A 115,343-nucleotide genomic window follows, 5' to 3' on the forward strand; every position below is an offset into this window, starting at 1 on the left:
AATTGCCACCTGGTCGAAAACCTATTCAAACTGTGCATCGTTTTGACAGTAATCGTTTGAAGGTTTGGAAATTTCTAAGAGATGAAATCGCTCTTGGAAGACAAATTTATATCGTTTATCCGTTGATTCAGGAATCAGAAAAAATGGATTACAAGGATTTAATGGACGGTTACGAAAGTATTTCTCGTGATTTTCCGTTGCCTCAATATTCGATTTCAATCTTACACGGAAAAATGAAACCCGCTGATAAAGATGCCGAAATGAAACGCTTTTCTGAAGGCAAAACCAATATAATGGTCGCAACAACTGTAATCGAAGTTGGTGTAAATGTGCCAAATGCGAGTGTAATGATTATCGAAAGTGCGGAACGTTTTGGATTGTCTCAGCTTCACCAATTACGAGGTCGTGTTGGTCGTGGCGCTGAACAGAGTTATTGTATCTTAATGACAAGCCACAAATTAAGTGCCGACAGCAAAACCCGAATGGAAACGATGGTTCAGACGAATGATGGTTTCGAAATTGCCGAAGTTGACCTAAAACTTCGTGGTCCCGGAGATTTAATGGGAACGCAACAAAGTGGTGTTTTAAACCTTCAAATTGCAGATATTGTCCGTGATCGTGATATCCTGAGTCTTGCCCGAAATTATGCCATGAAAATTCTTAAAGAAGATGGTCCGCTGCAAAAACCGGAACACGCGGTTTTGAAAGCTGTATTTCTTGAGCTGACTAAAAAGAAAAGTATCTGGAATTATATTAGTTAATTCTTCTTAAGGTTCTGAGGGACTGAGGTTCTAAGGTACTAAGTTTTTTTTCAATATTGTCATTTCGAAGAACGAGACCCGAGCGATAGCGAACAGACGGAGTAAATCTTCGCTAGAAACTCGACAAAGATTGGTGACAATATAGAACGCGGATGACGCGGATTCGCTTTGCGAAAACACAGATTAAAACGGATTTTCATCAGCTTAATATTTTCATTTTGAACGAGAAATGACAAACTATACGAAAATATTTTTATGAAAATAATTGACCTAGCCCCGATAGAAGTGGAAATCCTTTTGTGGCGGTCCCGATAGCTATCGGGAGCCATAAAAGATTGAAACGGATAGCGGGATTAGCTCCTAAAAAAATATACTTCACTGTGTCATACCCAAACTTATGTTTAGGATTCGAATATTCAATTACCATTTCTAAGGGTGATTCAGATTTGTTGGGGGTCAAATTTTAAATTTTGAATATTCTGTCTGATGCAATGAAGCATATTGTTAGAGTTAGTTGTTGTATTATTATTTTTTGGGAGGTGCTTTCTTTTCAAATAAACCATTGAACAAACCTTTACTTACTTTGTTTTTATCATCTTTTTTTGTTGCGATAAGATGATCTATATATTCCATATAAGTTTTCTTGCGTTCTTCGAGAAAACCCACAAGGTATTCTTCAGAAGCGTGAAGTCCACTTACTTCTTCAATATGCAGAAGTTTTTTGTACAAAGGCTCTATAAACTTTACGATAATATCCTCAGGAACTGATTTTCTGGTTCCAAAGTATCCAACGATTTCTCCATCAGCATCAGCTATGATTTTAAAATCGGTGACAACCCAATAAAACCTTCCGGTTTTGGACATATTCTTGATAATCACATGAATATTTTGGCTTGACTTAATACTATCCCACAAGAATTTAAAAATAACTTTTGGCATATCAGGATGACGTATAATATTATGAGGTTGTCCAACAAGCTCAAACTCATCATATCCTGATACATCTATAAAATCTTCATTGGCGTATAGAATCGTCCCTTTTGTATCTGTTTTACTGAGTAATACTTTACTCTTATTCCAATCAACTTCGCGATCTGATGGAGTTGGACGGTTAGTTCTGGTATCCATAATTTTTGTCTTTAAAATTAATATACAGTTCGATTTCTGCGTATAAAATTCAATTCTTTTAAAGCGTTATTTTAATTAAGCTCTAGTTCTAAAATCATTAATATGCTTTTGCAATCAGCACATTGGACTGGTCGATTAAAAATCATACTGACAAATAAAATAAAATAGATTTAATAGTTGATTTGGAAGTTGGTTTCTATTAAATTTTATCCCCTGCTGTTTGTTGACTTAACATGAATATCGTTTACTAAATCGTCAATTTTTTTAGCACTTTCACGCATCATTTCTAAGTAACTAAGCAGTTTATCATTGTCAGTATGTCCTTTTGAAACATCGATAAGTTTTAAAACCGAATTTACAGGTAGTTTTAAATCTAAAGTTGTTCTGTGAATAAAATCATTATAGTCTTTTGTAGCACTTTGAGAGCTATATTTTGCAGATGCCAATTTGATGTTCTCTAATTCATATTCATCAGAAATTTTAGAAATATGATTTTGGCTGTGTTTCTTAAAATAATACGCCCAATATCCATTCATAAAAAATACAACTGCTGCTAAAACTACGTGAATTACAAAAGTTTCAAGATCGAAATTAACCTGCGAAAAATACAATTGTAAACCTTTTGGATCACTGAAAACAAAATTTTGCATATAAGCCAAAGCTCCGTGATGCAATACCACCAATAATGTAAGCGGAATTTGAAGCTTCCAATTCTGATAAATAATTAAGATTGTACTTGCAATGAAAACCGTAAAATGCATCTCAAACAATCCGTGCATTTGATAGATATACTGCGCCATAAATATTGCTAAAACCACAGACAATACATATTGGTAAAAAGTAGATCTTTTGACAAAAAACTTTGCCGAATAATACAGTAATAAATTCAAAGTACCAACGCCTACTCCTATTTCAAAAGTATCGTATTTAAAGGCTAAGGCTATTCCAAAAAGGAAATAAGCGGCAAGAACATAGTTGATAATTGTATCTGATTTTTGTGTCATTGTAGACGTAAAATTGTACAGATAATCTTGTTCATTCAAACTGGCTTTTGTTTTCATAAATTAAATAATTAGGTTAAGGATAGATTTATTTAGTGCATTTTGGTAACGAACATCCATAAGCTCTAAGAGCTAAAGCATCAAATGAAGGGGAATGATTTTGTTTCAGCAAAGCCTCAATTGCCTGTTGGGCATAATTGCTGTCGGCATTGGTGCAATACCTTGTTTTATTATAATTTCCGCGGTAATATAAATTTTGAGAATCATCGAGAAGAACTGCTTGAGGAGTCGAAAAAACGCCACAACTCTTTGCCATTCCTTCATCAAAATAAACGGGAATATTAGCGTCAAATTTTTTCTGGATTTCTTCGATTGTAAAACTCTTCTGCTTGTTGAGAACCACAATTTTAAAGTTGATACGATCTCCGTATTTCTTAATCAATCCGCTTACATGAGGTATATTAAAGCGGGAACATGGGCAGTCAGGATTAAAGAAATGAATAAAAACCGGTCTGTGATCTGTTGTGCAGCATTTTAGATCAATTTTACTTCCCATGGCTATCTCATGATAATCACGAGGAATTGGCGTTGGTAAACTATATTTAAATTCGTTTTGCCAAAACAAGAAAGAAATTGCAACAAGTAATAATGAAAACCATAAGACTAAAAGTATTTTTTTCTTCATAAATTGATTATTTTCTTAGTGAGGGAATAAAAAAAGATAAACACTTGTTAACGCAATTACTTGCAAAATTAAGAGTTTTGATTAAAAAAGGGCGCCAATTCTCATGTCTGAACAATTTATGAATTAAAAATATAGGTTTTTTTGTATCAAAAATTATATTTTGTTTAACCTTATCAATGTTACAAATAAAATCGATAAAGTGCAACATAAATAAGATAAAATACTTTAAATAGTAATATTGAAAGATTTTTCTGTAATTATAAATAGGTAATTATACTCAAATAAAAAGTAAAAACTTACAAAACAAGAGAAAAACAGAAAAAAATGACGTTTTTTTTACTATTTTTAAATCCAAAAAAAGAGCTGCAAAAAAACTTTTTTTTTAGCAACATTAAACCATTGTTAATTACAATAGTCTAACGGATGTATTAATTAAAAAACTTGTACATACAAGTGTTAAATAAAAGCTAAGCGCTTTTGTTTTCAGTACAAAAAGTTAAATTTGTAAGCTTACTAAAAACACAGACCAAAACACATTCACCCTAATTTTATGAAAGTAAAAAACCTGATTTACGCCCTTCTAATTATCGTTTTAGGAGGTTTTATTGCCTACAGAGTGGTATCTAACAAAAGTAAAAACGACGAATCTAAAAAATTTGGTGATAAAGATACTCCAACAACTGTAACGGGAATTGTAGTAAACACTTCTACTTTTGATAATAATCTATCATTATCAGGATCAATTGAAGCAAATGAACAAATTGAAATCCGCAGTGAAGTTTCAGGAATTGTTGAAGGTATTTACTTTAATGAAGGTAGTTATGTAAACAAAGGTCAGGTACTTTTTAAAGTAAATGATATCGAACTAAAAGCCCAATTAAGACAAGCGGTTACCAAAGAAGGTTTGGCTGCTGAGAATGAAAGAAGAGCTAAATTACTACTTCAAAAAGAAGCGATAAGTCAGGAAGAATTTGATGTTGCAAAAGCAGATCTCGCATCCTCTCAGGCGCAAAGCCAATTGATAAGAGCTCAAATCGCTAAAACTTCTGTTAAGGCTCCGTTTTCAGGAAAAATTGGTTTGCGTTCAATCTCACCGGGAACTTATATTACTCCAACTATTTTGGTCGCAAAATTAGTTAATACAGGAAAATTGAAGATTACATTTTCTATTCCTGAAAAATATGCATCACAAGTAAAATCAGGATCAACAATAGATTTTTCGGTTTCCGGATCTGATAAAGTTTATTCGGCAAAAATTTATGCAATCGAGCCGGAAGTAGCCGTTGCAACACGTACTTTGCAAGTTCGCGCTATTGCTGATAATATCGACGGAAAACTTTTCCCCGGAACATTTGCCGATGTAAAATTACCGTTAAACATTATAAAAGATGCGATCGTAGTTCCTTCTGAAGCTATTGTACCAATACAAGATGGTAAAAAAGTATTTATCGCTAATATGGGCAAAGCCAAAGAAATTAAGGTTGACGCAACGACAAGAACAGATGCTTCTATTTTGATTTTGTCAGGATTAAAAGCGGGAGACACATTAATTACTAGTGGCGTTATGTCATTAAAAGATGAAGCCCCAATAAAAGTTGTAGTAAAAAAATAGTTTTTTTTGAGTTATGAGTTTTGAATTATGAATTTAGAAAATCTATTTTCTTTATTCTATAATCTAAATATCTGCACTCAAAAATCTAAAATCTAAAATCTCACATGAGTTTATCAACCACAAGTATAAGAAGACCCGTTTTAACGATTGTACTGAATCTTTTAATTATTTTATTCGGTTTCATTGGTTATACGTTTTTGGGTGTTCGTGAATTTCCTTCTATTGATCCGGCACAGGTTTCTATCAGAACCAATTATACGGGAGCCAATTCTGATATTATCGAATCACAAATTACAGAACCTCTTGAAAAAGCTGTAAATGCCATTGACGGAATTCGAAATATTACATCATCAAGCAATCAGGGAAGCAGTAATATCACTATTGAGTTTAACTTAGATAAAAACCTTGAAGAAGCCGCAAATGACGTTCGTGACAAGGTTTCGCAAGCTGTTAGGAGTTTACCGCAGGATATAGACGCTCCGCCGGTAGTTTCTAAAGCCGATGCTGATAGTGAATCTATTATTTCGATGACAGTTCAGAGTGATACTAGAAGCTCTTTAGAGTTAAGTGATTATGCTGAAAATGTTATTTCGCAACGTCTGGAAACGATTCCGGGAGTGAGCGGTGTTCAAATTTGGGGACAAAAACGTTACGCTATGCGTTTGTGGATTGATCCCGTAAAATTAAATGCCTACAATTGTACGGTTTCTGACGTTAGAGATGCCTTGAACGCGCAAAACGTAGAATTGCCATCGGGAAAATTAACTGGTAACAATACCGAATTGACCGTAAAAACAATTGGAAATCTTTCTAAACCCGAAGAATTCAATAATATTATCATTCGTACCGATGGAGATAAAATTGTTCGTTTGAGCGATGTTGGTGGCGCTGAATTAGGTCCTGAAAACATTGAAACTTCGTTAACATCATCAGGACTTCCAATGATTGGTTTGGCTATCGTGCCAATGCCCGGAGCCAATTACCTCGATATTTCAAAAGAGTTTTATAAAAAATATGACGCTTTAAAGAAAGATCTTCCAAAGGATATCAAACTAAATATTGCACTTGACAATACACTTTTCGTAAAAAAATCAGTACTTGAAGTAGCAGAAACGTTAGGAATTTCGATTATTCTGGTAATCATTATTATTTATTTGTTTTTTAGAGATTGGGCAATTGCATTCAGACCTTTAATTGATATTCCGGTTTCGTTAATTGCTACGTTTTTTATCATGTGGCTTTTCGGGTTCTCAATCAACGTATTGACCTTATTGGCAATTGTTTTAGCGACAGGTTTGGTTGTCGATGACGGAATTGTAGTTACCGAAAATATCTTTAAGAAAGTTGAAGAAGGAATGTCGCCAATCGAAGCGGCAATCAAAGGATCTAATGAAATTTTCTATGCCGTAATTTCGATTTCTGTTACACTTGCAGCAGTATTTTTACCGGTAATTTTCTTAGAAGGTTTCGTAGGCCGACTCTTTCGGGAATTTGGTGTTGTAATTGGTGCTGCGGTATTAATTTCCGCCTTTGTTTCCTTGACTTTAACGCCAATGTTGAATGCTTATTTAATGAAAGGCGGAGAACAAAAAAAGTCGAAATTCTACGTTAAAACAGAGCCTTTTTTCGAAAGTTTAAATAGTGGTTATGCTGATGCTTTAGAGCGTTTCATGGCCAAAAAATGGATTAGTTTCCCGATCTTGATAGCGTGTTTTGGATTGATTTACTTATTCTTTACTATCCTTCCAAAAGAAACTGCACCATACGATGACCGTAGTTCTGTAACGATGCGTATGACAACTCCTGAGGGATCTTCTTATGAATATACCAATCGTTTTATGCAGGAAATGTCAAAATTGGTTGATGATTCTATTCCGGAGAAAAAAGTAAGTTTAGTAATTACAGCCGGAGGTTCCGGAGGTTCTGCGACCAATTCAGGTTTTATCAGACTTTCATTGAAAGAACCCGATGAAAGAAAACGATCTCAAAAAGATATTGCTGATAAATTAACCAAATGGACCAAAAAATATCCAAATGCTAAAACTTCTGTAATTCAGCAACCTACAATTGCTGTAAACAGACGTGGAGGTTTACCGATTCAGTATATTATTCAGGCTCCGACTTTTGAAAAACTAAGAGAAAAGATTCCGGTTTTCATGAATGAAGTTGGTAAAAGTGAAGTTTTCTCAACCACAGATGTCAACCTTAAATTTAATAAGCCTGAAATCAACGTAAGTATTGACCGTGCAAAAGCCGAGAGTTTAGGAATATCAATTATGGATATTGCCCAAACTTTACAACTTTCTTTAAGCGGACAACGTTTTGGTTATTTTATTAAAAACGGAAAACAATATCAGGTAATTGGTCAGTTTGATCAAAAAGACCGATCTAAACCATTGGATTTAACCTCTATGTTTGTTAGAAACAAATCAGGTCAGTTGATTCAGATGGATAATGTGGTAAAAGTGGAAGAACAAAGTAATCCGCCGCAATTGTATCACAATAACCGATATATGTCTGCAACAGTTTCGGCAGGTTTAGCTCCGGGGAAAAGTATTAGTGATGGTATTGAAGAAATGGACCGAATTAAAACTAAAGTTTTAGATCAAAGTTTCACAACCGATTTAAGTGGAGAATCACGAGATTTTGTCGAAAGTAGCTCTAATACTTCTTTTGCATTTGGACTGGCTTTATTATTGATCTTTTTGATTCTTGCAGCACAATTTGAGAGTTTTATAGACCCGCTTATTATCATATTAACTGTACCAATGGCGGTTGCGGGAGCATTATTCTCCTTATGGTTATTCAATCAAACCTGGAATATTTTTAGTCAGATTGGTACTGTAATGCTTATTGGTCTGGTTACCAAAAATGGTATTTTGATCGTCGAATTTGCGAATCAGTTACGAGAACAGGGAAAACCAAAATTAGAAGCAATTCTGGAAGCATCAGAAGCACGTTTACGTCCAATTTTGATGACGAGTTTGGCAATTGCTTTAGGAGCTTTACCAATTGCAATGTCACTTGGAGCAGCATCTACAAGTAGAATTGGAATGGGAGTTGTAATCGTTGGAGGAACTATTTTCTCATTAGCATTAACCCTATTTGTAATTCCTGCTATTTATTTGATGTGGTCTAAAGCCAGAAAACATTATCCGGAATTTGATCATATTGAAGAATATGAAAGAGATAGCAAAGTATAGATTCTAATTTTTTTGAAATAAAATAAAAGCTTTGAATTTTAAGTTAGTAAACTGAAATTCAAAGCTAATCCTTCATAATATGAAAACTAAGATAGTATTAAAAAGTCTCGTTTTATTTTTGTTTTGTATAGCAAAAAGTAATGCGCAAGAAGTTCTAACGATCGAAGATGCTATGAAAATAGCTCTGGAAAATAATTTTGAAATTAAGATTGCTAAGAACAACACAAAAATTAGTGAGACAAATGTAACGGTTGGAAATGCTGGAATGCTGCCACAAGCCACTGCTTCTATCACGGACAATAACAGCGTTACAAACTCCTCTCAAACACGTCAGGATGGAACTTCTACACAATTAAACAATGCCAAAAATAATAACCTAAATTATGGTGTAAGTTTAGGTTGGACTGTATTTGATGGTATGAAAATGTTTGCCAAATTAGATCAATTAAAAGAGTTGCAAAAATTAGGCGATTCTGAATTGAAAAGAACGATTCTTGTAAAAATTGGTCAGGTAAATTCGGCTTATTATGACTTAGTTCAGCAACAGCATCAATTATCTGCATTAGATACTACAATCGTAATTTCTAAGCAAAGATTGACATTGGCACAAAACCGTTTCAGTATTGGAAAAGCTTCAAAATTAGAGGTTTTAAATGCTCAGGTAGATTTAAATTCCGATCAGGTTGCTTTCTTGAGACAAAAGGAATCGTATGCAAATGCAAAGATTTTATTGAATCAGTATTTAGCTCGTGATCCAAAAATAAATTTTACCGTAACTGATTTGGTTAAAGTAGATGACAAATTAGTTTTGGCAGATTTAATGGATTTGGCGCAGAAACAAAACCCTGGTTTAGAATCTCAAATCATCAACAAACGAATTGCCGAATTAGAACTTAAACAAATAAAAGCAGATCGTTATCCTGTTGTAAATCTGACATCTGGCTATAATTTTACAGAAAGTCAGTCTAGTTTAGGTTTTACAAGTTCAGCTTCTTCAAAAGGTTTTAATTATGGTTTTAATGCGACTTTAAACATTTTTGACGGTTTTAACCAACACCGAAATGAAAAAGTAGCAAAACTGCAAATTGAGAACTCTCAGATCGCAATCGAACAACAAAACATGATTTTGAATACACAATTAAGTACTGCTTTTCAAACCTATTTAACCAATCTTGAATTGATTGGTTTAGAAGAAGATAACGAAGCAATAGCAAAACAAAACCTTGATATTACGCTGGATAAATTTAGAATTGGAACCATTACAACACTTGATTTTAGAACAGCTCAGCTTAATTATGTTAACGCAAAAGTACGTTACAGCAACGCTCAATATGAAGCAAAATTATCTGAAATTGCTTTGAAAGAATTAGCTGGAAATATTAATTTTTAAAGTATTTTTGTTTTCAAAACAAACTTAAATGATCTCGTACAATACCAAAGAGTGGTTTACTTTTATATTCCATTTTCATAAATCAGATACTGTTAGAAAGTTGTTTCCGATAATGATTGCTATCGGATTTTACTCTGCACTTATCGGATATCTTGAAGTTTCCTATTTCAAAGTTGGTAAAAATGATTACATCCATAATATTCCAATAATGCATGGAATGTTAGGATTTGTAATTTCATTATTGCTTGTTTTTAGAACCAATACCGCTTATGATCGTTGGTGGGAAGGCCGTAAATTATGGGGCAGTCTTGTAAACAATAGTCGCAATCTGGCGATTAAACTTTCAGCAATTCTAAAGGATGAAAATGATCGCAAATTCTTTAGAAAGTTCATTCCTGCTTACGCTTCAATTTTGCACAAACATCTTCATGATGAAGATACTGGTAAACAGCTTTTTGATGATGTAGATTTAGAAATTGATCATCATAAACATAAGCCAAATCAGATCAAGAGAATGATGTATCATAAAATCAATGATTTATATGATTCAAAAAAAATCAGCGGAGAACAACTTATAATATTAAATGACGAATTACAAGCTTTTACAGATATCTGTGGCGCTTGTGAGCGAATAAAAAACACACCTATTCCCTACTCTTACAGTGCTTTTATAAAAAAATTCATTTTCTTTTATACCATGACATTGCCTTTTGGTTATTCTGTTAGTTTAGGATATCTTGTTGCTCCGGTGGTTGTTTTTATCTTTTATGTTTTAGCCAGTTTAGAGCTAATTGCCGAAGAAATTGAAGATCCGTTTGGTAATGATGAGAACGACTTACCAACGAAGAAGATTGCAGAAAACATCAAAAAACACATCGAAGAACTGATTTAATTAAAAATAATTCTTAATTATATCCATATATTTTCTAATTTTTATAAATTAGTAAGATATATGATAAACAAATACCTCTTTTTACTATTTATTCTATTTGCAAATTTAGGATTCAGTCAGTCTGAATGCTATAATTCAGATTTTTCAGAAGGAACTTTCTCTGGTTGGGAAGGTTATACAGGTACATACAATCGCCCTAAAAAAGATAAAGGTTTTAAAGAAACCAGACAAACAATCATCACTGAATCCACATTAGATCCAAGGACTGGTAATATGCTGGCTACACTACCGCCCGGAGAAAAATTTGCGGCTAAACTAGGAAATGAAAGCGCGGGCGCTGAGACGGAAGTGCTAATTTATTCCATGAATGTTACACCGGAAAACAGCATTTTTTTATACAAATACGCTGTTGTCGTTGAAGACCCCGATCATACTCCAAAAGAACAGCCTCAATTTAGTGTTACAATTACAGATGTAAATGGCCAAACTATTGATCCTTTATGTGGCGATTATAATGTCTATGCTGGTCAGCCTGATCAAAATTTTAATACTTATGAATACATAGATCTTAAAACGCACCGCACAAGGATTGTAAAATGGACCGACTGGAAAACAGTTGGCGTGAACTTATCTGCTTATATTGGAACGACTGTAAAGATCGAATTCACTACAAAAGATTGTGCTTTAAAAGAGCACTTTGGTTATGCTTATATTTCAGCGAAGTGTAATAAATTAAAAGCCGATTTAAAAGTATGTTCAAATACTCCAACCTTTGATTTAATTGCTCCATTTGGATTCAACAAATATCTTTGGACTTATTTAGGAAAACCAGTTGGTACAAATTCATCAACTACATCTTTGCCCGTTGCAGATTATCCTAAAGGCGCAATTTTTGAATGTACAATGACAGCTTATAGTAATTCTAATCTTTGTGAATCAAAAATTGAGATCATTCTAACAAAACCAACAAAAATTACTCCTCTATTTGAAGCAATAACATCTTGTAATACATCTCAAACTACGTTTAATCCAATAGTTTTTGAAAATCAGTCTATTACAACCGAAACAAATGTAAAATGGAATTGGGATTTTGGTGATGGATCAACTTCAATTGAAAAGTCTCCTAAACACGTTTATACAAATTCCGGACGATATATTGTAAATCTTACAGCAACAAGTGAAAGCGGATGTACCTTTAATTCTAGCGAACCCATTTCGATCAATAATAATCCTATTTTAGAACCTATTTTAAATCCGGACCAAAATTTCTGCAATCAAAATGCAACAATTGGCAGTATAAATGTTGGTAGCCAAAATCTAAAATGGTATAGTTCTTTAACATCAACAGAAGAATTAGCACTCTCAACCGCTTTGGTAGACAAAACAATATATTATGCTGCTGTATACGATAATGGATGCACAGGTAAACGAATCGGTTTTACTGCTTCAGTATCAAATTTTTCTCCTCCAACTGGCGATGCAATTCAATATTTCTGTACAATTAACAAACCGACAATTATCGATCTAGACGCAAAAGGCGATGGAATAAAATGGTTTAAAAACCCAACAGATAAGAACGCTTTAATTACATCAACAGCATTAACCAATGCTACTTATTATGCAGCACAAACGGATTTAAAGACGGGATGCGAAAGTAAAGAGCGTCTGAAAGTTACTGTCGTTCTTGAAGATCCCGAAAATATTTTACCCGCAAGTTATACTAAGCAATTATGTTTAGACGACGAATTGCTCATAAGTTCTTTAAAAGATAATAATACTGAAATGATTTTTTATAGTTCAGAAAATGCTACCATTCCTCTTTCAGAAAATACTCCTGTTAAAAATGGTTCTACCTATTATGCTTCTATATCTGATTCTAAAACCAATTGTGAAAGCGCAAAAAGAGCTGCTATTTTAGTTTCTGTAGTTCCATGTCAATTAGTTGTTTTTAATTCAATTACAATTGACGGAAATGATTTAAACGATCACTTTGTTGTAAAAAATATAGAATTCTTTCCTGAGAATACAGTCGAAATTTATAATCGTTTTGGTCAGTTAGTTTATCACACCGCAAAATATGGCGTAAATGAGAATTATTTTTATGGTGAAGCAAACGCCGGAGAAGTATTTCAAAAAAGCAAAAAACTACCAACCGGTTCTTATTTTTATGTAATAAATTTTAAAAAGAACATTTCATCAGAAAATAATTTGCAAAAAGGTTTTCTATATATCAGCAACAATGAATAGTAAATCAAAAAAAATAATAGTTTCTGCCGGAATCTTCCTTTTATCATTAATAGCAAGATCACAAAACGATTCTAAATTATCCATATTCAACTATAATCCTTTGATTTATAATCCAGCTTTTGCAGGTGCAGCTGACGGATTAAATGTAGCGGGAATTTATTCCAGTCAATGGTATGGATTTGATGGCGCTCCAAAAACACAATACTTATCTGTAGATACAAAATTACCATATAATAAAATTGGTCTTGGACTAAGTTTGTATCATGACGCTATTGGTCCGGCAAGAGAATATAATATCGAAGGAAATTTTGCTTATTACATTGATGTAAACGACAAATACAAACTTGCGTTGGGACTAAAAAGCGGATTGCATTCTTATAAAGTCGACATCAATCAGCTAGATGTTTACCAGCCTGGCGAACACGTTTTTAATTCAAATTTCGAGAACAATTTATCATTTATATTAGGATTGGGGCTGAACTTGTATTCTGACAAATTCTTTATCGGACTTTCAACTCCGAATCTATTGGTTTCAAAATATTACAATGCCAATAATTCCAGTACTCTTTCGAAAAGTAAAAACAATTATTACCTTAATACCGGATATAAATTTGAGCTGCAACGAGATGTTACGTTAACTCCTGCAGCTTTGGTCAGAGTTACAGAAGGCGCTCCAATTAGTGTTCTGACTTCTCTAAACCTCAATTGGTACGAAAAATATATTGCCAGTTTAAATTTTGACTACAATTCAAGTGTTGGACTTCTTTTTGGAGTTCGTTTATTTGATAATTTCAAAGTGGGTTATGCTTACGATCAATCCATAACCAAGTTCAGCCGTTACAACAATGGTACACATACCTTTTTGCTGACCTATACTTTATTAAATGAAAATAGCGAAAAATGCAGCTGCAAGATTTATTAACTTCATAAAAAAGTTTTAATGACGCCATTTTATCTCATTTTAAACATTTATAAATTAGCTGAAGCTTTTCTTCTTGTTTGTTTTTTTTTAGCCAAAAAATCATATTAATCCATACTAGTTTCATTTAATGCCTAATTCATAAAATAATGATTCTAAAATGAATAAAAATCAGAAATAATTAATTTTCAGCCGATTAAAATCACTTTAAAAAAACCAAATAAATTGTTTCTTACTACAACACGCAATCCTTATATTTGTATCCTCATACTAGAATAATAAAGTTACACATGAAAATATCTTACAACTGGTTAAAACAATTCATCAAAACAGACTGGACATCGGAGCAAACTTCAGAATTACTTACAGATTTAGGACTGGAAGTTGAAGTTGTCGAAAAATACCAATCGATTAAAGGCGGTTTAGAAGGAGTTGTTGTAGGACACGTACTTACTTGCGAAAAACACCCTGATGCTGACAGATTAAGAGTTACGACTGTAAATATTGGTCAGGAAGCGCCTATACAAATTGTTTGCGGTGCGGCGAATGTTGCTGCCGGACAAAAAGTGCCTGTTGCAACTATTGGAACCATTTTATACGATAAAGACGGCGGTGAATTTACCATCAAAAAAGGAAAAATTCGCGGAATGGAAAGCCACGGAATGATTTGTGCCGAAGATGAATTAGGTTTAGGTACAAGCCACGACGGAATCATGGTTCTTGATGATGCTTTGGTACCGGGAACAGCTGCTTCTGAGGTTTTTCAGATTGCTAATGATGAAGTTTTCGAAATTGGATTAACGCCAAATCGTGCCGATGCAATGAGCCATTTTGGTACTGCGCGTGATTTAAGAGCAGGAATGCTTCAACGTGGTGTTAATATCGAATTGATTACGCCATCTGTAAGTAATTTCAGAGTCGAAATGCGTACTTTAAAAATTGACGTTAATGTCGAGGAGCCTTTGTTGGCGCCAAGATATTGCGGTGTTACCATTTCTGGAATTTCTGTTCATGAATCTCCAAGCTGGTTACAAGATCGTTTGAAAGCTATTGGATTAACTCCGAAAAATAATATTGTTGACGTTACTAATTATGTTTTACATGAATTAGGACAGCCTTTGCATGCATTTGACGCTGCAAAAATCAACGGAAAAATTATCGTAAAAACACTTCCGGAAGGGACAAAATTCACCACTCTTGATGATGTCGAAAGAACATTGCACAAAGAAGATTTAATGATTTGTGACGAAAAAGGACCGCTTTGTATTGCTGGTGTTTTTGGTGGAAAAAAATCGGGTGTTACCGAAGGAACAACTTCTATATTCTTAGAAAGTGCTTATTTTGACGCTGTAAGTATTCGTAAAACAGCAAAACGTCACGGATTAAATACAGATGCTTCTTTTAGATTTGAAAGAGGAATTGACCCAACAATTACGGAATATGCGCTAAAACGTGCAGCACTTTTAATTCAGGAAGTTGCTGGTGGAAAACTAACATCTGATGTTGTTGAAGTTTATCCTAAAAAAGTAGAAGATTTCTCTGTTCTATTGAATTTCAGTCACGTTTCGAAAATCATCGGACAAGAAATTCCGAAAGACACTATCAAGAAAATCTTGGTTTCTTTAGATATTAAAGTAAACAGTGTTTCTGATTCTGGTTTAGGTTTAACAATTCCGGCATATCGTGTTGATGTTCAGCGTGAAATTGATGTAATCGAAGAAATTCTAAGAGTTTACGGTTATAACAACATCGAATTTTCTAAAAAATTCAATGCAACGGTTGCAAATTCGCCAAGAACTGAAGATTATAAAGTTCAGAATGTAATTGCAGGACAATTGAATTCTCAAGGGTTTCACGAAATGATGGCGAACTCTTTGACAACAGCTGCTTACGCGAAATTATCGACTGTTTTAAAAGAAGAACATAATGTTACGATGTTGAATCCTTTAAGTAGTGATTTGGCAACAATGCGTCAGTCTTTATTGTTTTCTGGTTTAGAAGCAATCTCGTATAATATCAACAGAAGAAATTCTGATTTGAAATTATTCGAATTCGGAAAATCATACCATAAATACCTTAACGGATACGAAGAGCACAAACACCTTACTTTGTTGATTTCCGGTAACAGAAACAAAGAAAGCTGGACAAATCCTCAAAAAGTAACTGATTTCTTTTTATTGAAAGGATACGCAAAAGGAATTCTTACTCGTTTAGGAATTGAAAAAATCTCAAATGCTCCGGTACAATCTGATATTTTCTCAGAAGGAACTGCGATTTGCTACAACAACGATACTTTAGTTGAAATGGGTGTGGTTAAAAAATCGATACTAAAGCATTTCGGAATCAAACAAGATGTTTATTATGCTGATTTCAACTGGGATTTAGTTCTGAAAATCATTACCGGAAAAATCAAATATACCGAAATCCCTAAATACCCAGAAGTTCGTAGAGATTTAGCCTTATTAATCGATCAAAGCACAACTTATGAGCGTATTTATAATTTGGCTAAACAAACAGAAAAAACGCTTCTAAAAGACGTTAATTTATTTGATGTTTATGAAGGTGATAAACTTCCGGAAGGTAAAAAATCGTATGCTTTGAGTTTCACTATTCAAGATAATACTAAAACACTTACCGATTCTCAAATTGATAAAATCATGTCGAAATTGCAACAAACTTTTGAGACTGAAATTGGAGCTGTTTTAAGATAAAAACAATTTCTTTATACTACATAAAACCCGACAGGTCTAAAAACTTGTCGGGTTTCTTTTTTGTTTCAGGTTGTTGGGGTGTTTTTCTTAACCGCAAAGGACGCAAGGATTTACGCAAAGAACGCTAGAAAAAGCTTTGCGAAACTTTGCGTAAATCTTAGCGTACTTTGCAGTAAATTATGCTCAAAGCGAAGAAACCTTATTCAACCAAAAAAGGGTGTTTTCCCCCTTGTTCTAATAAAACGATTGAAATAATTTTGACATGAATATTTTAAAGTATTCACCAACTAATTTTTAACCAACCAATAAAAACAAAAAGTCATGAAAAATCCACCCGCAAAACCGAGTCAGTTAATTACTAAGGAATTCGCAAAAGAACTGAATCAGAATTACAATAAAACAAGAGCTGGTCTGGCCGCCAAAGCTGCTAAAAAAGAAGATGCAAATGCGATTTGGTATTCCTTAGAAGAATTGGAAAACTACATTCATTATATAAAAACTCAAGGATTAGAAGATGGTTATACAGTAGATGGTATCCGTTTTTATTTTGGAGTTTATCCAAATGATAAAAAACACGGAGAAAAAGCCGGATTAACCACTTTATTTTTGGTGCCAACCGGAAAAAAAGCTGTAAATTCCACTGCAAAAGTGCAAAGTTTTGCAACGGATCAAGAACAAACCTCAAGCGATGTAGAAAGTCTTTCACCAATGAATTATGGAAATATTGGAAGACCGCCTAGCTTAACATATTAAAAAAAATTATGTTTGAATTTTTAAGATCTTATATCGTCTATTTAGCTTTATTATCAGGTATTATTGGTTTGTTCTCACTGAACAAACTGCCTGGTAAAAAAGCTAAATTTTTAGTTGTTTTAATTTGGTTTTCGGTTCTTATAGAAATAGTTGGGTACTACTTTACGCAATGGACAGGTTTATTAAACTATTATGTTTATAATTTCTATATGTTCGTCAGTTTTTCTGCCTATATACTACTTATTCGAAGTGTTTTATTAAATCGATCCTACAGATTTGCCGGTTATTTATTTTTGATATTGTTTATCGCTTCTTTTTTTCTGAATATTTGGTACTTCAAAGAGAACGTTAATCACTCTTTTATTTATAGCTTTGCAACTGGAGTTCTGGTAGTTATGTTATTATCTTGCCTATATTTGGTAGAGATTTTCAATTCAGACAAAATTTTAAATTTCAAAAAATCAGTTTTTTTTTGGTACATCTTAGGTATTCTGGTATTTCACGTACCATTTTTGCCTTTTATGCTGGCAATCAACTGGTTTTTAATAAGACAAGACGAATCCATATTTAGCTTGGTTTTGTTTATCCTGAATTTTCTGGCGCATAGTTGTTTTATAATTGGATTTATATGGAGCGAAAAGAAATACAATTATTAGTCATCTCATTAGGTATTGTTTTCTTAACTTTACTAGTGACTTTGCTTGTTATATTCTTTTACTTTTTGAAGAAAAAAAACAGCTATCTGGTTGATAAAATGGAATCTGAACTTTATTTTCAGTCTGAATTAGTAAAAACCCGAATAGAAATAAAGGATCAGACGCTCTCTGAAATCAGCAAAGAACTACATGACAATATAGGCCAAATAATCTCTGTTGGAATTATGCAACTCAATATGCATATCAATAATGAGAAAGTAATTCAGCCAAATGAACTGCGTGATCTTAAAGAAATTTTAGCCAAATCTCTGGACGAAATAAGAATTTTGTCCCGAATTATAAATAAAGACAACTTACTGCAAAGCAATTTTATCGAAGCCATTAAACAGGATTTAGAGCGAATAAAAAAGCTTAAAAAAATTCAATATAAATACACTCTTTCAGGTGAAATCCCTCATATTTGCGAGGAACATGATTTGTTTATTTACCGAATTTTTCAAGAAGCACTGCACAATAGTTTAAAACATTCGCACAGCGATTTGTTTGAAGTAAAAATTAACACAACCGATGATTTATTTTGTTTAAAAATTAAAGATTTCGGAATTGGTTATGATCCGCTTCAGACAAATTCAGGAATTGGTTTAAACAACATGAAATTGAGGGCCAAATTAATTGGTGCAACATTAATTATGAATTCAGATTCGTCTGGAACCGCTGTAACACTAGAATATCCTTTAACTGAACCCGATGAAACCTAAAAACAAAATTATTATTGTAGATGATCATTTATTATTCTCACAATCACTAGAACTTTTAATCAATAGTTTTAAAGATTTTGAAGTAATCAATCGCTTTGAAAACGGAAAAGTATTCATTTCATACTTACAGGAAAATATCGACTTAGAAGTTGATTTAATATTATTAGATGTAAATATGCCTGTTTTAGATGGCTTAAGCGCCATGAAATGGATCAAAGAAAACAGACCTTCACTTAAAGTAATCGCTTTATCTGTAAATGATGACGAAGAAGTCATTATTAAGATGTTGACCAATGGTGCCAAAGGTTATCTCCTTAAAGACACATCTCCTGAAATTTTTAGAACCGGTATTACATCTGTTATCGAAAAAGGTTTTTACTTTACTGAATTGGTATCCGGAATGTTGGTCAAAAAAGCCAACAGTGATTCGACTAAAATAAATTTGAAGGATAAAGAAATCATTTTTATAAAACACGCCTGCACAGAAAAAACATACAAAGAAATCGCTTCAGAAATGTGTTTAAGTCCTAAAACAATTGATGGTTATCGTGAATGTCTATTCGATAAACTAGAAATTAAAACCCGAATAGGTTTAGTATTATATGCTATTAAAAACAAAATTGTCTTAGTTTAAAAGTAACTAAGACAATTTTATTTTTTGATTATTCTGATTTTGCTTAGTAAGTGATTGCAGTAAAAATTGGATTCTCCTTAATTTTTTCTCTTCCGTTCAGGAAACTTAATTCCATTAGGAAGTTACATTGCACAATTTCACCGCCTAATTTCTCAACCAATTCACAAACTGCTTTTGCGGTCCCTCCTGTCGCCAAAACATCGTCATGGATCAAAACCTTGTCTCCTTTTTTTATTGCGTCTGTGTGCATTTCTAAGCTATCTGTGCCGTATTCTAATTCATACGATGCAGAAATTGTTTCATACGGTAGCTTTTTTGGTTTCCTTACGGGAATAAAACCTGCATTTAATTCCTGCGCTAACAACATTCCGAAGAAAAAGCCACGACTTTCTGCTCCTACTACCTTGTCGATTTTTTGTCCGTTTAGAGATTCAACCAGAATTTTAAGGCATTCTTTAGTCGCAATTGGGTCATTTAGTAGCGGAGTTATATCTTTAAACAAAATTCCTTCTTTTGGAAAACCCTGAATATCACGTATATACTTTTCTAACTGCATTTTTTTTTAATTTTATGTTATTTTTCTCTTGTTTATCTCACATTTGTTCCTATCTTTGCACCCGCAATAAGCAATCAACAAAGCTACAAAAAATAGCTGAATTGATAACAAAAAAGGCCTCGTGGCGCAACTGAATAGCGCACTTGATTACGGCTCAAGAGGTTACTGGTTTGAATCCAGTCGAGGTCACAAAAATCCCATTTCTAACGAAATGGGATTTTTTTTTTAATTTTTGAAACTCAGGGTTTTAATTCAAAAAATGGTTTTATCTTTAAGCCTATAGAAAATCGATATTCATTATGGAACAGAAAATACATCAGGGAAAAAACGTGAAACGTTTTAGAGAAATGCTTAACATAAAGCAGGAAGCATTAGCTTATGATCTGGGAGAAGACTGGAACCAAAAGAAAATTTCTCTACTGGAGCAAAAAGACGTAATTGAAGAAAATCTATTAAAACAAATCTCAGCTGTATTAAAAATTCCAGTTGAAGCTTTTCAGAACTTTGATGAAGAACATGCGATAAATGTTATTTCTAATACTTTTGGAGATAATGCTTGTGTTGGAAATCCAAATTCTTCATTCAACTTTAATCCTATCGAAGAGTTAAAAAAACTTCATGAAGAAAAGATTGCATTGTACGAACGTATGTTGAAAGAGAAAGATGAAATGATGTTGAGACTTGAAAACTTAATTAATAAATGATTATTTAAAAAGATATATTAAAACAAAAAGAGACTCGAAAGTCTCTTTTTGTTTGTTTTGTGGTATCTTTTCAATTATAAACTTTTTATTATAATAAAGATTGGTACGAATTATATTGTTCACAAAAATGTTTAGCTTTTTTAAAATCACTTGTGTAATATAATTCATTAATTCCTGATTCTGTTTTAATATGAATTGAACCATATAATACAATTGGAATTTTATAATTACCTACAAATCTTTTATCTGGTGAACCATCTTTATTTACTCTATACCAAGTCTCTCCAATAATTTCGGTATCAGATGCTATATCTTTAGCTTCTTCTAGAAACCGAGCTTCAGAATAATTCAGTTGGAGATCATTGTAATCAAGGATCGCTATATCTTCTTCGTTTTTAAAATAAATTATAAAACTAGGATAAAAATAAAAATCTCCTCCATTAAAATTTTCGAAATGAAAATTCTTTTCAGTTGTTTGTATTGCTGGAATTGACTTAAATGAAAAATTCACTTTATTTCTTCTCATGACCGTTTGCGCTGCTGCTTTCGTCTCAATATTTGCCTCGGAATAAGTCATGTCCCAAATTACATCAGAGTTTTTTAAGGTTGTAAATGAACTGATAAGATCGGAATATTTTTGTTTAAATTCATTAGTTTCATAAACACACTTTATACTTAAATACGATTCTTCTTCAACATTCTTTACTGACTCTAAATCATTTTTGCTGTCCTCTAATTGCTCTGTCAATTTTTGGATTTTCTTTTTTAAAAGAAATTTAAAAAAAGAGTTACTAGTCTTGAAGTGTTGCGCTTGAATCCTCTCGTAATTTAGAGAAAATTTATTAGCTTCATTAGATATAACTTCTCTTTGGAAATAAAGATTAACTATTTGTTCTCTAATGCTATCAAAATTTTTAGAATTTAAGCGTTCCGTATTAAAATGACTTTCGATTTTACCATATTCAACTTTATTAAAAAGTTGTTTTAGAATATCATTTGCAGATTCTCTCCCTTTGTTTTTTGCTTTTTCAAATTTTACAGGATCCAAAGTGGTTTCTTTATTTGGATCGGTACTTTTCCCTATAGTTATTAAAATTTCGGGATGCACAAAAGGCATATTCTCTATAATATTAGCTTCTGGTTCTGTTTTCATATTTTTACATTTTAAGAACCAAATATATTCAAGCTAATTACAATCTTTTTATGGAAAACCGTAATACAAAATTTATATAGTGAAGAAAAAAAGTAAACAAATTTATTGAACACATTCAGAAAAGTATAATTACGTCTTCCCCGCTCTACGAAGTATTCTTCTTTACGCTGCGCAATCCCGAAAGCCTTCGGGATTGACTTTGCGCCATTTTAAACAAATATAATTGAAAAACAGAAATTTCATAAAGTCTCTGACTTTAAAATTAATTCTCCAAGAATATTTTTCCTGAATGTAAAAAAATCCAAGACAATAATAAGAACTAACAGTAAGAAAGTCGGCAGACTTCTATCAGATTTATAGTTTCTAAGGAACAAAAAAATTGCGCAAAGTCAGTCCCGAAGGCTTTCGGGATTGCGCGGCTTTCATGAGAACATTTTAAAGAGTTCGAGGGATTAGAAATTAAAAATCATCCCTAAAGAAATAGATTTTTGTCAGCATCCCAGTTCTTCTCCAAAGCTTCAAAATATTCGTTTTTCACACCATCAATTTTTTGATAAATCTCCCTGCTTACTTTATCCGGAAAAGTGTTTAATTCTGAAAAATTAGCCGTTAAAATCATTCTTCCGCATCCAAACAACACAGAAGCAATACCAAGCAGTATATCTGTATTTCCCCAATCACTTACTATCATAAATAAAGCTGATGCCGATACTAAAATTACAACCCAGTTTAAATTCCTAAAACGGCTCCAATCTATCATTCCGTATTGCGCCAGTGAACTTGCCAGGATAAGATTAAAGAAACCAGCTATAAAAAAGTAAGATAAAAGAACTTCATTTACATTTAGAATATTTACAAGATCAAATAAAATTAAAATTCCAGTAATTATTGTAAAAATTCCAGACTGTATAAACAATCCCCAAGCTTCTAATTTTCTTTTATTGGCAATAGAGAAAAAAATCTCGCAGACACCGTTTATAATCAGCAAAAAAGCAGAGAACCCAATGATGTAAAACTCTATAGCATGCGTAATTAATAATGAGATACACCATGTAATGTTAAATAGCAAACCGCTGATGAAAAATATAGAATTAAAGCGAAGTTTTTCAATCATAAATTTAGGAACGCTTTGAACATTGTTTCTTTTTGCCATTTTAAGTTTCATTGAGTGATTTCTTTAAAATTTAACCTATTATTTTTTACTTGCAAATTTAGCGTTTTGAATGAGAATGCTAAAAATAAAATGTCGCATAAACAGGGCTTAAAGTCGCTTTTAAAATCAAGCATAAAAAAATCTGCACCGAAAGATGCAGATTTATATAATTTGAAGAAATTAATCTTAATTATTAGTTACCGATAGCTTAACTTCAATATTGGATCTTGTCGCATTTGAATAAGGACAAATCTGATGTGCTTTTTGGGTTAATTCCTGAGCTTCTTCAATAGAAACTCCTGGAATATTCACATCGAGTTCTGCTGCAAGACCAAAACCACCATCTTCATTCTGTCCGATGCTTACTTTTGCAGCTACCGAAGTTTCACCAGTTTGAATTTTCGATTTACCAATGATCAAATTTAATGCGCTGTCAAAACACGCTGCATATCCTGCTGCGAAAAGCATCTCCGGATTAGTAAAGTCATCATTGGCTCCGCCTAAAGCTTTCGGCATTCTCACCTCAAGGTTCAAAATTCCGTTTTCACTTTTTACCTGTCCGTTTCTTCCGCCTTTTGCAGTAACGCTTGTTGTATATAATGTTTTCATTTTATTTTTGAATTTTATTTAAAATTTTCTGAACTGTTTCTTTAAGTTCTAATAAATCTTCAGTTGTTAAATTTAATTTTTCCTGCATTTTTAAGGGAATTTCGCACGCTTTTTGCTGCAAATTTCTTCCTTTATCAGCTAAAAAAACTTCAACGACTCTTTCGTCTTCTTTTTTTCTTTTTCTAATGATAAACCCCTTAACTTCAAGTCTTTTCAATAACGGTGTTAACGTACCGCTGTCAAGAAACAGTTTTTCGCCAATTTGATTTACAGTCAATCCATCTTTCTCCCAAAGTACCATCATCGCAAGATACTGCGGGTAGGTAATATCAAGTTCATCAAGAAATGGGCGGTACAAACCGATAACTTCTTTTGAAATAACGTAAAGCGGAAAACAAAGCTGGTTTCCCAATATGAGTGGATTATTATCTTCCATAATTTATTAAAAAAAAGTAAAAAACTATTTTCTAATGATAAATTCCTCCATAGGAATTCTTACTTTCTTCATTTGAGAAAGCCAGTCCTTTTCTGTGTCTCTGTAACCCAGATATAAAAGCGTAACACTTTTTAAACCTAATTCCTTTAGATTCAAAATCTCATCTACTACTTCATTGCTAAAACCTTCAGCAGGAGTTGAATCAATCTTAAGTTCAGCAGCCTGAGCCATTGCCAAACCTAATGCGATATAAGATTGTCTTGCTGTGTGTGCAAAATGCTGCTCAGGAGTTTGAGCTCCGTAGATTTGCTTAATCTGATCTGTGTAACTGCTGAAACGACCTCTTGGTAATTCTCTAACATCTGTATGATGATCATAAACTTTATCGATTTTCTCATTAGAGTAACTGTCCCATGCAGCAAAAACCAATACATGAGAACAATCTCTCATAACTTCCGGATTTAAGGCACCTTTTACCATTTTCTCTTTCAATTCCTGATTTTCAACTACAATCACACGAAAAGGCTGTAAACCAGATGAAGTCGGAGCTAATCTTGCAGATTCTAAAATTTTATCTAAATCTTCTTCTGATACTTTTTTTGTTGAGTCATATGCTTTTACGGCATGTCTCCAGTTTAAATCTTCTATTAACGACATTTCTTCTTATTTTATAAATTAAAAATTCTAATACTAAAATTGTTTGAATCAAAACAACAGTACAAATATAGCTAACAATTAAATTGCACACAATTTAATTGTTGGTTTTTTTTTAAAGTTGAATGTAAAAGTATCTCACAAACACCTAAGTTATTTAATTTCAATAAATTAAACTAGTAATTAAATCTATTTCTTCTTTTTATTTCTTCCCCACCAAATCAAGAAACCGCTTACAGGAAGCAATGCGCAAAACAGCGCAATAAACGAAGCTAAAATTTTGGTTGGTAAACCATAAATAGTGCCTGTATGAATGGCGTAATTACTGTTTCGCCATTTTGCTCCAAGTGTTTTATCGTTATGTGTTACTTTATAATAATTTTCCCCCGAGTGACTATTATAAGTATAACTATCAGATTCATCCCAGCCGGAATTCCTTTCATGCTTTACAAAAGTGGTAACAGGAACTGCTTCTTTAGAGATTTTTTCAGGTAGTGAAAGACCAATAGAAATCCAATTTGGAATTTTATCTTTTGTGTCTTTTACAATATATTCAAACGGATTTAAGGTTTTAATACTACTTTCTTTCGAAATTTCCGGAGCTTTGTTCCAAACCTTTTCAGGATCATTTCCTAAGATTTTGTAAATTCCGTTTGTCCACCAGTCAAACGTCCAGACCAATCCTGTAATAGCAAAAATCAGAATAAAGATAAAAGTATAAATACCACCAATATTATGAATATCGTAGTTTTTACGTTTCCATTTTGTGGTATTTTTCCATCTAAACCAAACCCTTTGTTTTAATGCTGCTTTATTTTTGGGCCACCATAAATAGATTCCGGTCAAAATCAGCATAAAAATAATTAAGGTCGAAAATCCAACGATATAATGACCTATTTCATAAGTCAGCAGCAAATTTTGATGCAATATTCTAAGATTAAAAATCCAATCGTATCTTAAATCAACTTCTCCTAATTCTTTACCTGTATATTGATCGATATAAATATTACTGTAATTTTCATAATCTGAAAATGCTGTCCAATGTGGTTTTGTATTCTCTTTATAACTGCTAAAAACATAACTTTTTTCTGGATTCTTGTCAATTATGACATAATCAGCAAGCGGATGCTTTTGCTTAATCACAGCAATAAGACTGTCAAGCGGCACAACATTAGTCTTGACTTCTGGCACAAAAATTTTATCGTGATGATACCAAGAAGTTAATTCTGCGTCCCAGACAAAAATACTCGCCGCCAACATGCTTATAAATACAACAAGCCCGGACACAAGTCCGAGCCATAAATGTATTTTATTTAAAGTTTTTCTCATCTAATAATTGTAAAAAATTAGAATGTATAACCAACATTCACAAGGAAATTACTTGGTGCTCCGGTAAAATTTCGCTGATAATTATAACCGCCAACTAAGTATTTCTTATCAAAAATATTATTGAAATTAACACCAATCGTAAAACGATCTACTTTATAATAAGTCGCAGCATTAAAAACTATATAGGAAGGAAGTTGTAATGTACGTACAAATGTTTCTCTTTTAGAAACCTGACTATGACCAATTGCAAGACCTAATCCTTTTATTTTACCTTCTGTAAAACTGTATTTTATCCAGCTTCCGCTAATGTTTTTTGGTGCATTTTCTTTTGCAAGTCCTACTTTATTATCAGAATCATCTTTTGTAGACTTAGTAATTATCGCATTATTGTAAGCATAACTTAGATTCAAACTCCAGTTATTATCAATTCTTCCTGTGGCTTCAACTTCAAAACCTCTTGCTCTCTCCTGCCCTCTTTGTTCTAACAAATCAGGGTTTGAAGCATCATTAGCACTTACCAATATATTATTCTTTGTAATTTGATATACTGCAGTTCCTACAAAAAGCCTTTTATTAAAGAATTCTCCTTTTGAACCTACTTCATATAAATTACTCGTCATAGGATCAAAAGGTCCTCCTGAATTTGCGCTGCCAAATATCGAAGCATCCTGAGCTTCAAATCCAGTGGCATACGTTCCATAAACATTGATATTATCGGCAACACTATAAGTAAGTCCGACTTTTGGCAGTAATGCTTTTTCAGATTTTTTACCATCTGTAATTCCTGCCGCTTTATTTTCAGGAAAAGTATAAAACTCTTGTCTTAAGCTTAACAATAACTGAATCTTTTTGTATTTGATTAAGTCCTGAACGTAGAATCCGTTAGTGTAATATTCACTTATTTCATTTTCTGATGCAGTAAACTTATACGTTTCAATTGGTCGTATTAGATATGTTGGATTTAATAAATCAAAATTACTCACATTCCCGGATTCGTTCTCTGCATCTCTTTCATACTTATTAATTTCGCCATTAATATAATCGTAACCTAAAACTGCCTGATGCTGTAATTCTCCTGTTTTAAATTTTGAAGAAAAATAGGTCGAAAGGTTATTTCCCTGCTGAATCGTTTTTCGATCATTAAAATACATGGCAATCATTGTAGGCGTAATATAACCGTTGAAACCGTGTTCATTCAATTCTTCATCATATCTTACTTTTAAATAAGAAGCATTAAAGGTCAAATGCTCATTAATTACCTGACTGAAAGACAAAGTCAATGCTAATGTTTTACTCTTCAGATAATCATTTGGCTGAGCGATATTAAAACCAATTGGAGTCGCAAAAAGATCGGTAGTTCCCTGAATAATAGTTCTTCCTCTGTCTAGTTTCGTGTCCAGATTAGTATAAACTAAATCGGCATTAAAACGAGTTCCTTCTTTTGGAATAAAGGAAATAGAAGGTGCAATTACAATGGATTTATTACTGATTTGATCTCTGTAAGTATCGGCATTTTCATATCCTAAATTCAATCTGTACAAAAGCGTTTTATCATCATTTACAGGGCCTGTAAAATCAGCAGAAGTTCTAAAAGTATTGAAACTTCCGGTTGTAAACTGAATCGCTTGTCTTGCTTCGTCCAACGGTTTTTTGGTAATCATATTGATTGTTCCACCCGGACTTGAATTTGCAAAAACAGCAGATGCCGGTCCTTTTATGTATTCTACCCTTTCGATATTTACAAGAAGCGGACTTGTCCAAAAACTGTTTACGCCTCGAAGACCGTTGATTAACCTTCCGTTACTATCATTATTTCTAAAACCTCGAATGGTAATATCATCATAAGTACTAAATTCGTTTACACCCGCAACGTTTTTCCCAACATCTTTTAAGCGCAATGCCTGTTGATCCTGAATCAATTCTTTGGTTACAAACGATATACTTTGCGGTACATCTATAACTCTCATTTCTAACTTGGTTGCCGAAAAAGTATTATCGTTTTTATACGATGATTTCTTTCTTCCTGTAACTTCTACAGACTGAAGTTCATTTGTTGTTTCTACTAAAAAAACTTCAGGAACCAGAGTAATTTCATTTTCTTTAAGTTCTACGGCAATTTGCTGTGTTTCAAAACCAACAGCCGATATTATTACTATTTTATTTCCGGCTGAGAGATTTTTTAAGATATACTCTCCACGACTGTCTGTTACAGTTGCTGCCGCATTTTCTTTAATTTTTATATTAACCGTTTCAGAACTGCTGTTTGCAGTTTTAACTGTACCTGAAATACCTGAGGTTTGGGAAAATATAAAATTACTAACTAAGCAGAAAAAACTACTTATTACAATTTTTTTCTTCATTACTTTTGGTTGTTAAATTTTGCCCAAAAATAAATTTATTTTTATTCATTCTAAATAAAAATTGAAATTAATTTTAGCAAAAATAACTCACAAATAAAATTGAAAGACTTTAATTATAGCACATTAAAAAAGAGTTAAGATATATCATACAAACTAGTATTATCTTCTATTTTAAAACTAATTTATTTATCATTCCTTCAAAAATAAAACCGTGAAAAGGAAGCACAGAATACCAATAAAGTTTACCAAATATTCCTTTAGGTTTAAAAGTTGCCGCCTGATATAACGTGTCGTTAAAAATTTTAAACTCTAGCCATGCTTCTCCGGGAAGTTTCATCTCGGCATACAAAATTAATTTTCCCTGTTCTTTATTAGCATAAACCACGCGCCAAAAATCGAGTGCATCGCCGGCATGAATCTCATGTTTGTTTGTTCTGCCACGTCTTGCGCCAACCCCTCCAAAAAGTTTATCAATAAAGCCACGCAAACTCCACAGCCAATCTCCATAATACCAGCCGGTTTCTCCGCCTATAGACCAAATTTTGGCAATCGTAGCATCACGGTCAATGATTTTTCTTTTTCTCCTGTCAATAAAACAATCCTTTTTAGGAACTTTAAGATAATAAGAAACACTTCCTTTAAACTGTCCGCTGATTTGTGAATCTTTCCAGCTTGAAGCTACAGCATCTTCATCAATCTTTACAAGTGCCTTTTGCAACGCCTGATTGTAACTAATAGGTTTTACATCTAATAAATCATTAATTCTATTATCACTGCAAACAACTTCAACTTTCATACTGCTCACTAATGCCGAAGCCAGTTTAAAAGAGGTAGAAGTAATAAAATACAACCAATACGATGATAATTTTGGCGTCATTACCGGAAGCGTATAAATGTATCTTTTAAGGTTTTTAGCTTCAGCAAATCTCAATAACATTTCTTTGTAGGTCAGAATATCTGGTCCGCCAATATCAAAACTTTCGTTGTATGTTTTAGGATTTAGCAATGCTTTTATCAAAAATTCCAAAACATCAGTAATAGCAATGGGTTGACATTTGGTATTAAGCCATTTTGGAGTAATCATTACAGGGAGTTTATGAATCAAATCGCGAATAATTTCAAAAGAAGCGCTTCCGGATCCTACAATAATTCCCGCTCTTAAAGTGGTAGTTGGAGTTTTTCCGGATTTTAGAATTTCTTCTACTGCTTTTCTCGAAGACAAATGTTTAGATAAGGATTTATCATTGACAATTCCGCTTAAATAAATAATTTGTCTGGCGTTTGTTTTGTTTATTTTTTCCTTGAAATTGTTAGCCGAAATTCTTTCCAGTTCATCATAATTATCTGCAGCAGACATGGAATGAATAAGATAATAAGCAGCATCAATATCATCCGGGATTTTTTCTACACTTTCCTGATTTAAAAAATCAACTTCAATAAGTTGTATGTTTACTGAAGTTTTTTCAGGATAATAAAATCGGTTTTTATCCCGAACACAACAAATTACTTCATGTCCCTGATTTAGCAATAAAGGCAAAAGCCTTTTACCAATATATCCTGTTACGCCTGTTAATAGAATTCTCATGCTTTTATTGTTTATGACCCGTTGGGCAATGTCATTAAGTTAAGAGGAAATCTGTAAAATTACTTAACAGTTTAATTAAGAAAGTAATTATAAAGATCCGTTTTTATCAGCGTTTTCGCTTTAGCGAATCAGTAAAATCAGTGTCTAATTTTTACGCGGATAAACACGGATTGGGTTGCTTACATTTTAAAACTAACCAAACCATAATCCATTTGAAAAATTTGTCCAGAGATTGATCCGGCGCTTTTAGAAATCAAATAATCTGCCATTTGCGCCACTTCCTGAGGTTTTAAATAATTCTTAAGCGGATGACGCTCGATCATATTTTCTTTCATACGATCATTTCGTAAAATGGAAGCTGACAATGAAGTTTCGGTAATCGTGGGTGCAATTCCATTAATACGAATTGTGGGAGCCAGTTCTGCGCCAAACGATTTTACAAGACCTTCTACTCCACCTTTTGCTACAGCAATACTGGCATGATAAGGCATTCCGAGTTTTACGGCAACTGTACTAAAAAGAATAATCGACGGATTTGTTCCTTTTTTTAAAGCCGGCAAATAATGCTGTATCACTTTTACAGCGCCAATGACATTGATTTCGAAATCATTTCGAAAATCATCAATACTTAAATTCAAAATAGGTTTCAAATTTATAGATCCGGGACAATAAATAAGAGCATCGATACTTTCAATTTCAGGAAGTGTATCAAGTAAAACATCTGCTTTATAATGAATTAAATTAGGATGCGAAATATCAGGAGCATTTCTGCTAATGTTGTAAACCTGCTTATTTTCTAATTGCTGCAACACTATTGTACTGCCAATTCCTTTGCTTCCTCCAATAACTACTACTTTTTCCATTGTAATATCTTTAAATTAAAAATGCTTTCTAATTGCTCAATATTCACAATCAACTTTAATAAAAAGCTGATTTACAGCTTAAAGATAGTTATTGTTTAACTTTTATGCAATAACATTAAACAAAATAAATTTTAATTAAGTATCTTAGCCTTACAATTATTCCATTTAATAGTTCAAAAAAACTTATTTATATGAATGTAAAACATAGCAACTTTTCTGTAATTGAACTGGATCGTATCATTGAAATGGCTTGGGAAGACAGAACCACATTTGATGCTATAAAATTTCAATTTAATTTATCAGAAGCTGATGTGAAGGTTTTAATGAAAAAAGAATTGAAATTTAGCAGTTATAAACTATGGCGTAAACGTGTAGAGAATTGCAAAACCAAACATTCGGCAAAACGTTCCGTCGAAATAGATCGTTTTAAATGCAGCAGACAACGTGCGATTTCAAACAATAAAATTTCAAAGAGAAGATAATAATCTCTGTTTAACAAAGGCATTGACTTCATTACAACTTAAAAATTGAACAAAAAAGAGATCAATATTATATGGTTCAAACGTGATCTTCGTTTTACAGATCACGAACCTCTTTTTATGGCACAGCAAGAAAATATTCCACTGCTTTTGGTTTATATTTTTGAGCCTTCAATAATGGCGCACGATGATTCGGATGTTCGTCATTGGAGGTTTGTTTATGAATCTTTGAAGGAAATGCAATCTAAGTTAAAGGCAATTGGAGCACAACTTTATTATTTTCATAATGAAGTCGAACCTGTTTTTGAGCAATTATGCAGCATTTATGATGTTAAAACCGTTTTTTCGTATCAGGAAATTGGCAATAAAACCACCTTTGAACGCGATATTTCCATGCAGTCTTTTTTTAATAATCATAAGATTATCTGGAAACAATCACAATTACATGGCGTAATCAGAAAACTGAAATCCAGACAAAATTGGGACGAACGCTGGGAAAAAGTAATGCGTGCAGATCCCAGAATAATTGATCTGAATACGATTAAATTTGAAAGTTTAGATGCTGATTTTTATCTGAATTTAAAAGGAAAAACACTTTCTAAAGAAATTACGGAACGCAATGAAAACTTTCAGCAAGGTGGTGAATATTGGGCTTGGCGTTATTTAAAAAGTTTTGCAGAAGAACGTCACGTAAATTACAGCAAACACATTTCTAAACCTAGTTTAAGCCGAAAAAGCTGTAGCAGACTTTCGCCTTATCTCACCTACGGAAACATCAGTATGAGAATGGTATATCAGTATACCAATCAGTTTTATGAAGCGTCTCCAAACCAAAAAGCGATGCTTAATTTTGTTTCAAGACTGCATTGGCATTGTCATTTTATGCAGAAATTTGAAAGTGATTGCCGTATTGAGTTTGAAAATATCGATCATAGCTTTGATGTACTCATAAAACCTAAAAATGAAATCTATATAAAAGCCTGGCAAGAAGGGAAATCCGGTGTTCCTATTGTTGATGCCTGTATGCGATGTTTAATTGCAACCGGATTCATCAACTTTAGAATGCGTGCTTTGGTAGTTTCCTTTTTTGTTTTTAATCTTTGGCAAGACTGGCGCGATCTTCATTTTTTAGCCCGACAGTTTCTGGATTATGAACCCGGAATTCATTATCCGCAGTTGCAAATGCAGGCGGGCGTTACAGGAACAGGAACAATTAGAATCTATAATCCGATTAAAAATTCTGAAGAACATGACAGCGACGGAATCTTTATTAAAAAATGGATTCCCGAATTAGCCAATATTCCGCCTCACTTACTTCATGAACCGTGGAAATTAGGCTTGATAGATCAGCAATTGTATGAATGTGAAATTGGAAAGGATTATCCGTTTCCGATCGTAGATATTGAAGAAACCAGAAAACATGCAAGCGCCATCATTTGGAACATCAGAAAAAATGGAGAAATTAATATTAAATAAAACTTTCCTCCCGATTACTAAATACGATTATTGCTTTTTGGTTTCAACTACAGGGACATAATATATTGTCAAAACCGTTTCCCATGGTTGAAACCCCGGGCTATATTGAATTATTATTGAGGAATTATCTAAAACCATAGCCTGTGGTTTCAACCACAGGAACACAATATATTACCACAACCGTTTCCCATGGTTGAAACCAGGGACTACATTGAATTATCGAAAAATTATTAGCGCTACAACTTGCAATCAATTGCTTATCTTTTCGAAAACATAAATTATTTTTTAAATAAATTTGCTTAAACGTTTAACTTTATTATATTTGCCCTTCAAGAAAACGTTATAGTGAAAAAAGTTTCCATAAAAGATGTAGCATTAAAAGCGGGTGTGTCTATCGCCTCGGTTTCTTATGTGCTTAATAATAAGCCTAACGGCCGCATTGGAAAAGAAACTGCAGAAAAGGTTATCAAAGCAGCCGAAGAATTAAATTATCGTGCCAACACTGCTGCAAAAAATCTAAAAACACAACGAACCAATATTATCGGATTAATTGTGGCTGATATTGCCAATCCTTATTTCTCGCAAATTGCGCGAATAATTGAAAACGAAGCTACTAAAAAAGGATATACACTTATTATAGGAAGTTCTGACGAAAATAAAGAAAAATTTGAAAGTCTTGTCAGTATGTTTTATCACCGTCAAGCGGAAGGATTAATTATTGCGCCTGTTGAAAATTCAGAAGCTTGTTTGCAAAGATTACAAAAACAAAATATTCCGTTTGTGTTTATAGACCGTTATCTTCCAAAGATTAAGGCAGACAATATTCAGATCAATAATTATGATATTAGTTATAATGTTACGCAGCATCTTATCAAAGAAAAACGAAGCAATATACTTATTGTAGCTTATGATTCAACGCTGGATCATTTGATGCAACGAACTCAGGGTTTTAAAGATGCTTTAGAGAAATACAATATACCGTACAACGCAAATAACATATTGAATATTAACAAGGATCAAATTGATCAGGATATTGATAAAGGCTTCAATACTATATTTCAAGGCAATAACAAACCTGATGCTGTATTTTTTGTAAGTAATAAATTGGCGGTTTCAGGCTTAAAAAAAATCATGAAACTTGGAATTGCTGTACCTACAGATCTTGCAGTTGTGGCTTTTGACGAAACGGAAGCATACGAACTTTTCAGCGTGCCATTATCTTATGTAAGTCAGCCTTTGACCGATATTGGAATTGAAGCAGTTGAACTCCTTCATAATAAAATTAAAGATCCGCTGCTTCCTGTACAAAATATTACTCTCGAAGCTCAAATGCACATTAAAGCCTCTTCAAAAATCAATAATTTATAATAACTTTTTTATTTAGCATTTTGCTTAAACGTTTAATCTAATCTCATATGAAATTACTCATTCCACTTATTACGATACAAAACAGCATACAAGAAATTCAAATGCACTTTAATATTTTCAAAATTTAATAATCTATAATACTTTTTTATTTAAAACTTTGCTTAAACGTTTAACCTAACCACTTATGAAAGAACAAACAACTAAATCGTCCATATATTGCTATGGAGAAGTACTTTGGGATATATTCCCTGACGGAGCACGTGCTGGAGGAGCGCCTTTTAATGTAGCTTACAATTTGATGAGAATGGGAGTCGACGCCCACATGATTAGCCGAATTGGAAATGATAAACTAGGCAGCGATCTTATGAAACAGTTATCTGACTGGAATATCGCTACTGAAAACACTCAAATCGATAATCAATATCCTACCGGAACTGTACTGGCTCATATCGATGAACATAACGAGGCACATTATGACATTACAGAACCTGTTGCATGGGATTTTATTGAATATAGAGACGACCAAATTAATAAAGTAAGTAATGCCGCTGCCTTTGTTTTTGGAAGTCTGATTACCAGAGGAGAAAAATCTCGAAATACACTTTTTCAGCTTTTGGAAATAGCAAAATTTAAAGTTTTTGATGTCAATATCAGACCTCCATTCTTTTCTGTTCCTGTGGTTAAAGAACTTCTTTATAAAGCAGATTTGGTTAAGATGAACAAAGCTGAACTACGTTTGATACTGGACTTTTTAGGAAGAGATTATGTCAATGAAGATGACAGTATTCGCTACATACAAGACGAGTTCAATATAAATGAAGTTCTCATAAGTAAAGGCAGTAAAGGTGCTATTTATTATAATGGTGACGATCATTATCAGGCTTTGGCAGTTCCTGTTAAAATAGCAGATACCGTAGGAAGCGGTGACGCATTTCTGGCAGGATTTCTTTCTAAGAGAATTACCAATTCAAGTCCGGAAGAAATTATGGCGCAAGCCGTTGCATTAGGAGGTTTTATTACTTCTAAAGAAGGCGCTTGTCCTTCTTATACCTTAACGGATTTTAATGCTTTTCGCCAAGATCACAAACTAATTTCTTCTTCAATTTAATTCACTATCTGATGTCACAAGCTAAATTTACAGAGAAAAAATATACTATTACGTTCATATTTGTAACCTCACTATTCCTGTTTTGGGCGATTGCTATTACAATGGGCGATGTACTGAACAAACATTTTCAGAATGTTTTACACATTAGTAAATCAGAATCCGGATTGGTACAATTATCCATTTTTGGCGCTTATGCCGTTATGGGAATTCCGGCTGGTTTGTTCATGAAAAAATACGGCTATAAAAAAGGAGTTTTACTAGGGCTTATTTTATATGCTTTGGGTGCTTTTTTATTCATTCCGGCTGCTCAAAACGAATCATTTTCTTTTTTCAGAGCTGCTTTATTTATACTGGCTTCCGGACTTGCAACTCTTGAAACGGTAGCGCATCCTTTCGTCGCTTCCCTTGGAGACGAACGCACAAGCGACCAGCGAATCAATTTTGCACAATCATTCAATGGTTTAGGTGCTATAATTGGACCTTTGGTAGGTGGTTTTTTCATACTAAATACAAAAGGTGCTGAAGGTCTGGAATCTGTTAAAACACTTTACATGATTATTGGATTTGTAATTCTTGCTATCGCATTGGCTTTTTGGTTTGTAAAAGTACCAACTCTAAAAGATCCGCATGCAGAACAAGCAGAAAACACAACTGATTCCGTAAACCACGATGTAATACCTAATGCGCCATTATATCGTCAGCGTCATTTTATGTGGGCAGTAGCAGCACAGTTCTTCAACATTGGAGCACAAGGCGGAACTTGGGCTTACTTTATTAATTATGGTGTAGAAAAAACAGGTCTTCCTGACAATCAGGTGGCTTATTACTTTTCGCTAAGTATGGCAATGATGATGATTGGACGTTTTATTGGTACATTTTTAATGCGTTACATTGCGCCAAACAAATTATTGGCAGTATATAGCATTTGTAATATGTTACTTTGCGTGATCATTTCACAAAGTTTCGGATGGGTTTCGTTTGGAGCCTTAATCATGCTTAACTTCTTTTTAAGTGTAATGTATCCAACTATTTTCAGTCTGGGATTAAAAAAACTGGGAAATAAAACGGAACAAGCTTCTTCTTTTTTAGTAATGGCAATGTTTGGCGGAGCGGTGTTCCCTCCTATTATGGGATTTGTAGCCAATACAAATATTGCTTATGCTTATCTTTTACCAATAGTTTGTTATGTGGTTATACTTTTATTTGCTGTCAAATATTACAAGCCAAAAACACTTGGATTAGGAGAACTTGCAATAAACAAAAGCAGTATATGATACCTGCTGTTTTTTACAGGTTTATAACATTAACAGTCTTAGTTTTATGCTCTATTTCTGCTAAGAGTCAGATTGTTATCAGTAATAAAAACTTCTCATTTGGTACTACCGGAAGAATCGGATTTGGTTATTCTCCGGATATTGAAGGTCATACAGGTCGCCAATTGAATCTTTTAAATCAGGGTTCTCTTGGCGGAAGAATGGATCAGGGAGATTATCTAGATTTACTGCCGGCCTTTCATTTTATGCCGGTAAATGCCAATAAAGATGAAACGGCTATTGACTTTCAGGTAAGACTTGCTTTTTATTCTTCTAATGGTACATTTTTAGGCAATGTAAATACAGGTTCCACAGATGGTATGATTGTTAGTTTACCGGAAGCATTTGTAGAAGCGCGTAATATTGTTGGAAGTCAATGGAGCGTTTGGGCGGGAGCAAGATATATGCGTTACGATGATGTTCACATAGCCGATTATTTTTATTTTGACGATCACTCTTCACAGGGATTTGGTATAAAATATAAAAAAAGCTCGTTTTCTATGTTTTTTCCGGCTGCTATAGATACTACATCTTCTGGAACGGGAACACCTTATTCTTATTCTAATATTATAACAGGCAATAAATCACTAACCTATCGTCAACGCGAAGTTATGGTTGCCGAACATAGTTTTAATTTATCGAGAAAACATATTGTAAAAATATTGGCAGAATATCACCATGTACCGGCAGTGACTAAAAATGCAACTCCCACCTTTCCATCTGATAATGGTTTTGTGGCAGGTTTTAAAATAAATTCGGAGCTTGAAACCAGAAAGATAGGATCTTTCAATCAGTTTTCTATGCGTTATGGAACCGGAATTGCCAATGGTGGAGACAATGGAAATACTCAAACCTGGCGTACTTTTGGCGCACCGGGAACTGATGACAAAACCTATAAAGGAGCTTATTCTTTTACAATGGTAGAACATCTTATGCTGAATCTTTCTGACAGAATAAGTGTTAATCCGTATGCTGTTTACACGAAAAGTAAAGGAGGCGCTGATACAATGGATAAAGCGCCTGATTTTTATAACCGGGATATTTACAACTATAAAACAGATTTAGCAGTTGGAACAAGAGTCATTTATTACATGACAAATTGGTTTCATCTCGTCTCTGAATTGCATTATACAGCGCGCCAAGATGGTAATAATCCCACAGCTTCAATGGTAAAATTTGCATTAGCGCCCACTATTGTACCAACTGCCGAGCGAAGTCCATGGGCGCGACCGCATTTGAGATTTATTGCCGAAGTTTCCCGTTATAATGATTATGCCAAAAATGCTATGTATTCACCGTTTTTACAACAAGCAGGACAAAAAAGATTCGGAACTTATTTTGGTGTGCGATCTGAATGGTGGGTATTTTAATTTAAAAATAATACAATGAAAATAAAATTTGGAGCTTCTCTCCTATCCTGGATAACACCTCTTTGGAATGCCGAAGCAGGACATTATGCTATAAAAAAAACAGCTCAAACAGGTTTTGACATGATTGAAATCCTTCTGCCTAATAGCATGGATTTTGATACAGAAACAGTTAAAAAACAGCTTAAAGAAAATAATCTTGATGTTGCCTGTTCCTTAAACCTGCCCAAAGAAGCGCATATTCCTTTTTATCCCAAAGAAGCATTAACATTGATTTGTAAAGCATTGGATAAAACCGCTGCTTTGGATGCTACTTTTTTAGGAGGTGTACTTCACGGAGGAATTGGAGTTTTTACAGGAAATCCAATTACAGATAATGAAAAAGAGATTATCGCAGATGTTTGGCAGGAAGCTGCTCAATATGCTCAAAAACTTGGAGTTACTATTGGTATAGAACCCATAAATCGTTATGAAAGCTATTGCTGTAATACTGCAGAAAATGTACTCGAACTCATAGAAAAAACAAATGCAGCAAATCTTGCAGTTCATCTGGATACCTTTCATATGAATATTGAAGAAAGTAATTTTTATGATCCGATTTTAAGTTCCGGAAAATTACTAAAACACATGCACATTACCGAAAGCAATCGTGGAATGCCCGGAGAAGGAAATGTTAATTGGAATGAACTCTTTAAAGCTCTTAAAGAAATTGATTTTGAAGGAAATCTTGTTCTGGAAAATTTTTCATCAGATGTACCAGGAATGCAGCAAGCGGTTTCTTTATGGCAAAAATCTCCGCATAATGCAGAAGAATTGGCTAAAGGAAGTCTTCATTTTCTAAAACAGCATTTGGAAGTCTAACTGTCAGTATTTTCATTAACATCTATTTCAAAAAAGAACTCCAAAATCTTCAGATTTTGGAGTTCTTTTTTGAATTGCATAATTGTTTATAAACCATTTTATTGCAGAAATTAAACCTTATTACATTTATTGTAAAATCATATTTTACATCAATCCCCAACAAGATATAAAAACCAAAATATTAAAGTCTAAAACAGATAAAAAAGCTTTGCCAATTTCAAATAAATAAACCATCGCGGAACTATCCGTACAAATTTTTTATCTCCGACATGACAAAGGTGCTTTGAGTACTCCCTATACTTTCAACTGATCCCAATTTATTAAATACAAAATCCTGATAATGCTTCATGTCTTTGGCAGAAACTTTCATTAAAAAATCGTAATCACCAGAGATATTGTAACATTCCACAACTTCTTCTATTTTCATAATATCACTAACAAACTGATTCCCAATATTACGATCGTGCTGTTTAAGTTTGATATTACAAAAAACAATGAAGCCTCTGTTTAATTTTTCTGCATCAAGCAGGGCAATATATTTTTTAATATAACCGCTGTTTTCTAATCTTTTAATACGCTCAAAAACAGGCGATGCCGAAAGATTTACCATTTTAGCAAGCTCTTTTACAGTGTATTTAGAATTATCGTGTAGTATATTTAATAACTGAAGATCAATATCGTCTATTTGTTCCATAGCTTTTTTTACTTTAAACAGGTTTAATTTATTTCTAAAAAAGAATAAAATTCTTCAAATATAACCAGAAACAACATAAAAATCTTATTTTATAAAAAATAAAAAGACAACATACTGCAAAGTTTATTTTCACAGCATAAAAATCTAAAGCACACTATTTTATGACAGGGAATGTTATAAATAAAATTATACTTCTTTTCGTCGAGCCATACCCTGAGCGATGATACTAGCGGCAATCAATTGCAAGGCATGATAAAGCATGAGTGGCAACAATACGATGCCGGTGATAGTACTGTGCTGAAAAAGTACTTTTGACATAACGGTGCCATGAACCAATGATTTTTTAGACCCGCAGAATAAGACAGTAATACGGTCTTCTTCTGAAAAACCAAGCAAGCGGCTTATTAATCCGACACAAAAGAATACGGCAAAAAACAACGTCATCATCCCTGCAGCGAGTCCAGCAAGTTCAAGAGCGGTGAAGCCTTCAAAAAGATGTTCGGAAAATGACTTGCAAAACGATGTGTAAATAATCGTTAGAATAACTGACTGATCGAAATATTTGAGCTGTTTCTTGTATTTTTCGGCAATGGCGCCTAAACGGGAATTGAGGCTTATGCCAATGATGACAGGTAGCAAGACTTGCAGAATCAACTTTATGACGATTTGAGTGACATCAAAATCGCCTGTCGCAGAAGCTATAAACAGTCCAACCCAGAGCGGCGTAACCACTACTCCAATCAAACTGGAAATACTCGCATTGAAAATAGCTGCGGGAATGTTTCCCTTGGCGATGGAAACCATGACCACAGAAGAGGATACTGTAGACGGTAAAGCTGCCAGAAAAAATACACCAAGCCAAATCAGCTCGAAGCCGTTATTGACAAACAACGGGCGAAATGCCAAAACAATAAGCGGAAAAAATAAAAAGGTTGTCAATTGAACGACAATGTGCATTTTCCAGTTGGAAAGTCCGGCTTTTAGTTTCGCAACACTCAGTCGCATGCCGTAAAACAAGAAAATAAAAGAAACGCCAGCATTGGCAATCTCCTCCAGCGAAACAGGTTCTTTGACCATGCCTGGCTTTGGCAAAAAATAAGCCATCAGAATCATGGTGGCTATCATTAACAGGAAACCGTCGAACCCTGCTTTTTTTAATACTTCTAATAATTTATTCAATGTCTTTTAAATATTATTCCTCCGTGGAGGCACGGATTCCATTATTAATATATTGAGACTAAATCCCAAGTTCTTTGCGTATAATTTCTGCTCCTGCGCTTAAAGCATTTAACTTGCCTCTGGCTATGTTTCGAGATAACGGCGCCATACCGCAGTTTGTAGAAGGGTAAAGATTTTCGGCATCTACAAACTCAAGAGCTTTACGCAGAGTATCAGCTACTTCTTCTGGTGTTTCTATAGTGTTGGTTGCTACATCAATGGCACCGACCATTACTTTTTTACCGCGAACAAGTTCCATTAAATTTAAAGGCACATTGGAGTTGTGACATTCTAAAGACACAATATCAATTTTAGATTTTTGAATTTTCGGAAAAATTTCTTCGTATTGTCGCCACTCTGAGCCTAATGTCTTTTTCCAATCAGTATTTGCCTGTATTCCATAACCATAGCAAATATGAACCGCAGTTTGACAGTGTAAACCTTCAATGGCTCTTTCTAATGCTGCCATTCCCCAATCGTTTACTTCATCAAAGAACACATTAAATGCAGGTTCATCAAACTGGATAATATCTACCCCTGCATCTTGAAGTTCTCTTGCTTCTTCATTGAGTGCTTTCGCAAATTCCCACGCCAATTTTTCCCTGCTTTTATAATGGTCGTCGTACAAGGTATCTACCATTGTCAGCGGACCTGGCAATGCCCATTTTATAGGCTTATTAGTCTGTTTACGTAAAAATTTAGCGTCTTCAACAAAAACTGCTTTTTGACGTGCAACATCACCTACAACCACTGGAACACTCGCGTCATAGCGGTTACGGATTTTTACTGTTTTACGATTTTCAAAATCTACACCGCTTAAATGCTCGATAAAAGTCGTTACAAAATGCTGGCGTGTCTGCTCGCCGTCACAAATGATATCCAGATCTGCCAATTGTTGTTCCTGCAGAGAAATGCGTAAAGCATCTTGTTTTCCTTCAAGTAGCTGATCGCCTTCTAATTTCCATGGTGACCAAAGTTTTTCGGGTGGTGCAAGCCAGGCAGGTTTGGGTAAACTTCCAACAATAGAGGTAGGTAATAATAATTTCTTCATAGTAGTATAATGTTAATGCGTTGTAATCAATTAAAGAGTAAAATTAGCAGACCATTGTTCCAGGAGACTTTTGTAGGGCTTAATGAAATGCTCTTCTGCATATTTACCTTGTTCAATAGCTAATCGGCTGCGCTCTTCACGGTCATAATCCACGCGAGTCAGTGAATAATCTTCGTGTTTAAGAGTAGGTTGATAGATTTTCCCAGCCACTGAATTTGCATTGTAAATTTCAGGGCGATAAATCTTCTGAAAAGTCTCCATCGTACTAATTGAGCTGATTAGTCCAAGATCAGTATAATCAGCAAGCAGATCTCCGGAATGATAAAAAGCCATCGGTGCCACACTATTCGAAGGCATGAAAAAACGAACTTTTAAGCCCATTTTAGAGAAATATTCATCTGTGATAGAATACTGATCCTGCAGATACTCAAAACCCAGAACCGGATGCTGATACTCCGTACGAGTATAAGTTTTGTTACTCGATACACTTAGACAAATGATCGGTGACATCTTAAAATGCTCTTTATAAGTGACTGAATTCACAAAGCACTTATAAAGTTTTCCGTGCAAATCACCAAAATTTTCAGGGATACAAAAATTAGATTTATTTTTATTGTGCTCGATTAATAAAATACTGAAATCATAATCACGAACATAAGACGAAAAATTATTCCCGGCAATACCTTCGATACGCTGGCTAGTCTTGCGGTCAAAAATATTCGTTTTTAAAACTTCAATCAACGGCAAATTGTTAATACCATTCTTATCATCAATACGCATCGTTACTGTGATGATTTCAAGTTCTACAAGGTAACGATCAGCTTTTGGATTATCTAGATGAGCCAATGCATTGAATCGATTGTTAATCATATTTAATGCATTACGTAAGTTTTGTTGGCGATTACCTCCTCTGGCCAGGTTTGCAAAATTGGTTGTCAAACGCGTTTGACTTGACGGGTGATAGTTTTCATCTAAACAAGTGCTCTTTAGTGTGAATGCAAAATCATTCTGGATTGTATTCTGGGTATTTTCAATATCCTGCTTTTCGTTTATTCCCCTATCTTCTTGTATGTTCGCTCTCATCTGATGATAATGTTTAGTTTTTTTACCCTGCAAATTTGAATATAAAAGATTAAATATTTTTATTTGTACGTAAAATCAGTTAATTATTCTTTTATTTAATATCTTAAAAGATTATTAATCTTTAAACAAATATAATAAGGAAGGAAAACAGATAAATATTCTTTAGTGAACTAAGATGATTGATTTGGAGTTTCCGTGAGCACTTCAAAAACTCAAAAAAGAAAACAATATCATCTATATTTGTCAAAATTTAAGATAGACATAGTAATGAATTTGATAGAAAATTTAAAATGGCGCTACGCCACAAAAGCTTACAATAACATTAAAGTAACAGAAGATAAGGTCGATCAGATCTTAGAGGCTATAAATCTTTCAGCATCTTCTTGCGGTCTGCAATCTTACCGTGTTTTTGTTGTAAGCAACCCGGAAATTCAGCAAAAATTAGGTGCTGATTCGTATAATGGACAGATTAGCTCTTGCTCTCATTTGTTGGTTTTTGCTGCATTCACTGACATGTCTTCGACTTACATTGACGATTATATGGCAATGACAGAAAAGCAAAGAGGTCTTGATTCTGGTGCCTTATCAGGATTTAGAAATGGATTGCATTCCTATTTTAACAATATTAACGCAGAACAAAAAGCACTTTGGGCTGCCAAACAGGCTTATATTGCGCTAGGAACTGCACTTATTGCTGCGGCAGAATTGAAAGTGGATGCCACTCCTATCGAAGGATTTAATGCCGCCACTATCGATGCCGTTTTGGGTTTGAAAGAAAAAGGATTGCATTCTACCGTTATCCTTGCTTTAGGATACCGTGATTCGGAAAAAGACTATATGGCGGCTACGAAAAAAGTTCGTTTGCCTATAAATGAAATGATAACGAAAGTTTATTAATGTTATAAGAATGCATATGTCTTAACATTTTAAAACTAACATTCCATTAAACCTATTGACCAAATTGGTTGTAGTAACTGTAAATGAAAGTCTATCTATTTAATAGAAAGAGTGTCTCGAATCAATTCATCAACGCTTCTACGCTCGGTTTCTCTTGGATAGATAATATTCCATTTCTTTAAAACAAATTTTTATAATCTACTAAACAAACTCCAAAATCAGCACTAAAGAATTAATAATGCTTTAAAGGAAAAACAGTATTTTTGAAAAACAATATTAGAAATTTTTATCTCTTTTTAACTATATTTCAAGTTTTCAAAACTACATAAATCAGAAATTATTATTTCTAAAAAAGAACTTAATAAAATATGTACAGGCTTTTATTATCCTTGAATAATTATTTTGTTTTCATTTATTATATCCCAATCTTATAACTTTGCATAGATGAAAATTTTAATAATAGAAGATGATCAAAGAGTTGCTGAGCTGATCCAGAGAGGTCTTACAGAGCACGGATTTATTCCAACATTAGCTTATGATGGTCTATCGGGAAAAAAATTAGCACTTAATAATCAATATGATCTGATTATAACCGATATTATATTGCCAAAACTTGACGGGCTGGATCTCTGTAAAGAAATACGCCAAATCAAACCCGACTTACCCATAATAATGCTCACCGCACTTGGTACAACTGATGATAAAGTAGAAGGATTTGATGCCGGAGCAGATGATTATTTAACAAAACCTTTTGAAATGAGAGAGCTTCTAGTTCGTATCAGATCCTTATTAAAACGAAGCAATAGCACTTTAAATAATATTGGTTTTATTTTAAAATATGCTGATCTTGAAATGAACCTCCAGACCAAAAGTTTAAAAAGGAATAATACCGAAATAAATCTTACACCCAAAGAATTTAAACTTTTAGAATATATCCTTCAAAATCCGGAGCGTGTCTTATCCCGAACTGAAATTGCAGAAAAAGTCTGGGATACTCATTTTGATACCGGTACAAATTTTATTGATGTATACATTAATTATCTGAGAAAGAAAATTGATAAAAATTTTGATAAAAAACTCATTCATACCCGATCAGGAATGGGATTTATTTTGAAAACAGAATGAAAACCCGAACTCGACTAACCATATTATTTACATTAATTACAGCTACTATTTTATTAGTGTTTGCTGGTATTATCTTAATTTCTGCAAAGCAAAACAGAGAAAAAGAATTTTATACACTATTAAAAAAAGAAGCCGTTACCAAAGCTAATTTATTTTTTAATGCCAAAGTAAACAGCAAAACATTACAAGATATTTACAGAAACAATAGAGCTACATTAAATGAAGTCGAAGTTGCTATTTATACAACCTCTTTCCGATTATTATATCACGATGCTGTTGATATAGATGTTGTAAAGGAAACCAAACCAATGATTGATGAAATTGCCCTAAAAAGCGAAATCCAATTTTATCAAAATGATTGGCAAGTAATTGGAATGAAGTATAAATTTCAAGGAAAAGAATATGTCATTACTGCAGCTGCGTATGACGGATTTGGGTATATTAAACTAAATAATTTACTTAAAACCTGTATTATTGTTTTCATTATATCCATTTTACTGTTGTATATCGCTGGTCGTTTTTTTTCAAAAAAAGCATTTGAGCCTATTGTTAAAATGACAAGCAAGGCAAAAAATATTTCTGCCACAAATCTTGATCTCCGATTAGATACTAACCAAAGTAAAGATGAAATATCAGAACTGGCTTCCACTTTTAATACAGTGTTAAACCGTCTGGAAAATTCCTTTGATTCGCAAAAGCAATTTGTCTCTAATATTTCTCACGAATTACGAACGCCTCTTTCTGCTATTATTACAGAACTGGAACTATCTACTAATAAAGAACGCAATAATGAAGAATATAAAGTTGTAATTTCAAACACACTGCAAGATGCTAAAAAGATAGCCAAACTATCCAATAGCTTGCTGGATCTTGCCAAAGCAAATTATGATCCTTCGGAAATAGCATTCAAACAAGTTCGCATCGATGAAATTTTACTTGATGCCCAACAACAGGTTCAAAAATCAAATCCAAATTATAATATAGCAATTCATTTCGAAAATGATTTTGAAGATGAAGATCAAATTACAATCAATGGAAACGAATATCTGCTAAAAGTTGCCTTTGTAAACTTGTTTGAAAATGGCTGTAAATTCTCAGAAAACAAACAAAGTAAAGTTATTATCAGACTTGAAAAAGAGCAGATTATTTTGGAATTTGTAGATAAGGGCATTGGAATTTCAGAAGAAGATTTAAAGCAAATTTTTAAACCATTTTACCGCGGATCAAATAAACTCTATGCCGACGGAAATGGTATTGGATTGTCTTTGACCCAAAAAATCATCTTACTTCACAAGGGAACTATAGCTATTACATCCGATAAAAAATCAGGAACGATATTTACTGTGAGCCTTATCATGTCTTAAAAAATAGTACCAATTAGATCTTTCTAATAAAATTCTAATTTTTTTCTAAAACATCTCTAACAGCCCCTCTTCAGGGGTTGTTTTATTTTTGCACCATTCTAAACGAAAATTATTTTACTAAATAAAAATCTAAAATGGACATACCTCCTCTTCCCAGTAAACAAAAACTATAAATTTCGCTTCTGCAGAGATGTCATTGACTTTTTCGCCAGCGAATTAAAATCAAAAAAAAAACATATCTGAATTCTTTTTTGATCCCAAAACTCAATATTTAATTTGACTTGTTTCTCTAATCTATTTGAGATACAGCCCTGTTATTGTTTGTACATACAAATCGTAAAATATCTAAATAATATCAATACTACCATGACACATAAAACAAAATGCAACAGCAGAATTCTACTATTTAATGCTCCAAGTAAAAAAATAGAATATCCGAATATTATACTTTTTCTACTAACAATAACAATTCTTACTGCTTGTAATGATAACAAGATTGTAACCGAAAAAGAAAATTACGCCATCAAAGGAGATACGATTATTGTTCCTTCAACATCTGTAATTGCATCGAAACTAAAACTCGAAACAATAAAAAATCAGCCCTATCAATCAGAATTAATAACGGCAGGTACAGTAAAAGCTATTCCAAATTTTTATGCTGAAATTGCACCTCCATTTTCTGGAAGGGTTACCAAAGTACATTTAAAACTAGGGATGAAAACCCAACCCGGCAAACCTCTTTTTGAGATGGTTTCACCTGATTTTATCGATGCTCAAAAAAACTTCTTTCAGGCAAAATCAGCTTATCAGGCTGCCAGACTTTCATTAAAACGCCAGCAGGATTTAAAGGCAAATGGTGTGGGTTCACAAAAAGATCTGGAAGAGGCACAAACCAATTTCGAAGTCAACGAAAAAGAATATCAAAATACAATTGCAAGCCTAAAAATATTTGGGGTAAATGTAAATAAACTAATTTTTGGTCAACCACTAATAGTCACTTCTCCTATCGCCGGAGAAATCATTACAAACGAAGTTGTAATGGGACAATACATAAAAGCAGATGATACTCCCAGAGCTAAAGTTGCCGATTTAAAAAAGGTTTGGGTTGCAGGACAGGTGAAAGAAAAAGACATTCATTTTATACATGAATTAGATGGTGCCGAAATTCAGGTTGGCTCTTATCCTAACAAAAAAATTACTGGAAAAATTTACCATGTCGATGAAATCGTTGACGAGACCACCAGAAGTATACAAGTATTAATCGAATGCCTCAATAGTGATCATGCCCTAAAGCCCGGAATGTATGTAACTGTGAAATTTACTGACACTCCAAAAAACACTTTGTTTGTTCCTGCCAAAGCCGTACTACAATTTAATGATAAAAGTTTTGTACTTGTCCAAATTGCTAAGGGAGAATATACCAGACGTTATGTAGAAACAGGAATTTCCAATAATGGAAAAATAGCAATCCTTTCCGGATTAAAACCAAATGAAACAATCATAAGCCAAGGAGCATTTTATCTCCTGGAAGTAAAATAAGTTAAAAAGTATTCAGTCTCATTGAACAGTCTCAGTCTCTTATACTTTACAATAAATATTTTTAATCTGTGGCAAAAAAACAACTATAAAGGTCAACTTACAACCTTAGTTCCTCAGCGCCTTTAAATCTTAAAAAAATGAAACAAAATATATTTGAAGCAACAATTGCAAAACGCTGGTTAATCTTGGCGTTATTTTTACTCCTTTCCCTATTTGGCTATTATTCCTGGACACAGCTTTCAGTTGAAGCCTATCCGGACATCGGCGATGTAACCTCGCAAGTGGTCACGCAAGTTCCGGGTCTGGCAGCCGAAGAGATCGAACAGCAAATTACAATTCCTATTGAGCGTGCTATAAATGGTTTACCTGGAATGCATGTTATGCGTAGCAAAAGTACTTTTGGCTTATCTATGGTCACTATTGTTTTTGATGATGGCATCGAAGATTATTTTGCCCGAACAAGAATTCAGGAGCGTCTAAATGATATTGAATTACCTTATGGAGCAACACCCGGTTTGGATCCTCTTACCTCTCCTACAGGCGAAATCTACCGTTACATTATTGAAAGTAAAAATCATGATTTACGTGAATTGAGTCAATTACAAGAGTATACTATTATTCCTCGAATCAAACAGGTTTCGGGTGTTGCCGATGTTACAAATTTTGGAGGAATCACAACGCAGTATCAAGTTGAACTTGATCCTTTAAAAATGGAACAATATGGTTTATCGCTCAGTGAAGTAACCCAAACTATTGAAAAAAACAATGCAAATGTAGGCGGAAGTGTCGTTGATCGCGGAGATCAATCTTATGTCGTGCGCGGAATAGGTTTGGTGAAAAACCTGGATGATATAGGTCGTATTGTAGTAAAATCTGTAAATGGTATTCCTATTTATCTGAGTGATATTGGCACATTAAAATACGGAAATCTTGAGCGTAAAGGCGCGTTGGGATATACAGACAAACGTGGAATTGATTATTCGGATAACATCGAAGGGATTGTGCTGCTGTTAAAAAACCAAAACCCATCAGTTGTATTAAAAGGTGTAAATGAAGCCGTTGATGATTTAAACAAAAACTATCTTCCTAAGGGAGTTCAGATTCATGCTTTTTTAGACAGAACCGATTTGGTAAACACAACACTTTCAACCGTTTCGCATACTTTACTCGAAGGAATGATACTGGTAATTATAGTATTAATTGTTTTTCTGGGTAGCTGGAGAGGTGCATTATTAGTCGCTATTACGATTCCTATCTCGCTTTTAATTGCATTTATCTTAATGAAATTCACCAATATTCCTGCCAATTTGCTTTCTCTGGGAGCGATTGATTTTGGAATTATTGTCGACGGTGCCATTGTAATGATGGAAACTATCCTAAAGAAGCGAGAAGACAATGAAGATGCGGAGCTCACTGAAAAAAGTATTGCCGAGAGGGTAAAAAGTGTTGCGCGTCCTATCTTTTTTGCCACTCTTATTATCATTACGGCATACCTGCCATTGTTTGCTTTTGAAAGAGTGGAGAAAAAATTATTTACGCCCATGGCTTTTACTGTTGGGTATGCGCTTTTCGGTGCTTTATTAGTTGCCTTATTGCTAATTCCCGGATTGGCTTATTTTATCTATCGCAAGCCACAAAAAATGTATCATAATAAATGGCTGGATAAACTCACTAACTCTTATTATAATCGCATTCAAAAAATAATGCAATCTCCTAAAAAAGTATTTGCTCCTTTGATGGGTGTATTAACGCTTGCTTTTATTCTTACGCTATTGGTTGGAAAAGATTTTTTACCACCGCTGGATGAAGGATCAATTTGGCTACAGGTTTCATTACCGCCGGGTATCACTTTAGAGAAGTCCAAAGAAATGAGTGATACACTGCGCCATCGAACTTTAAAACATGATGAAGTAACCTATATGATGGTACAGGCCGGACGCAATGATGATGGAACTGATGCCTGGACTCCTTCGCACTACGAATGCAGTATTGGTTTAAAACCCTATAGCGAGTGGAAATCAGGAAAAACCAAAGCCGATTTAATCAAAGAACTTGCTGCAGAATATGATACTATGCCAGGTTACAATGTTGGTTTTTCGCAACCCATGATTGATGGCGTAATGGATAAAATTTCCGGGGCACACAGCGAATTGGTTGTAAAAGTATATGGAGAAGATTATAAAGAAACTCGTCGAATTGCCGAAGATATTATCAAAACCCTTCAGAATATAAAAGGTGCAGTTGATCTTGCCATAGATCAAGAGCCGCCATTACCGCAAATACAAGTCATTGCCAACCGCCAGAAAATTGCTCAGTATGGACTGAATGTAGATGATGTTTCAGAGTTGATAGAAGTTGCGATGGGCGGAAAAGCCGTTTCTCAAATTTTTGTAGGCAATAAAGTCTATGATATCACTGCACGTTACAATGAAGAGAACCGCAATACTCCTGAAAAAATAGCAAACCTAATGTTGACTAATGCTCAGGGAATTAAAATTCCTTTATCGCAAGTATGCGATATCAAACTCAATACAGGAGAAAGCACAATTGCCCGAGAAATGAACAAACGTCATCTAACTGTTCGCCTAAATTTAAGAGGTACAGATCTAAGTTCTTTCCTGAGTGAGGCTCAATCCAAAATTGAAAACAAAGTAAAATACGATCACCAGCAATTTAAAATAAAATGGGGCGGACAATTTGAAAACCAAGAGCGAGCTTATAGTCATCTGTCAATAATTGTTCCGTTGGCTTTAGCACTCATGTTTGTATTATTATATGGTGCATTTGGAAAATTCCGTCAGGCTGGATTACTAATGAGTATCGTTCCACTGGCATTATTTGGAGGAATGCTGGCACTTAATATACGCGGTATGACGCTCAATGTATCCTCTGCAGTAGGTTTTATAGCCTTGTTTGGAGTTGCTATACAAAATGGAGTTATAATGATTTCACACATTAATCAGCTTCGCAAAAACGGAATGGATTTACTTGGCGCAGTAACAAATGGTGCCAAACAACGCTTTCGACCTGTATTAATGACTGCTACTGTTGCTGTATTAGGGTTATTGCCTGCATCATTAGCAACCGGCATTGGTAGCGATGTACAAAGACCTTTGGCAACGGTAATTGTCTACGGATTGTTGTTTTCTACAATCCTGACCTTATTTGTTTTACCCTCTCTGTATTATCTGATCGAGAAAAGATTTGGTTTGAAAAATGAAGTCATTCAAGATAAAATCGATAATTAATAAAAGAAATAATTATGATTAAAAATATAAAATATAAGTGGGTCGCGCTTACAATACTGTTAGCTATAGCAACACCGTCAAATGCTCAAATTGACACCCTATTTGGAGCAATAAAAATAAAATATCCTCAATTTTTATCATTAGTCAATAAAAACAATTTAGAATATGCTGCCGAAAAATTTAATGTAAATATAGCCGAGGCCAATGTCGAAGCTTCAAGGGTATTCCCAGATCCACAAATCACCATTGGAGCAAATGATAATGGGCAACACAGAATGCAAATGGGATATGGTTTTTCATCAGAACTAAGTTGGACAATGGAACTTGGCGGAAAACGAAAAGCCCGAATAAATCTGGCAAAAAGTACAAGCGAGCTAACCAAAGCTTTACTTGAAGATTATTTTCGGAATCTTCGAGCCGACGCAACTTTAAATTATCTGGCAAGCTTAAAGCAAAAAGAAATCTATGAGGTACAATCAAATTCCTACACTATTCTTAAAAATATAGCTGTAACGGATAGTATTCGGTTTAAATTAGGGAGTATAACCCAGATTGATGCACAGCAAAGTAAACTGGAAAGCAGTTCTATGCTAAATGAGGTGCATCAAAGTGAAGCCGATTGGAAAACATCACTATTGCAGCTCGGCATAATTGTAGGGAATCAAAAAGCAGATTCGTTGTATTTACCTTCAGGAGATTTAACCAAATTCGACCGTTTATTTGATTTGAATGAACTTATAACTTCTGCTCAAAATAATAGAGCCGACTTATTAGCAGCTCTTAAAAACAAGAATGTCTCACAAGATATTTTAAAGCTAGCCAAAGCAAACAGAGTATTGGATTTAGGATTAAGTTTAGGGGTGGAAAGTGCAGCTGTAGTTACCAATATTGTTGCTCCTACTCCATCTTCAAATGCTGTATCTGCAGGTATTACTATTCCGCTTAAATTTTCAAATCGAAATAAAGGAGAACTAAAAGCTGCCGAATTTAGTTTGCAGCAAGCCGATGTTCTGTATCAGCAAACAGAACTGCAAATTCAGGTAGAAGTACGAAAAGCGTGGTTTAATTATCTCACTGCGCAAAAACAAGTTCGCCAATTTAATACCGGTTTATTGGCTGATGCCCAAAGAATACTTGATGGAAAAGTGTACAGCTATAAACGAGGAGAAACCAGTTTGCTTGAAGTATTAAATGCACAGCGAACCTACAATGAAACACAACTTAATTATTATCAAACCCTATACAATTATGCCGCCGCACTAGTCGAACTAGAAAAGACGGCTGGAATTTGGGATATTAATTTTTAAAATAATAACAAACAAAATGAAAAATACATTTACAATTTGCATCGTGCTTTTTTTTATACTAAAAATTAGTGCGCAACAAGAAGGTCTTACTTTTGGAATAAATGGAGGCATAAACTGGACATCATTAACAGGCAAAAATATAGATAACTTCTCTAATGGTGGCTCTTCAAGAAGTTTAACCGGACAAACAATAGGCATCACTTTGGATAATAAAACTTCTAAATACTTTGGATTAAAACATGAAATATTCTTCACCCGAAAACTAATGACAATCCAAATCGATGATGGCATTAATCCTATTTTTGCAAGCAAACTAAAACGTCAGTCTATTGATCTGTTTCCTGCAAGTCCCAGCTTTTATTATAAAGGATTGCAAGTTTATGCAGGGCCTTACGTAGGTATCTTACTAAATGCTTCTATACAACGAAAAGACGCTAATGGGAATTTATATACAGATAAATCCTTTTATGGCAATGGAGAAACTCAAAGCAATTACAGTCAGAAAATAGATGCGGGATTTGTAGCAGGTTTAAATTATGAATTACCAAATGGCATTAATATAGGCGGAAAATTTATTCGAGGATTTATTCCTCTTATAGAAAATGCAAATACCAAGCAGCAATGGAAAATTTATAACGAAAGTTTTTTTGTTACAGTAGGATATGCTTTTAAAGCACCATAATAATTGTTCTTTCTTATCTGCATGTTAAAAATATTTATCCCTTATATTAGGTACTAAGTCCAATTAGGAAGCGTTATGGATAATGATTATTGACCTATAAGCTGTATAGCCAATATCAAATCATAGAAATCATAAGTAACAACCTTGAAAAAACTGTAAATTTACCGTTATTAATAATCTATTTATGAGTTTAATTTTAAACTACTCTGTAAATGATATCTTAAATTAGGTTTCTTAACATTTTTATTCAGGCGATTTAGAAAGAATGAAAATTTTAAGTTTTCACTTCTATTTATATTGTGCATTTCTACCTATTACTCTTTTTATTTTGAATATTACCTACCACAAAATAACTCACGATACACTTCTGATATAATTGATGTTTTACTTTATTTTTCTGGTGGAATTCTTTTTTATTTATTTACAAAGCCAATGAAAGACAGACATTACATATGGTAAGCCAATTTCTTTAAATCATTCGTAAAATGATTTTTGAATTGTGAAGTAAGACTCACAAAGCCAAATGGCGTCAATTGAAGACAATTGACGCCATTTTTTTATTTACACTATTAGATAAAGTAAGTTTGGCTTGGAAAAAGAATTAAAATAAAAATATCGATAACATGGTTTACTTTAAATTTTCTGCGATGCTTTTTTTTATGATGCAAGCCATGTAGTGCAAATTGATAAGCAGTAATGCGCATTGATAGCACTTAGCAAAGCCTTTGAAATACCTTTGTATTATAATTGATAAAAACTTTAAATACAATGGAAAATCAACTCCCACCGGCTAAAATTTATTTAGTCAAAGATACCGGACTGGTTAAAGTACATACTTTAGTTTCTCCAGCTCCAATGTTTGCTAATGCAACGCATATTATTGAACTTCCTGATGAATTAATATTGATTGACGGACAGTTCTTTGCCCAGTACGGAAACGAATTCCGTAATTTAGCAGATAGCCTTCAAAAACCAATTTCCCGTTTTTACGTAACACATGATCATCCTGATCATTATCTAGGAATGGGTGATGCATTTGCAAATGTGCCTGTTTACGCTCTTGAAGAAATTAAAGCATCTTTGGAGAAAAATGCTCCAAAAGAATTGAAAGAAAAACAACATCACATGGGCAATCTAATTGCTGGCAGACTTTCACTTCCTACACAAATAGTTGAGCCGGGCGAAGAAAATATCGGCGGGGTTAAATTTATTTTTGAACGTGTCCTTGATACAGAAAGTCCGTCAACTTTAGTAATTAAACTGCCTGAGCTTAAAATTGCTATTGTTCAGGATATTCTTTATCATAATACACACGCTTTTGTTACAGGCCCAATTGACGGATGGAAAACTGCACTTAGAAAACTCCGTGAAGACACTGCTTATGACATTTTTCTTCCAGGACACGGAAAACCGGCTAACAGTTCAGATCTTGATAATGCATTGATATACCTGGATCAAATTGAAACAGTTAAAAACGACGCTATTAATGCAGAAGAGTATAAAAATGAGGTGCTAAAACTTTATCCTAACTATGCTGGTGCTAAATTAATCGATATTTATCTGCCAATTTTGTATGCTGCTAAATAATTTAAAAAAAGAAACTTTACTATTAATTCAATAAATTACTCAAATGAAATATTTTTCTAAAACAGCTGTTGCATTTTTATTGGCAATTGCCACAATGACAGCGCAGGAATTGCCAAAAGCCAGTATTATAAAAGCTTTGAAAACTAAAAAAATCAGCATTTATACCGTTGTTGCTCCACCTGAAATGTTTACCAATACTACACACGTTATTGAACTGCCGCATGAATTAATTGTAGTTGATGGTCAATTTTATGCTCCCTATGCGCAGCAAGTCAAAAAATTAACCGACAGCCTAAAAAAACCAGTTACCAGATTTTATATCTCACATGACCATCCTGATCATTATCTTGGTTTTGGAGATGCTTTTCCGAATGTTCCGGTTTATGCCCTCGAAGAAACAAAGGAAGGAATCGAAAAAGCAGGACAACAGGTTTTAGAACAAAGGCAAAAACAATTTGGCAGCATCATTGCTACCTCACTTAACAAACCATCTCATGTTCAAAAAACAGGAAAAGAAGTTATCGATGGCGTTACTTTTATTTTTGAAAAATCATTGAATAATGAAGATGCTGTTTCACTTGTAATTAAAATTCCAGAAGTAAAAACCAATATTTTACAAGATATTGTCTACAACAAAACACATCTATTTATAGCTGGAAATACTGATGGATGGCGAAAAGCAATTAAAAAAGAAGAAAGCAATAAAAAATATACTTTGATTTTGCCAGGACATGGAAATCCAACTGATCGAAGTATATTTGAAACTGATCTTAAATATCTTGATTTTGTAAACAAAACACTTTCCGAGTCAAAATCAAAAGAAGAGTATAAAGCAAAAATATTAGCAGAATATCCAGATTACGGAGGTGAGCATTTGATTGACATTTACCTGGCTTATTATCTAAAATGGGACTGGGCAAAAAAATAAAAAAAAAACGGTCTTTAAGACCGTTTTTTTAATAACTGCTATTTAAAGTTTTCAAATATTTAAATTATCTTCATAACCAAAAGAATAATATTCAAATTCATAAAATAAACACTATGGAAAAATTCTTTTTGATAGTCGCTTTTACAATACTTTCAGCAGGCATAAAAGCACAAACTATTAAAGATTTTGCACAGCCTGAGAGCATAAATTCTGACGGAAAGTATTTTTATATAACTAATATTGGTACAAATCCTGATCCAGCAGCGGCGGATGGAGATGGATATATCAGTAAAGTAGATTGCAATGGAAAAATTATAGTAAAAAGTATTACCACTGAAAAACTAAATGCGCCAAAAGGTACGGCTGTACTCAATAACATTTTGTACACTGCCGATTTGGAAAGAATTGTCGGGATTGATTTAAGAACTGGTAAAAAAGTAAAAGAAATAAGTCTTGCAAAATATCATACTGTATTTACTAATGATCTGACTGTAAAAAACAGTACTACTTTGTTTGTTTCTGCTACTGATACAGGAGCTATTTTTGAAGTCAATCTAAAAACAGGAAGAGCAACTGAAATAGTCAATCTAAAAGGCGTTAATGGAATTTTTTATGATACGAAAAAGAACCAATTGTTTGTCTGCAGTTTTATATTCGAAAATCCTAATGCAGGACAGATTGGTGTTGTAAAATGGAAAAAAAACAAAGCTGTTTATGAAAGAATTGGAAATTTTAGCGGAGCTTTTGACGGATTGTGGCTTTTGGATGAAAATACACTGCTGGTTTCAAATTGGGCTGCACTAGATCATGCAGCAGGTTTTTTGGAAAAAATTAATTTGAAGAAAAATACAGCTGTAAAACTAGAATTGCCTCTTGTGTACGGTCCTGCAGATTTTTTTGTTGATGTAAAACAAAAAAGCATTATAATTCCGATCGTTTTAGAAGGAAAAATAGTGATTGCAAAATATTAAATTGGTTTAAATTCCTTTATACAATAAATATGTTAAAAGTTAATTTTGAGAAAAATAAATATGGTGCAGAATTACTGCTTGATTGTGTTGAACTCTCTGAAATTTCAGATCAGAGTATTGGCATGAAAGAACTGCATATTACTAATTTTTATGAGATTTTCTTTTTTATGGAAGGCACAGGAAGTATTCTTCTTGAAGAAAAACATATCGAGATTAATGCGCCTTGTGTTCTTTTCCTTCGTCCGGGTCTGCCGCGTCAATGGGAATTAGGTGCAGTAAAAAAATGTATGGTAATTTTTTTCGAAGGTGCTTTTATAGAAACTTTTTTAAAAGACCCTCTTTTTCTTCATCGTCTTTATTACTTTTTAGGAGGAACATTTTCATCAATACTTTCGCTATCAGAAAATGAAATACAAATGTTTGAAAACCTTTTATTGGCAGTAAAAAAAGAAATTAGCAATCTTAAAAATGACAGCCATCAGCTTCTTAGGGCCTATTTGTACCAATTATTGATACTTTTAAACCGAGATTATACTAAAAATTATGATTTGAGAGGCAATCTTTATGAAAACTTAAATATGCTAAAATTCAAGGAATTAATAAAACAAAATATCAAAGAAAAGCAAACCGTAAAAGAATATGCTGCACTTTTGAATATAAACCGGAATAAACTTAACCAGCTCTGCCACGAAATATTTGCCAAAGATGCAAGTGATATTATTAAAAATGAATTGGTAGAATCCTGTAAATATGATTTACTGACAACAGACAAAACTATTACTGAGATTAGTTATGATCATAATTTTTCTGCTCCATCTAATTTTGTCCGTTTTTTTAAAGCAATGGCGAATGTTTCACCGGCAGTTTATCGTACTCAATATATTTAGTTTAAAGAAAGTAGAAATAATTAACTACACTTCTATGCTTTTTATTCTGTTTTAATTCTTAAGTATTAACCGCAAGTACACTAAGATTCTTATCTAATAGTAAGTTTAAAAAACACAAAGTTCGCAAAGCTGTATCAACACAAAGCTTTGCGAACTTTGTATTTTTATAAAATCCGATATGTATAAAAAAACTTTGCTCACGATAGCTATCGGGATTGCAGTTAAAATAATTAGTCAATACAAAATATTTTAAATTTCTCCACAGGTTTTTGTGTTGATTCGTTTACTATCTAATATTTTATGGTTCAAATTTTTTCAACTCAAATTCTGGATGGATGGTACAACCAAAATTCTAACGTAAGCTATATGAATTTTGAGCTACAGTAAGCAATTGATTCGATAAAAGAAATATCACTGTTTTCTTAGACTTTTCTATTGTCATAAATTTATTCAGATAAATAACAATATCGAAGGTGATATTCGCATAGATTTTTACAAGAACTCTTTGGAGAGCGAGGGATATTATTGGATGTGCTAGTTTAGCTTGTGCTCTGAATTTTGCTTAAAATTCAGTTCGGAATTTTTATTTGTAATCTTTTATTATACATTTACGCAACTGTCACAAAAGGCAAACCGTTAGTTAGAATTCAATAAAAAGTCAAAAAAAACATGAAATCAATTCAATCAATAACTTTTATTTTATTATTTATAACACAATTAGGTTTTACACAAAGCAAGAAAGAAAAATTAGAACAACTTTTTGAATTTTACAATCAACAAAATCTATTTAACGGTTCTGTTTTTATTTCTGAAAAAGGAGAAACTTTACTAGATAAAGGTTATGGATTATCAAATGTAGCTTTAAAAAAGGAAAATAGCGCTAACAGCATTTTTCAAATATATTCCATTACAAAAACTTTTACAGCAACGGTAATTTTAAAATTAGTAGAAGAAAAAAAACTTTCATTACAGGATAAGCTTTCAAAGTTTTATCCAGATTATCCCGATGCAAGTGCTATTTCAATTGAAAGTTTGTTAACCCATACCTCTGGAATTTATGACTATACCAGAGGAAATGATATGAAAGACCAAACGGAAAAATCATTTATTGAATTTCAAAAAACAAAACCTTTGGATTTTCCAGTTGGAACTGATTGGAGTTATTCTAACTCGGGATATTATTTTCTAGGCTATATAATTCAAAAAGTTACTGGAATAAGCTACGAAAAAGCAGTTGAAAAATACATATTTAAACCATTGAAAATGACACAAAGTGGTTTTGCTTTTAAAAATCTAAAAAGTGAAAATAAAACCATTGGCTATGAGATTTTTACAGAAAAAGAACAAAAACCATCAATTGTTTATGATCCACCTATGCCTTTTGCAGCTGGTGGAATATACTCAACTGTTGAAGATTTAAACAAATATTATAATGGACTAAAAAATTACAAAATTATCTCCAAACAAAGTTTAGAAAAAGCATATACGCCTTTCAAAAACAATTATGGTTATGGCTGGATTACAATGCCAATGTTTAAAAAAATGACAGTTGGTCATAGTGGTTATGCAGCTGGTTTTTGTAGCAATTTTGTTCAAATTCCCGAAGATGATATCTGCATTATACTGCTTACAAATACAGAAAGAGGTTTAAACACTGCCACTTATGCTATTATAAAAACTTTGTATAATTTATATGATAAAGATTATAAAATTCCAGTTGTAGCCAACGTAAGCTCAGAAACTTTAAAGCAATATGTGGGAACTTATCAAGTAGAAGACAATTTTGTAATGTACCTTACAGTTGAAAACAATAAATTAAAATTGCAAAGTGGCAACGGACCCACAACTATTCTATTTCCTGTAAAAGAAAATTTATTTTTCGCTGAAGAATTAATGGGTGATGTAATTTTTGAAAGAAACAAGACTTCACAAATAGAGTCATTAAGTTTTCATGTAGGAAATCAACTAAAAAAAGCAAATAAAATATTTCCTTCTTGGGGAATTGTAGGAACTGCCACAGAAAAAGGCTGGGAAGGCCCTGATGCAAAACTTTTTGAAACTGAAACAAAAGGAATTTGGACAATTAAAAATGTGACTTTAAAAACAGGAGAGCTTAAATTTCGTTTTAATGACGATTGGACTTTAAATTTTGGAAAAGATATGAGCGACGGAATAATGCCAAAAGGAGATAATATAGAAATTTCAACAGGCGTTTATGATATTATTTTGGACATAACTGATTACGAAAAACCAAAATACAAAATTTTCAAGAAAAGTTAAAAAAACAGCCCCGCTCTACGAGATGTTTTTCTTTACGCTGTGCAAATGTCTATGAGTTTGCGCCATTTTAAACAAATATAATTGAAAAACAGAGACTTCATAAAGTATCTGACTTTAGAACTAATTTTCTTAGAATATTTCTCCTGAATGTAAAAATTCTAACGTAAGCTATATGAATTTTGAGCTACAGTAAGCAATTGATTCGATAAAAGAAATATCACTGTTTTCTTAGACTTTTCTATTGTCATAAATTTATTCAGATAAATAACAATATCGGAGACGACTTTACTATTCATGCCTTTAAGAAGTGGAAATAATTCTACCTGATCCAAATAAACCAGAGGTCGCTCCAGATTAGGATGTATTAATGCCTGTTTTATCACTATGCAATCATTATCGATAGCGTAAACAGATTTAAATGTAATATTTGGAGAAACTACTATTTCTTCATTCCAAAGTTGGTGTAAGATATAATCAACAGGAATTGGTGCTGTCTGTTTATGTTCAAATATTGATTTTTCTGTATTAAATTCTTTTTCTAGTTTGTTTGTAAATGCTGTTTTATGGTTCGAAATATCCAATCGAAAATTGATTCTTTTTATCCAGAATTCAGTTTTATCATGGCAAGCCCAGGCATTCTGATAATAATCAGCGGTCCAGTGCGCATGATTTACAACTGACTCTATCAATTTTTCTTCATAGAAATTCTTTGGATGTTCTGAATCCGGGTCTTTTAGATAAGTATTTATTGCAATTGCAACCTGCAAAGAAAAACGCATTGCTTTTTCGACACCGGTAGACGAAAGCGGATCTAATGTAAAAGCGGCTTCACCAATTTTTATAAACTGATTATCCCAAGGCGTCTGATTAACAAAAGAGGTAACAGAACAGCTTTCAACAGCATTATCTTTTAACTGATTTACAAATGGTGCAAATAATTCGGTTTTGCGCATTAAATCCAAAAGATGCAATTCACTTTTTTTGAATTGTACCGTATCAGTAAAAGCCATTATGCGATAGCGATTTCCGCATACCGGAGATCCCCACAACCAGCCATCATCAACGGCTTCGACAAATGCCTCATTAAAAACTGCATTATTATCAATATGTGTCCAGACTGCAATAGCAGGAGGCGCAATAGGAACTCTTTCATTCAGAAGCGTTCCTTTACGTCCTCTTCCATCTAAAACTATTTTTGAGTTAATTCTAATTTCAGATGAATTATTTACGATGTCTAAAGTCCATCCGTTTTGGGAACTGATCGACTGTTTTAATTTTCCCGGCTGGATCAAATACAATCCTTTTGAAACGCTAAATTGAAGTAATTCCTGATCGAGTTTGCTTCTGTCTACAATTGTACCTCCATTATTTTGTCCCGGACGTTCGTATATATATCCTTTATTCTCCCAAATAACTTTGGCAGAAATAGTATTGAGATACAGGGCATCTTCTAATAAATGACCTGCATTTAAATAATCGAAAATATTACGAATTCCGGGAGAAAGAGATTCCCCAATTTGCGATCTGGGAAACTCCTCCTGCTCCAGCATTCCTACTGTATAGCCCATATCTAATAAACGTATTGCCGCGCATAATCCCGCAGGACCAGCTCCAAGAACAAAAACATCAAAAGTTTCAGGAAATCTTTTCATTATCAATTAATTATTCCAATTGGGTTTTAATCTCGATAATCTTTCGTTGGCTTGTATGGTATAAAACAACCATGATCTGATATAATCGCAAGCAGGTCTTCCTTTGTCAATTACTTCATGATGACAGCCTCCTCCGCATAAATAACGAGCCCAGCATTTCGAACATGGTTCTTGTGTATTTACATGTCTATTGGCAAGCCAGTTGTTTTGCAGATCAGGTTGTACGCCATCTGTCAAATTGCCCATTTTACCTGCTTCTTCATTTACAAAACGATGGCAGGCAAATAGTTCTTCATCGGCAGATACGCCCATATATCCGGCACCGGCACCACAAGGATAAGGTCTGTGGGTTCCTTTTGAAATTTCTTTTAATGCATTTACCATATTCAAAAAAGGATAGCGTTTTCCTTCTAATACATTTTTTTCAAAATTAAGTCCACAGGCAATCATATTTTCCAGCATGACAGACAGCTGTTCTTTATTCATTTCATTTTGTCCGTTACTGGATTTCAACAAAGGGGAAAAACCTACACCGTGAAATCCCATACGAACAAACTCGTCTAAAACTTCCGGAAGATTGGTAATTTCCGGCGTTACAGTTACTCGTGCTGAGACCTGCATTTTTTTCTGCATGGCCAGCAAAGGCTGAATGTTTTTTATGATTCTGTCATAACTCCCGTTTCCTCCTTTCATTGGTCGGTTCAGATCGTGATCTTTGCCTATTCCGTCTAAACTTATAGTGACTGAGAAACCGTATTCTTCAAAAAACACTGCATCACTTTCTGTTACTAAAGTACCGTTTGTAGTAATCGAATAACTAACCTGAATGTTTTTCTTCTTTGCAGCTGTTTCAGCATAAAGAGTCGCTTCTCTAATTGCTTTTCTGTTAATAAGAGGTTCACCGCCCAAAAAGGTAAGTTGTGCTTTTCCTCCTTCGGGACAATCTTTTAGTAATAGATCTATGGCCTTAAAAGCCGTTTCTAAAGACATACTTTTTGTAGGTCCTCCAAAGTCACCCTGATCGGCATAACAATAGGTGCATCCCATATTACATTTCTGAGCTATTGCTAATGATAAAGCATGCAAAGGCGGACTTTTCAAAGGTTCGTCTGTAATATATTCCGGAGCATCAATGCCTAAAAGTGTTAGCTCGTTTTGCAAGGCATTTTCGTCCTTTTCATTCATTAAAAAAGCTATTCTTTGCTCTATTTCGGGAGAAATAGTATAAAGTCTGCTTCCGTTTGGAATAAAAATCTGAGTCGCCTGCCCGCCTTTTACCAAATGTGCTTTGGCAGAACGCGGTCTGGACTGGGGAACAATAACCTGTGCCAGTTTAGTGGCAATCAGGTTATTTTGTTTTTCCTGAGAAAATCTTTCAATAGCGCCTATCATTTTTTGTCTTGCGGTTTAGGTTTTACTACGCTGCTTTCTATAGCGTCTTTTCCTTCAATAATGAAATTAAGTTCTCCCTGCCAGTTTTCAAAAAGATCCTGATACGAGATTAATCTGGTATTTTTCCAATCGTCCGGAATATAAGATCCTGTTCGTTTTTTTGACATCCATAAATCACCGGTACTCAAACCATTTTCGTCCGGAACGATATTTACAAAATCAGGCCTGCTGGCTGCCCAATAATAGCAAGAACATTCGCGATAATCATTTTGCCACGGAGCACAAAGACCTTGTGTTAGTTCTCCAGGTTTTAAAACAGTATCTGAAAATGCTGCGCTATTGCCATCAAATATTTTATTTACAACCAGTTTTACCGTAATATATTTTTTAGGATCATTCAATTGGCTTAAATCTACTAGAACTTCTTCTATTGACTGTTCTAACGTAAAATGACAAGTAACTTCCTGTCCTTGTTTTTGCAAAACCTCAACCATAGAATTTGACCATTCCATAAACGAAACGCCATTAGGATTGGCATTTGTTTTTAAAGGTACATTATCCCCATCAGGAAATACAGGTCCAAAAGTTTGTACCATTGTAGCTTTTCCTTCTATAGCTACCAACCTATGCCCAATTAAATTTGAATCTGTTGCTTCAAGTACATAGTTATTATTTTCCATAAGAACGATGCCGTTAAAAGCTCTTCTCCAAAGGTTTCTAAAATCAAATTCAAGTCCCGGAAAGCAGTTTGAAATAGCTGTTCTTGGCAAAACCGCAATAGGATTTCCAACTCCTCTGTAATGCAATTGTGCAGTTAAATTTGAAGCTTTAAGCGGCGAACCATAAGATACCGGCAAAGTATCAGGGTTACTGTCATTAAAGATAGATTTAGTCGCCGCCTTTATGATTGTATTAATTTGTCGGTACGTAAAAGTTAGTGATCTTCCATCTGCACCACGCATTAAGGCAGGCATTTTTCGAAGTGCTGTGCTTGATAAATCACCAATTTCAGTTGGTTTCCGCAATACATCTCCAAACCATGGAGAAGCTCCGGAACTTAATCCGTTGAATACTCTTTCATGTAAGAGTTGCAAAGCAAGATTGTCAACAAGTGAAGTGGCCATAATAGGTTCAAAAAGACGTCCGAAATCATTTGTATTCTGGCGAACCATTGTACTGGCAACATTTTGTTTCCCCTCGTAACTATTGCCATTCATAATCGTTGTATTCATCAGACGAATGGTTTCAAAAGCCCTGCGAATAATTTCTTCGGCTTCTTCTATACTAACTTCTCCTTCGATATCGGTTCCTTCAATAATTTGCTCAAGCTCATCTGAAACTACACGAATTGGTAAAGTATCAGGTGCAAAAGAAGGAGGTCCGGCACTAATATGTGCTTTGGCTGTTAAGGTCTTATTGTCTGAAACTTTTAGTTTAACCGTTACAAAACCATCACATTCATCATCAATATAGCCCCAGCTTACCTGCCAGCTTTCATTTTTATCGTCGGTATAACCATACCCGGCAAAAATTTGTGCCGGAACAGTATAGAATATATTTGGATTACTGCCTTCTTGATAACCACGCCACTTACCTTTTCCTTTACTGATATCGTACAATATTCTATCTTCATCTCCTTCTCCATTTTCCTTTTTAAAAGTAGGGTCTATTGCTGTATCGTCAATACCAGACGCTGTATTTCTATGTAAACTGGAACCATAAACTTTTCCTCCGGCTGGTGTATAACGCAATCTTAGCTCTGGAAAATCTTTTGTTGGTTTTACATACTGAACAGAGCCTAATGGCAATTTTTTTTCCGGGAGAAAGTTGTTGCAGTCCGCTAATAATGGTTTAAGTTCGTGCGAATTAATATCACTTAATTTGGCAGTCATCTTATCGTTTACGTCGCCCGTTCTTCTGAATATTTTTATGTTTGCCACATCAACATCCCAGGAAATATCTTTTAGACTTAATCCTGACTTTTTAAGCAATTCTTCTGTAAGAGGTACTAACTCGTCCGGTTTTTCATCAGTAATAGCAAAGACTTCCAGGAAAGGAGAAACAGGATGAATCTTTCCTTTTCTGTCTTCCAGATCCAGTACTTCTTTAAATTTTATCTTTAAGGGTTTGTGAGACGTAATTTCTCCTGTATGCGGATCAACTGATAATGTCGTTTTTGGAATAATTTCTCTATAATCAAGTGGTTTTTCTTTTGATAATTGAAGATCGTACGCATCCATTGGTTTCTTTGATTCTCCTAGTCTGCCAATTGCAATTGGTGGAAGAATTCTTAATTCAATAATTTTCATATCGTGGTACTTTTAATAATTAATGGGAATAAAAATGATCTGAAACTATACCAGATTCTCTTCTGTTAAACGTGCAATTGCCTGTAGCAATTTTTGATCAGCCTCTTGCAGTCCGTTCAAATATTGAATGTGCGGCTGGATCTTATAGTTTTTTAACTTCACGATGATGTTATTTGAAGCTTCCAGAAGATCTCTGTGCAACCTCCATCGATTGTGTTCTCCAAAAGGCAAATCAAATGTATAAGGCAGTGTAAACGGAGGCCCCGCTACTTTAGAACTACTCTTTGAGATTGGAGTCTGAACCAGAATAGTAGCTAAACTTCTCAAATTATACATTTCACCAAATGCCGAATTGATAATCATACCACGAGGAGAAGAATTTCCTGAATTATTAAAACCATTATCCAATAAAAAGCTGTGGTTTAAAAAGTTAAGCAATAATCGATAACGAATATCACACAAGTTGGCCCAAAGTATTGCTTCCGGACTTTTAATTTCATCACTTTCTTTTTCCTCTTTCGAATCAGCTGCATCTAATTCTTCTTTTAAATTAGATTCTGAACCTACATAAGGATTCGTAGCCACATTTCTGGAAGGGTCAAATTTGTTATTGGTTTCTTCTAATATCTCCTTGTACTCTTTGTAGATATGCAAGAAACGTTCGAAGTGAGATGGTAAAGCATCATCAGTCTCCAGACCTTCTCCTTGTTCTGCTATTTCAGACAATGCCTGATAGGCATCGTCACGGGATAATAACGGAGCTACCAATACATCAGGACTTTTTGTATAAATACTTTGTCCGTCACTTCCTCTGCTTCCTCCTTTATATCCACGTCCCCACTCATCAAACTTTGCCTGATAATTGTAAGTCGCAGCCTGAAAAGTCTCATCTGATATTACTGCAGGATCTTTAATTAACTGAAGCAATACCACAAACAATGCTCCAACAGTATGAGGATCTGATACTGATGAATCTACAGAATTTCTAATTTCAATTGCCAGTTCATCATCACCTGCAAGCCATTCGCAGGGTGCCTCAGCATATACATACTTTGCAAGTGATTTAAGAGAGAATTTTTCCAGCGTAAAAGGAAAAGGATAAAAAGGGCTGTCCCATGGATAGCTTTCTCTTCCAAAATTTAAAGGTGCTCCAATTACTTTTAATACGTTCTGAACCGAAATGAAATGCCCCATTTCTTCCTTGGCTATACCCAGAATAATATTTTGCCACGTATGCACTTTTTCCTGATATTTTTCCGGAACATTTGCTCCTCCCATACTATAGGCAGAGTACAAATATTGCAACATAAGTCCCTGCTCAATTTCGGCATCGATTTGTAACAGCATCGTAATATAGTCTTTGCCGTTAAACTGAGATGGCACCTTAAAAGGTTCGCCGTCTTTTAAACGCTCACAATTGCTTTTGGCGTCGCCAACGGCCATAATCAGGCTATTGGCAACATTTTGTTGTGGTGCGTTGGCTTTTGCCCATTCTAATATTGGAGAGATAAAATGATCTCTTTTTTCGTTGTAATTCATAGTATCTTTAGTTAGTTAATCTTTGTTTTTTAATGAAAAAGAATCACAGTATTTTAATAGAAAAAATGCTGTGATTCCGATATAATTTTAAGATTTATGATAAGGACATTCTGAAGCTGACGCTGAAGAAGTAATGATACTTGAGCTTGGAAATTGTTTTTCGATTAAACTTCTTTGCTCTGGAGAAACATCGTCTATCTTACGAAGTGTATTGACTTGTATATGTGGCCAGCTTGTAGTACCACCGTTATCTCCAAAATCAAATTCAAAAAAGATAATCTGTTCGTATTGCAACTGAAGAATTTCTATTCCGTTTTCTTCTACTGTTTCAATCCACATTCTCATATTCATTTCGACAGTCGGAACAAAACGATTCACAAATGGAACGTTTAATATCCCTCCTTGCGCTCCTATTTTATTTTTGGAAGACAAATCGATACGTACGTGATTTTTAATCACCTTTCCTTTGTTATTATCGCGCAAACGTAAATCTGGTCGCACAGAATAAGGATATAAATGATGGGCAAGTATGCGCTGAGTATAAATTCTGTTTTCTTGCGGGTCATTTTTGTGATCCAGTTTTTCAAATACCCATGCTGGTGGTGGCGCATCAAGATTTATAGGGTCGTCCTCAGATGCTCCCGCGCCTCCCATTGTTTGGGAAATTGAAAGATGATCATACTTCCAGGCTTCATCCCCGCTTGGAAATGCCGGAGCACCAATTACTAAAAAGTTATTTCCATCTGGTTTTAGATCACCCAGCAAGGTTACAGTACTTCCATGAGGAATAACACCACTTCTGGAGATAGAATAATCAGGAATAAAATACGTTCCTGTCTGACCCGCTCCCGGTTTAAGTTCTTTGGCTGCTTTAATATTATAATACTCACGTCCGTTTAGATTTTCCAGCGTTACATATTCTTTTACACCTTTATCGTTTATAACCAAAAAAAGAGTCTCATCCTGATAACCACTCTTATATAAATGTCTATTCGGATCATCTGCTGCTACGGCATGAATACCACGATCTTCTTCAATCGTTTTTTTGGTAGCGGCATAATTAAATATTTGGCTCAGCCATAAATACATTCCGTTTTCTTCGTGAATCGGAGTATATTCCAAAGAAGAATTACCCGGAACTCTATTGACACTTTTTATACTTTGATCATATTTAACAGCTCCGCAAAATTGCTCGTTTGCTCCTCCACGATTACGAACTCCTCCGGGAACCAGATTAAAGGTTAGTTTTTCGATATACTCTTCGCATTCAAAACTATACTTCCCAGGAATTGTTCCTGCATTTGTTCCGGGAGAAGGCATAATGGTAGTATGTATACCGCTTCCTACCAGATTACCATGGTTATCGTTATAACTAACCCATGTACCTTCCAGCATACTTAAAACTCCATAATCTACATTTTTAACAATTTCCTGAAGATTCTCTTCACGAAAAGGATTAATTGGGGTTTCAATCAGGAGTTGCTTATATTTTGACATCAACTTTTCTAATCTACCCTGATCACCAGGAGTAAATTTCAATAAGGATTCATTTCCGTCTGCAACTAAATTTGCGGCTAATTTAGGTTCATTTAAACCATCCGCAAGGTCATTTCTTTGTAACATAATATAGGTTTTATGGTTAATAATTTATGATTTTAATTCTGCAACCAACGTTCAGTTGGTAATCTGAATTGGCACTTCATCAACAATCATGTATTCTTATAATAGATTCGGGGGTATACTAGATTTTTTAATTCTCTTACATTTATTTATTCAGTCTTACTGTTTTAAAGCAATCAACATCACGTTAGCATCTCTCCATCATAAAAAACATAACTACCTAAAAATAAAACAACAACACAAATAAAACGTTACTGAATCAACAATAATTAATTAAAATAAAGGGAGGTTTTTATTTTTTTCAACTCAATTTCATATCACAAAACACTTAAAACCTCTTCAAATATATTCTTACAATATTAAAGCAAAATTTCAGAAGCAAACTAAGTATTTTTACCTGTTTTTTCTTACATGAGAAATTAATTTGTCAGTTCTTAATTTTTAATGTTATTTACACAATCTTCAATAAATTATGGGGTTTGTAAATTGTTCACTAAGAGGCACAAAAAAATCCCATTTCTAACGAAATGGGATTTTTTTGTGCCTTTTTCTTTACTGTTTAGTGTACTATTTTAATATTTAAGCTTAGCTTCGAAACTGAACTACAGCAAACATTTGGAATTTTAACGTGTCTTAAATCTTCTAAGTAAGCATTAAATCGCATCCAATTTTTGGATTTATTTTTTTCTAACCAAGAATTCAAAATTTTGTGTTCCAAGCAAACCATCTGCGCTAACACCTTCTATATTTCCTAAAAAAGAAGTATTTATATCTGAACAAAAAAAAGACACGGTCGCTTCTCCTTGTTCATTTGTAATTAAATCCGGTTTCCAGTACAAAGTATTGCGGTAATCTGCATTAGGATCATTTATTGTTACTTCATCATAAATAGGCTCGTAAAATGCTTTCTTGCCGTAATATCCCTTTATTGCTGCAATATTGAACATAACTAGAAGCTCTGCTTCAGAAAACTGTCGGTTATTAGTATTATTTATAGCTTTATAATTTGGATAAGGCGGATGTTTGGGGCAATTTAATATCCCATTTTCACATACATAATCTGTAGAAGGCTTTATTCTGGCTAAACTGTCGAGCTTCCCTATAAATTTATCCCGAAATATTATTTTCTTTTTTGAAGTTATTAAAACTTCATTCAATTTGTTTATATCCGGCCGATCTCCAATAATCTGCAAGTCTTCCGTTTTTTTATTTAATAATGCTGGTATTGGATAAATTGCTGTTTTTATTTTACGCTCTTTGCTGATTTCTTCAAAAGAAAAGTCCTTAATATCTATATAATATTTAGATTCCTGAGGCGTCATCAATTTTAGATAAGTATACCCTCCTTCCCCCTTTCTTAAATGATCGGGTGTAATAAAAAAGACTCCTGCTTCATCGGCAAGCACAATATCGGATCCTTTGCGTACGTCTGCAGAAAATACTTTTATGCCTTGCGGCGGTGTCTCGGTTGTTTTTACATCGTTTTTTTTAAAACTGATTTTTGCTTTCAGTTCATCAGAAACAATTGGTATCAGGGTATTTCCCTTCTCTCTTAAATTGGATTCTTCCCACACATAGTTTCGCCATCCCTGGGTTAGCAGCAACAGGTTTAACGCCTGGTGTCGATTCTTATTTTGCTCGTTAAAATAGTATGCCGGATCATAAATATTTCCCTTTAATTGGGTAGAAAGAAGATAATGGCTGAGTATGTTTTTTGCGTCCCCCTTGTTTTGGTACAATTTATCATAAACACTAAGTCCCAAATGAGCTGCTGTTGGTTGGCCGTTCTGGTCTGTTACTTTTATTTTTAGAGTTGCTTTCTCTCTTGTGCCATAGCCGCTTTTATCGAGTTGCGCATTAATATTTAATTTCTGATCTGGATTAATATAAACCAAGCGCTCTGCCACGGGAACTGAATTTTCGCTAAAAAGAGTAATTTCTGCAATACCCTGCGGAATATCTTTTAAGGGCACCTTAATGATCAGCTCCTTTTTCAATAAACCTACTGCAATGCTGTAAACAATTCCCCGTACCTGTAACCTCAGATATACAGTTTCTTCATTTAAGGCAGCACTTTGCGAAACTTTAAAAATCAAATTTTCTTTCGTCTGACCAGCTAATTGCAAAGTTTTCCCGCTGCGGTATATTTCCCCTACCGAAAATTTCTTGCCAGATGCAGGCGATGTGAGCAGAATATGATATTTTTTGTCTGCATCAGGTGTAAAAACAAAACTTCCCATACCTCCATGAGTGCTCTTAAAATCAAGCAGAAGGTTATTATTTTCGTACAAATTTCCTGAAACATCAATAGGCAGTCCATTTGAATCGACAGCCTTAAATGCCACTGTGCTTTCAATTCCGTGGACTAACCTTCCTCCTTCGGGAAAAACATCAAAATGTAAAGTACTGTCTTTCTCAACCGGTTTAAAGATTTCTTTACGATTTATTGATTTTAAAACCTCTAATTTCTTTATAGCGTAAAATTCTTTACTATTTCGGGTATAAGAAAAGGAGCTATAAGCTGCCAGAGTGTAAGTCCCTTCCGCGAGATTGTTTTCCAAAAACAGATGCCCGTTAACAAAACCGCTTTCTATTTCGTACTTCTTTTCCCAAACAACTTTATCAGTTTTGTCTTGTATCAACTGCACAAACAATATTTTACTATTTCCTGAAGGCAAAAAAAATTGCGAATCCAATACATAGCCTTTAAACCATACATCTTCTTCTGTTTCATAAATGCTTTTACTGGTTTGCAAGTACACTAAATCAGAAGCATTGTCTTTGGACAAGTCATGAAATTGCTTTGCTAAAACTTCTGGAATCATTTTGCTCTCCGAAATCGTTGACCCGTTTTGCGAATAAGCAGGAAATTGCCACATCAGCCACAAGAGTAGAACAATACGGGGAAATCTTAAAAATATATTCATCAAATTCTAAGGATATATGTGTTTATTATTTTTAATATTATCGGCAAACTAAACCAAATTTTCCAAACCAAAAGCAGCTATTTGATCTATAATTGGTAAAGTCTTCAAACCCAGTTCTGTTAATGTATATTCTACTCTTGGAGGGATTTCAGGATAAGCCTTTTTATTGACCAATTTGTTTTCTACCAGAGCATTCAATTCCTGAATCAGCATTTTTTCACTAATACCTACTACAGCCCTTTTAAGTTCTCCATATCTAATGGTTCTGGTATTAAGCTGATACAAAATCATCATTGTCCATTTTCCTCCCAATAAACCTAATGCTTTTTTTACCGGGCAGTTTTCATCACATGCATTAATTATTTTTAGATTTTTTTCCATTGATTATCAGTATTTCTAACTATTTAGTAAGTACCCAACTAAAACGTAAGTACTTGTACAAAAGTAAGTTATTAATTAGTTTTACCGAAAATTAAAACAATTAAATAAAAAAATAAAATGAAAATATTAGTATTTGGAGCCACAGGTTCACAGCAATTCCATGTAATTGGAGAAGCAAAAAATAAAGGCGGAATTGTTTACGCTGCAACAAGTTCAGAAAAAAACTTTTCAAAACTGGAAGACGCAGGTGCAATCCCTGTATTAGGCGATATGTCTGATGCATCAAAAATGAAAGAAATCACTAAGGGAATTGATGCTGTTGCTTTGCTAATTCCTGTCTCGCTGCCTAATCCTGCAGATGGATTTCAACTTGCCAAAAATGTAATTGATGCAGCTAAGAAAAATGGTGTAAAAATGATAGTTTGGAATACCAGCGGATTTTTGGCACCACAAAAATTAGGTATTCCTATGGAAGATGTAAAGCTGGACACTAAGGAATATCTTGAAAATTGCGGAGTACCGTATGTAATAATTGAACCCTCTATTTATGCCGAAAATTTACTGGCTCCTTATACAACCGATTATGTAAAAAGCGAAAGAAAAGTAGCGTACCCAACTCCTGAAAATATGCCTATTGGTTATATTGCATCAAGAGATGTCAGTGCTTTTGTGGTAGAAGCTTTATATAAACCAGAACTTTCAGGACAATCCTTTATGGTTAGCGGTTTGGATGATCTGAAAGGAAATGGTCTTGCCGAAAAATTCTCTATTGGATTAGGAGAAAAAATTGATTTCTACGCAATGCCTCCGCAAGAATTTGGAGATAAATTAAGCATTCTTGTTGGAGAAGAAAGTGCCAGAGGTGTACAAGGGTATTATGAAATGCTGGCAAGTCTTCCGGTATATCCAACAAAATTCAATCCTAAATTGCAAGAGGTTTTAGAAAAACTGCCTGTAAAAATGACTCCAATCGAAGAATGGGTTAAAACGCATAAAGAGTTTTTTATTAACTAATTTATAAAAAAAAGCAGCAAGAATAGTAGCCTATTTTTGCTGCTTTTTTAATATTCTTAAATTGCAGACATTCATTTTAATGATTGAATTACTTAAGAAATCTATATTGACCTATTAATTAATTTTCTAAAACTTTATTGATTACATACCTGAATCTTAAATACAATAAAGCAGATGATGTTAACAATCCAAGGGTCAAACCGTACCAGATTCCCTTTACTCCTGCATCAAAATGAATTCCTAAAACATACGCCGCAGGCAGACCAACAAGCCAATAAGCAACAAAAGTTATCAAAGTAGGAATATTTACATCTCCCATTCCTCTTAATGTTCCAAGACCAACAACCTGCGTACCATCAAAGAGCTGGAATATCGCGGCGATTATCAATAATTGTGCTGCCAGCGCTACAACATTTAAATCATTTGTTATTAAGTAAGGTAAATATTGATTAAAGAGTGTAAAAATTACAGCAAAAAACATCATAAAAATGATTACTAAATGATAAGATGCATATGCAAACTTCTGAAGTCTTTTGTAGTTTTTATTTCCGAAACTATTTCCAACTTTAATAGTTGCCGCCGATGCAATTCCTCCTGCCATCATATAGGTCATTGCTGCAAGGGTTATCGCTGTTTGATGGGCTGCTTGTTCAACTGCGCCTATATTACCAGCCATTAAAGCCGCAACTGCGAATACTCCAATTTCAAAAACATACTGCATCGCTACAGGCAATCCTATTTTTACAACCTTTATAATTTTTGAAAAATCAACAAACTTAACAGAGAAATGCTTTATATAAACTCTAAAATTCTCTGATCGAAGTACATACCACATCATAACCAGCATCATTAAAACCCGATCTATTAATGTTGCAATTCCTACTCCTTGAACTCCCATTGGCTCAATCCCAAACATACCCTTTACCAGAATCACTGCTATAATTACGTTGAGTACATTTCCCCATATCGTTATAGACATTGCTTGTTTTGTAAAACCCAGTCCTTCTGCAAATTGTTTAAAGGTTTGAAATACCATTAAAGGCAAAATAGATAAGCTTAAAATAAGCAAATAAGGCTTTGCTGTTTCTACCACCTGAGGATCCTGATCTGCATGTTGCATGGCAAACATAGAGCCATAGTAAACAATTACAAAAAGAAAAATTGCGGCCGCAACATTAAGCCATAAGCTGTTTGAAAGAAGCTCAGCGCATTCCTTAAAATTTGATTTTCCATTTTCTTGCGCAATCAAAGGTGTCAGGCCATATGCAACGCCTAATCCAATGACTAAAACGACCATGAAAACCGAATGAACCAGTGAGACTGCTGCCAATGATATCGTTCCTGCATAATGCCCTATGATAATGGTATCAAAAGTCTGTACCAGTGTGTGTCCCAGCTGAGAAATCACTACAGGTCCTGCAAGTGTTATTGTACTTTGGTAATATATTTTATTGGATTTATATTTTTTGAGCATATTAAAAATTTAACTGCCTCAAGGCAGATTGAAGGTTTTGAAATTAATATACCCTAAACTTTCATTTTTAAAGTATAACAATTCTTTTATTGCAAATTTATCTTATTCTGTAACAATCTAACTAAAATACTAGGAAAATATACCATTTTGATAATCTGAAAGGAACTGGGTGCTTGTAATTCCTGTTTGGGTTTTGAAAAACCGCATCATATGTCCAGGTTCCGAAAAATTAAGATTATACGCTATCTCCGCGACAGTCTTTCCGGAATGTATTAAGTCATTTTTTATTTCGAAGAGCAATCTTTGTTTTAAGAGTTCTGTAGCGGTAACATTAAACTGTTTTTTCACACAGGTATTAATTGAAATCCTGCTCACATTTAATAAATCTGCATAATGGTCAATCCTCTGCTTTTCCCTGATATGGGTTTCGAGTAATTGTTTGAACTGATAAGCATAATTATTTTCGGCTCTTTCAATTGAGAGATTATTTTTCTCGGCATATACCCTGTTGAACTTCAAAAGCAGATAATAGGTAAGAGAGCGTATGATATGGATACTGTCTGTCCTTCGCGCTACCAATTCTGATTTGATTTCCATAAGTTGCTCTAGTGCTTTTTGCAGTTCTTCTTTTTCAACAGTAATATTTAAGGGATAATTTAACTGATAAAAATAAAGAAGCCGATACGTAAAGAATTTATCTGAGAAAAAATCGTTTAGAAAGTTTTCCTGAAAAACCAAAACAGTAAAGTCCAAACCTTCTTTCTCCTCAGTCCATTGCCTTTTCTGAAAAGGAGAAATAAAAACAACTGTATTGTCGGTAATATTGATTTTCTGTTGATTTAAAATCAAAGATCCCTTTGCTTTTTTAAAAAGCAAAATTTCAAAAAAATCAGTGTTAAAAGTATCGCGCTCCAAATATCTTTCGCTTAGTACATCTCCATGCAATACATTGAGAAGCATCTCAACACCACATTCGGTTTTATGAAATTTTATTGTTTTCATTACTTTTTAATCTCTTAAAATCGTTCTATTCCTTTTAGCCTGCTTTAGTAAATTTACAACTTCATTTGCAAATAATTGCCAAATACAAAAATGAGCCGTAATAAATTACAGCCCATTTATACAGTTGAATTCTAAATTTATTTAAGAAAGCAGATATTGATCTGTTGTCTGAATTTTGGCATAAAAGAATTCTAATGCCGCTAAAAATGCATTGTGCACATCGACAGATTTAACTTTTTGCTCGTTAATCTGAAGGTCCATTGTAGCACAGGCATCGCCAATTACTGTACATTCAAATCCAAAATCAACAGCAGCTCTTGTCCCTGCATCTATACACATATGAGTCATCATTCCTGCAATGACCAAATGCGTTATTTCCTTTGACTGTAAATATTCCAGCAGATCAGTACCTCTAAAACTATTAGGAAATTGTTTGGTGATTACTTTCTCTCCTTCAAGTGGTTTTACATTTTCATGGATTTCTACTCCTTGCGTTCCGGAAACAAAAATAGGAATACCTTCGCCAGATATATGCTGTACATGAACAATAGTATCATTTTCTCTTCGGAAATGTTCCAGTAATTTTTTTGCGTTTTCACTTGCCGGAATTGGATTTACAAGTTCCAATGCTCCATTTTCAAAATATTCTTTCTGTATATCTATTAGTAGTAATGCCTTTTTCATTTTAATTATTTTTTTAATTTTTATATCTGTCAAAATTAAAAACTAGTGTAGCGATATCTGCTACCAAAACACTTTCAATACATACCATTTTGATAAGCACCATTTTTTACTCAGATTAAATCTAACACCTAGAAACATAGAATTACTGACCTCAAAAAGGCGTTTCAATTGCATTAATAAATCTCGAGGCTTCGGGCAATGTCATTAAGTTAAGTTTTTTTTGAATTATAATTTTTCTCGTAAAGTCACAAAGCTTAAACACAATATTGTCATTTCGACGCAGGAGAAATCTTCGCAAGTAACTCCGCAGCGAGAATCCAATCTTTGTCGAGCTTCTCGTGGAGATTTCTCCTGCGTCGAAATGACAAAAACCTTTGCGATTTTGTACCTTTGTGAGGTATTTATTCAACATAGATTATAGATTTACCTTAATGACATAGGGCTTGTGGACTATGTGCGAGAAACAAGTTTCTTTTGATTTTCCTTTTTAAATACCTAAAATCTATGTTTATATGTGTTTAATTAAATTTTTATAAACAAAAAAGAAGCCCTGTGTGTGTCAGCATCAACAGGGCTCCAAACTATCAAAATTTAAAAGAAACTTCTTTTGGTGGACACTTTTTAACTAATACAGTCCCTTTATAAATTGATAATCTTTTTCGAGTGGATTTTCTTTGTTATTCACTTCTTTTGACTTAACAAGCTTCAGTGTAATTGATTTTATTCTTATCAGAAAAACAATTGCAAGAAGTACAAAAATTAAAATCATAATGGAAAAAACTTGTATCATACTATTTTATTTTTAAGTTAAAAGTTATTTTCTAAACATGGAGAGGAAACACTATGCAATGTTTCTATGCTGTTCTTTGGTCTTTTTTTTATTACATTTTCATACTTGTTTACCTTGTATAAAATGCCAGTAAAACACATAAAAACAATTATTGGAAAGAGATAACAGAAACGAATCATAAAGAATTGTTTTTAGTTTATTTTATGTTCAGAATATATTCTGCCAGCTGATCTAGTTTCTGCTGATCCAACTGAGATTCAAAACTTGGCATTTGTGGATAATCAGGACGTTTTTTACCCGGATTTTTTATCCATTTCTGCAAATCGGTCACATTACCTTTATAAATTTTTGCCATTTCCAAAACCGGCGGTCCTACTAGTTTTTCATCTACTTTATGACAGGAGGCACAATACTGGCTAAATACCTTCTGCCCTTTCTCTGCTTCTGACATATCTGCCGAAGCAGCTCCGGCTTCTTCTGCTTTCATTTTGGCTACAGCCTTCTTTTTCAAAATTTGAAATTCGTTTGTTTTAATTCTCACCATTTCGCGGTGTTTTTCAAGCGAATTTGCTCTGTAAATCTGCCTTCCTGAACCCATGCACAAAACCGTAATTCCAAGGAGCATTGCTATTTTATAAAAGTCTTTTTCGATGTTTTCTTTTTCACCGGTCAATCTCTTCCAGATAAGCCACATAGCGGGAACTGCAAAAGCTACGCCGGAGAAAATGACTAAAATCAGATTCCAGCCCATACCTTTAGAAGGAAGAGTTAGCAGTACCAACGGGCCAATCATACATTGGCATATGGAAGCTGTAAGAGCAAGAGAATACCCTTTTTTCTGAATATCGTATCGGGTAAATTGTTGGTATATATTTTCAAACGGATAACTCTTGCGGCTGTTGTACCAAAATATAAACAATCCCGTTACTGCCAGTGAAGACAAGATAAAATGCAGATACCTCGGAAAAACATTCGGCAGAAACAATGCATCTACAAAGCCTTTTACTAAAGCCCATTTTTCAGGAAAAAGCATTAGATTGATATTGGTCAGAAAGATAAACGGGATAAAAAGAAAAATAACTGTTGCCAGTGCCAAAATCGAAATATGAACTGCTTTATGATTCTCTAATGTTTCCCAAGTATATTTGTGCAAATAAGTAAGCAGAAACGCCACTGTCACCAACGGTATTACCGCAATCCACATTAAACCGGTAAGTGCATTTGCCGAATAAAAATAAATCGTGTACAATACATTAATACTCAAAAGCGGCGCAATACCAAGTACAACAGCAATACTTTTATTGACTGTAATGGTTTTGGCTATTTCATGTGCCAATGTATCGTATTCCTTATTTTTAAGTCCTTTTATCTGGGCAATCAAAGCCAAAATAGAACCTCCAAGCATCAGATTAACAAAAAGGATATGAAGCAGGAATGAAAGTACCAGAACAACTACAAAAAACCATTCAGGCATTGGCAGCGGTAAGGGAATATCTTTTGGAACCGGAACGTTGTTTGACAACGCAATATATAAATTGATCATTTTTAAACTTTTGTTATTTTTTATTTGCTAAAACTGCTTTTGTATCTTGTAGTTCACTTACCTCCACACCTTCTGACTGTGCTCCTTCGAGAACATCTCCTGTGTCCTGAATACTTCGGATATAGGCTGCCAGAGCTTCACTTTCTTCTTGAGTTCCGGGAAAAGGAGGCATATAGGTTCTTCCGTTATGCATATTGGGAATATAAGATGCCATGGAGTTTATATCCAGCGGTTTTCCAACTCCATACATGCGTTCAAAAACATCCACAACACTATTGACTCCCTGAGTGGTATGACAGCGGCTACAGGCGATTGCAAAAACATTTCTGCCGGCTTCTACTTTGTTTTCGGACGTAATCTCGGTTACTGTAGTATAGGTCGCATTTTTTAGAAGTCCGTATTGTTGGTAAACAGGATAATCTTCTTCTAATAATAAGTTGGAATACATATAGCCTCCAATTACATAAGGTTTTCGGACAAATTCACGCACTCTTTCAAAAAATCCAAGGTAGCCAAAAGCCATAATCACAGGAAATAATACCATATAACTTTTAATCCATTTGGCTTTAAATATGCCTAGAACTGCCATTATAAGAGAAGAGGAAATTCCAAATAATATAAAGTATTTCATTAAATCGTAATACTTATTGAAATCCATTGTACCTACAGCCGTACTCATATTGGCGGTCATGGCCTCGGGAATTGCACGATAGTAAATTACTGCTCCCAGAAGCGAAATTGGAGCCCATAGAATAATCCACTTTGAGACATATTTCACCGCTTTAAGTCTGATTTCCGTGCCCTTTTTAAAGAATAGCGTTACCAGCATCATTCCAAAACTTCCCGCCACAAGCATGGCTGTAGGAGTCCTAAACAATAACTGAGGCAGATAAATTGGATTGGTAAACCCATTGAGCAGACTTTTATGTGCATTCCAGTTTCCGGGATCCATCATAAAGCTCAAAATAGAAACAATAATTGCCATAGTAATCCACGAAAACAAACTTAAAAACCATCCAAAACGAATGTGTAGTAATTTAGCTCTAAGCGAAGTATTGCTGCTTTTCCATGTCAAAAAATAAATCATGATCAAGATTACCTCGGTAACAAATACCAGCCATTCTACAAACCATGCCCAGTAAAAAACGCGTATTAAACTTCCTATAGATGTAGGGCTTACAAGCGCAACGGAGAACCAAATCCCTACTCCTGTCATTGCTCCAATTGTTGTAGTGATGATAAAAGCAACTTTCATCATATTATAAATTCTGTTGTCCCAGTCTAAATCTGTAATTTGTTCCCTGCCGCTGTTCTTAACCCCTTTCTGTTCCAGCCAGGTTATAAGAGGCATAAAACCCACAGCTAAACCGTGATTAATCATCACGTGAATAATGGCAATGATGGCGATAAGCATCCTATTGTTGAGCCAGTCTAAATGAAAAATTGGAAAGTCCATAAATTATTCTGTTTTTTTACTGCAAATCTCGCACAGTAATTCAAAAACAGCTAAAAACAAACAAGCAGGAAATTTTAAAAAACGTTACTTCGAGATTCGTTAAAATCACTATTTATATTGCATTTTATTCTACTGAATTTAGCTTTTCAATCAATTGATTTTACTGGTTACACCTTATTATCAGATTTCCGGATTATATATTATCTTCCTCTCTACTATTAAAATCATAAAACACTAATAAACAATTACTTAAAATTAAAAATTCTCTTCTTTCTCATAGTTACTCCTCTTTAATAACGGCTGCTATTTAATTCACTCGACATGTTTGAATTCAGTTATTTTTGCATCGCTAAACTATCCTAAAAGAAGGATTAAAGGAATTGTCACTTTACACTTCAGTGAAAAATTAAATTTAAGAGACCGCTTTCAGGTAGGGAAAAAATCTCTTTTGCTGTTTTATATAAACATTCTAAAAAATAATAAACGGACATGCTGAACACCGTTTTACAAAGTAGGCACATTTAATCTAAAACAAAGAAATGGACAATCAATTCAGATCATTAGTAATGCTTTGCACAGCAGTATTATTGGTTTCTTGCAACAATGGTACAAAAACAGAAAAATCAAATTCAACTTCTATTCCTGCAGAAGATTTAAAACCTGTAGTTTCTCATGTAATGACGAAGGAAGAACAAACCAGACTTACGCCTGACGCAATTTTACAGGAATTTATAGAAGGAAATAAACGTTTTCAAAGCGGTGTCACTACGGTGCGTGACCATAGTAAACAAGCCCGAAAATCAGCACCGGGTCAGTTTCCAAAAGCAGTTGTATTAAGTTGTGTAGACAGTCGCGTACCTGTGGAAGATGTATTTGATCAGGGCTTGGGAGATATCTTTGTGGGACGCGTAGCCGGAAATTTTGTAAATGAAGATTTATTAGGCAGTATGGAATTTGCCTGTAAAGTTTCAGGTGCAAAACTGGTTTTAGTGATGGGACATCAGCATTGCGGCGCTATAAAAGGTGCTATCGATGATGTAAAACTTGGAAATATTACAGCAATGCTTTCAAAAATAAAACCTGCTGTAGCAATGAGTCAGGATTTTATTGGTGAAAAAACATCTAAAAATGATAACTTTGTAAAACACGTTTCAGAAAATAACGTGCTTTATGCTATGGATCAAATTCGTAAAAAAAGTCCAATTCTTAAAGAAATGGAAGATAAAGGACAGATAAAAATTGTAGGTGTGTTTTATAATTTGACAGACGGAACCCTTGAATTCTTAAAATAATGAGCAGGAAAAATTATTTATTGTCCCTCATTTTTTTAATTAGTACTTTACAATCTGTAATCGGGCAAAATAATCGTATCACTACCAATAACAGCATTGGGTGGTATAATTTTTTTGGAACATTCAAGATCTCAGAAAAATTTGGAATACATACTGAATACCAATGGCGCAGAAATGAAACCATTACCGAATGGCAGCAAAGTTTATTAAGGGTTGGATTGAATTATAACTTAAATTCAAGAGTGCAGTTTCGTGTTGGTTATGGCTGGATCGAAACCTATCCTTATGGAGAAATCCCTATAAATGGTATGGGCAGAGATTTTACAGAACATAGAATTTTTGAAATGGTACAGCTAAGTCATAAAGAAGGAATCGTTGATTTCTCGCATAGGTTTATGTTAGAACAAAGATTTGTAGGCAGGTACAGTTCGATAAATGAGACAACAGAAGACGAATTTCCGTTATTGAACCGAATGCGATATATGATAAGAGTTCAGGTGCCTTTAAAAGGAAATGAGATAAAGGACAAAACACCTTATTTAGCTTTCTATGACGAAATTTTTATTGGATTTGGGAAAAATGTTAATATGAACGTTTTTGATCAAAACAGAATTGGAGTTTTATTAGGCTACAGGTTTAATAAAAATATAAGAATTGAAGGTGGTTATCTAAATCAAATCGTACAGTTGGGAAGACAGATAGACGGACAAAATGTTTTTCAAAACAATAATGGAATTATATTGAATACCAATTTAAACTTTGATTTGACGAAAACAAATAAAGCCATTGACTAGAACTTATTAAGAATCACATAAAAAAAGCTAAAAAGTAACACTTTTTAGCTTTTTTTTTCCTTCAGAATTACTTCTTGTTTTTAGCCAGATATTCCTCTGGTTTTTTCATAAAGTCATCTTTGCAAACCGAAGAGCAAAAACCGTATAATTTACCTTTATAAGTGACTGTATCGGTGACACCGTATTTACTCACATCCATATTACAGCTAAAGTCAATTTTGCTGGCATAAGTTAATTTATTGAGTGGGTTTTTAGGATCTTTATACATGGTTTCAGATTCCATAGTATGAGGATGATCGTGAGGATGTGCTTTTTCCTCTTTTTTATTACAGCTTAACACCGCTGTAATGGTAACAAATAGAAGGATTTTTTTCATGATAGTAGTTTTTAAGGTTATTTTAGAATCGAATTATAGCGGGCGCTAACTTCATTCCAGTTAATTATATTCCATATTGCCAATAAGTAATCGGCTCGTTTATTTTGATATTTCAAATAGTAAGCATGCTCCCAAAGATCTATTCCCAATATTGGAATGCCTTTGTTTTGAGCATCATCCATGAGTGGATTGTCCTGATTGGCAGTTGTAGAAATCTCCAGCTGCTTTTCTCCTGAAACATAAAGCCATACCCAACCCGAGCCGAAACGTGAGAGTGCAGCCTGGTTTAATTTCTGTTTCAAATTCTCCATGCTTCCAAATTTTTCAGTTATTGATACCAGAAGTCCATCTGAAGGTTTTGTGTTTTTATCAGGCGTTAATAGCGACCAGAACATCTCGTGATTATAATGTCCTCCGGCATTGTTTCGTACTGCAACAGGCAATGATGATGCTTTGGAAAATAAATCATAAAGTGTCATTTTTTCCAGTGCTGTACCTTTAATCGCATCATTTAAATTCTTTACGTAACCCGCATGATGTTTGCTGTAGTGGATTTCCATTGTTTTGGCATCTATGTACGGCTCTAAGGCATCATAACTATAAGGAAGCGGTTTTTGTACAAATTGAGCAGATACTGATACACATAGTAAAAGCATTGCTATTAAAATTTTATTGTTTCTCATTTTTTTATTTTTTATTGGTTTGATAATCTGCGGAATTGCTCTGGTGTTTTGTTTGTCTGTCTTTTAAAAAAAGTAACAAAATAAGACGCATTTTCAAAACCGAGCTGATCAGCAATTTCATTTATAGAATAATTGGTAAAATGAATCAGTCGCTGTGCTTCTATTACGATACGCTTTCGTATCAGGTCGCCCGCTGTATAATTGGTTACTTCCTTACATATCTTGTTCAGATAATTTGGCGTTACATTGAGCAGATCTGCATAGGCTGCAGGCATTTTTTTTATTTTAAAATCTTTATCAATGAGTTTTTCAAATTCTTTTACCTTCTGCTGTTTAGGCGAATTGTTTACAACAAATCCCGAGGGATCATAAAGCCTTTCTAAATCAAAAAGCAGAATATTGAGATAAGATCGGAGTACTTTTACCGATTCTTTTCTATGGAGACTGAACTCTTTGAAAAATATTTCAAGCAGATATTCCCACTTGTTAGCTTCCTCTTCACTAAGCCTGACAAATAACTTTGAAGTATCATGAAGAAATGAAAACTGGTCTAAAATATTATTGTTGTAGCGCAGGGAAAAAAATTCTTCCGTAAAACAGATTATTTTCCCTTTGGCTTTTCTGTTAATGTCTATAAAGCTTATATAACGTGGTTTTATTGCGATGACTTTAGCGCTGTCAAGACGGATTTTTTGATTATCAATACTAATTTCTCCTTCTGCGTCATCTATAAAGAGAAGCATAAAGAAATTCTGCCTGTGAGGGTATTCCAGTAAAGGAAATCTTTGCAGCAGATTAGCCATGTTATCCATCCAGAAATGACTCTCATTACCTGTGAATAAACTCAGGCCGCGCTCGGGTATTTCTGATATTTGCATTTTTTTGATTTTATGATTAGTACTAAAACGAGAGTATTAACCAAATCTGGGAGGATGATAAATCGAAAAAACATAATTAGACTTTTGACCGCACGGCTGAAGCAACGGATATTTCTTTTTGATTACAAAATGTATCGGTCTAAATAAAAATACAAGAGGAATTTCAAAAAAAAGCTGAACTTCTTTGTACGTTATTGTTGGAAATTTCTGTTCCTGTTTATCATTAGCTTTTAATTTAGTATCCAGATAACATTTTCCATTACAAATCGGAATGGAATCAAACCTGTTGATACAGACATTTTTGGCTATATAATCCCTATTGATATAAAAATCACCAATAATCCAGATACTGCCAGTATTTTGAAACACAAGCAGCATGAGAATAAATAAAGTGATACATTTTTTCATTAGTGAATTATTATTGGGCCTCACTTTCTTCTAAAAGAGTTTTTACATCGGCAATTAGTCTTGTTGTTTCCTTTGGATTTGTCCCATCATAAACCCCACGAACGTGCCTATTTTTATCAATAAGCAGAAATCCGCCGCTGTGCACAAAACCTCCCGGCTCATTTTTATCCGGATATGCCGTTGCAAAGTAACTTTCGGTTGCAATTTTATAGATGCTATCTCTATTTCCCGTCACAAAATGCCAGTTCTTTTTTATATCATTATCGACTGTATAAGCTTTAAGGCGTGGTATTGTGTCATGATCAGGATCAATGGTATGAGAAAGAAATAATACCTCATCATTAGTTTTGTAAACATCGTATACTTTTTTAAGTTGTGTGTTCATTTTCGGGCAGATCGAAGGGCAGGAAAGAAAAATAAAATCGGCTATATAAATCTTGCCGTCAAAAGTCTTGTTGGTAATTTTCAGACTATCCTGATTAGTAAACAAAAAGTCTTTGATACGTGGATATTGCGTTTCATTTCCTTTTACTATTGGATTTCCTAATATTGGAAGTTTCTCCTGTGCTTTCTCACATGATATTACAAGTAGAGAATGCAACAGAATCAAAGCTATTTTTTTCATGTTTTTAGTATTTAATCCAGCAAATTATGTTATAAACTGCTGACTTTTTTGCGTGTATAATTTCAATGAAGAGTGATCAATAAAATTCTGTTGGTATTCAAATAAGGATATTGCCAACCCAATAACAAACAGCATAGAATAAAGCTGTTGTTACAGATTGATGCGGGACATGACTTTACAAAACCAATTGTCAAGAACCTTTAAATTTTCTATTAATCTTTTATCTTATTAAGAATAAATGAATGCAGAAAAATCAATTTAGTTCATAGCAATAGCAGTATTGTCACGTTGCAAAAGGCAATGACAAATTTTTCTTAATGAATTTGAAAAGAATTTTAGCTGTATAAAATAGTGGCGGGCGGGCGAAAAGTAGCAGAGGAAATTCCAATTGGTTTACTGCTTAAAAAAGCAAAAACATTTTTGTGATATCCTACAGGAGGTAAAAAAGTAAAGTTTACTTCGGAGTTGCAGATATAGACAATCTCTAATTTTTCTTTAAGACTGTCCTGCATTTGTTTTTCGTTATCAGAATATTTTTTAAGACTCTTCTGAAGTTCGCATCGACCATTACAAGTATTAAAAATCTGCTTGCGCTGTACACAAATTGTTCTGGCAATTTCCTGCTGATTTAGTTTGAATGAAGCATATACAAACATACTTCCTAAAGAGGGAAGAAAGATTAAACCACAAAGTACTATGATAATATACTTTTTCAAGAATGTTTGTTTGCTTGGAAATGCAAAAATACACTAATTTTATTTTTATTGGGGAGAAACTTCTTGTTTCCTTAAACAAAAAACTGAACACCGAAATTAGGTTTAAAATGGAAAACAAATTTTGGAATATTATCCTTCGTTGAATAATTTTAAGTAAAAAACCAATAATATAACTACTGGACTTATCGGGTTCAGCAGTTATATTATATAAAGTCAAACTTTAAAAAATGGACGTAAAAATGTATCATGTCTTCCCGATTTTGTATAAGCAGTAACAGGAACTCGTACTTCTAACTTTGCCTCATTATTAATCATATAAAGAAATAAAAATGAGCAAAACAATTTTAATCACAGGAGCATCATTTCTTCATTGAATTTAGTTTGGCAAAATTATTTATCCAATCCTTTTTCTTTCAGCCATTCAGCCATGAGATCAGCAACCTGAATATTATTTAAATCCGAAAAAGGAAAATGTGTATTGCCTTTAATTCCGATTTCAGGAAGATGAATCACAGTAACATCTCCCCCTTTTTTGTTTACAGCATCACGCCATAATCTTGCCATTTCTAAGCGTGCTCTCCATCCATCAGCACCTGAATTTTTTGATGGTTTATCCGGAATATTATCTCCATAATAAATTACTATCGGAATTTTGGTCAGTTTCATAAAGTCCTGCAGTGGAACGGCTGTTGCTTCCAGAGCACCTGCTGAACTGGCAATTGGAGAAGGAACTTCGCCTTCAGGGAATAAGAATCCGCTTCCCGGCTCATAAGATACAATAGCTTTAACATTTTCATTTTTAATAGCCGTAATCCAGCCCATTCCTCCAGAGTGTGAATGCGTAACCAGAATGGCAGGACCAATTTTTGTAAAAAGTGCAGAAGCTGCATCTGTAGTAACCTTTATATCAATTGTTCCCAGATTTGGTGTCATGGAACGGAAATATTGATTAAGTGTTTCCGGATCGCGGGAAAACTGAACACCATCAAAATAATTGGGCCAAATCCCTACACGGAAAACACCAAACCATTGTTGTTCATCAGGAATTGGTTTTATCGAAGCTTCTGCAGTACTTCTTCCTGCATTTCCTCTTCTGGGCTGATCTATTAAATAAACAGGGAATTTTCGACGAAGAAAAATATTCTGAAAACCTTCACGTCCATCTGGTGTAGTTTCCCAAGTTTTAGAAAACTGACCTATACCATGCCACATTACTAATGGATATTTTTTTGCGTCAACAGGAACCTGATAAAAAACATAAGCGTGATCACCTCTAAAAGTCTGTCCTGCGGGAGTAATATTGTAAGGATCAAATGTACCCGGATTTTCAATCATGGTTCCTCCTACTGCAAAACTTCCCTGTTCTTCAATAATTATTGGTTTTTGTTTGGCTTTCTTCTGCGCTGTGAGCGAGGAACTGCTTACTACAAATAGCAAACAGAAAATTCCCCATCTTGCACTGATTATGTTTTTCATCTTATTTTTCTTTTCTCAATTTCTAAAATTTATTGTCCAGCTGTCATTAACTTAGTGAACGACAATGATCCTAATTTCCAACCATTATGGTCTTTTATATACACTTCTGTCACAATAAATGGATTCGTAACTTCATTTCCTCCTACTACTGCTAATAATGTAATTTTACTCAAAAGTATTGCGGTATCGCCTATAATATTTACTGAAACCTCGTGAACATCTGCTTTCTTATAATAAATTCCTCCACTTTTAATCACATTGATTTCCTGAGTTTTACCCCAACTTCCTCCAATATGAACGAAAACAGATTTATCATCAAACAATGGTGTAAGTTTATCAACGTTTTTATCGGACATCCACTGCCATTTTTGCTGTGAAAGTTGAATTACCTCCTTTTCAGCAGCAGTATTTTGCGCCAAAGACTTGTTTGCAATTAGGATAAGTATAAGTAAGCAAAAAAGTGATTTTTTCATAATGATGTAAATTTTAATTCGTTTTTTTTCTATTGATGGATTTCGAAGACTATCACTTTTTTTGAGGTGCTTCAACATCAGAGAAAGCTAAAACTCCCGCTGGCAATCTTTCTCCTAAAATTTGAATTGCATTTAATGCTGTATTGAATTCCTGCAATTCATTTGCAGAAAATTTTACTTGACTTGCCCCTGTATTTTCCAACATATGCGCCATTTGTGTTGTTCCGGGAATTGGCACAATCCAAGGTTTTTGCGCAAGAAGCCAAGCCAAAGAAATTTGGGCTGGCGCAGCTTGTTTTTCTTTACTCCATTTCTGAATTAATTTAACCGAAGCCATATTTGCTGGCAGGTTTTCAGGAGAAAATCTTGATTCAATACCGCGAATATCTCCTTGAGCAAACCTTGTTCCTTCGTCAATTGCTCCGGTCAGAAAACCAACTCCAAGCGGACTCCATGCAACAAAACCAATTCCGAGTTCTTCGCAAAGAGGAATAATTGTTTTTTCAGGACCTCTCCATAAAAGAGAATATTCGTTTTGGATGGCAGTAACTGGATGAATGGCATGTGCTCGCCTGACTGTTTCCTGACCAGGCTCACTAAGTCCGTAATGTATAAGCTTTCCTTCTTTAATCAGACTTTGTATAACACCAACCACATCTTCTATAGGAACTTGCGGATCAACACGATGCTGATACAATAAATCAATTCTATCGGTTTTAAGGCGCTTCAACATTCCTTCCACTACAATTTTGATATGTTCAGGACGGCTGTTTAAACCCGGTAAACGTTTTCCGGTTTCCTGATCTATATTCCATCCAAATTTTGTAGAAATCACAATTTTATCTCGAAAAGAAGCAACGCCCTCGCCCAGTATTTTTTCGACCTCAAAAGGCCCGTAAGCTTCCGCAGCATCAAATAAAGTTACTCCATTATCATACGCAGATCTTATAATTCGGTGCATTTCTGGTCTTGAAGGAATCGTAGTTTGGTAGTTACGACTCATATTTTGAACGCCAATACCAATGCTCGAAACTTCCAGTTTGCCAAGTTTTCTTTTTCCGGGAACTAGTGATGTGTTATTTTCTTCTGAATTTAGCTCATCAATGTTTGAATTTGCGAGAGAACGAAACGGAAGCAAAACGCTTCCCGCCAATGCTAAACCTGCTGTTTTTAATATTGATCTTCTATCCATCTAAATGTTCGTTGGTATTTGTTATCTGTTTAATTTTCGCTCACTTAACCATTTTACCATATTAGGATCTCTATGGTCAAAAAACAGGCTTGCATTGGTATCCAAAGTTTGGATAGCTGTCATATCTTCATTTGATAATTCGAAATCAAAAATGTTGATATTTTCTGTCATTCTTTCTTTGCGAACGGATTTTGGAATCGCAACAACGCCTCTTTGAGTTAACCATCTTAGAATAACCTGCGCAGTAGATTTAGTATATTTTTGTGCAATTGCTGTTAGAATCTCATTTTGGAAAATATCGTTTTTTCCTTCGGCAAAAGGTCCCCACGATTCAATTTGAATATTATTATCCTGAAGGAATTTTTGAGTCTCATTCTGCTGATGAAACGGATGTGTTTCTATCTGATTAACCGCAGGAACAAACCCTGTATTGCTAATTAAATCCATAACTCTGTCAGGATGAAAGTTTGAAACTCCAATTGCTTTTACTTTTCCATCCTGATATAATTCCTGCATAGCGCGCCAGGAACCATAGATGTCGCCATAAGGCTGGTGGATAAGATACAAATCAAGATAGTCTAATTGCAGAAGCTCAAGTGATTTCTGAAAAGCCTTTTTAGTGCTTTCATAACCCGCATCACTTACCCAAAGTTTTGTAGTAATAAACAATTCTTCTCTTGCAATTCCGCTTCTTTTAATACCTTTTCCAACAGCCTCTTCATTCATATAAGAAGCCGCTGTATCAATTAATCTGTAGCCAGTTTCAATTGCATCTACTACTGCTTGTTCACATTCTGACATGTCCTGCATTTGAAAAACGCCAAATCCTAAAATGGGCATTTCGACACCATTATTTAATTTTATGTTGTACATAGTAATTTGATTTATAATTTTATTATTACAAATTTCCGAACTTAAACTGACCGCATTGTTATACAGATTACGGAATCTCCTACCAAGATTACTGATTGAGAGCTAACTGCTGTTTAAGCTATACTTAAATAGCTAAATTTGTGTAATAAACAATGAAAGATATGGGACAAGTATTTAACTTCGAGACAATTAGTGAATATAATTATTTTAATAATCATGAAACACTACATCCTTTAGTTAGTATAGTTGATTTTTCTAAAGCAAAAGAAAGAACCGGTTCTAAAATGAACTTTGAATTATATTGTATATTTTTAAAACAGGTAAAGTGCGGAGACTTAAAATACGGTCGTAATTATTATGATTATCAGGAAGGAACATTAGTTTTTATAAAGCCCGGACAAACTATCGATGTAGAAAATAAAGTAGATATTTACCAGCCCGCAGGACATGGATTAGTTTTTCACCCCGATTTAATCCGTGGAACATCACTTGCTAAAAGTATTACTGAATATAGTTTTTTCGGTTATGATACCAGTGAAGCGCTTCATTTATCAGAAAAAGAAAAACAACTTGTCTTTGACTGCTTTACTAAAATTGAAGTGGAATTAAAACAATCTATTGACAAACACAGCAAAAAGCTTATTGCATCAAATATTGAGTTATTTTTGAATTATTGTGAAAGATTTTACGACAGGCAATTTATTACCAGAGACACGTCCAATAAAGGAATTGTTGAGAAATTTGAAGAACTTTTAAACAGCTATTTTTCTTCTGACAAACCTAACATTATAGGATTACCTTCTGTTGCTTACTATGCCGGCGAACTTAATTTATCTCCTAATTATTTTGGTGATCTTATTAAAAAAGAAACCGGAAAATCTGCTCAGGAATATATTCAGAATAAAATTATTGAAACTGCAAAAGACAAAATATTCGACGCTACAAAGACAATCAATGAGGTGCCTTATGAATTAGGATTTAAATACCCACAGCATTTTACTCGTTTTTTTAAGCAACATGTTGGAAATACTCCGAATGAATATAGGATTTTGAATTAAGGAAACGAAGCTTATAAAAACATCAAGTCATAAAATTTATGTGAATTTGTATCGTCGAGGTCACAAAAGTAAAATCCCATTTTTAACGAAATGGGATTTTTTAATGGTAATTAAAGAGTTCCAATTAAGCCTTAACTTCATCTTTATCTTCAACATTACATATAATTGCAAGGAATTTATCTTTGTAAACCATACCCCACTTATCCATTTCTAAAGTAATTGGCAGCAGACTCTTTCCTTCTTCTGTGAGTGAATATTCTACTTTAGGAGGTAATACCGGAAATATCTTTTTTGAAATTATACCGTGTTGTTCTAATTCATTCAACTGGATGTTTAGTGCGCGCCTTGACGCATTAGGAATAGCCTTTTGTAGTTCGCTGGGACGTTTTAATCCTGAATGAATGTAGTTAATTAGGCAAGGCTTCCATTTACCTCCAATAATTTCCATCGTTACTTCCATGCCACATTTATATTCCTTTATGATTTTGCGATCGTACATTATTATGATTATTTTTTAATAGGGCAAAAATATGCCGTATGTTAATGATTATGCCGTAATTGTATTCTCGGCATGTATGGTTTAATTTTGTCAAAAATACAAAATAGTTCTTTATGAAGCTTTTAGTATTTGAAACTACTCGGAGAAACTCTTAAAATAAACAATCTAGCCTGCAAAAAATTTAAAGAGCTAGTAAATAATATAAAGAAATTATGGAAATAACTAAGATTGAGAAATTTATTGCAATTGAAGAAATCAAGAATTTGAGAATCAGATATGCACATTACCTTGATAGCAATAATATAGAAAGTGTAATTTCACTATTTTCTGAAAATGCCATTTGCCAGACAGATCGAAATCCATGGCGAGGACGTGCTGAAATCAAAGCAGGATTAGAAAAGGCATTTGCAGATTACGATCTGAAGAAACATGGCAGTTATCCATTCCTTCATGCTGTTACTAATCAATGGGTTGAACTCACAAGTCCTGATACGGCTGAAGGGCGTTGCTACCTGATTGATTTGGTTAGTGAAAGGAATAATGGAGAAAGTCCTTTATTGTTGTTAGGTCTATATTCCGATGAATACAAACTTTTAGATGGTAAATGGTACATAAATCGTTCAAGATTAGATATTATATGGCCAGAGAGAAATGTCGAAGGCGGGCAGCCGGGTAAGAATTTGGTACTCCCTTTATAACCTTATGATTTTCTCTGCTTCAATCCCCAGTAGGATGTCTAAACCAAATTCATAAAGCCAATGAAAGAAAAGCAGTCTTTTTAGTTTAATATCTCTCGATTACCGCAAAGGCTTTAACTTTATTATTCGAATTAATTAAATACAAAAAAACTTAGAAAATTCTGGAATAATTTAAGAAGAATTAATCTTACGAATCACTTTTTGTAAAATCTGATAACAAATCTTAAAAACAAAGCAAAATACTTATTTATAGATAGTTAACTTTTATATTAGCATTATATTTCTTATTTTAGCTAGAAAGTATTACTCTTTTTCCCAAAAAACGAGAGACCAATTAAACTGATATAAGACACTTAAAAAAAAGCATTATGAATAAAATTATTATGGGTGCAATTTTGATTCTTATAATGTCATGCAATCAAAATAAAACTAAAGATGGTATAAATGACAACCTCAAAAAATCATCAAATTCTGCTAATATAAAAGACAACTTAAAACATTCCAGAGCAGTTGAAGCGGCACTTTGGGGAATTCCAATTGTGGCTAGTGATGCTATTAGGCAAGGCTACCTGAAATTAGGAGCAAATTACAATGATATTGTTTACTTTTCAAAACCAGCCGATTGGAAATTTCAAACCACAACACCAAATGCTTCTACACATTATATTTACAGTGCTTATAGTACTAAAAAAGATGGACCAATTGTTCTGGAAGTTCCCGCCGCAGTTCAGGCAGGAATCTACGGACAACTATGCGACATGTGGGATGTGCCGTTAGCTATTGTTGGCGGAGGTGGCGACGATAAAGGTAAAGGTGGTAAATATTTAATTCTTCCTCCTGATTACAACGGTAATATTCCAACAGGTTACTTTGTAGTGCGTCAAAATACTTATGGTGGTTTCTGGTTATTGCGTACTATTGCAAATAGCAACTCACAAGAAGATCAAGATGCTGCAATTTCACTACTCAAAAAAATCAGGTTATATCCATTATCAAAAGCTGCAAACCCTCCTCAACAACGTTTTATTGACGTATATGGTAAATTATGGGATGGTTATCCAAAAATGGATGAAACTTTTTATGCAATACTTGCTAAAATGGTAAACGAAGAAACCATTATTCCACGAGATATGGCAATGATGAATATTCTTCGTTCTGTTGGTATTGAAAAAGGAAAAGAGTTTAAACCTGATCAAGAAACTACTGCCATTTTTAAATCAGCTATTAAAGAGGCAAATGACTATATTAATATTCTACTGGAAGAAACTTTAGTTCCTTATTTTTGGGAAAGCACACATTGGTCAATTCCAACTTCTACAAACTTTAAAACTGAATTTTCTTTTCAGGATGCAAATATGTTAGACTATGATGCTCGGGCTCTTGCTAACTTTGTTGCTTGGGCTCCTCCTAAAAAAGCAGACAAAAGTGCTCCAACAATCTACATTTTATCTTATAGTGATAAAACAGGCTCTCCTTTAGTGGGCGGAAAAACATATCGCTTACACGTACCGCCAAATGTTCCTGCTAAGCAATATTGGTCAATTACAGTTTACGATTATACAACGGCCTGCTTTATCAAACAAGCGCCTATAATTAGCTTAGATTCGTATAACACTAAAACAAAAAAAAATCAAGATGGTTCTGTTGACATTTATTTTTCACCAACCGCCCCAAAAGAACAAGAAAACAATTGGGTTACTACGGGAAAAGAAGGGCGATGGTTTGTATTTTTTAGGCTCTATGGTCCTGATAAAACCTTTTTTGATAAATCTTGGAAAATGAATGATATCGAGTTGGTAAATTGATATTTGTTTTCATTCAATAATAAAAAATACGCTGAAAAAAAATAAGTTCTTTAAGAAACTATCTGAATTAGATTTAAAGTTTTTTAATATTTAATGCTTACGATACATAGAAACCGCTTTATAATAAAAATCTAAAATAATTATCTTATAAGTTCAGCTAAAAATAAGCCAGTTTCTTTAGATCATTCATAAAATGATTTGTAAATTGTGAAGTAAACTTCACAAAAAAAATCCCATTTCCTGTGAAATGGGATTTTTTTTGGGGTTTTCTTTGGTATATATCGCAGAACATTACATTACAATCTGTTTTTCAAGATTAACTTTTGCAACAAAAGAAGATACCGTTTTAGCGCCAGCACTATCTTCGACTACATATACACCTAATATATTATTTTTATATGCTGTATTAGCACTTGTAGCAGTTGAGTCGGGAAAATCGATATCTATCCAATTTGCTTCTCCAAATGATCCGTCAGAATTTCTATTTACAGAAACAAATGATGCTCCGTTTTTTTCTCCATTTACGTTAACCCAATCCGATGGCATATTATAACCACCATTTTTAGAAATCGTAATACCTTCAAAATGCGTAATTACAGACAAAATCGTTTCATTCTTGTAACTAAATGATTTTAGATTAGTAGTTTTTTTTGTTTTAGAGTTGTAATCAATCAGAAAGGCCTGGCTTATTTTTCCAAATTTAGGTGTTGTATATCCTCCGGCAAGCGTATAAGTATCACCTTCATTATGCCAAATACCATACAAAGTAGTCGTTAATGAATCCGGTAATTTAAATTCGGTACATTCTTTATTCGCAACATCATACAAAAATGCGTATCCGTTTTTATCATTTTCAACATCATAATTACCAACTGCAAGACCGCCCATTACGCTGTGAACAAATACATTATTAGTATTTCCACCATTAGGTGACACCTGAATCCAAGTTCCTGAACCATCAACAGGACCTTCGTAATAAAATCCGAGGTTTCCGCTTGGTGCTTTACTTGTAGAAGTTGATATTTTATAAGACCCCACAATTTGTATTGTGCCATGATGTCCGTTATTAGGTCCATAACAAGAAGTGTTGTTAACTATAGCTTCTGGTGTGCTTGGAAAATTAACAATATGCCATTTTCCTTCATTACCGCTTCCTTTAAGCGTTCCTTCGTAAATTAATCCCTGAACAAGATTATTCTGACCTAATAAACTGCCTGCAATATATACATTTTCAGACTCCGAAACTCCTCTTATTCCCTGTATTGTTGTTTGTCCTGCAGGATTATTAAAATCTGCATAACTTACTTTGCTAACTTCTGGTTTTATATTTTGTGACATAATTTATGATTTATTGTTATTATTTAGTCTTTAGTTGAATGTTGTAGTACTATAAACATCTTTTGGCATATTAACCCAAAGTTTTTCTACCTCAAGCTGATGTAATTGCTCTTCTAAATCTCTTCTGATTTCGCTGTAAGCCGGATCGTAAGCAAGATTTGTAATTTCTAATGGATCATTAATTAAATCATAGAGTTCATATTGTTTGAAATAAGCTGTAGCTGCATCAAAGTAATAATCGAATTTCCATTTTTCTGTTCTGATGCAACGGATACGATTAGCTGCTTTTACAATTGTCCAGCTGCTATTAGAACCAGCCTTAATGTCATCATAAGTAAATAAAATACTATGCTGAACGGGAGTATTATTCTCCATTACAGGAAGTAAACTTGTACCCGCAAGTCCTGTAGGCGGATTTGATACATTTGCGATATCGATAAAAGTGGGCATAATATCTACCAATGTTGCTAATGCCATTGATTGCTTTATCTTGTGATCTTTAAATAATATTGGATTTGAAATAACAAGTGGCACTCTTAACGCTTCTTCATAGGCTACAAAAGTTTTCTGGCGCAATCCACCGTGAGCGAGCCCCATTTCACCATGATCTGAAGTTAAGGTCACAATTGCAGAATCTGCCAGTTTATTTCCATGCTCATCTTCCTTATACAGTTCATTAATCAGATATCCAATTTCCTCATCTACATGACTTAATAAATAACCATAAAAATTAATATAGTTTAGTTTATCGTCCTGAGAAGCTATTTCGCCCAGACTTAAAGCCATATTTACTAAAATTTGTTCCTGAGCCATTGGTTTTTTATTTTCAAGCAAATTTTCGTTTACGGTAGCTGGAAGTCCAATTTCTCTGCCAGTCCAGGTTGACGAATGGTATCCAGAAGTTCCTGCCGTTTTTGGATATGCTAATACATCATGCGGATTAACAAGTGAAAGAACAAGACAGTACGGCTTATGATTTCCAGCTGCTCTTTGAGCTTTTACTTCCTTTAGGTATTGTATGGCTTCGGCTGTATATTTTGCATCATGATTTGCATATCCGCCACCAAAATTAAGCGGATTGACATCTTCGCCTGCATCCGGAGCAACCCAGCCCATTGCACCATATAGCGAAATATCTGCAGCGGTTAAATCTTCGTAATTTGTTTTAGTACCATTAGGCGCTACTCCTTTACTCATATGCCATTTGCCTCTGTATTGCACATCATAACCTTCTGCCCAAAGCACATTCATGATATTGGGAACAGAATTGCTGAGTGTTGGTTCTTGTGGAGATAAAAGACCACCTTCGGTTAGCGTTTGGCTAACTCCATGTTTGGCAGGATATATTCCTGTAAATAAGGTTGCGCGACTGGGAGAACACATACAGGTATTGCAAAATGCTCTGTCGAAACTAAAACCATTCTGCTTTAGAAATGTTAGAGTTGGGAGATTTTCTTCTTCCCATCCAGGTGGAAAATGTTGTGTAGCACGTTGCTCATCTGTAATAATAAGAATTAGGTCTGGCTGTTGACCAATTTGATTAAGTTTTTCTTTTAAGTCCATTGCTTATTGATTAAATGATTAAAATAAAAATGCAATTATGCAGGTATCAATATTTCTAACTATATTGATATAATTTCTAACTAATTGATATGGCGTATAGAAGTGAGTCTATCGAAGGCATATCTGTTAAAGTCAAACAGACACAAATCAAGTAAAACTGATAATTAAAGAAAAGCATTATATTAGATGCTGTGATTGAGCATCTTGATTTTAATTAACAAGAATGAAATTACAAAATAAAAACAACTTTACACAACGTATAAATACCTGTTTTCACAAAACGAAGTTTCACAGGAAATCTCAATTATTTATAGAGGCACAAACTGTACGATTTTAATGAAGGTATTATAAATACAAGTACAAATAATTAACTTGTAAAGTCAGGAGACTTCTACCAGATTTTTAATTTGTAGGGAGCAAAAAAATTGCGCAAAGTCAGAGACATTTGCGCAGCTTTTCATGAGAATACTTCGGAGAGCACGCGGATTTTTTTTTAATTTTTGAAACGCAGAGTTTTAATTCAAAAAATGGCTTTATCTTTGAGTCTTTAGAAAATTGATATTCGTTATGGAACAGAAAATACATCAGGGAAAAAACGTCAAACGTTTTAGAGAAATGCTTAACATAAAGCAGGAAGCATTGGCTTATGATCTCGGAAATGAATGGAATCAGAAGAAAATTTCTATGCTCGAGCAGAAAGATGTAATTGAAGATAATCTGTTGAAACAAATTTCAGCTGTATTAAAAATTCCGGTTGAAGCTTTTCAAAATTTTGATGAAGAACAAGCGGTAAATGTAATTGCAAATACGTTTGATAATGGTTCAGTATTGTATGGTTATCAAAGAAATGATAATTGTACTTTTCATCCAATTGACCAACTATTAAAACTTCACGAAGAAAAAATTGCATTGTACGAACGTATGCTAAAAGAGAAAGATGAAATGATGGTCAGGCTTGAAAAATTAATTAATAAATAATTTATTTATAGAAGATATATTAAAAACAAAAAAGAGACTTTCGAGTCTCTTTTTTTGTTTTAAGAATTATTACGAAGTTAGTAGACATTCGTATAGATTTTTATAAAAAGTGTTCATCTTTACGCTGCGAAAATATCTCTGACTTTGCGCCTTTTTAAATAAACGTAATTGAAAAACAGAGACTTTAAAACTTTCTTAGAATATTTTTCCTGAATGCAAAAAATCCAAGACAATAATAAGAACTAACCGAAAAGTCAGGAGACTTCTACCAGATTTTTAATTTGTAGGGAGCAAAAAAATTGCGCAAAGTCAGAGACATTTGCGCAGCTTTTCATGAGAACACTTCGGAGAGCACGGGATTAAAAAATGACCTGAAATTGCAAGATTGCCTGCCAATTTCCAATCAAGTCAGGTCTTACGACATTATAAAAAGCCTGAGCACCTGCGGAATAAAACAGTTTGCTTTTTGTTCCTATTTGAAATGTTTTGCCTGGGCCTCCGCCAATGGGAACCAACCATTTATTTTCATTTGACGCCAACCAATTGACTGATACTGTAGCATTACTTTCAATAAACCATCCTTTAGAAAAATTATAATAAGCAATGTATTGAATACTTCCGGCGTTTACTTTGTTTACTTCATCACCTCCAAGAGACCAATAATTTTGAGCTACAATTCCGCCTGAAAATTTATCACCTGCCAAATACAAAAGAGCAGTTGGACCAACACTCAATTGGTTACTTCCTAAAGCTGGATTTGTTCGTGTCGGAATTTGCATTGCAGGACCAATTCCCCAACTAAATTTCCCTTTTTTTTGAATACTGGAAAAATAGCCGTTGAACAAAATATTCCCCATTCCCCCTTCATGTGTACCGCCGGGAGTAAGTGGCGGTACAGTCTGAAAAGGAATAATTGTATATGTTATCAATTTTAGATTACTTCCCAATTTAAAAGGATAAACAGGCTGAATAGAAAATGAACTCGCAGTTCCATCTGCAACGGGCAATAAAACTTCTTGCAGAAAAACACTTCGCAAACCACTTACAGGATCTTGTCTTTTTTTGCTCATTTCTTCGATAGAAGTTTTCTCTGGTTCATCAGTTTGACCAAATACCGAAAGCGAAATACAACAAAACAAAAGCGTTAAAAAACTATATTTCATGTTCATAGTCTCTATTTACATTTATCTCTTTATGATAAAAGAGCACAAATTAATTTATCTTTTCAAAATCACCCGGTACCCATGAATTATCAAGAGCTTTTTCGGTCGGGCCGTAAAGACGAAGGATGGCAAAATAGCCTTTGCCCGGAATCGTTTTTAGCCAATTTTTCGTTTTGCCTTCCGGTGCCTTTGGACCTATGTATAAATCAGTCGAACCGTCTGCATTTTGTACTGGTTTATCTTTTGAACCAAGTGACGGGAACGGTTGTCCGTTAGCATAACCGGAAGCATTTTCAGCTTCATATAAAGTAAGTGACCAGAAATTTGCAACCGGAACATTCGCCGGAAGTGTTACTTTATATGTTGTAGCAGGATTAAGATATTTACCTTCTTTATCACGAAAACCTACCACATATTTAGCTCCTTTACCAGGTGTTTGTGATGCCATTCCGGGACTCCATGAATAATAATCGGTAAAAAACCATATACGAGTATCAAGATCCATATAACCACCTTCCTTACGTTTCCAGTCTAACTCTTTTGTAAATGGTCCGGAAATATTATCAGCAGTAGCACCAGTCATTGGATTTACCCATTGACGGTCAGGATACATTAGAAACGAACGCCCACTAACTTTGCTGCTCATACCTACTACACGACTCATTTTATATGCTGTTTTAGCCGCTTTATCAAGAATGTCTTTAGTATGCTCGTCAGGATTAAAAGGCTGTCCTTTTATTATGCCCAATGAAGCCAACATTCCCAACCAGTCAGGCGAACCAATGTTTGCCGAATCTTCCGTATCTACAAGGTGTTTTAATTGTTGAAACGCCGAAAAATCACGAGCGGGAAGCATATTTGCCTTAACACCTGAAGCATCAGGAAATTTCATTGGTATTGCAGTGTTTTCTTTGCCTAAAGGATAAATTTTAGATTTCTCTACCAAAGAAACTGCAGGTGTCAATTCAGTAGGAAGCTCATAAAAAGAACGAAGAAAAATAAATACATTGTTAGTTCCTGAACGATAAACAAAATAACCGCTCGGTACTTTGCCTTTGTAATTTGGAGGCAATATCAAAAATTTACCTCCTTTACCTGCATCGGGACCAAAAAAACCAAGGTCTCCAAAATATTTACCTCCATCTACAGGAATTGGACGTTGCCAAAAATCTAATAAAATTCCCTGCAACATAGGCGGTGCTTCAAAAACTATTGGTCCGTCTTTACCCAGATCAACATAACTCATCGCATAAATAACATCTGAGTTTGGAGTTGTTACTAATGTATTAGCATCCAATCGTTTTTTCCAGATAGGCAAAACGTTATAGCCTGCACCAAAAGTTTTTTCAGAACCTTCTTTCATACTGAGTGTATTTATTAAAGGCAAAGCCCAAAGATAAGTTTGGCAGGCTCGTTGAAACAATAATTCATCTGTTAATGTTTTGGCTTGTTCATCTGTTGGACGATTTTCTTCAAAAGACATATTGGCCAAATCATCAAATTTTGAATTTCCATCTGATGAAACTGTTTGCACTTCTGTAGTTTTATTTTGCTTGCAGGCGGCAAATAGCGCTATCGATAACACTGCTATTACAATTTTCTTTTTCATGATTTACTTTTTAAATTTTGGTTCTTTATTTATTTTTTTCAAACAACTCATAATAAAGCACTAACAATCCTAAATCTAATATCCAGAAAGATTATGAAGTTAAATCTTTGTAATAACTGGTGGCGTTTGTGCCTTTATTGATTCCTTCTTTGCCTCAATATGCTCGGATTGATTAAAAAGGATAAATACAGTTTTTTGATTTTAATAATGTCTTTAATCAACTGAAAAACATTAAAGTATAAATTTACAATAGCACATTTTAAAATCTAAAAAAAAGTGGTTGCATATTATAATCTGAAACATTAAAATCCATGATACGCAATCAATTATTAAAAAAAAACAAAAGTTGATTAATCAATTTTCTAATTATTTTTCATCTTAATCATTTCTATGGAACAAAAAAATGCGCAAAGTCAGTCCCGAAGACTTTCGGGATTGCGCAGCTTTTTATGAGAGCATTTCGGAGAGCGTGATGGCAGTTAAGTTCCATCAAAAAATTAAAAGTGATTCTTATAATTTTATAATCAGTATGTTTTTGTATATATAATTTCACCCTTTCTAACCGTATATTTTACATCCGACAAAGTTCTGAGGTCTAGATCTGGATTTCCCTTAAAAACCACCATATCTGCACTCACACCAACCGCAAGTCTGCCATATTGCTTTGAAAAACCATATTTTTTTGAAGGTGTTGTAGTAAGCATTGCCAGAATCTGTCGGAAATTAAGTTGTGCCTTTTGCAAATAAACATACTCATCTGTTGGATCAAAATCATCCATGAAGCCAATGTCTGTTCCAAATAAAAGATTTCCTCCTGCTTCATTAAAATCTTTTACTTGTCTAATAGCGATAGAAACAAAATCTTCAATTTGTTGTGGAGATTGATTATTATTCGCTAAACTCCACTTCCAAAGTTTTAATGTTGGAATTAGATATAAATTCTTTTTAACCATTTGTTGAATCATTTGACTATCCCAAGGCAGACCGCCGTCAGGAGTGGTATGTGCCAGTATATCAATACCGGATTCTAATGAAACTAAAATCCCGTCATTTATCGAAGGATGTGCAAAAACGAGTTTGCCTTTTTTGTGGGCAGTCTTGATAACAGCTTTCGCTATTTCTACAGGCATCATCTTTTCGGCCTTGCCGGGTCCCATAGGAGATCCTGCAAATATTTTTATTCCATCTAAACCAGCAGCAATATTTTGGTTTACGATTTTTACAGCGACATCTACAGACGTCAGTTCCGGCAATTTTATATTCATTGCTTTCACATAAAACGGAGTGCCATCTTCTGCCGTAAGTGGAAGCCCGGTAGTCAGGATGAGAGGACCTGAGACGGAACCGTTGTTAATTCTTTGTCTTATGTTATTTGTGTTCTCTGGAAATGAACCTATGTCGAAGGCATACGTAAACCCATATTTGATTAAAAATTGTTCAAGATAGGCGGATAATTCACTATTACTTAAACTTGGCGCATTGGCAATTTTTGGATCGGTAAAATGGACGTGACTATTCCAGAATCCCGCTGTAATTGTTAAACCCTTGCAGTCAATTACTTTAGCACTATTTGGTAGTTTTACCTCGCTCTTTTTACCGACTGCAATTATTTTATCATTCTCAATAACTACGCTTCCTTCCAGAATTGCCGGATCGGTTGGTGAAACATATATAGTGGCATTGATGAACGCCAAAGCATTTTTAGTTGGTTTGGTTTCTTGTCCATTAACAACAGTACATTGTAAACTCAAGACAATAAAAAACGTCAGGAAAGTGTGAACAATATTATTCATATACAGTAAATTAGTTAGTTAATTTTGATTCTGATGAAATGTAAATAATTAGTATCAAAGACTATAAAATTTGCTGATTGTTACAATTGTTTCAATTTTTGAAAGTACATAACTACGCCCTTTCGATTTTACAAATAAAGCAACAAGCTTCTGAATTTCTTGCGTGAAGATATTCAACATCGCTTTTTGTTTCAAAGATTTCAGCAATTAGCAAATCGATATCATTATCACCAACTAATTTAGTAAAAATCATTTTTTGTTCTTTGCTATAGCCAATTAGGGATAAAGGAAAATTCTCTTTATCTGCTTTTAATTCTGCAGGGAAATTGTAAATATCCGAATATTGTTCCACTTCGTTTTTGTGAATAAATATAGGTCCGGATTGATTAAAAGCATTATTTTCTGAGAACGGACTATAAGCTAAAACCAAACGAATATCCTGGCCGACATTAAATGGTTTCAACGAAATTCTACATGGTCCTTTTCCTGTTGCTAATTGCTCGTAAACTTGATTACCAAAATTATCAATATTTGTTTTCCGAATTTGGCTTACAAACTCTTTAGATAACGGAACAATTTTAAATTTTTTCATGTTTTTTATATTTTAAATCAAAACAAATTTATATTCAATTCCTCTTATCAAAAATCCGTTTCTTGCTTAATTAAAGCCCTTCAATTTCTTCAAATCTTTATAAAATGGTTTGGAATTTGTAACGTATACATCATAAAGTAAAAAAGCTCTAAATCAATGATTTAAAGCTTTTTTGTTTTTCTTATTTTTACGATCTCACTGAGACAATTCTGTTTCTCTATGCAGTGCATAAACCCAATTATTATCTTTTGTAACTGATGAAAGTTTTATTTATTATCAAATTCTCTGCGGTTATAAAAGGAGTCATCGTCACTATAATACACAGAGTCAGGATCATTTTGTGGAGAATAGGAATTCATTACTCTTCTTTCATATTCCCTGTCAAAATTTTCCTGTCTATTATATCTGTTAGTGTTTCTAAAGGTATCATATCCTAAACTGTTCGCCATAACAATTTTCGTGTCTTTATTTATACTTACAGATCCTATTGGTATAATAATATGACTGTGACCTTCTTTATAAATAAACTCTTTTCCGTTGTCGTTTGCTATAACATCCAGAACTTCATTACGGCTGTCTTCCAGCAATCGTTTATCTAATTTTACATCCAGATATACAACACGTTGCATGTCTTTATTCACCCACAAATTATCAATTTCGCCTATAGTGCGGTTGTCAGCATCAACAATTTTCCATCCTCTTACATCAGAATAATTTGATGCGATTTTATAATCAGACAATTCGTCTAATCTGTATAAATTTTTATCTTTATTTTCCATAATTTCTTGTTTAATTGTATTTCTACATATTCGTTTTTCTGCTGAGTTTAATTTTGGTAGTTCTCAGTCATTGCGTTCTATTGTGTACTTGTAGTGTTTTCGATTTCTACACTGCTTTCAGTAGGAGTTTCATGATCTACAAAATAGATGTAATATATAATTCCTGCAATAATCATTAATACTGCGATCCAAGGCCATACTACCTTTTTCTTCTCAATTTTAATTTCTGCCATAACTTAATTATTTTCGATTTATAATAGTTTTAATAACAGTATTAAAGGTACAAATGAGAGAAAACTAAGAAGTATTTAATTTCAACAGGATGTTACAAAATTCCCAGTAGATTTGATTCGAATAATAGCTTTAATACTTGATTATAAAATATTTATACTGTTTTTTATTAGTAATATCCTGAAGACAATTGGGTTTTTAGTTTATACAAATAGGTTCATAATCTAAACACAAAAAACTTATCCGTAGCTTGGAGACTTCGAATAAGTTTGTGTTAATCTTTGATTCATCAAAGTATATTTAGCTATTTTATTTCAATAACATTCTTTCCGTAATTAATTTATTTGAGGAAGTCTCAACTCCTGTAACTTCGGCATACTTTACATTTGGTAACCAAAAAGAACCTCCTTCAATACGTACAAATATTTTTTCTACCTGAATTCTCTTCTGATTTACACTTACAAAAACATGATATTTTTGATCTGAATCTATCTTTTTCAAGGTTAAAGGCAACTTTTTATAGGATACAAACTGAAGCTCAAATTCCTCATTATTTACCGTTTTACTTTCTATTCCGTATGCAAATTTGCGTTGCATATAATTTAAATCTTTTTTTTCTCCGTTCTCGGCATATCGAATCCAATAGGCTTTTATAGGATTGCTTTTGTTTATTTTTCCATTTTCCTGATAGTTTATGGCATAAATAGCAGTGTTTATATTTGGGTCACGCTGAATATAAAACAACATATTGTCTATATTCTTAGGCGTTGGAAAATTTAATGGCGATGGATTTTTGGATTGTGCCATTACACTTCCAGAAATTATATTTACTAAGATCGTTATAACGATTAGTGATTTTGTAAAATATTTATTTTTTATTTTATTCATGATGAAATTTTTATATGAAGTATTGGGTGTATTTATTTTACCACATAGTCCCTAAGCACGATGTCATTAACCTAAGAAAAAATCAATAATGTTATGCCGAATAAATCTCTCGCAAAATCACAAAGGTTTGTCATTTCGACGAAGGAGACTCGAGCGATAGCGAACAGGCGAAGCAAATCACACTATCCCGAAGCTTCGGGACGCAATCAAAATCGCCAATCTTTGTCGATCATCGGGTGTGATTTCTCCTTCGTCGAAATGACAATGTTGTGTACGCCCAACAGATTAATTTGATTCGATTTTATTCTGTTTTTCGTTTGCCTTAAAAACCCAATATTTGATTAGTGGATAATTAAAACCATAAGAAACAAAACTGTCTGTGAGTAATCTTCCGATTCTATAATCGATTTGAAATGATTTTTGCAAAATAAGCGTACCAAATGATTTTAAGGAAATGCTTCCTAATACAACTAAAGCAAATTTAAAAAGCTGACTATTGATGCGACTGCTGTAACCAGATTGACTTTTGAAAACCCAAAATCTATTGATGCTAAAATTGATAATTGCGCCAATGGTTCCGGAGATTAAAATAGAAAAGGTAAAATGCAATTTAAATACTTCTGTCAATAAGATCATTAAGCCATAATCGGTAATGCCACCTACAAATGCCGCAACTTGCGCTTGCAGAAAAGTCAAAATAGATTTTTTCCGGAACATTTCAGTTTTGGTTTTTATCTCTTAGATCTCCAAGCTTTAAAAGTTTTAAGCTATCAATAGTATTGATTATAAATAAGATAATAGTGATTAAGACAGCCAAATATGTAATTGAGCCGAGAAATAAAACTTCGATAATTAAAATTAAAGCAATAATAAATCTCAGTTCTGTTGGACCAACAAAGCCGGAATCTATACTGTACTCATTTGTGATTTTGTAGCGTAACTGACTGATTATAATAGACCAACCATACAATGCGACAAAAGCAAAGGCTACTATTTGTGTGCCATTTTCAGCATAAATGTAGTAGCCAAAACCTATAAGTACAATACCAATCCAATCGGCAATAATATCGAGTGCAAAACCATACCAACGACGCGGAATATTTCTATAATAAGCCAATCTTCCATCCAGAGAATCGCCTAACCAATTTATAACCAAACCGATAATACCCAAAAGCAAATACCAATTTGTTACATAAGTACTTAAAACAAAAGCCAAAAAAATCAAACCCGAACCAAGCGTCCCTATTAAAGTGAGCAAGTTTGGCGAAATGAATCCAGGTACCTTTGGCAGCAAAAATACAATCGTAAACTGTTCTGCTTTTTTAAAAATATTAGTTCGCTTACGGTCAGAAAATGTTCTTTGTGCAATTGCACTATGATTTTCAACTTGTGTTTCTTTTCCCATTACTAGCTCAATATTTGAAAGCCTGATACTATAGCCAATTCTAGTTTTATAATTTTTAGTTTTACTTTTCTTTGCGTATTTTTAAAAAAATCGGTGGTACTTTTTAGCTTACCTGATCTAACCAGATAACTAAATGCGATAACAATCAGCATAATTATTTAACAATACCTGCAAAGCGTTGATAGAAAACCGTTGGGCTATTCTCGTTTTTAGGAGCATATTTTCCGGCTATAATCGGAATATAAATAACCCTCCTTCTACTCTCTTCGCCACGAATAGATGATTCTGCAACTCTGTGCCACAAACGTCCATCGTGAATTGTTAAATCTCCGGCTTCCGGATTAATAGAAACTTCCTCCGGATCGGCTTGATGATCCAAAAAGTATTTTTTGCGAAAAAGCATTTGATAAATACCTTGCTTATGAGTACCGGGAATGATTTTAAGACCTCCGTTTTCAGGTTTTAAAGTGCTTAAATGAATACCCACATTTAGCATTGGATTTAATTTTGCACCATAAAAAATATCTCTCAAACCATCTGTATGCCAGCCCATTTTGGTAAACTTACTTTCCGGACCATTGATATAATGATTGAAAACCATTCCGTCTTTTTCTTCGGTTCCTAATCTTGCGCCATCGCCTGCCAATGGTAATAAACCATCAAATCTTGGATCAAGTAAAAGACCGCTTAAGGTTTGATGATGTTGGTTTATAAAAGCAAAACGCTGTACAATTGGAGATCCGTCCAGATCTTTTCCGTATTTAATTGGAACACCGTTTACTTTTTGAAGATCATTTTCAATCCAATTTTGCTCTACTTGTTTTGAGGCATCAATGATGGATGAAACTGTTTCGGGATTTATAAATTTTTTGAAATGGATGAAACCATGTTCGTTAAAAAAGGCAATTTGCTCGTTAGTTAATTGCTCAGTAAGGGTAAAGGTTTTATAAGTAGATACCATGATAATATAGATTTATTAAATGAAAGAATAATTGTTTGAATTTTATCTAAAAGACTGCAACTACAGCAACAACAATACATTAGCATGTTTGTGTGCATTCGACCTTTAGGAAAATTAAACATATTTTTACTTTTATTTGACATACTCTATAGAATTAATAGAATTTAATACAAACATAATATAATTTTTCTTTTGCAAAGAATATTTTTTTTATTTTTTTTCGAAAAAATTTAAATTTTATAAATTCCGGCTGCAGTTTTTTCGATAAAACCCTTTGGTAGTATACGATTGGCATAAACCGAAATGATATTTGTAAAACCCGGAATAACTTCTGATTTTTTGCTGAACATGGCTTTTACGGCAATTTTTGCAACTTCATCAGGTTGCATATTAAACTTTTCGGCCATTTTGCTAAAAGCGTCTAAACCAGCTCTCGAAGCAAAACCTGTATCAACCGGACCCGGACTAAAACAAGTTACTGAAATGGAAGTTTTGGCAAGTTCAAAACGCAAAGCACGCGTAAACGATAAAACAAAAGCCTTTGTAGCCGAATAAACAGCCAGCGTAGGCACAGCCTGGTAAGCAGCCGTACTTGATATATTTAAAATATAGGCTTCTTTTTGTTGCGAAAGTATCGGTACTAATAAATGCGAAAGTTCTACGACCACATTCATGTTAAGTTGCATCATACCAATCTGATCGGTTAAAAGAGACTCACTAAAATCGCCCCAAACACCATAACCGGCATTATTAACCAAAATACCAACGGGATAATTATTCTCTTTTATCCAATTGGTTACTTTTTGCGATGCATTATTTATCGAAAGATCAATCGGTAAAATGGCTGTATTAATGCCATATTTAGCCTGAAGATCATCAGAAAGTGCTATTAATTCCTCTTCACTTCTTGCCACAAGCAATAGTGAATAACCTTGTTTTGCCAATTCATAAGCAATAGATTTTCCTATACCTTTGCTGGCGCCAGTTATTAAGGCAAACGGTTTCGTTTTTTCGCTCATTTTGTTAATTTAATAAATCAAATATAAAGATTAATTGTAAACTGTTAGTTCTGCAACGTGCATAATGGTTACTCTCTGCCACCCTACTCTCTTTATTGTATGCTATATTTTATGTTAGTTCCGAAAGCTTTTGCGGCTGCTAACTGTATCTTTGAACAGTTTTAATAACAAATTAATAAACAACTTTATATTAATTACTATCAATAATTTCTCTTTTTACGCCTGCTTTTTCAGCAATATCAATCATATGCTTTGTTCCGCCTTTGTTATCCCCCTCTTTATTATTCCATAAGGCAATAAGAGTTACATGCTCACCACCCTTTTTTAGTGCATCATTTAGCATCCAAACATTTGTATTTTCCCATAGGGAGTTTTGCTGATTATTATCTGTTTGCGAAAGTATTTTATACTGCTTTCTTTTTAGCAAGTCATCAAATCTTGTATCCCAATTTTTACCGGCAAAAGAAACCGATTCTTTTTTGAATTCATTTGGAGGCAATGCCAAATAAATTATGGTAGGAATTTGAAGTTCGTCACATATTTCATGAAATAAAATATCGCCACCACAAGCTCCACCAGCGATACCGTAAAGCTCTGCATTAGTGTTGTTCTTAATTTCAGATACACATTTTTTTATTTTCAATCTTATAATTTCCTCATTTTCCTGCGGAAATCTCTTTTGCACCCGATCTGGTCTATCTATTAAGTGCCCGCTAAATATTAAATAATGTTTCATTATGTTTTATGATATAATATTAATTTGAATCATAGGTACAATTTTATATTATCTAATCTGAAAATAAATTGTAGCTCTTTTTGCTGAAAACCAGATTTCGACCATAAAAAAACCGATTGAATTAAGCTCACTGTTTGATTTTTTTAAATTTACAAATTTAGAAGAAGAAATTGCCATCAACTGATCTAATGTTTTTAAATCCTTGTTAAAATTAAGTAACGCTTCAATTTCTTTAAAATTGGTTTGTTTTGGAAAAATATTAACCGAATTCCTATTCCAACTAAAAAAACAAGTATAAATACTCTTTGTTAATATTTTATATATTGATAAATTTGATTTAACAAAAAATCAAACAACTAACTACTAGACAGTTATTTATATCGTTGTTAATTTTTCATATACGCCCTATAACTCCAAAAAAGAAAATTCTAAACGCCTTTTATTCATTTTTCTTAATTATTCACCAAAATATCGATTACCTGAGATTTAGAAACTCAGGAAATAACAGAAGACGGTTTTTATGCAGGCATTAATGCTGGTTCAAAAAGCCTGTTTATAGGTACAGAAGGTGATAGAATTAAGGTAAATGAATATGATGATAAAGTTCAAAAAATACTTGGCATTCTGCCGACCCAAATAATTAATGGAAAACGGATACAGTTGCTGAAGTTTTTTTGATAATGGTTACTGATAATAAATTTCCGATAAAAATACTTATGATACAATTTTCCAATTATAGAAAATGATTTTAGAGAGTCTCTTAGGAACGAGTAATTCAGAAAACAGAGAAATGCTCTATAAAATTGGATAAGTTACATCAAAAGTATTTTAAAATTTTATTTTGAATAATTTTTAATTTTTAATCATGGCATATCAATATGACGTATTTATTAGTTACAAGAATCATCATGTAACTAATACTTGGGTAATAAAGTTTGAGGAAAAGCTAAAATACTGGTTAACTCAGGAATTAGGAGGCAATAAACCCAAAATTTTTTTTGATAAGGACACTATTGAAACGGGAAACATTTGGCCAAATACACTGAAGAATGGTGTTAAAACGTCAAAATGTTTACTTTGCATTTGGACACCTGAATATTTCAGGTCAAAGTGGTGTTTATCTGAATGGCTAAGTTTTGAAGAAAGAACAACCTATTTAAATAACTCCACCCATCAAATAATCCTTCCTATTCGTTTTCATGATGGAGAGCACTATCCCGCACAAGCAAAACTAAGACAGTGTACTGATGTTACAAATTATAGCAACACAAACAATGCTTTTTGGGAAACTCAAAAAGCAATGGAATTAGAGGACACAATAAAAGATTTATGCAAGACACTTGCAGTAGCTATCCAAGCAGTGCCAGATTTCAATGACAACTTTCCAATTATTGAGATTGATGATGAAAATCCAAATCCACCACAAGCAAACAGATATAAGTTGTAAGCATGAATAGCATAATAATAAACAATATAGGCAAGGTAATAACTTTCTACTCCTTCAAAGGAGGAGTTGGTAGAACAATGGCATTATCTAATGTAGCAACATTGCTTTCAAAATGGGGGAAGAAAATTTTAATAATTGATTTCGATTTAGAAGCTCCAGGAGTTGAAAAATATTTTACTTCAGCAGATTTTGTTTTTTCAAAAGATAGAACAGATTGCTTTGGTGTAGTTGATATACTTACCTCTTTTTCAAAAAAAAATAATAAAATTTCTTGGCAAGATTGTATAATATCAGCAACTTCAACAAGAAATAAAATCAAATGCGATATTATTTCTGCTGGAAAAGACGATAAAAGTTACGCCACTAATTTGCAAAACTTAAATTGGGACTTCTTATTTGAAGAATGTAACCTCGGTGAAGAGTTAGAAATAATGAGAAATGAATGGATACAAAACTATGATTATGTTTTAATTGATAGTCGAACTGGAATTTCAGATATTGGCGGGATATGTACTATTTATCTACCTGATATTATCGCATTTCTATTCACAACAAACGATGCCAGTTTAAATGGTTGCATTGACGTAATTAAAAGGGCCAAAGAATCAAGAAATAAAATGCCTTACGACAGGAGTTTCCTTGTAGCTATTCCAATTCCCTCAAGAGATGAAAGCAGAACAGAATTTGAATCTTCACAACGATGGAAAAATGTATTTGAAGAAAAATTAAATACATTATACAATGATTGGCTTCCAAAGGATATTTCAATAAAATCAGCAATTGATTTATTAAAAGTCCCTTACATTCCTTATTGGAGTTTTGGAGATCGTCTTCCAGTTATTGAAGAGGGTACATCAGAAAATAGTATTGGTTATAGTTATGAAAAAATTGCGCTCTTAATCAACAATGACTTTGATTGGAGTAAAGTAAAAACGGGATTGACTATAGAAGATATAGATACTATAATCGAAAAAAAAGAATCCAAATTATCATCAAAATTACCAAACATGGAAATAGAAAATTATATAATACAAAGAGTAGATGACCAAATTCGATACTATTCTATAGCAAGTAGTCGTAATAGATTATTATATCTAACAATTATGACATTTCAGATATTTCTTGGAGCATATCTCCCGATTTTAACAAGAGTAAGTTTGTCATTGAATATAGACTTACAGATTTCATTAATTGGAGCATTTATAATTATTTTAACTGGTTTGCAGGGAATAGGTAATTTTAAAGAAAAATGGGTTTTATATAGAAAAACTGCAGAGAAAATTAAACAAGAAAAGTTTAAATTTTTGACTATTCCAGATAAATACAAAGAAGAAGAATTTTTCAATTTTGTAAGAAAAATAGAAGAAATTTTTGCAAGTGAGAACAATGAATGGATAGATAGTGCAAAAAAGGAAAATTATAATTCGTCTTCAAAATGAAATAATTCTTAAATTTTTTTTTTGAAATAGATTTGGCAACAATTTTAAAGTTAGCAGTGCAAATTCACAAAACTATTTTCATGTATTTCATTATTATTTCATATTCAATTACAAAAAGTTAAAACTGTTTTAAAATAAAATGTAACAAGCGCTTATAAAAAGCTTAAACAATTTATATTCATTATGAAAAAAGATAAACACGACTTAATAAGATTAGCTAAAAATTACTTAAGAGGTGAAGAAATTGACAAGGAAACTTTTAATGAATTATATGAAGGCCTGATTCAATATGAGCAATTTGGTTATGCTACAGAAATTATTCTAACAAGGATTGAGGAAATAGAAAAAAAGGGGGAAACAATAGCGCTAAAAACTTATCATGAATTAGCCCGAAATATCTATAAAGACACTACTCTATCCGGTTATTTTAAATTTGAGAAAGCTTTGAATGTTTTAAAAACGCATTGCAAATTAGATACTACAGTAGATTGTGAAACACTGGGAATTGCAGGAGCTATTTATAAATACAAATGGAAATTTGACCATCAGTTCCGAAATTTATTAAAGTCCAGAGCCTATTATAAAAAAGGATATCAGTTATGGAAAGAAGATCATTCACGCCTTTCTTCTGAATATACCGCTATAAACTATGCTTATGCAAATGAATTAATTGTGGTTAAGAGTCTGGAACAACTTTCGGAAATAGAAGGAGTAACAGATGAAGTGATAAAAAAATTCAATACTTCACAAAATGTACGGAAAGAAATTATATATACTTATGTAAACGACGATCTCTCGGTAAAAACGATTGGTCCTGACAATTGGTTTTATGCTACTATAGCCGAAGCTTATTTTGGAACAAGACAATATGATAAAGCTAGACATTTTATAGAACTTTATGTTTCTAAAATTGAGGAGACTTGGAAAATACAAACATTTGCTCAACAGCTTTATCAGATTGCCTCATTTCAGGAAACAGAAAAAAGATTTAATCAGCTACCAAATGATCCTTTTGAAACAAAAAAAATAGATGCTAAAAAGCAGAAAGAATGCTTTTTAGCATTAGAAAAGAATGAAACGGAAAACTTAAGTTCTTCAGAGTTTGAATCCAAAAAAGAAGGTAAACTCGGAATTGGACTATCCGGAGGAGGATTCAGAGCTGCCTTATTTCATATAGGTGTTTTAGCCAGTCTGGCTGAAAAAGACAAATTAAGAGATATCGAAGTAATATCATGTGTATCTGGAGGTTCTATAATTGGAGTTTATTATTATTTAAAATTAAAACACTTACTAGAAACCAACGAAGATAAAGATATTGACAAATGCGCTTATGTCAAAATTGTTAAAGAAATTGAGATTGAGTTTCAGGCTGCAGTGGAGAAAAATCTAAGAGTTCAGGTTTTCTCCAATTTCTTTAAGAATGTCAAAATGTACTATACAAAAAATTACTCCCGAAGTTACCGATTAGGTGAATTATATGAAGAGTATTTTTATTTGCCACTATTTAACAAATATTTTGATAAGAAAGTAAAAGCAATTTATATGGATGATTTGCTTATCAATCCTAAAAATGCTTCAAACTTTAATATCTATAATGATAATTGGAAAAGAAAAAATAAAATTCCTCAATTAATACTGAATTCCACAGCTGTAAATACCGGACATAACTGGCAATTTACAGCTACTTGGATGGGAGAACCACCAACATACATTTCGGATGTTGTTGATGTAAAACCAAGATTACGCAGAATGTATTATCAAAATGCCCCTGAACCTTATAAAAAATTTAGATTAGGATATGCTGTCGCGGCTTCTTCTTGTGTACCCGTTCTTTTTGAACCTTTATTATTAAGCGATTTGTATGAGGATATTGATTTAGAATTAATAGATGGAGGCGTTCATGACAATCAAGGTATTGCCTCTATATTAGAACAAGAATGTACTTCTGTTATTATAAGTGATGGTAGTGCCCAAATGGCAAACAATTATAAAGGTGTTTCTAATGAAGTATCGCTTTTTTTAAGAGTAGACACTATCCTGCAGGAACGTCTAAGAGAAATACAATTACTTGATTTGAAATCCAGAAAGTATAGCGAAAGCATTAATCAACTTTATATAGTGCATCTAAAAAAAGGATTAGGTCAGCTTCCTGTAAGTTGGATTAACTGTACTGATGTGAATAGAAAAATCCTTCATGACAGCGAAATCGAAGACGTCAATGAACTATTAGATTATGGTTTGATGAAAAAAATTCAACAACAACTCTCAGAAGTCAGAACGGATCTGGATTCATTTAATGAATTAGAATCTTTTGCACTAATGTATAGCGGATACCAACAAACTACTCATGAAGTTGATTATACATTTAGCGATAAACCAGTACAATGGAACTTTAAAAAAATTGAATCAAGTTGTAGACTCCCTGAAAAAGAAACGCAATTAATGGATCAACTTAAAGTAAGTACTTATGTCCCTTTCAAAATTGTGCGCCTTTCTAAACTATTGCAATATACTGTTGCGGCATTCGGTATTGTCATATTAATACTTTTGATAAATATATTCTATAAAAATTGGGAATCTCCTGTCCCGATTTTCAAAATTACTTATCAGGAAGTAGGTGTAGCAGTCATCCTGATTGTCCTTTCCATATATTATAAGTTTGCCAAATACATAAATATTGAAAGCTGGATAAAGAAAAATATATTTTATATCATCATCATCTTTTTTGGTTTTTTATTATCTAACATTTACTTATTGTCTTTCAATAAATTATACAATAAAATAGGGAAAATGAAATAAATCATTATTAATTTTAAAACTGAATTATCATGAAAATAAATAAAGATTGGCTAGTTTCAGATACGGATGCGGAAAAAATAAAAAAACTGGTTTCTCCAAACGCACGTTATATTATTATTCCAAAATATTTGGTTATTCATTACACTGCAGGTGATACTGCAGAATCTGCTATTAATTGGTTTATGACGCCACAAGACAAGGGTAATCCTGACCGAATTGCAGCACATATTGTTGTAGATGTAGATGGTTCAATTACTCAACTAGTCCCTTTTAACAGAAGGGCTAATCATGCAGGATATAGTGTTTGGGATAAAATATCGGGATTTAATGATCATGCCATAGGCATAGAAATCGTTAATCCTGGCTATTTAGAAAAATTACCTGACGGAAGTTACAGAAGACATATTGGACAAGACAAAAACAAGAAGCCTGTTTATAAGACGTACCCTGCTTCTATTGCCTCTAAAATTTATGTTGGCGATCATAAGCATAAGTTCTGGACAGATTCTGATAATCATCTTTGGTTTCAATTTCCAAAGGCACAACTAGATGCTGTATATGCATTAAGCGACTTGCTTACAAAACATTACCAACTGATTACTGCTATTGGTCACGACGATATTTCGCCTGCGCGAAAACCAGATCCGGGTCCTGCATTCCCTTGGGATGATTTCAAAAAGGCTGTCTTTGGAAAAACTGATTTTGTTGGCAGAATATTTAAGGTTACAGAAAATGGCACCAACTTTAGAAGCACCCCATCAAAAGAAAATACACCAATAAAAAGCCTTAAAAAAGATTATGAAGTTGGACTCATTGAAACCAATGGCTCCTGGTATAAAGTCTATTTAGTAAATGAAAGAAAAGACGTCGTTAATCCTGATGGCAGCAGTAAAAAAGAAATTGGATGGATACATAATTCGTTATTGATTTTGAAATAAAAATTAATTATTTCTATACTTTCTATTTGTCATTATTCGAATGTAGGTTGAAACAAAATAGTGAATAACCAAACAAAGTTTACAATGAATGAAACTATTAAAATATTTATATCCTATGGAGTTACGGATAATAATCAGGTAATACCAGATCTCATTAAACTTGATTTTGATAAAATACTGAAAAAAAGTGGCGACACCAATATCAAGCTTACCTTTGACCGTGAGTTCTTAAACGGAGGAGACAAATGGGATGATCGCATCAAGGAAGAACTACGTTCTTCAAACGTTATTTTCTTTTTGCTAAACGACAAATTTCTTAAATCAGAATATATTAAAAATATTGAATTTGCGGAATCAATCAGAAGAACTGATGTGAAAATATTTCATGCCAAACTATTTAAATGTGATAATTACGAAGGCCTAAGCGGCATACAATCCATCAATCTGAGTA

General features: G+C 33.6%; 97 protein-coding genes and 1 tRNA gene (2 of these 98 running past the window's edge). 44 read left to right on the forward strand and 54 right to left on the reverse strand.

Features of this window, described 5'->3' with window-relative positions; all coding sequences use genetic code 11:
- Positions 1 to 761, forward strand: the 3' portion of a protein-coding gene (gene recG / locus C8C83_RS23275; RefSeq protein WP_121330925.1) for an ATP-dependent DNA helicase RecG. 1,348 nt of this gene lie to the left of the window's left edge; the window shows 761 of its 2,109 coding nt (coding positions 1,349-2,109); its start codon lies beyond the left edge, outside the window; the stop codon is at positions 759 to 761.
- A gap of 525 nt (positions 762 to 1,286) precedes the next feature.
- Here recG and C8C83_RS23280 read toward each other — a convergent pair.
- The 3 genes from C8C83_RS23280 to C8C83_RS23290 all read right to left on the reverse strand — a co-directional run bounded on the left by C8C83_RS23280 (position 1,287) and on the right by C8C83_RS23290 (position 3,575).
- Positions 1,287 to 1,889: a PAS domain-containing protein gene (locus C8C83_RS23280; RefSeq protein ID WP_121330926.1), complete on the reverse strand. Its 603-nt coding sequence runs from the start codon at positions 1,887 to 1,889 to the stop codon at positions 1,287 to 1,289.
- Between the two features lie 206 nt (positions 1,890 to 2,095).
- Positions 2,096 to 2,950 (reverse strand): hypothetical protein, encoded by an 855-nt coding sequence (locus tag C8C83_RS23285; RefSeq protein WP_121330927.1) that lies wholly within the window; start codon positions 2,948 to 2,950, stop codon positions 2,096 to 2,098.
- A gap of 28 nt (positions 2,951 to 2,978) precedes the next feature.
- Positions 2,979 to 3,575, reverse strand: coding sequence for an AhpC/TSA family protein (locus C8C83_RS23290; protein ID WP_121330928.1), 597 nt, complete (start codon positions 3,573 to 3,575; stop codon positions 2,979 to 2,981).
- 550 nt (positions 3,576 to 4,125) lie between these two features.
- On the opposite strand from C8C83_RS23290, the gene C8C83_RS23295 reads away from it, so the two are divergent.
- The 10 genes from C8C83_RS23295 to C8C83_RS23345 all read left to right on the forward strand — a co-directional run bounded on the left by C8C83_RS23295 (position 4,126) and on the right by C8C83_RS23345 (position 19,350).
- A complete protein-coding gene (locus C8C83_RS23295) occupies positions 4,126 to 5,187 on the forward strand; it encodes an efflux RND transporter periplasmic adaptor subunit (protein WP_121330929.1) in 1,062 nt (353 codons plus the stop codon).
- Between the two features lie 104 nt (positions 5,188 to 5,291).
- Entirely contained in the window at positions 5,292 to 8,390 is a 3,099-nt protein-coding gene (locus C8C83_RS23300) for an efflux RND transporter permease subunit (RefSeq protein WP_121330930.1), read from the forward strand.
- 79 nt (positions 8,391 to 8,469) lie between these two features.
- Positions 8,470 to 9,780 (forward strand): TolC family protein, encoded by a 1,311-nt coding sequence (locus C8C83_RS23305; RefSeq protein ID WP_121330931.1) that lies wholly within the window; start codon positions 8,470 to 8,472, stop codon positions 9,778 to 9,780.
- A 28-nt stretch (positions 9,781 to 9,808) separates the two neighbouring features.
- Positions 9,809 to 10,672, forward strand: a complete 864-nt coding sequence (locus C8C83_RS23310) for a bestrophin family ion channel (RefSeq protein ID WP_121330932.1) — start codon at positions 9,809 to 9,811, stop codon at positions 10,670 to 10,672.
- 60 nt (positions 10,673 to 10,732) lie between these two features.
- Positions 10,733 to 12,919 (forward strand): gliding motility-associated C-terminal domain-containing protein, encoded by a 2,187-nt coding sequence (locus C8C83_RS23315; RefSeq protein ID WP_121330933.1) that lies wholly within the window; start codon positions 10,733 to 10,735, stop codon positions 12,917 to 12,919.
- The gene (locus C8C83_RS23320; protein WP_121330934.1) at positions 12,912 to 13,841 is read left to right on the forward strand and encodes a type IX secretion system membrane protein PorP/SprF; all 930 of its coding nucleotides are present in this window, start codon (positions 12,912 to 12,914) and stop codon (positions 13,839 to 13,841) included. Before C8C83_RS23315 ends, C8C83_RS23320 begins: the two co-directional genes overlap by 8 nt.
- A 287-nt stretch (positions 13,842 to 14,128) precedes the next feature.
- Positions 14,129 to 16,549, forward strand: a complete 2,421-nt coding sequence (pheT, locus tag C8C83_RS23325) for a phenylalanine--tRNA ligase subunit beta (RefSeq protein WP_121330935.1) — start codon at positions 14,129 to 14,131, stop codon at positions 16,547 to 16,549.
- A 321-nt stretch (positions 16,550 to 16,870) separates the two neighbouring features.
- Positions 16,871 to 17,302, forward strand: a complete 432-nt coding sequence (locus C8C83_RS23330; RefSeq protein WP_121330936.1) for a hypothetical protein — start codon at positions 16,871 to 16,873, stop codon at positions 17,300 to 17,302.
- A gap of 628 nt (positions 17,303 to 17,930) precedes the next feature.
- Entirely contained in the window at positions 17,931 to 18,716 is a 786-nt protein-coding gene (locus C8C83_RS23340; RefSeq protein ID WP_121330938.1) for an ATP-binding protein, read from the forward strand.
- A complete protein-coding gene (locus C8C83_RS23345) occupies positions 18,706 to 19,350 on the forward strand; it encodes a response regulator transcription factor (protein WP_121330939.1) in 645 nt (214 codons plus the stop codon). Before C8C83_RS23340 ends, C8C83_RS23345 begins: the two co-directional genes overlap by 11 nt.
- A 43-nt stretch (positions 19,351 to 19,393) precedes the next feature.
- Here C8C83_RS23345 and C8C83_RS23350 read toward each other — a convergent pair whose 3' ends face one another.
- Positions 19,394 to 19,906, reverse strand: coding sequence for an adenine phosphoribosyltransferase (locus C8C83_RS23350; protein WP_121330940.1), 513 nt, complete (start codon positions 19,904 to 19,906; stop codon positions 19,394 to 19,396).
- A 115-nt stretch (positions 19,907 to 20,021) separates the two neighbouring features.
- Here C8C83_RS23350 and C8C83_RS23355 point away from each other — a divergent pair.
- Together C8C83_RS23355 and C8C83_RS23360 are read left to right on the forward strand one after the other, a co-directional pair.
- Positions 20,022 to 20,095 (forward strand) — tRNA-Arg (locus C8C83_RS23355).
- 110 nt (positions 20,096 to 20,205) lie between these two features.
- Positions 20,206 to 20,610 (forward strand): helix-turn-helix transcriptional regulator, encoded by a 405-nt coding sequence (locus C8C83_RS23360; RefSeq protein WP_121330941.1) that lies wholly within the window; start codon positions 20,206 to 20,208, stop codon positions 20,608 to 20,610.
- An 88-nt stretch (positions 20,611 to 20,698) separates the two neighbouring features.
- Here C8C83_RS23360 and C8C83_RS23365 read toward each other — a convergent pair whose 3' ends face one another.
- The 9 genes from C8C83_RS23365 to C8C83_RS23405 all read right to left on the reverse strand — a co-directional run bounded on the left by C8C83_RS23365 (position 20,699) and on the right by C8C83_RS23405 (position 30,752).
- Complete coding sequence (locus tag C8C83_RS23365; protein WP_121330942.1) at positions 20,699 to 21,763, reverse strand: hypothetical protein; 1,065 nt, start codon at positions 21,761 to 21,763, stop codon at positions 20,699 to 20,701.
- Positions 21,764 to 22,235: 472 nt separating this feature from the next.
- Positions 22,236 to 22,916 (reverse strand): hypothetical protein, encoded by a 681-nt coding sequence (locus tag C8C83_RS23370; protein WP_132011925.1) that lies wholly within the window; start codon positions 22,914 to 22,916, stop codon positions 22,236 to 22,238.
- 186 nt (positions 22,917 to 23,102) lie between these two features.
- Entirely contained in the window at positions 23,103 to 23,525 is a 423-nt protein-coding gene (locus C8C83_RS23375) for an organic hydroperoxide resistance protein (protein WP_121330944.1), read from the reverse strand.
- Between the two features lies 1 nt (position 23,526).
- A complete protein-coding gene (locus tag C8C83_RS23380; protein WP_121330945.1) occupies positions 23,527 to 23,961 on the reverse strand; it encodes a MarR family transcriptional regulator in 435 nt (144 codons plus the stop codon).
- Between the two features lie 24 nt (positions 23,962 to 23,985).
- Positions 23,986 to 24,618, reverse strand: a complete 633-nt coding sequence (locus C8C83_RS23385) for an NAD(P)H-dependent oxidoreductase (protein WP_121330946.1) — start codon at positions 24,616 to 24,618, stop codon at positions 23,986 to 23,988.
- A 186-nt stretch (positions 24,619 to 24,804) separates the two neighbouring features.
- Positions 24,805 to 25,944 carry a PepSY-associated TM helix domain-containing protein gene (locus C8C83_RS23390; protein ID WP_121330947.1) on the reverse strand — a complete coding sequence of 380 codons (1,140 nt, stop codon included), beginning with the start codon at positions 25,942 to 25,944 and terminating at the stop codon, positions 24,805 to 24,807.
- A gap of 17 nt (positions 25,945 to 25,961) precedes the next feature.
- Positions 25,962 to 28,304 carry a TonB-dependent receptor gene (locus C8C83_RS23395; protein ID WP_121330948.1) on the reverse strand — a complete coding sequence of 781 codons (2,343 nt, stop codon included), beginning with the start codon at positions 28,302 to 28,304 and terminating at the stop codon, positions 25,962 to 25,964.
- A gap of 166 nt (positions 28,305 to 28,470) precedes the next feature.
- Positions 28,471 to 29,889, reverse strand: a complete 1,419-nt coding sequence (locus tag C8C83_RS23400; RefSeq protein WP_121330949.1) for an SDR family oxidoreductase — start codon at positions 29,887 to 29,889, stop codon at positions 28,471 to 28,473.
- A gap of 179 nt (positions 29,890 to 30,068) precedes the next feature.
- Positions 30,069 to 30,752, reverse strand: a complete 684-nt coding sequence (locus C8C83_RS23405; protein WP_121330950.1) for an SDR family oxidoreductase — start codon at positions 30,750 to 30,752, stop codon at positions 30,069 to 30,071.
- A 191-nt stretch (positions 30,753 to 30,943) separates the two neighbouring features.
- On the opposite strand from C8C83_RS23405, the gene C8C83_RS23410 reads away from it, so the two are divergent.
- The 7 genes from C8C83_RS23410 to C8C83_RS23440 all read left to right on the forward strand — a co-directional run bounded on the left by C8C83_RS23410 (position 30,944) and on the right by C8C83_RS23440 (position 38,724).
- Entirely contained in the window at positions 30,944 to 31,234 is a 291-nt protein-coding gene (locus C8C83_RS23410; RefSeq protein ID WP_121330951.1) for a TIGR03643 family protein, read from the forward strand.
- 45 nt (positions 31,235 to 31,279) lie between these two features.
- A complete protein-coding gene (locus C8C83_RS23415; protein ID WP_121330952.1) occupies positions 31,280 to 32,707 on the forward strand; it encodes a deoxyribodipyrimidine photo-lyase in 1,428 nt (475 codons plus the stop codon).
- A gap of 345 nt (positions 32,708 to 33,052) precedes the next feature.
- Positions 33,053 to 34,075, forward strand: a complete 1,023-nt coding sequence (locus C8C83_RS23420) for a LacI family DNA-binding transcriptional regulator (protein ID WP_121330953.1) — start codon at positions 33,053 to 33,055, stop codon at positions 34,073 to 34,075.
- A gap of 184 nt (positions 34,076 to 34,259) precedes the next feature.
- Positions 34,260 to 35,183 (forward strand): carbohydrate kinase, encoded by a 924-nt coding sequence (locus tag C8C83_RS23425; RefSeq protein WP_121330954.1) that lies wholly within the window; start codon positions 34,260 to 34,262, stop codon positions 35,181 to 35,183.
- 11 nt (positions 35,184 to 35,194) lie between these two features.
- On the forward strand, positions 35,195 to 36,457 hold the full coding sequence (locus tag C8C83_RS23430) for a sugar MFS transporter (protein ID WP_121330955.1): 1,263 nt from the start codon (positions 35,195 to 35,197) through the stop codon (positions 36,455 to 36,457).
- Entirely contained in the window at positions 36,454 to 37,866 is a 1,413-nt protein-coding gene (locus tag C8C83_RS23435) for a carbohydrate porin (protein WP_121330956.1), read from the forward strand. The genes C8C83_RS23430 and C8C83_RS23435 overlap by 4 nt, the downstream gene beginning before the upstream one ends.
- A 15-nt stretch (positions 37,867 to 37,881) precedes the next feature.
- Positions 37,882 to 38,724: a sugar phosphate isomerase/epimerase family protein gene (locus C8C83_RS23440; protein WP_121330957.1), complete on the forward strand. Its 843-nt coding sequence runs from the start codon at positions 37,882 to 37,884 to the stop codon at positions 38,722 to 38,724.
- A gap of 241 nt (positions 38,725 to 38,965) precedes the next feature.
- Here the strand turns inward: C8C83_RS23440 and C8C83_RS23445 are convergent, their stop codons facing one another.
- The 4 genes from C8C83_RS23445 to C8C83_RS23460 form a co-directional block, all read right to left on the reverse strand.
- A complete protein-coding gene (locus C8C83_RS23445) occupies positions 38,966 to 39,418 on the reverse strand; it encodes an Lrp/AsnC family transcriptional regulator (protein WP_095929232.1) in 453 nt (150 codons plus the stop codon).
- 186 nt (positions 39,419 to 39,604) lie between these two features.
- Positions 39,605 to 40,597, reverse strand: a complete 993-nt coding sequence (locus C8C83_RS23450) for a bile acid:sodium symporter family protein (protein ID WP_121330958.1) — start codon at positions 40,595 to 40,597, stop codon at positions 39,605 to 39,607.
- A 58-nt stretch (positions 40,598 to 40,655) separates the two neighbouring features.
- Positions 40,656 to 41,687, reverse strand: a complete 1,032-nt coding sequence (locus C8C83_RS23455) for a methionine synthase (protein ID WP_121330959.1) — start codon at positions 41,685 to 41,687, stop codon at positions 40,656 to 40,658.
- Positions 41,688 to 41,717: 30 nt separating this feature from the next.
- On the reverse strand, positions 41,718 to 42,770 hold the full coding sequence (locus C8C83_RS23460) for a DUF1852 domain-containing protein (RefSeq protein ID WP_199735320.1): 1,053 nt from the start codon (positions 42,768 to 42,770) through the stop codon (positions 41,718 to 41,720).
- A 267-nt stretch (positions 42,771 to 43,037) separates the two neighbouring features.
- Here C8C83_RS23460 and C8C83_RS23465 point away from each other — a divergent pair, with 267 nt between their 5' ends.
- The 12 genes from C8C83_RS23465 (at position 43,038) to C8C83_RS23520 (ending at position 59,585) form a co-directional block, all read left to right on the forward strand.
- The gene (locus C8C83_RS23465; protein ID WP_121330960.1) at positions 43,038 to 43,667 is read left to right on the forward strand and encodes a nitroreductase family protein; all 630 of its coding nucleotides are present in this window, start codon (positions 43,038 to 43,040) and stop codon (positions 43,665 to 43,667) included.
- 444 nt (positions 43,668 to 44,111) lie between these two features.
- On the forward strand, positions 44,112 to 44,792 hold the full coding sequence (locus C8C83_RS23470) for a response regulator transcription factor (protein ID WP_121330961.1): 681 nt from the start codon (positions 44,112 to 44,114) through the stop codon (positions 44,790 to 44,792).
- Positions 44,789 to 46,156 carry a HAMP domain-containing sensor histidine kinase gene (locus tag C8C83_RS23475; protein ID WP_121330962.1) on the forward strand — a complete coding sequence of 456 codons (1,368 nt, stop codon included), beginning with the start codon at positions 44,789 to 44,791 and terminating at the stop codon, positions 46,154 to 46,156. Before C8C83_RS23470 ends, C8C83_RS23475 begins: the two co-directional genes overlap by 4 nt.
- A gap of 366 nt (positions 46,157 to 46,522) precedes the next feature.
- Positions 46,523 to 47,695: an efflux RND transporter periplasmic adaptor subunit gene (locus C8C83_RS23480; RefSeq protein ID WP_121330963.1), complete on the forward strand. Its 1,173-nt coding sequence runs from the start codon at positions 46,523 to 46,525 to the stop codon at positions 47,693 to 47,695.
- 137 nt (positions 47,696 to 47,832) lie between these two features.
- Positions 47,833 to 50,943, forward strand: coding sequence for a CusA/CzcA family heavy metal efflux RND transporter (locus C8C83_RS23485; protein ID WP_121330964.1), 3,111 nt, complete (start codon positions 47,833 to 47,835; stop codon positions 50,941 to 50,943).
- Between the two features lie 14 nt (positions 50,944 to 50,957).
- The gene (locus C8C83_RS23490; protein WP_121330965.1) at positions 50,958 to 52,250 is read left to right on the forward strand and encodes a TolC family protein; all 1,293 of its coding nucleotides are present in this window, start codon (positions 50,958 to 50,960) and stop codon (positions 52,248 to 52,250) included.
- Between the two features lie 16 nt (positions 52,251 to 52,266).
- Complete coding sequence (locus C8C83_RS23495) at positions 52,267 to 52,932, forward strand: outer membrane beta-barrel protein (protein WP_121330966.1); 666 nt, start codon at positions 52,267 to 52,269, stop codon at positions 52,930 to 52,932.
- Between the two features lie 768 nt (positions 52,933 to 53,700).
- Entirely contained in the window at positions 53,701 to 54,519 is an 819-nt protein-coding gene (locus tag C8C83_RS23500; protein ID WP_121330967.1) for an MBL fold metallo-hydrolase, read from the forward strand.
- Between the two features lie 43 nt (positions 54,520 to 54,562).
- A complete protein-coding gene (locus C8C83_RS23505; RefSeq protein WP_121330968.1) occupies positions 54,563 to 55,447 on the forward strand; it encodes a hypothetical protein in 885 nt (294 codons plus the stop codon).
- A gap of 113 nt (positions 55,448 to 55,560) precedes the next feature.
- Entirely contained in the window at positions 55,561 to 56,418 is an 858-nt protein-coding gene (locus C8C83_RS23510) for a hypothetical protein (protein WP_121330969.1), read from the forward strand.
- A 29-nt stretch (positions 56,419 to 56,447) separates the two neighbouring features.
- Positions 56,448 to 57,305: an AraC family transcriptional regulator gene (locus tag C8C83_RS23515; protein WP_121330970.1), complete on the forward strand. Its 858-nt coding sequence runs from the start codon at positions 56,448 to 56,450 to the stop codon at positions 57,303 to 57,305.
- Between the two features lie 669 nt (positions 57,306 to 57,974).
- On the forward strand, positions 57,975 to 59,585 hold the full coding sequence (locus C8C83_RS23520) for a serine hydrolase (RefSeq protein ID WP_121330971.1): 1,611 nt from the start codon (positions 57,975 to 57,977) through the stop codon (positions 59,583 to 59,585).
- A gap of 158 nt (positions 59,586 to 59,743) precedes the next feature.
- On the opposite strand, the gene C8C83_RS23525 is transcribed toward C8C83_RS23520, so the two are convergent.
- The 7 genes from C8C83_RS23525 to C8C83_RS23555 all read right to left on the reverse strand — a co-directional run bounded on the left by C8C83_RS23525 (position 59,744) and on the right by C8C83_RS23555 (position 71,405).
- Positions 59,744 to 61,237, reverse strand: a complete 1,494-nt coding sequence (locus tag C8C83_RS23525) for a tryptophan 7-halogenase (protein WP_121330972.1) — start codon at positions 61,235 to 61,237, stop codon at positions 59,744 to 59,746.
- 6 nt (positions 61,238 to 61,243) lie between these two features.
- A complete protein-coding gene (locus tag C8C83_RS23530) occupies positions 61,244 to 62,629 on the reverse strand; it encodes a radical SAM protein (RefSeq protein ID WP_121330973.1) in 1,386 nt (461 codons plus the stop codon).
- Positions 62,626 to 64,938, reverse strand: coding sequence for a hypothetical protein (locus tag C8C83_RS23535; RefSeq protein ID WP_121330974.1), 2,313 nt, complete (start codon positions 64,936 to 64,938; stop codon positions 62,626 to 62,628). The genes C8C83_RS23530 and C8C83_RS23535 overlap by 4 nt, the downstream gene beginning before the upstream one ends.
- A gap of 45 nt (positions 64,939 to 64,983) precedes the next feature.
- The gene (locus C8C83_RS23540; protein WP_121330975.1) at positions 64,984 to 66,477 is read right to left on the reverse strand and encodes a ferritin-like protein; all 1,494 of its coding nucleotides are present in this window, start codon (positions 66,475 to 66,477) and stop codon (positions 64,984 to 64,986) included.
- A gap of 87 nt (positions 66,478 to 66,564) precedes the next feature.
- Positions 66,565 to 68,100, reverse strand: coding sequence for a peroxidase, FMP-type (locus C8C83_RS23545; RefSeq protein WP_121330976.1), 1,536 nt, complete (start codon positions 68,098 to 68,100; stop codon positions 66,565 to 66,567).
- 674 nt (positions 68,101 to 68,774) lie between these two features.
- Positions 68,775 to 71,024 carry a hypothetical protein gene (locus C8C83_RS23550; protein WP_132011926.1) on the reverse strand — a complete coding sequence of 750 codons (2,250 nt, stop codon included), beginning with the start codon at positions 71,022 to 71,024 and terminating at the stop codon, positions 68,775 to 68,777.
- Between the two features lie 48 nt (positions 71,025 to 71,072).
- Positions 71,073 to 71,405, reverse strand: a complete 333-nt coding sequence (locus C8C83_RS23555; protein ID WP_121330978.1) for a helix-turn-helix domain-containing protein — start codon at positions 71,403 to 71,405, stop codon at positions 71,073 to 71,075.
- Positions 71,406 to 71,522: 117 nt separating this feature from the next.
- Between C8C83_RS23555 and C8C83_RS23560 the strand changes: the two genes are divergently transcribed.
- The gene (locus C8C83_RS23560; RefSeq protein ID WP_132011927.1) at positions 71,523 to 72,419 is read left to right on the forward strand and encodes an NmrA family NAD(P)-binding protein; all 897 of its coding nucleotides are present in this window, start codon (positions 71,523 to 71,525) and stop codon (positions 72,417 to 72,419) included.
- Between the two features lie 118 nt (positions 72,420 to 72,537).
- Here the strand turns inward: C8C83_RS23560 and C8C83_RS23565 are convergent, their stop codons facing one another.
- From C8C83_RS23565 to C8C83_RS23585, 5 genes are all read right to left on the reverse strand, one after another.
- Entirely contained in the window at positions 72,538 to 73,893 is a 1,356-nt protein-coding gene (locus tag C8C83_RS23565) for an MATE family efflux transporter (RefSeq protein WP_132011928.1), read from the reverse strand.
- 129 nt (positions 73,894 to 74,022) lie between these two features.
- Positions 74,023 to 74,895 carry an AraC family transcriptional regulator gene (locus C8C83_RS23570; protein WP_121330981.1) on the reverse strand — a complete coding sequence of 291 codons (873 nt, stop codon included), beginning with the start codon at positions 74,893 to 74,895 and terminating at the stop codon, positions 74,023 to 74,025.
- Positions 74,896 to 75,036: 141 nt separating this feature from the next.
- Positions 75,037 to 75,579 (reverse strand): cysteine hydrolase family protein, encoded by a 543-nt coding sequence (locus C8C83_RS23575; RefSeq protein WP_121330982.1) that lies wholly within the window; start codon positions 75,577 to 75,579, stop codon positions 75,037 to 75,039.
- 986 nt (positions 75,580 to 76,565) lie between these two features.
- Positions 76,566 to 77,912, reverse strand: coding sequence for a cytochrome c (locus C8C83_RS23580; RefSeq protein ID WP_121330983.1), 1,347 nt, complete (start codon positions 77,910 to 77,912; stop codon positions 76,566 to 76,568).
- Positions 77,913 to 77,925: 13 nt separating this feature from the next.
- Entirely contained in the window at positions 77,926 to 79,368 is a 1,443-nt protein-coding gene (locus C8C83_RS23585) for a cytochrome c (RefSeq protein ID WP_121330984.1), read from the reverse strand.
- A gap of 539 nt (positions 79,369 to 79,907) precedes the next feature.
- Here C8C83_RS23585 and C8C83_RS23590 point away from each other — a divergent pair.
- Positions 79,908 to 80,660: a carbonic anhydrase family protein gene (locus tag C8C83_RS23590; protein WP_121330985.1), complete on the forward strand. Its 753-nt coding sequence runs from the start codon at positions 79,908 to 79,910 to the stop codon at positions 80,658 to 80,660.
- Positions 80,660 to 81,454, forward strand: coding sequence for a DUF2490 domain-containing protein (locus tag C8C83_RS23595; RefSeq protein ID WP_121330986.1), 795 nt, complete (start codon positions 80,660 to 80,662; stop codon positions 81,452 to 81,454). Before C8C83_RS23590 ends, C8C83_RS23595 begins: the two co-directional genes overlap by 1 nt.
- 67 nt (positions 81,455 to 81,521) lie before the next feature.
- On the opposite strand, the gene C8C83_RS23600 is transcribed toward C8C83_RS23595, so the two are convergent.
- From C8C83_RS23600 to C8C83_RS23645, 10 genes are all read right to left on the reverse strand, one after another.
- The gene (locus tag C8C83_RS23600) at positions 81,522 to 81,830 is read right to left on the reverse strand and encodes a YHS domain-containing protein (protein WP_199735323.1); all 309 of its coding nucleotides are present in this window, start codon (positions 81,828 to 81,830) and stop codon (positions 81,522 to 81,524) included.
- 17 nt (positions 81,831 to 81,847) lie between these two features.
- Positions 81,848 to 82,513: a superoxide dismutase gene (locus tag C8C83_RS23605; protein WP_121330987.1), complete on the reverse strand. Its 666-nt coding sequence runs from the start codon at positions 82,511 to 82,513 to the stop codon at positions 81,848 to 81,850.
- Between the two features lie 11 nt (positions 82,514 to 82,524).
- Complete coding sequence (locus C8C83_RS23610) at positions 82,525 to 83,391, reverse strand: helix-turn-helix domain-containing protein (RefSeq protein WP_121330988.1); 867 nt, start codon at positions 83,389 to 83,391, stop codon at positions 82,525 to 82,527.
- A 36-nt stretch (positions 83,392 to 83,427) separates the two neighbouring features.
- The gene (locus C8C83_RS23615; RefSeq protein WP_132011929.1) at positions 83,428 to 83,799 is read right to left on the reverse strand and encodes a hypothetical protein; all 372 of its coding nucleotides are present in this window, start codon (positions 83,797 to 83,799) and stop codon (positions 83,428 to 83,430) included.
- A 10-nt stretch (positions 83,800 to 83,809) separates the two neighbouring features.
- Positions 83,810 to 84,424, reverse strand: coding sequence for an SCO family protein (locus C8C83_RS23620; RefSeq protein ID WP_121330990.1), 615 nt, complete (start codon positions 84,422 to 84,424; stop codon positions 83,810 to 83,812).
- A 335-nt stretch (positions 84,425 to 84,759) separates the two neighbouring features.
- On the reverse strand, positions 84,760 to 85,140 hold the full coding sequence (locus C8C83_RS23625) for a hypothetical protein (protein WP_121330991.1): 381 nt from the start codon (positions 85,138 to 85,140) through the stop codon (positions 84,760 to 84,762).
- A gap of 390 nt (positions 85,141 to 85,530) precedes the next feature.
- Positions 85,531 to 86,616 carry an alpha/beta fold hydrolase gene (locus C8C83_RS23630; RefSeq protein WP_121330992.1) on the reverse strand — a complete coding sequence of 362 codons (1,086 nt, stop codon included), beginning with the start codon at positions 86,614 to 86,616 and terminating at the stop codon, positions 85,531 to 85,533.
- Positions 86,617 to 86,645: 29 nt separating this feature from the next.
- Complete coding sequence (locus C8C83_RS23635; protein ID WP_121331442.1) at positions 86,646 to 87,089, reverse strand: nuclear transport factor 2 family protein; 444 nt, start codon at positions 87,087 to 87,089, stop codon at positions 86,646 to 86,648.
- 52 nt (positions 87,090 to 87,141) lie between these two features.
- The gene (locus C8C83_RS23640) at positions 87,142 to 88,281 is read right to left on the reverse strand and encodes an aldo/keto reductase (protein WP_121330993.1); all 1,140 of its coding nucleotides are present in this window, start codon (positions 88,279 to 88,281) and stop codon (positions 87,142 to 87,144) included.
- Positions 88,282 to 88,302: 21 nt separating this feature from the next.
- Positions 88,303 to 89,154 (reverse strand): aldo/keto reductase, encoded by an 852-nt coding sequence (locus tag C8C83_RS23645; RefSeq protein WP_121330994.1) that lies wholly within the window; start codon positions 89,152 to 89,154, stop codon positions 88,303 to 88,305.
- Between the two features lie 161 nt (positions 89,155 to 89,315).
- Between C8C83_RS23645 and C8C83_RS23650 the strand changes: the two genes are divergently transcribed.
- Positions 89,316 to 90,212: a helix-turn-helix domain-containing protein gene (locus tag C8C83_RS23650; RefSeq protein WP_121331444.1), complete on the forward strand. Its 897-nt coding sequence runs from the start codon at positions 89,316 to 89,318 to the stop codon at positions 90,210 to 90,212.
- Positions 90,213 to 90,336: 124 nt separating this feature from the next.
- Here the strand turns inward: C8C83_RS23650 and C8C83_RS23655 are convergent, their stop codons facing one another.
- The gene (locus tag C8C83_RS23655) at positions 90,337 to 90,711 is read right to left on the reverse strand and encodes a helix-turn-helix domain-containing protein (RefSeq protein WP_121330995.1); all 375 of its coding nucleotides are present in this window, start codon (positions 90,709 to 90,711) and stop codon (positions 90,337 to 90,339) included.
- Between the two features lie 212 nt (positions 90,712 to 90,923).
- Here C8C83_RS23655 and C8C83_RS23660 point away from each other — a divergent pair, with 212 nt between their 5' ends.
- The gene (locus C8C83_RS23660) at positions 90,924 to 91,409 is read left to right on the forward strand and encodes a nuclear transport factor 2 family protein (protein WP_121330996.1); all 486 of its coding nucleotides are present in this window, start codon (positions 90,924 to 90,926) and stop codon (positions 91,407 to 91,409) included.
- Between the two features lie 368 nt (positions 91,410 to 91,777).
- Positions 91,778 to 93,214 (forward strand): DUF1254 domain-containing protein, encoded by a 1,437-nt coding sequence (locus C8C83_RS23665; RefSeq protein ID WP_121330997.1) that lies wholly within the window; start codon positions 91,778 to 91,780, stop codon positions 93,212 to 93,214.
- Positions 93,215 to 93,505: 291 nt separating this feature from the next.
- On the opposite strand, the gene C8C83_RS23670 is transcribed toward C8C83_RS23665, so the two are convergent.
- Complete coding sequence (locus C8C83_RS23670; protein WP_121330998.1) at positions 93,506 to 94,552, reverse strand: hypothetical protein; 1,047 nt, start codon at positions 94,550 to 94,552, stop codon at positions 93,506 to 93,508.
- A 30-nt stretch (positions 94,553 to 94,582) separates the two neighbouring features.
- Positions 94,583 to 96,115, reverse strand: coding sequence for a sulfatase-like hydrolase/transferase (locus C8C83_RS23675; protein ID WP_121330999.1), 1,533 nt, complete (start codon positions 96,113 to 96,115; stop codon positions 94,583 to 94,585).
- A 567-nt stretch (positions 96,116 to 96,682) separates the two neighbouring features.
- On the opposite strand from C8C83_RS23675, the gene C8C83_RS23680 reads away from it, so the two are divergent.
- On the forward strand, positions 96,683 to 97,093 hold the full coding sequence (locus C8C83_RS23680; protein ID WP_121331000.1) for a helix-turn-helix transcriptional regulator: 411 nt from the start codon (positions 96,683 to 96,685) through the stop codon (positions 97,091 to 97,093).
- 359 nt (positions 97,094 to 97,452) lie between these two features.
- Here the strand turns inward: C8C83_RS23680 and C8C83_RS23685 are convergent, their stop codons facing one another.
- The 12 genes from C8C83_RS23685 to C8C83_RS23735 all read right to left on the reverse strand — a co-directional run bounded on the left by C8C83_RS23685 (position 97,453) and on the right by C8C83_RS23735 (position 108,269).
- Positions 97,453 to 98,256 (reverse strand): hypothetical protein, encoded by an 804-nt coding sequence (locus C8C83_RS23685; RefSeq protein WP_121331001.1) that lies wholly within the window; start codon positions 98,254 to 98,256, stop codon positions 97,453 to 97,455.
- Positions 98,257 to 98,305: 49 nt separating this feature from the next.
- Entirely contained in the window at positions 98,306 to 99,865 is a 1,560-nt protein-coding gene (locus C8C83_RS23690; RefSeq protein WP_121331002.1) for a DUF1254 domain-containing protein, read from the reverse strand.
- A gap of 524 nt (positions 99,866 to 100,389) precedes the next feature.
- On the reverse strand, positions 100,390 to 101,658 hold the full coding sequence (locus C8C83_RS23695; protein WP_132011930.1) for an amidohydrolase family protein: 1,269 nt from the start codon (positions 101,656 to 101,658) through the stop codon (positions 100,390 to 100,392).
- A 112-nt stretch (positions 101,659 to 101,770) separates the two neighbouring features.
- A complete protein-coding gene (locus C8C83_RS23700) occupies positions 101,771 to 102,250 on the reverse strand; it encodes a DUF1203 domain-containing protein (protein WP_121331004.1) in 480 nt (159 codons plus the stop codon).
- A gap of 266 nt (positions 102,251 to 102,516) precedes the next feature.
- The gene (locus C8C83_RS23705) at positions 102,517 to 103,029 is read right to left on the reverse strand and encodes a PRC-barrel domain-containing protein (protein WP_121331005.1); all 513 of its coding nucleotides are present in this window, start codon (positions 103,027 to 103,029) and stop codon (positions 102,517 to 102,519) included.
- Between the two features lie 77 nt (positions 103,030 to 103,106).
- Positions 103,107 to 103,262, reverse strand: a complete 156-nt coding sequence (locus C8C83_RS27280; protein WP_165877253.1) for a hypothetical protein — start codon at positions 103,260 to 103,262, stop codon at positions 103,107 to 103,109.
- 307 nt (positions 103,263 to 103,569) lie between these two features.
- A complete protein-coding gene (locus C8C83_RS23710) occupies positions 103,570 to 104,148 on the reverse strand; it encodes a DUF4833 domain-containing protein (RefSeq protein ID WP_121331006.1) in 579 nt (192 codons plus the stop codon).
- 285 nt (positions 104,149 to 104,433) lie between these two features.
- Positions 104,434 to 104,865, reverse strand: coding sequence for a GtrA family protein (locus C8C83_RS23715; RefSeq protein ID WP_121331007.1), 432 nt, complete (start codon positions 104,863 to 104,865; stop codon positions 104,434 to 104,436).
- Between the two features lies 1 nt (position 104,866).
- Positions 104,867 to 105,553 (reverse strand): CDP-alcohol phosphatidyltransferase family protein, encoded by a 687-nt coding sequence (locus tag C8C83_RS23720; RefSeq protein WP_121331008.1) that lies wholly within the window; start codon positions 105,551 to 105,553, stop codon positions 104,867 to 104,869.
- 154 nt (positions 105,554 to 105,707) lie between these two features.
- The gene (locus C8C83_RS23725; protein ID WP_121331009.1) at positions 105,708 to 106,514 is read right to left on the reverse strand and encodes a phytanoyl-CoA dioxygenase family protein; all 807 of its coding nucleotides are present in this window, start codon (positions 106,512 to 106,514) and stop codon (positions 105,708 to 105,710) included.
- A gap of 230 nt (positions 106,515 to 106,744) precedes the next feature.
- Positions 106,745 to 107,533, reverse strand: a complete 789-nt coding sequence (locus tag C8C83_RS23730; protein WP_121331010.1) for an SDR family oxidoreductase — start codon at positions 107,531 to 107,533, stop codon at positions 106,745 to 106,747.
- A 190-nt stretch (positions 107,534 to 107,723) separates the two neighbouring features.
- The gene (locus tag C8C83_RS23735) at positions 107,724 to 108,269 is read right to left on the reverse strand and encodes a hypothetical protein (protein WP_121331011.1); all 546 of its coding nucleotides are present in this window, start codon (positions 108,267 to 108,269) and stop codon (positions 107,724 to 107,726) included.
- Between the two features lie 865 nt (positions 108,270 to 109,134).
- Between C8C83_RS23735 and C8C83_RS23740 the strand changes: the two genes are divergently transcribed.
- The 5 genes from C8C83_RS23740 to C8C83_RS23760 form a co-directional block, all read left to right on the forward strand.
- Positions 109,135 to 109,716, forward strand: coding sequence for a toll/interleukin-1 receptor domain-containing protein (locus C8C83_RS23740; protein ID WP_121331012.1), 582 nt, complete (start codon positions 109,135 to 109,137; stop codon positions 109,714 to 109,716).
- A 2-nt stretch (positions 109,717 to 109,718) separates the two neighbouring features.
- Complete coding sequence (locus C8C83_RS23745; protein WP_121331013.1) at positions 109,719 to 111,155, forward strand: DUF4231 domain-containing protein; 1,437 nt, start codon at positions 109,719 to 109,721, stop codon at positions 111,153 to 111,155.
- A gap of 183 nt (positions 111,156 to 111,338) precedes the next feature.
- The gene (locus C8C83_RS23750; protein WP_121331014.1) at positions 111,339 to 113,954 is read left to right on the forward strand and encodes a patatin-like phospholipase family protein; all 2,616 of its coding nucleotides are present in this window, start codon (positions 111,339 to 111,341) and stop codon (positions 113,952 to 113,954) included.
- A 29-nt stretch (positions 113,955 to 113,983) separates the two neighbouring features.
- On the forward strand, positions 113,984 to 114,892 hold the full coding sequence (locus C8C83_RS23755) for an N-acetylmuramoyl-L-alanine amidase (RefSeq protein ID WP_121331015.1): 909 nt from the start codon (positions 113,984 to 113,986) through the stop codon (positions 114,890 to 114,892).
- Positions 114,893 to 114,976: 84 nt separating this feature from the next.
- On the forward strand, positions 114,977 to 115,343 hold the start of the coding sequence (locus C8C83_RS23760; RefSeq protein WP_121331016.1) for a toll/interleukin-1 receptor domain-containing protein. 923 nt of this gene lie beyond the right edge of the window; 367 of the gene's 1,290 nt are visible here — the first part of the coding sequence; it begins with the start codon at positions 114,977 to 114,979; the stop codon falls past the right edge of the window.

This window comes from Flavobacterium sp. 90, from assembly GCF_004339525.1.
GTDB lineage: Bacteria > Bacteroidota > Bacteroidia > Flavobacteriales > Flavobacteriaceae > Flavobacterium.

Bases quoted from the DNA above. Each gene is read 5' to 3' on its own strand.
- C8C83_RS23565 (WP_132011928.1), bottom strand. From the start codon at position 73,893: ATGCTCAAAAAATATAAATCCAATAAAATATATTACCAAAGTACAATA.
- C8C83_RS23740 (WP_121331012.1), top strand. From the start codon at position 109,135: ATGGCATATCAATATGACGTATTTATTAGTTACAAGAATCATCATGTA.
- C8C83_RS23480 (WP_121330963.1), top strand. From the start codon at position 46,523: ATGACACATAAAACAAAATGCAACAGCAGAATTCTACTATTTAATGCT.
- C8C83_RS23580 (WP_121330983.1), bottom strand. From the start codon at position 77,912: ATGATCAATTTATATATTGCGTTGTCAAACAACGTTCCGGTTCCAAAA.
- C8C83_RS23380 (WP_121330945.1), bottom strand. From the start codon at position 23,961: ATGGAAGATAATAATCCACTCATATTGGGAAACCAGCTTTGTTTTCCG.
- C8C83_RS23315 (WP_121330933.1), top strand. From the start codon at position 10,733: ATGATAAACAAATACCTCTTTTTACTATTTATTCTATTTGCAAATTTA.
- C8C83_RS23375 (WP_121330944.1), bottom strand. From the start codon at position 23,525: ATGAAAACATTATATACAACAAGCGTTACTGCAAAAGGCGGAAGAAAC.
- C8C83_RS23455 (WP_121330959.1), bottom strand. From the start codon at position 41,687: ATGAAGAAATTATTATTACCTACCTCTATTGTTGGAAGTTTACCCAAA.
- C8C83_RS23430 (WP_121330955.1), top strand. From the start codon at position 35,195: ATGTCACAAGCTAAATTTACAGAGAAAAAATATACTATTACGTTCATA.
- C8C83_RS23425 (WP_121330954.1), top strand. From the start codon at position 34,260: ATGAAAGAACAAACAACTAAATCGTCCATATATTGCTATGGAGAAGTA.
- C8C83_RS23500 (WP_121330967.1), top strand. From the start codon at position 53,701: ATGGAAAATCAACTCCCACCGGCTAAAATTTATTTAGTCAAAGATACC.
- C8C83_RS23545 (WP_121330976.1), bottom strand. From the start codon at position 68,100: ATGTTACAAAGAAATGACCTTGCGGATGGTTTAAATGAACCTAAATTA.
- C8C83_RS23285 (WP_121330927.1), bottom strand. From the start codon at position 2,950: ATGAAAACAAAAGCCAGTTTGAATGAACAAGATTATCTGTACAATTTT.
- C8C83_RS23595 (WP_121330986.1), top strand. From the start codon at position 80,660: ATGAGCAGGAAAAATTATTTATTGTCCCTCATTTTTTTAATTAGTACT.
- C8C83_RS23530 (WP_121330973.1), bottom strand. From the start codon at position 62,629: ATGATAGGCGCTATTGAAAGATTTTCTCAGGAAAAACAAAATAACCTG.
- C8C83_RS23330 (WP_121330936.1), top strand. From the start codon at position 16,871: ATGAAAAATCCACCCGCAAAACCGAGTCAGTTAATTACTAAGGAATTC.
- C8C83_RS23405 (WP_121330950.1), bottom strand. From the start codon at position 30,752: ATGGAAAAAGTAGTAGTTATTGGAGGAAGCAAAGGAATTGGCAGTACA.
- C8C83_RS23320 (WP_121330934.1), top strand. From the start codon at position 12,912: ATGAATAGTAAATCAAAAAAAATAATAGTTTCTGCCGGAATCTTCCTT.
- C8C83_RS23645 (WP_121330994.1), bottom strand. From the start codon at position 89,154: ATGTACAACATAAAATTAAATAATGGTGTCGAAATGCCCATTTTAGGA.
- C8C83_RS23550 (WP_132011926.1), bottom strand. From the start codon at position 71,024: ATGAATATATTTTTAAGATTTCCCCGTATTGTTCTACTCTTGTGGCTG.
- C8C83_RS23605 (WP_121330987.1), bottom strand. From the start codon at position 82,513: ATGAGAAACAATAAAATTTTAATAGCAATGCTTTTACTATGTGTATCA.
- C8C83_RS23630 (WP_121330992.1), bottom strand. From the start codon at position 86,616: ATGAAAAACATAATCAGTGCAAGATGGGGAATTTTCTGTTTGCTATTT.
- C8C83_RS23680 (WP_121331000.1), top strand. From the start codon at position 96,683: ATGGAACAGAAAATACATCAGGGAAAAAACGTCAAACGTTTTAGAGAA.
- C8C83_RS23345 (WP_121330939.1), top strand. From the start codon at position 18,706: ATGAAACCTAAAAACAAAATTATTATTGTAGATGATCATTTATTATTC.
- C8C83_RS23340 (WP_121330938.1), top strand. From the start codon at position 17,931: ATGGAGCGAAAAGAAATACAATTATTAGTCATCTCATTAGGTATTGTT.
- C8C83_RS23620 (WP_121330990.1), bottom strand. From the start codon at position 84,424: ATGAAAAAAATAGCTTTGATTCTGTTGCATTCTCTACTTGTAATATCA.
- C8C83_RS23710 (WP_121331006.1), bottom strand. From the start codon at position 104,148: ATGAATAAAATAAAAAATAAATATTTTACAAAATCACTAATCGTTATA.
- C8C83_RS23440 (WP_121330957.1), top strand. From the start codon at position 37,882: ATGAAAATAAAATTTGGAGCTTCTCTCCTATCCTGGATAACACCTCTT.
- C8C83_RS23575 (WP_121330982.1), bottom strand. From the start codon at position 75,579: ATGAAAAAGGCATTACTACTAATAGATATACAGAAAGAATATTTTGAA.
- C8C83_RS23555 (WP_121330978.1), bottom strand. From the start codon at position 71,405: ATGGAAAAAAATCTAAAAATAATTAATGCATGTGATGAAAACTGCCCG.
- C8C83_RS23435 (WP_121330956.1), top strand. From the start codon at position 36,454: ATGATACCTGCTGTTTTTTACAGGTTTATAACATTAACAGTCTTAGTT.
- C8C83_RS23655 (WP_121330995.1), bottom strand. From the start codon at position 90,711: ATGTACGATCGCAAAATCATAAAGGAATATAAATGTGGCATGGAAGTA.
- C8C83_RS23540 (WP_121330975.1), bottom strand. From the start codon at position 66,477: ATGAATTACAACGAAAAAAGAGATCATTTTATCTCTCCAATATTAGAA.
- C8C83_RS23365 (WP_121330942.1), bottom strand. From the start codon at position 21,763: ATGAAAACAGAACCAGAAGCTAATATTATAGAGAATATGCCTTTTGTG.
- C8C83_RS23610 (WP_121330988.1), bottom strand. From the start codon at position 83,391: ATGCAAATATCAGAAATACCCGAGCGCGGCCTGAGTTTATTCACAGGT.
- C8C83_RS23520 (WP_121330971.1), top strand. From the start codon at position 57,975: ATGAAATCAATTCAATCAATAACTTTTATTTTATTATTTATAACACAA.
- C8C83_RS23720 (WP_121331008.1), bottom strand. From the start codon at position 105,553: ATGGGAAAAGAAACACAAGTTGAAAATCATAGTGCAATTGCACAAAGA.
- C8C83_RS23360 (WP_121330941.1), top strand. From the start codon at position 20,206: ATGGAACAGAAAATACATCAGGGAAAAAACGTGAAACGTTTTAGAGAA.
- C8C83_RS23725 (WP_121331009.1), bottom strand. From the start codon at position 106,514: ATGGTATCTACTTATAAAACCTTTACCCTTACTGAGCAATTAACTAAC.
- C8C83_RS23350 (WP_121330940.1), bottom strand. From the start codon at position 19,906: ATGCAGTTAGAAAAGTATATACGTGATATTCAGGGTTTTCCAAAAGAA.
- C8C83_RS23460 (WP_199735320.1), bottom strand. From the start codon at position 42,770: ATGAGAGCGAACATACAAGAAGATAGGGGAATAAACGAAAAGCAGGAT.
- C8C83_RS23515 (WP_121330970.1), top strand. From the start codon at position 56,448: ATGTTAAAAGTTAATTTTGAGAAAAATAAATATGGTGCAGAATTACTG.
- C8C83_RS23750 (WP_121331014.1), top strand. From the start codon at position 111,339: ATGAAAAAAGATAAACACGACTTAATAAGATTAGCTAAAAATTACTTA.
- C8C83_RS23385 (WP_121330946.1), bottom strand. From the start codon at position 24,618: ATGTCGTTAATAGAAGATTTAAACTGGAGACATGCCGTAAAAGCATAT.
- C8C83_RS23485 (WP_121330964.1), top strand. From the start codon at position 47,833: ATGAAACAAAATATATTTGAAGCAACAATTGCAAAACGCTGGTTAATC.
- C8C83_RS23700 (WP_121331004.1), bottom strand. From the start codon at position 102,250: ATGAAAAAATTTAAAATTGTTCCGTTATCTAAAGAGTTTGTAAGCCAA.
- C8C83_RS23675 (WP_121330999.1), bottom strand. From the start codon at position 96,115: ATGGACTTAAAAGAAAAACTTAATCAAATTGGTCAACAGCCAGACCTA.
- C8C83_RS23600 (WP_199735323.1), bottom strand. From the start codon at position 81,830: ATGAAAAAAATCCTTCTATTTGTTACCATTACAGCGGTGTTAAGCTGT.
- C8C83_RS23490 (WP_121330965.1), top strand. From the start codon at position 50,958: ATGATTAAAAATATAAAATATAAGTGGGTCGCGCTTACAATACTGTTA.
- C8C83_RS23755 (WP_121331015.1), top strand. From the start codon at position 113,984: ATGAAAATAAATAAAGATTGGCTAGTTTCAGATACGGATGCGGAAAAA.
- C8C83_RS23465 (WP_121330960.1), top strand. From the start codon at position 43,038: ATGAATTTGATAGAAAATTTAAAATGGCGCTACGCCACAAAAGCTTAC.
- C8C83_RS23690 (WP_121331002.1), bottom strand. From the start codon at position 99,865: ATGAAAAAGAAAATTGTAATAGCAGTGTTATCGATAGCGCTATTTGCC.
- C8C83_RS23635 (WP_121331442.1), bottom strand. From the start codon at position 87,089: ATGAAAAAATCACTTTTTTGCTTACTTATACTTATCCTAATTGCAAAC.
- C8C83_RS23685 (WP_121331001.1), bottom strand. From the start codon at position 98,256: ATGAAATATAGTTTTTTAACGCTTTTGTTTTGTTGTATTTCGCTTTCG.
- C8C83_RS23525 (WP_121330972.1), bottom strand. From the start codon at position 61,237: ATGAAAAGATTTCCTGAAACTTTTGATGTTTTTGTTCTTGGAGCTGGT.
- C8C83_RS23590 (WP_121330985.1), top strand. From the start codon at position 79,908: ATGGACAATCAATTCAGATCATTAGTAATGCTTTGCACAGCAGTATTA.
- C8C83_RS23390 (WP_121330947.1), bottom strand. From the start codon at position 25,944: ATGAGAAAAACTTTAAATAAAATACATTTATGGCTCGGACTTGTGTCC.
- C8C83_RS27280 (WP_165877253.1), bottom strand. From the start codon at position 103,262: ATGGCAGAAATTAAAATTGAGAAGAAAAAGGTAGTATGGCCTTGGATC.
- C8C83_RS23715 (WP_121331007.1), bottom strand. From the start codon at position 104,865: ATGTTCCGGAAAAAATCTATTTTGACTTTTCTGCAAGCGCAAGTTGCG.
- C8C83_RS23695 (WP_132011930.1), bottom strand. From the start codon at position 101,658: ATGAATAATATTGTTCACACTTTCCTGACGTTTTTTATTGTCTTGAGT.
- C8C83_RS23400 (WP_121330949.1), bottom strand. From the start codon at position 29,889: ATGAGAATTCTATTAACAGGCGTAACAGGATATATTGGTAAAAGGCTT.
- C8C83_RS23300 (WP_121330930.1), top strand. From the start codon at position 5,292: ATGAGTTTATCAACCACAAGTATAAGAAGACCCGTTTTAACGATTGTA.
- C8C83_RS23305 (WP_121330931.1), top strand. From the start codon at position 8,470: ATGAAAACTAAGATAGTATTAAAAAGTCTCGTTTTATTTTTGTTTTGT.
- C8C83_RS23495 (WP_121330966.1), top strand. From the start codon at position 52,267: ATGAAAAATACATTTACAATTTGCATCGTGCTTTTTTTTATACTAAAA.
- C8C83_RS23705 (WP_121331005.1), bottom strand. From the start codon at position 103,029: ATGGAAAATAAAGATAAAAATTTATACAGATTAGACGAATTGTCTGAT.
- C8C83_RS23585 (WP_121330984.1), bottom strand. From the start codon at position 79,368: ATGGACTTTCCAATTTTTCATTTAGACTGGCTCAACAATAGGATGCTT.
- C8C83_RS23410 (WP_121330951.1), top strand. From the start codon at position 30,944: ATGAATGTAAAACATAGCAACTTTTCTGTAATTGAACTGGATCGTATC.
- C8C83_RS23660 (WP_121330996.1), top strand. From the start codon at position 90,924: ATGGAAATAACTAAGATTGAGAAATTTATTGCAATTGAAGAAATCAAG.
- C8C83_RS23310 (WP_121330932.1), top strand. From the start codon at position 9,809: ATGATCTCGTACAATACCAAAGAGTGGTTTACTTTTATATTCCATTTT.
- pheT (WP_121330935.1), top strand. From the start codon at position 14,129: ATGAAAATATCTTACAACTGGTTAAAACAATTCATCAAAACAGACTGG.
- C8C83_RS23735 (WP_121331011.1), bottom strand. From the start codon at position 108,269: ATGAAACATTATTTAATATTTAGCGGGCACTTAATAGATAGACCAGAT.
- C8C83_RS23290 (WP_121330928.1), bottom strand. From the start codon at position 3,575: ATGAAGAAAAAAATACTTTTAGTCTTATGGTTTTCATTATTACTTGTT.
- C8C83_RS23615 (WP_132011929.1), bottom strand. From the start codon at position 83,799: ATGAAAAAATGTATCACTTTATTTATTCTCATGCTGCTTGTGTTTCAA.
- C8C83_RS23280 (WP_121330926.1), bottom strand. From the start codon at position 1,889: ATGGATACCAGAACTAACCGTCCAACTCCATCAGATCGCGAAGTTGAT.
- C8C83_RS23445 (WP_095929232.1), bottom strand. From the start codon at position 39,418: ATGGAACAAATAGACGATATTGATCTTCAGTTATTAAATATACTACAC.
- C8C83_RS23475 (WP_121330962.1), top strand. From the start codon at position 44,789: ATGAAAACCCGAACTCGACTAACCATATTATTTACATTAATTACAGCT.
- C8C83_RS23665 (WP_121330997.1), top strand. From the start codon at position 91,778: ATGAATAAAATTATTATGGGTGCAATTTTGATTCTTATAATGTCATGC.
- C8C83_RS23730 (WP_121331010.1), bottom strand. From the start codon at position 107,533: ATGAGCGAAAAAACGAAACCGTTTGCCTTAATAACTGGCGCCAGCAAA.
- C8C83_RS23295 (WP_121330929.1), top strand. From the start codon at position 4,126: ATGAAAGTAAAAAACCTGATTTACGCCCTTCTAATTATCGTTTTAGGA.
- C8C83_RS23560 (WP_132011927.1), top strand. From the start codon at position 71,523: ATGAAAATATTAGTATTTGGAGCCACAGGTTCACAGCAATTCCATGTA.
- C8C83_RS23535 (WP_121330974.1), bottom strand. From the start codon at position 64,938: ATGAAAATTATTGAATTAAGAATTCTTCCACCAATTGCAATTGGCAGA.
- C8C83_RS23505 (WP_121330968.1), top strand. From the start codon at position 54,563: ATGAAATATTTTTCTAAAACAGCTGTTGCATTTTTATTGGCAATTGCC.
- C8C83_RS23640 (WP_121330993.1), bottom strand. From the start codon at position 88,281: ATGGATAGAAGATCAATATTAAAAACAGCAGGTTTAGCATTGGCGGGA.
- C8C83_RS23370 (WP_132011925.1), bottom strand. From the start codon at position 22,916: ATGGCAAAAAGAAACAATGTTCAAAGCGTTCCTAAATTTATGATTGAA.
- C8C83_RS23510 (WP_121330969.1), top strand. From the start codon at position 55,561: ATGGAAAAATTCTTTTTGATAGTCGCTTTTACAATACTTTCAGCAGGC.
- C8C83_RS23470 (WP_121330961.1), top strand. From the start codon at position 44,112: ATGAAAATTTTAATAATAGAAGATGATCAAAGAGTTGCTGAGCTGATC.
- C8C83_RS23670 (WP_121330998.1), bottom strand. From the start codon at position 94,552: ATGTCACAAAATATAAAACCAGAAGTTAGCAAAGTAAGTTATGCAGAT.
- C8C83_RS23570 (WP_121330981.1), bottom strand. From the start codon at position 74,895: ATGAAAACAATAAAATTTCATAAAACCGAATGTGGTGTTGAGATGCTT.
- C8C83_RS23745 (WP_121331013.1), top strand. From the start codon at position 109,719: ATGAATAGCATAATAATAAACAATATAGGCAAGGTAATAACTTTCTAC.
- C8C83_RS23395 (WP_121330948.1), bottom strand. From the start codon at position 28,304: ATGAAGAAAAAAATTGTAATAAGTAGTTTTTTCTGCTTAGTTAGTAAT.
- C8C83_RS23650 (WP_121331444.1), top strand. From the start codon at position 89,316: ATGGGACAAGTATTTAACTTCGAGACAATTAGTGAATATAATTATTTT.